Source organism: Micromonospora sp. WMMD964 (genome assembly GCF_029581455.1).
In the GTDB taxonomy this organism is placed as follows: Bacteria; Actinomycetota; Actinomycetes; order Mycobacteriales; family Micromonosporaceae; genus Micromonospora.
Genome location: NZ_CP120860.1, coordinates 1 through 114477, shown reverse-complemented (window position 1 = coordinate 114477; position 114477 = coordinate 1). Strand labels below are relative to the sequence as shown.

Annotated in this window: 104 protein-coding genes, 3 tRNA genes and 1 pseudogene (1 of these 108 only partly in view); 62 read left to right on the top strand and 46 right to left on the bottom strand. The window is 72.2% G+C overall.

The genetic code is table 11. The annotated features are described in order from the left end of the window. From O7616_RS00540 to nudC, 3 genes are all read left to right on the top strand, one after another. Window positions 1-731 carry the 3' portion of a pitrilysin family protein gene (locus tag O7616_RS00540; protein WP_282305196.1) on the top strand. Its footprint begins 577 nt before the window's first position, so only the last 731 of its 1308 coding nucleotides appear in the window; its start codon lies beyond the left edge, outside the window; its stop codon occupies window positions 729-731. Next, complete coding sequence (locus O7616_RS00535; protein WP_282305195.1) at window positions 728-2068, top strand: pitrilysin family protein; 1341 nt, start codon at window positions 728-730, stop codon at window positions 2066-2068. Before O7616_RS00540 ends, O7616_RS00535 begins: the two co-directional genes overlap by 4 nt. A gap of 117 nt (window positions 2069-2185) precedes the next feature. Next, on the top strand, window positions 2186-3145 hold the full coding sequence (gene nudC, locus O7616_RS00530; protein WP_282305194.1) for an NAD(+) diphosphatase: 960 nt from the start codon (window positions 2186-2188) through the stop codon (window positions 3143-3145). 125 nt (window positions 3146-3270) lie between these two features. Here the strand turns inward: nudC and O7616_RS00525 are convergent, their stop codons facing one another. From O7616_RS00525 to O7616_RS00515, 3 genes are all read right to left on the bottom strand, one after another. After that, window positions 3271-3546, bottom strand: coding sequence for a hypothetical protein (locus O7616_RS00525; RefSeq protein ID WP_282256788.1), 276 nt, complete (start codon window positions 3544-3546; stop codon window positions 3271-3273). Between the two features lie 213 nt (window positions 3547-3759). Next, complete coding sequence (locus tag O7616_RS00520; RefSeq protein WP_088987752.1) at window positions 3760-3999, bottom strand: DUF397 domain-containing protein; 240 nt, start codon at window positions 3997-3999, stop codon at window positions 3760-3762. A gap of 74 nt (window positions 4000-4073) precedes the next feature. Continuing rightward, on the bottom strand, window positions 4074-5054 hold the full coding sequence (locus tag O7616_RS00515; protein ID WP_282256789.1) for a helix-turn-helix transcriptional regulator: 981 nt from the start codon (window positions 5052-5054) through the stop codon (window positions 4074-4076). A gap of 216 nt (window positions 5055-5270) precedes the next feature. Here O7616_RS00515 and O7616_RS00510 point away from each other — a divergent pair, with 216 nt between their 5' ends. Next, complete coding sequence (locus tag O7616_RS00510) at window positions 5271-6557, top strand: MFS transporter (RefSeq protein WP_282305193.1); 1287 nt, start codon at window positions 5271-5273, stop codon at window positions 6555-6557. Window positions 6558-6745: 188 nt separating this feature from the next. On the opposite strand, the gene O7616_RS00505 is transcribed toward O7616_RS00510, so the two are convergent. After that, the gene (locus tag O7616_RS00505) at window positions 6746-6988 is read right to left on the bottom strand and encodes a mycoredoxin (protein WP_282256791.1); all 243 of its coding nucleotides are present in this window, start codon (window positions 6986-6988) and stop codon (window positions 6746-6748) included. Between the two features lie 92 nt (window positions 6989-7080). Here O7616_RS00505 and O7616_RS00500 point away from each other — a divergent pair, with 92 nt between their 5' ends. The 3 genes from O7616_RS00500 (at window position 7081) to O7616_RS00490 (ending at window position 10115) form a co-directional block, all read left to right on the top strand. Beyond that, window positions 7081-9246, top strand: coding sequence for an ATP-dependent DNA helicase UvrD2 (locus O7616_RS00500; RefSeq protein WP_282305192.1), 2166 nt, complete (start codon window positions 7081-7083; stop codon window positions 9244-9246). 122 nt (window positions 9247-9368) lie between these two features. Next, window positions 9369-9620 (top strand): hypothetical protein, encoded by a 252-nt coding sequence (locus O7616_RS00495; protein WP_282256793.1) that lies wholly within the window; start codon window positions 9369-9371, stop codon window positions 9618-9620. Between the two features lie 129 nt (window positions 9621-9749). Continuing rightward, window positions 9750-10115 (top strand): WhiB family transcriptional regulator, encoded by a 366-nt coding sequence (locus O7616_RS00490; RefSeq protein WP_145779086.1) that lies wholly within the window; start codon window positions 9750-9752, stop codon window positions 10113-10115. 293 nt (window positions 10116-10408) lie between these two features. Here O7616_RS00490 and O7616_RS00485 read toward each other — a convergent pair whose 3' ends face one another. The 3 genes from O7616_RS00485 to O7616_RS00475 all read right to left on the bottom strand — a co-directional run bounded on the left by O7616_RS00485 (window position 10409) and on the right by O7616_RS00475 (window position 13242). Next, the gene (locus O7616_RS00485) at window positions 10409-11755 is read right to left on the bottom strand and encodes an AarF/ABC1/UbiB kinase family protein (protein ID WP_282305191.1); all 1347 of its coding nucleotides are present in this window, start codon (window positions 11753-11755) and stop codon (window positions 10409-10411) included. Next, window positions 11752-12864 carry a TOMM precursor leader peptide-binding protein gene (locus O7616_RS00480; protein WP_282305190.1) on the bottom strand — a complete coding sequence of 371 codons (1113 nt, stop codon included), beginning with the start codon at window positions 12862-12864 and terminating at the stop codon, window positions 11752-11754. The genes O7616_RS00485 and O7616_RS00480 overlap by 4 nt, the downstream gene beginning before the upstream one ends. A 207-nt stretch (window positions 12865-13071) precedes the next feature. Beyond that, a complete protein-coding gene (locus tag O7616_RS00475) occupies window positions 13072-13242 on the bottom strand; it encodes a DUF5679 domain-containing protein (protein ID WP_167457767.1) in 171 nt (56 codons plus the stop codon). 514 nt (window positions 13243-13756) lie between these two features. Between O7616_RS00475 and O7616_RS00470 the strand changes: the two genes are divergently transcribed. Beyond that, complete coding sequence (locus O7616_RS00470) at window positions 13757-14278, top strand: M48 family metallopeptidase (protein WP_282256796.1); 522 nt, start codon at window positions 13757-13759, stop codon at window positions 14276-14278. 147 nt (window positions 14279-14425) lie between these two features. Further along, window positions 14426-15034 carry a hypothetical protein gene (locus O7616_RS00465; protein WP_282305189.1) on the top strand — a complete coding sequence of 203 codons (609 nt, stop codon included), beginning with the start codon at window positions 14426-14428 and terminating at the stop codon, window positions 15032-15034. Between the two features lie 272 nt (window positions 15035-15306). Here O7616_RS00465 and O7616_RS00460 read toward each other — a convergent pair whose 3' ends face one another. Beyond that, window positions 15307-16530 (bottom strand): zinc-dependent metalloprotease, encoded by a 1224-nt coding sequence (locus O7616_RS00460; RefSeq protein WP_282307803.1) that lies wholly within the window; start codon window positions 16528-16530, stop codon window positions 15307-15309. A gap of 184 nt (window positions 16531-16714) precedes the next feature. On the opposite strand from O7616_RS00460, the gene O7616_RS00455 reads away from it, so the two are divergent. The 6 genes from O7616_RS00455 (at window position 16715) to O7616_RS00430 (ending at window position 22814) form a co-directional block, all read left to right on the top strand. Then, a complete protein-coding gene (locus O7616_RS00455) occupies window positions 16715-17728 on the top strand; it encodes a PDZ domain-containing protein (protein ID WP_282305187.1) in 1014 nt (337 codons plus the stop codon). 96 nt (window positions 17729-17824) lie between these two features. Further along, the gene (locus O7616_RS00450) at window positions 17825-20830 is read left to right on the top strand and encodes a UPF0182 family protein (protein WP_282305186.1); all 3006 of its coding nucleotides are present in this window, start codon (window positions 17825-17827) and stop codon (window positions 20828-20830) included. A 183-nt stretch (window positions 20831-21013) separates the two neighbouring features. Then, window positions 21014-21523, top strand: a complete 510-nt coding sequence (locus O7616_RS00445; RefSeq protein WP_282305185.1) for a SigE family RNA polymerase sigma factor — start codon at window positions 21014-21016, stop codon at window positions 21521-21523. 10 nt (window positions 21524-21533) lie between these two features. Next, window positions 21534-22457: a hypothetical protein gene (locus O7616_RS00440; protein WP_282305184.1), complete on the top strand. Its 924-nt coding sequence runs from the start codon at window positions 21534-21536 to the stop codon at window positions 22455-22457. Between the two features lie 86 nt (window positions 22458-22543). Then, a tRNA-Met gene (locus O7616_RS00435) sits at window positions 22544-22617 on the top strand. Window positions 22618-22740: 123 nt separating this feature from the next. After that, a tRNA-Met gene (locus O7616_RS00430) sits at window positions 22741-22814 on the top strand. A gap of 109 nt (window positions 22815-22923) precedes the next feature. On the opposite strand, the gene O7616_RS00425 is transcribed toward O7616_RS00430, so the two are convergent. Then, on the bottom strand, window positions 22924-26694 hold the full coding sequence (locus O7616_RS00425) for a S8 family serine peptidase (RefSeq protein WP_282305183.1): 3771 nt from the start codon (window positions 26692-26694) through the stop codon (window positions 22924-22926). Between the two features lie 144 nt (window positions 26695-26838). On the opposite strand from O7616_RS00425, the gene O7616_RS00420 reads away from it, so the two are divergent. Then, window positions 26839-27087, top strand: a complete 249-nt coding sequence (locus O7616_RS00420) for a hypothetical protein (protein ID WP_282256803.1) — start codon at window positions 26839-26841, stop codon at window positions 27085-27087. A gap of 43 nt (window positions 27088-27130) precedes the next feature. Here O7616_RS00420 and O7616_RS00415 read toward each other — a convergent pair whose 3' ends face one another. Then, window positions 27131-28462 (bottom strand): extracellular solute-binding protein, encoded by a 1332-nt coding sequence (locus O7616_RS00415; protein WP_282305182.1) that lies wholly within the window; start codon window positions 28460-28462, stop codon window positions 27131-27133. Window positions 28463-28601: 139 nt separating this feature from the next. On the opposite strand from O7616_RS00415, the gene O7616_RS00410 reads away from it, so the two are divergent. Next, on the top strand, window positions 28602-29435 hold the full coding sequence (locus O7616_RS00410) for a phosphoribosylaminoimidazolesuccinocarboxamide synthase (protein ID WP_282256805.1): 834 nt from the start codon (window positions 28602-28604) through the stop codon (window positions 29433-29435). 14 nt (window positions 29436-29449) lie between these two features. On the opposite strand, the gene glpK is transcribed toward O7616_RS00410, so the two are convergent. Beyond that, window positions 29450-30934 carry a glycerol kinase GlpK gene (gene glpK / locus O7616_RS00405; RefSeq protein ID WP_282305181.1) on the bottom strand — a complete coding sequence of 495 codons (1485 nt, stop codon included), beginning with the start codon at window positions 30932-30934 and terminating at the stop codon, window positions 29450-29452. A 102-nt stretch (window positions 30935-31036) separates the two neighbouring features. Between glpK and O7616_RS00400 the strand changes: the two genes are divergently transcribed. After that, window positions 31037-31975, top strand: coding sequence for a ribose-phosphate pyrophosphokinase (locus O7616_RS00400; protein WP_282256807.1), 939 nt, complete (start codon window positions 31037-31039; stop codon window positions 31973-31975). Between the two features lie 20 nt (window positions 31976-31995). Here the strand turns inward: O7616_RS00400 and O7616_RS00395 are convergent, their stop codons facing one another. Continuing rightward, window positions 31996-32451 (bottom strand): ATP-binding protein, encoded by a 456-nt coding sequence (locus O7616_RS00395; RefSeq protein WP_282305180.1) that lies wholly within the window; start codon window positions 32449-32451, stop codon window positions 31996-31998. A gap of 120 nt (window positions 32452-32571) precedes the next feature. Between O7616_RS00395 and O7616_RS00390 the strand changes: the two genes are divergently transcribed. Both O7616_RS00390 and O7616_RS00385 read left to right on the top strand, forming a co-directional pair. Continuing rightward, entirely contained in the window at window positions 32572-33708 is a 1137-nt protein-coding gene (locus O7616_RS00390) for a DUF5931 domain-containing protein (RefSeq protein ID WP_282305179.1), read from the top strand. 14 nt (window positions 33709-33722) lie between these two features. After that, the gene (locus O7616_RS00385) at window positions 33723-34376 is read left to right on the top strand and encodes a response regulator transcription factor (protein ID WP_282307801.1); all 654 of its coding nucleotides are present in this window, start codon (window positions 33723-33725) and stop codon (window positions 34374-34376) included. Between the two features lie 41 nt (window positions 34377-34417). Here O7616_RS00385 and O7616_RS00380 read toward each other — a convergent pair whose 3' ends face one another. The 3 genes from O7616_RS00380 to O7616_RS00370 all read right to left on the bottom strand — a co-directional run bounded on the left by O7616_RS00380 (window position 34418) and on the right by O7616_RS00370 (window position 37028). Next, entirely contained in the window at window positions 34418-34990 is a 573-nt protein-coding gene (locus O7616_RS00380; protein WP_282305178.1) for a DUF5709 domain-containing protein, read from the bottom strand. A gap of 89 nt (window positions 34991-35079) precedes the next feature. After that, on the bottom strand, window positions 35080-36030 hold the full coding sequence (locus O7616_RS00375) for an ATP-binding protein (RefSeq protein ID WP_282305177.1): 951 nt from the start codon (window positions 36028-36030) through the stop codon (window positions 35080-35082). After that, a complete protein-coding gene (locus O7616_RS00370; protein ID WP_282305176.1) occupies window positions 36030-37028 on the bottom strand; it encodes an SDR family oxidoreductase in 999 nt (332 codons plus the stop codon). Before O7616_RS00370 ends, O7616_RS00375 begins: the two co-directional genes overlap by 1 nt. Before the next feature lie 224 nt (window positions 37029-37252). Between O7616_RS00370 and O7616_RS00365 the strand changes: the two genes are divergently transcribed. Further along, a complete protein-coding gene (locus O7616_RS00365) occupies window positions 37253-38452 on the top strand; it encodes a glycosyltransferase (RefSeq protein ID WP_282305175.1) in 1200 nt (399 codons plus the stop codon). Between the two features lie 266 nt (window positions 38453-38718). Here O7616_RS00365 and O7616_RS00360 read toward each other — a convergent pair whose 3' ends face one another. The 4 genes from O7616_RS00360 to aroA form a co-directional block, all read right to left on the bottom strand. Continuing rightward, a complete protein-coding gene (locus O7616_RS00360) occupies window positions 38719-39573 on the bottom strand; it encodes a hypothetical protein (protein WP_282264767.1) in 855 nt (284 codons plus the stop codon). Between the two features lie 59 nt (window positions 39574-39632). Continuing rightward, window positions 39633-40451 carry a histidinol-phosphatase gene (gene hisN, locus O7616_RS00355; RefSeq protein WP_282305173.1) on the bottom strand — a complete coding sequence of 273 codons (819 nt, stop codon included), beginning with the start codon at window positions 40449-40451 and terminating at the stop codon, window positions 39633-39635. Window positions 40452-40479: 28 nt separating this feature from the next. Continuing rightward, window positions 40480-41490, bottom strand: a complete 1011-nt coding sequence (gene rsgA / locus O7616_RS00350) for a ribosome small subunit-dependent GTPase A (RefSeq protein ID WP_282256815.1) — start codon at window positions 41488-41490, stop codon at window positions 40480-40482. A gap of 147 nt (window positions 41491-41637) precedes the next feature. After that, a complete protein-coding gene (gene aroA, locus O7616_RS00345) occupies window positions 41638-42936 on the bottom strand; it encodes a 3-phosphoshikimate 1-carboxyvinyltransferase (protein WP_282305171.1) in 1299 nt (432 codons plus the stop codon). 103 nt (window positions 42937-43039) lie between these two features. Here aroA and O7616_RS00340 point away from each other — a divergent pair, with 103 nt between their 5' ends. The 8 genes from O7616_RS00340 to O7616_RS00305 all read left to right on the top strand — a co-directional run bounded on the left by O7616_RS00340 (window position 43040) and on the right by O7616_RS00305 (window position 47648). Then, complete coding sequence (locus O7616_RS00340) at window positions 43040-43750, top strand: SOS response-associated peptidase (RefSeq protein ID WP_282305170.1); 711 nt, start codon at window positions 43040-43042, stop codon at window positions 43748-43750. Between the two features lie 196 nt (window positions 43751-43946). Beyond that, window positions 43947-44339 carry a WhiB family transcriptional regulator gene (locus O7616_RS00335; protein WP_145779111.1) on the top strand — a complete coding sequence of 131 codons (393 nt, stop codon included), beginning with the start codon at window positions 43947-43949 and terminating at the stop codon, window positions 44337-44339. 52 nt (window positions 44340-44391) lie between these two features. Further along, on the top strand, window positions 44392-45009 hold the full coding sequence (locus O7616_RS00330) for an alpha/beta family hydrolase (RefSeq protein WP_282305169.1): 618 nt from the start codon (window positions 44392-44394) through the stop codon (window positions 45007-45009). 377 nt (window positions 45010-45386) lie between these two features. Then, window positions 45387-46214, top strand: a complete 828-nt coding sequence (locus tag O7616_RS00325; protein WP_282256819.1) for a sigma-70 family RNA polymerase sigma factor — start codon at window positions 45387-45389, stop codon at window positions 46212-46214. A 1-nt stretch (window position 46215) separates the two neighbouring features. Further along, a complete protein-coding gene (gene rsrA / locus O7616_RS00320) occupies window positions 46216-46503 on the top strand; it encodes a mycothiol system anti-sigma-R factor (RefSeq protein WP_030336658.1) in 288 nt (95 codons plus the stop codon). Between the two features lie 29 nt (window positions 46504-46532). Further along, a complete protein-coding gene (locus O7616_RS00315; RefSeq protein WP_282305168.1) occupies window positions 46533-46715 on the top strand; it encodes a hypothetical protein in 183 nt (60 codons plus the stop codon). Between the two features lie 211 nt (window positions 46716-46926). Next, window positions 46927-47142 (top strand): biotin/lipoyl-binding carrier protein, encoded by a 216-nt coding sequence (locus tag O7616_RS00310; RefSeq protein ID WP_145779113.1) that lies wholly within the window; start codon window positions 46927-46929, stop codon window positions 47140-47142. Further along, window positions 47139-47648: a GNAT family N-acetyltransferase gene (locus O7616_RS00305; protein ID WP_282305167.1), complete on the top strand. Its 510-nt coding sequence runs from the start codon at window positions 47139-47141 to the stop codon at window positions 47646-47648. The genes O7616_RS00310 and O7616_RS00305 overlap by 4 nt, the downstream gene beginning before the upstream one ends. Window positions 47649-47821: 173 nt before the next feature. On the opposite strand, the gene O7616_RS00300 is transcribed toward O7616_RS00305, so the two are convergent. After that, window positions 47822-48502 (bottom strand): TetR/AcrR family transcriptional regulator, encoded by a 681-nt coding sequence (locus O7616_RS00300; RefSeq protein WP_282305166.1) that lies wholly within the window; start codon window positions 48500-48502, stop codon window positions 47822-47824. A 112-nt stretch (window positions 48503-48614) separates the two neighbouring features. On the opposite strand from O7616_RS00300, the gene O7616_RS00295 reads away from it, so the two are divergent. After that, complete coding sequence (locus O7616_RS00295; RefSeq protein ID WP_282305165.1) at window positions 48615-50201, top strand: MDR family MFS transporter; 1587 nt, start codon at window positions 48615-48617, stop codon at window positions 50199-50201. Between the two features lie 77 nt (window positions 50202-50278). Here the strand turns inward: O7616_RS00295 and O7616_RS00290 are convergent, their stop codons facing one another. Continuing rightward, on the bottom strand, window positions 50279-52108 hold the full coding sequence (locus O7616_RS00290) for a tetratricopeptide repeat protein (protein ID WP_282305164.1): 1830 nt from the start codon (window positions 52106-52108) through the stop codon (window positions 50279-50281). Between the two features lie 189 nt (window positions 52109-52297). Here O7616_RS00290 and O7616_RS00285 point away from each other — a divergent pair, with 189 nt between their 5' ends. Next, on the top strand, window positions 52298-53329 hold the full coding sequence (locus O7616_RS00285) for an SIS domain-containing protein (protein WP_282307800.1): 1032 nt from the start codon (window positions 52298-52300) through the stop codon (window positions 53327-53329). A 25-nt stretch (window positions 53330-53354) separates the two neighbouring features. Beyond that, on the top strand, window positions 53355-54947 hold the full coding sequence (locus tag O7616_RS00280) for a PAS domain-containing sensor histidine kinase (protein WP_282305163.1): 1593 nt from the start codon (window positions 53355-53357) through the stop codon (window positions 54945-54947). A 43-nt stretch (window positions 54948-54990) separates the two neighbouring features. Here the strand turns inward: O7616_RS00280 and O7616_RS00275 are convergent, their stop codons facing one another. Continuing rightward, the gene (locus O7616_RS00275) at window positions 54991-56496 is read right to left on the bottom strand and encodes a glycosyltransferase family 39 protein (RefSeq protein ID WP_282305162.1); all 1506 of its coding nucleotides are present in this window, start codon (window positions 56494-56496) and stop codon (window positions 54991-54993) included. A gap of 413 nt (window positions 56497-56909) precedes the next feature. Between O7616_RS00275 and O7616_RS00270 the strand changes: the two genes are divergently transcribed. From O7616_RS00270 to O7616_RS00255, 4 genes are read left to right on the top strand one after another with little or no spacing between them, the layout of a single operon-like run. Further along, window positions 56910-58622: a nitrite/sulfite reductase gene (locus tag O7616_RS00270; protein WP_282305161.1), complete on the top strand. Its 1713-nt coding sequence runs from the start codon at window positions 56910-56912 to the stop codon at window positions 58620-58622. Beyond that, a complete protein-coding gene (locus tag O7616_RS00265; protein WP_167393614.1) occupies window positions 58619-58780 on the top strand; it encodes a hypothetical protein in 162 nt (53 codons plus the stop codon). Before O7616_RS00270 ends, O7616_RS00265 begins: the two co-directional genes overlap by 4 nt. Next, window positions 58777-59538 (top strand): phosphoadenylyl-sulfate reductase, encoded by a 762-nt coding sequence (locus tag O7616_RS00260; protein ID WP_282256828.1) that lies wholly within the window; start codon window positions 58777-58779, stop codon window positions 59536-59538. The genes O7616_RS00265 and O7616_RS00260 overlap by 4 nt, the downstream gene beginning before the upstream one ends. Next, window positions 59535-60323, top strand: coding sequence for a CbiX/SirB N-terminal domain-containing protein (locus O7616_RS00255; RefSeq protein WP_282307799.1), 789 nt, complete (start codon window positions 59535-59537; stop codon window positions 60321-60323). Before O7616_RS00260 ends, O7616_RS00255 begins: the two co-directional genes overlap by 4 nt. Before the next feature lie 86 nt (window positions 60324-60409). Here the strand turns inward: O7616_RS00255 and O7616_RS00250 are convergent, their stop codons facing one another. Then, on the bottom strand, window positions 60410-60667 hold the full coding sequence (locus tag O7616_RS00250; protein ID WP_007072794.1) for a WhiB family transcriptional regulator: 258 nt from the start codon (window positions 60665-60667) through the stop codon (window positions 60410-60412). A gap of 448 nt (window positions 60668-61115) precedes the next feature. Continuing rightward, the gene (locus O7616_RS00245; protein WP_282256829.1) at window positions 61116-62066 is read right to left on the bottom strand and encodes a diacylglycerol kinase family protein; all 951 of its coding nucleotides are present in this window, start codon (window positions 62064-62066) and stop codon (window positions 61116-61118) included. A 43-nt stretch (window positions 62067-62109) separates the two neighbouring features. Between O7616_RS00245 and O7616_RS00240 the strand changes: the two genes are divergently transcribed. Further along, window positions 62110-62499 (top strand): hypothetical protein, encoded by a 390-nt coding sequence (locus O7616_RS00240; protein WP_282305160.1) that lies wholly within the window; start codon window positions 62110-62112, stop codon window positions 62497-62499. A 39-nt stretch (window positions 62500-62538) separates the two neighbouring features. Here O7616_RS00240 and O7616_RS00235 read toward each other — a convergent pair whose 3' ends face one another. Genes O7616_RS00235 through sodN form a run of 3 tightly spaced genes read right to left on the bottom strand, consistent with a single transcriptional unit; the run spans window position 62539 to window position 63925 of the window. Further along, window positions 62539-62946, bottom strand: a complete 408-nt coding sequence (locus tag O7616_RS00235) for an ATP-binding protein (protein ID WP_282256831.1) — start codon at window positions 62944-62946, stop codon at window positions 62539-62541. 32 nt (window positions 62947-62978) lie between these two features. Further along, window positions 62979-63524: a GNAT family N-acetyltransferase gene (locus O7616_RS00230; RefSeq protein WP_348773845.1), complete on the bottom strand. Its 546-nt coding sequence runs from the start codon at window positions 63522-63524 to the stop codon at window positions 62979-62981. Next, entirely contained in the window at window positions 63521-63925 is a 405-nt protein-coding gene (gene sodN, locus O7616_RS00225) for a superoxide dismutase, Ni (RefSeq protein ID WP_282256833.1), read from the bottom strand. Before sodN ends, O7616_RS00230 begins: the two co-directional genes overlap by 4 nt. 84 nt (window positions 63926-64009) lie before the next feature. Between sodN and O7616_RS00220 the strand changes: the two genes are divergently transcribed. The 3 genes from O7616_RS00220 (at window position 64010) to O7616_RS00210 (ending at window position 66716) form a co-directional block, all read left to right on the top strand. Further along, a complete protein-coding gene (locus tag O7616_RS00220; RefSeq protein WP_282305159.1) occupies window positions 64010-64360 on the top strand; it encodes a S24/S26 family peptidase in 351 nt (116 codons plus the stop codon). A gap of 143 nt (window positions 64361-64503) precedes the next feature. Then, a complete protein-coding gene (locus O7616_RS00215; protein WP_282305158.1) occupies window positions 64504-65682 on the top strand; it encodes an NADP-dependent malic enzyme in 1179 nt (392 codons plus the stop codon). A 71-nt stretch (window positions 65683-65753) separates the two neighbouring features. After that, complete coding sequence (locus O7616_RS00210; RefSeq protein WP_282305157.1) at window positions 65754-66716, top strand: zinc-binding dehydrogenase; 963 nt, start codon at window positions 65754-65756, stop codon at window positions 66714-66716. Between the two features lie 220 nt (window positions 66717-66936). Here the strand turns inward: O7616_RS00210 and O7616_RS00205 are convergent, their stop codons facing one another. The 3 genes from O7616_RS00205 to O7616_RS00195 form a co-directional block, all read right to left on the bottom strand. Next, window positions 66937-67905, bottom strand: a complete 969-nt coding sequence (locus tag O7616_RS00205; RefSeq protein ID WP_282305156.1) for a chlorophyllase — start codon at window positions 67903-67905, stop codon at window positions 66937-66939. A gap of 74 nt (window positions 67906-67979) precedes the next feature. Beyond that, window positions 67980-68282, bottom strand: coding sequence for an aldo/keto reductase (locus tag O7616_RS00200; protein WP_282305154.1), 303 nt, complete (start codon window positions 68280-68282; stop codon window positions 67980-67982). 23 nt (window positions 68283-68305) lie between these two features. Further along, entirely contained in the window at window positions 68306-69199 is an 894-nt protein-coding gene (locus O7616_RS00195; RefSeq protein ID WP_282305153.1) for an alpha/beta hydrolase, read from the bottom strand. A gap of 156 nt (window positions 69200-69355) precedes the next feature. On the opposite strand from O7616_RS00195, the gene O7616_RS00190 reads away from it, so the two are divergent. Next, window positions 69356-69526 carry a hypothetical protein gene (locus O7616_RS00190; RefSeq protein ID WP_282305152.1) on the top strand — a complete coding sequence of 57 codons (171 nt, stop codon included), beginning with the start codon at window positions 69356-69358 and terminating at the stop codon, window positions 69524-69526. A 44-nt stretch (window positions 69527-69570) separates the two neighbouring features. On the opposite strand, the gene O7616_RS00185 is transcribed toward O7616_RS00190, so the two are convergent. The 7 genes from O7616_RS00185 to O7616_RS00155 form a co-directional block, all read right to left on the bottom strand. Next, window positions 69571-70686: an acetate kinase gene (locus O7616_RS00185; RefSeq protein ID WP_282305151.1), complete on the bottom strand. Its 1116-nt coding sequence runs from the start codon at window positions 70684-70686 to the stop codon at window positions 69571-69573. Further along, window positions 70683-72752 carry a phosphate acetyltransferase gene (pta, locus tag O7616_RS00180; RefSeq protein ID WP_282305150.1) on the bottom strand — a complete coding sequence of 690 codons (2070 nt, stop codon included), beginning with the start codon at window positions 72750-72752 and terminating at the stop codon, window positions 70683-70685. The genes O7616_RS00185 and pta overlap by 4 nt, the downstream gene beginning before the upstream one ends. Window positions 72753-72850: 98 nt before the next feature. After that, complete coding sequence (locus tag O7616_RS00175; RefSeq protein WP_121653181.1) at window positions 72851-73036, bottom strand: DUF6104 family protein; 186 nt, start codon at window positions 73034-73036, stop codon at window positions 72851-72853. Window positions 73037-73146: 110 nt separating this feature from the next. Further along, window positions 73147-76908 (bottom strand): multifunctional oxoglutarate decarboxylase/oxoglutarate dehydrogenase thiamine pyrophosphate-binding subunit/dihydrolipoyllysine-residue succinyltransferase subunit, encoded by a 3762-nt coding sequence (locus O7616_RS00170; RefSeq protein WP_282305149.1) that lies wholly within the window; start codon window positions 76906-76908, stop codon window positions 73147-73149. A 248-nt stretch (window positions 76909-77156) separates the two neighbouring features. Continuing rightward, a complete protein-coding gene (locus O7616_RS00165) occupies window positions 77157-77981 on the bottom strand; it encodes an ABC transporter permease subunit (protein ID WP_282305148.1) in 825 nt (274 codons plus the stop codon). Next, on the bottom strand, window positions 77978-78913 hold the full coding sequence (locus O7616_RS00160) for an ABC transporter ATP-binding protein (protein ID WP_282305147.1): 936 nt from the start codon (window positions 78911-78913) through the stop codon (window positions 77978-77980). The genes O7616_RS00165 and O7616_RS00160 overlap by 4 nt, the downstream gene beginning before the upstream one ends. A gap of 141 nt (window positions 78914-79054) precedes the next feature. Continuing rightward, window positions 79055-79702, bottom strand: coding sequence for a hypothetical protein (locus O7616_RS00155; RefSeq protein WP_282305146.1), 648 nt, complete (start codon window positions 79700-79702; stop codon window positions 79055-79057). Window positions 79703-79859: 157 nt separating this feature from the next. On the opposite strand from O7616_RS00155, the gene O7616_RS00150 reads away from it, so the two are divergent. The 9 genes from O7616_RS00150 (at window position 79860) to O7616_RS00110 (ending at window position 89383) form a co-directional block, all read left to right on the top strand. Continuing rightward, on the top strand, window positions 79860-80636 hold the full coding sequence (locus O7616_RS00150) for a GNAT family N-acyltransferase (protein WP_282256849.1): 777 nt from the start codon (window positions 79860-79862) through the stop codon (window positions 80634-80636). Further along, complete coding sequence (locus O7616_RS00145; protein ID WP_282305145.1) at window positions 80633-81565, top strand: lysophospholipid acyltransferase family protein; 933 nt, start codon at window positions 80633-80635, stop codon at window positions 81563-81565. The genes O7616_RS00150 and O7616_RS00145 overlap by 4 nt, the downstream gene beginning before the upstream one ends. 298 nt (window positions 81566-81863) lie before the next feature. Next, complete coding sequence (locus O7616_RS00140; RefSeq protein WP_282305144.1) at window positions 81864-82688, top strand: DUF4097 family beta strand repeat-containing protein; 825 nt, start codon at window positions 81864-81866, stop codon at window positions 82686-82688. Then, a complete protein-coding gene (locus O7616_RS00135; RefSeq protein ID WP_282305143.1) occupies window positions 82685-83296 on the top strand; it encodes a PadR family transcriptional regulator in 612 nt (203 codons plus the stop codon). The genes O7616_RS00140 and O7616_RS00135 overlap by 4 nt, the downstream gene beginning before the upstream one ends. Window positions 83297-83381: 85 nt before the next feature. After that, window positions 83382-84083: a response regulator transcription factor gene (locus O7616_RS00130; protein WP_030336721.1), complete on the top strand. Its 702-nt coding sequence runs from the start codon at window positions 83382-83384 to the stop codon at window positions 84081-84083. Further along, on the top strand, window positions 84080-85642 hold the full coding sequence (locus O7616_RS00125; RefSeq protein ID WP_282305142.1) for a HAMP domain-containing sensor histidine kinase: 1563 nt from the start codon (window positions 84080-84082) through the stop codon (window positions 85640-85642). The genes O7616_RS00130 and O7616_RS00125 overlap by 4 nt, the downstream gene beginning before the upstream one ends. A 62-nt stretch (window positions 85643-85704) precedes the next feature. Then, a complete protein-coding gene (locus O7616_RS00120; protein WP_282305141.1) occupies window positions 85705-87312 on the top strand; it encodes a trypsin-like peptidase domain-containing protein in 1608 nt (535 codons plus the stop codon). 189 nt (window positions 87313-87501) lie between these two features. Continuing rightward, window positions 87502-88170: a BON domain-containing protein gene (locus tag O7616_RS00115; RefSeq protein WP_282305140.1), complete on the top strand. Its 669-nt coding sequence runs from the start codon at window positions 87502-87504 to the stop codon at window positions 88168-88170. 157 nt (window positions 88171-88327) lie between these two features. Then, a complete protein-coding gene (locus tag O7616_RS00110; protein WP_282307795.1) occupies window positions 88328-89383 on the top strand; it encodes a glycosyltransferase family 4 protein in 1056 nt (351 codons plus the stop codon). 22 nt (window positions 89384-89405) lie between these two features. Here O7616_RS00110 and O7616_RS00105 read toward each other — a convergent pair whose 3' ends face one another. Continuing rightward, window positions 89406-90830: a serine/threonine-protein kinase gene (locus O7616_RS00105; protein ID WP_282305139.1), complete on the bottom strand. Its 1425-nt coding sequence runs from the start codon at window positions 90828-90830 to the stop codon at window positions 89406-89408. A 164-nt stretch (window positions 90831-90994) separates the two neighbouring features. On the opposite strand from O7616_RS00105, the gene O7616_RS00100 reads away from it, so the two are divergent. From O7616_RS00100 to O7616_RS00070, 7 genes are all read left to right on the top strand, one after another. Further along, window positions 90995-91828, top strand: a complete 834-nt coding sequence (locus O7616_RS00100; protein WP_282256857.1) for a patatin-like phospholipase family protein — start codon at window positions 90995-90997, stop codon at window positions 91826-91828. Continuing rightward, window positions 91828-92832 carry a 1-acyl-sn-glycerol-3-phosphate acyltransferase gene (locus tag O7616_RS00095; protein ID WP_282305137.1) on the top strand — a complete coding sequence of 335 codons (1005 nt, stop codon included), beginning with the start codon at window positions 91828-91830 and terminating at the stop codon, window positions 92830-92832. The genes O7616_RS00100 and O7616_RS00095 overlap by 1 nt, the downstream gene beginning before the upstream one ends. Before the next feature lie 108 nt (window positions 92833-92940). Beyond that, window positions 92941-93261: a divalent-cation tolerance protein CutA gene (gene cutA, locus O7616_RS00090; protein ID WP_282256859.1), complete on the top strand. Its 321-nt coding sequence runs from the start codon at window positions 92941-92943 to the stop codon at window positions 93259-93261. 48 nt (window positions 93262-93309) lie between these two features. Continuing rightward, a complete protein-coding gene (locus O7616_RS00085; protein WP_282305136.1) occupies window positions 93310-96903 on the top strand; it encodes a hypothetical protein in 3594 nt (1197 codons plus the stop codon). A 136-nt stretch (window positions 96904-97039) separates the two neighbouring features. Continuing rightward, window positions 97040-98092, top strand: coding sequence for an acyl-CoA desaturase (locus O7616_RS00080; protein ID WP_282305135.1), 1053 nt, complete (start codon window positions 97040-97042; stop codon window positions 98090-98092). Window positions 98093-98148: 56 nt separating this feature from the next. Next, window positions 98149-98442, top strand: coding sequence for a 4a-hydroxytetrahydrobiopterin dehydratase (locus tag O7616_RS00075; RefSeq protein WP_282305134.1), 294 nt, complete (start codon window positions 98149-98151; stop codon window positions 98440-98442). Then, complete coding sequence (locus O7616_RS00070) at window positions 98439-99593, top strand: FHA domain-containing protein (protein WP_282305133.1); 1155 nt, start codon at window positions 98439-98441, stop codon at window positions 99591-99593. Before O7616_RS00075 ends, O7616_RS00070 begins: the two co-directional genes overlap by 4 nt. 217 nt (window positions 99594-99810) lie before the next feature. Here the strand turns inward: O7616_RS00070 and rocD are convergent, their stop codons facing one another. The 3 genes from rocD to O7616_RS00055 all read right to left on the bottom strand — a co-directional run bounded on the left by rocD (window position 99811) and on the right by O7616_RS00055 (window position 102771). Beyond that, on the bottom strand, window positions 99811-101025 hold the full coding sequence (gene rocD, locus O7616_RS00065) for an ornithine--oxo-acid transaminase (RefSeq protein ID WP_282256864.1): 1215 nt from the start codon (window positions 101023-101025) through the stop codon (window positions 99811-99813). Then, on the bottom strand, window positions 101022-101837 hold the full coding sequence (gene ddaH, locus O7616_RS00060; protein ID WP_282307793.1) for a dimethylargininase: 816 nt from the start codon (window positions 101835-101837) through the stop codon (window positions 101022-101024). Before ddaH ends, rocD begins: the two co-directional genes overlap by 4 nt. Before the next feature lie 595 nt (window positions 101838-102432). Next, window positions 102433-102771, bottom strand: coding sequence for a hypothetical protein (locus tag O7616_RS00055; RefSeq protein WP_282307815.1), 339 nt, complete (start codon window positions 102769-102771; stop codon window positions 102433-102435). A 114-nt stretch (window positions 102772-102885) separates the two neighbouring features. On the opposite strand from O7616_RS00055, the pseudogene O7616_RS00050 reads away from it, so the two are divergent. Continuing rightward, a pseudogene (locus O7616_RS00050) lies at window positions 102886-105189 on the top strand (excinuclease ABC subunit UvrA); the annotation flags it as partial. A 54-nt stretch (window positions 105190-105243) separates the two neighbouring features. Here the strand turns inward: O7616_RS00050 and O7616_RS00045 are convergent. The 5 genes from O7616_RS00045 to O7616_RS00025 form a co-directional block, all read right to left on the bottom strand. Further along, the gene (locus O7616_RS00045; RefSeq protein WP_282305105.1) at window positions 105244-105696 is read right to left on the bottom strand and encodes a hypothetical protein; all 453 of its coding nucleotides are present in this window, start codon (window positions 105694-105696) and stop codon (window positions 105244-105246) included. A 168-nt stretch (window positions 105697-105864) separates the two neighbouring features. Next, window positions 105865-105936: transfer RNA gene (locus tag O7616_RS00040), tRNA-Arg, on the bottom strand. A 137-nt stretch (window positions 105937-106073) separates the two neighbouring features. Further along, complete coding sequence (locus O7616_RS00035; RefSeq protein ID WP_282256897.1) at window positions 106074-106766, bottom strand: winged helix-turn-helix domain-containing protein; 693 nt, start codon at window positions 106764-106766, stop codon at window positions 106074-106076. A 482-nt stretch (window positions 106767-107248) separates the two neighbouring features. Next, on the bottom strand, window positions 107249-107920 hold the full coding sequence (locus O7616_RS00030) for a DUF305 domain-containing protein (RefSeq protein ID WP_282305104.1): 672 nt from the start codon (window positions 107918-107920) through the stop codon (window positions 107249-107251). A gap of 8 nt (window positions 107921-107928) precedes the next feature. Beyond that, the gene (locus O7616_RS00025) at window positions 107929-108738 is read right to left on the bottom strand and encodes a DUF3105 domain-containing protein (protein ID WP_282305103.1); all 810 of its coding nucleotides are present in this window, start codon (window positions 108736-108738) and stop codon (window positions 107929-107931) included. A 97-nt stretch (window positions 108739-108835) separates the two neighbouring features. On the opposite strand from O7616_RS00025, the gene argS reads away from it, so the two are divergent. The 4 genes from argS to thrC all read left to right on the top strand — a co-directional run bounded on the left by argS (window position 108836) and on the right by thrC (window position 114399). Further along, window positions 108836-110503, top strand: a complete 1668-nt coding sequence (gene argS / locus O7616_RS00020; protein WP_282305102.1) for an arginine--tRNA ligase — start codon at window positions 108836-108838, stop codon at window positions 110501-110503. 4 nt (window positions 110504-110507) lie between these two features. Beyond that, window positions 110508-111893: a diaminopimelate decarboxylase gene (lysA, locus tag O7616_RS00015; protein WP_282256901.1), complete on the top strand. Its 1386-nt coding sequence runs from the start codon at window positions 110508-110510 to the stop codon at window positions 111891-111893. A gap of 8 nt (window positions 111894-111901) precedes the next feature. After that, complete coding sequence (locus O7616_RS00010) at window positions 111902-113212, top strand: homoserine dehydrogenase (protein ID WP_282307788.1); 1311 nt, start codon at window positions 111902-111904, stop codon at window positions 113210-113212. A 137-nt stretch (window positions 113213-113349) separates the two neighbouring features. Further along, window positions 113350-114399 carry a threonine synthase gene (thrC, locus tag O7616_RS00005; RefSeq protein WP_282305100.1) on the top strand — a complete coding sequence of 350 codons (1050 nt, stop codon included), beginning with the start codon at window positions 113350-113352 and terminating at the stop codon, window positions 114397-114399. Window positions 114400-114477: the final 78 nt, after the last annotated feature.

Sequence of the window (114477 nt, the reverse complement as noted above, 5' to 3'; positions counted from 1 at the left end):
ACGCCAGCGGCAACGCGGTCCTGGCCGTCAGCGGCGACATCGACGTGGCCGAGGCGACCCAGCTGGTCACCAGGCACTTCGGGGACGTGCCGGCCCGGCTCGCGCCGCAGCGACCCGACTTCACCGAGCCCGACCTGACCGAGGAGCGGCGCACCTCGTACACCGATGCCCTGGCTCCGCTGCCGGCGGTGGCCGGCGCCTGGCGGGTGCCCGACCCGATCAGCGACTTCGCCGGCTACCTGCCGTACGTGGTGCTGGCCGAGGTGCTCACCGACGGCGACGCCTCGCGGCTGGTCGAACGGCTGGTGCAGCGCGACCGCATGGTGACCAGCCTCGGCGGATACCTCGGTTTCATGGGCGACCCGTTCGACGTCCGTGACCCCACCGCGCTGCTGTTGCAGGCGCACCTACCGCCCGGGGGCGACGTGGACAAGGTGCTGCGCACCATCGACGAGGAGTTGGACCGGTTGGCCACCGACGGGCTGGCCGACGGCGAGCTGGACCGCACCCAGGCCCGCATGGCGACCCACCTGCTGCGCGACACCGACGCGGTGCTCGGCAGGGCTCTGCGGATGGCCGTGTTGGAGCAGCAACGCGGCGAACCGGGTCTGCTCAACGAGCTGCCCCGGCTGGTCGGTGAGGTCACCGAGGAGCAGGTCCGGGCCGCCGCGGCCACCCTGCGGCCGGAGCGCCGGGCCGCGATCGAGGTCATCGCCGGAGGTGCCCGATGACCGGGGCCATCGCCGCCGCGCCGCGCACGTTGCCCCCGCTGGGGCCGACCCGCAAGCTCAAGGTCCCCAAGCAGGCCGAGCGCACGCTGCGCAACGGCCTCACCGTGATCGCCGTACGCCGGCCCGCGGTGCCCCTGGTCGAGCTGCGGCTCTGGGTGCCGTTCGGCCGGGTCCACCTGGCCCGGGGCGCGATGCTCTCGCAGACGATGCTCTCCGGCACCGAGTCCATGAGCAGCGTGCAGCTCGCCGCCGAGTTGCAGAAGGTGGGCGGTGGGCTCTCCGCGGGGGTCGACCCGGACCGGCTGATGCTCTCCGGCGCCGGGCTGGTCACCGGCCTGGACCGGATGCTGGAGCTGCTGGCCGAGGTGCTGACCAGCGCCACCTACCCGAGCGACGAGGTCGCCACCGAACGGGACCGACTCGTCGACCGGATCCAGGTGGCGCAGAGTCAGCCGGCGCACCTCGCCCGGGAGGCGCTGCTGAAGCGGATCTACGGCCGCCACCCGTACGCGACGCAGACCCCGGAGCCGGGCCAGATCCGGGCCGTCCGCCCGGCGGCGCTGCGCACCCTGCACGCGGAGCGGGTCCATCCGGCCGGTGCGCAGTTGGTGCTGGTCGGCGACGTGCAGCCGGAGAGGGCACTGGACGCGGCCGAGCGGGCGCTGGGCGGTTGGGCCGGCGCCGGGCGGGTCGCCGACCTGCCGCCCACCCCACCGCTGGAGCCGGGGCCGCTGCTGCTCGTCGACCGGCCCGGCTCGGTGCAGTCCTCGCTGCGGATCGCGCTCCCGGCGGTGTCCCGCACCGACCCGGACCACGCGCCGCTGCAACTGGCCAACCTGATCTTCGGCGGCTACTTCTCCTCCCGCTGGGTGGAGAACATCCGCGAGGACAAGGGCTACACGTACGGCCCGCACTCCGGCATCGAGCACTCCGTCGCCGGGTCGGTGCTGGTCGCCTCCGCCGAGGTGGCCACCGAGGTCACCGGTCCGGCCCTGCTGGAGACGACGTACGAGTTGGGTCGGCTGGCGTCCCTGCCACCGAAGCCCGAGGAGTTGGAGCAGGCCCGGCAGTACGCCCTGGGTACCCTCCAGCTCGGTATGTCCACCCAGGCCGGGTTGGCGGCGTTGACCAGCGCGTACGCGGGCAACGGGCTACGCCTGGACTTCCTCGCCGAGTACGCGGCGAGGTTGGCGAAGGCGAGCGTCGACGACGTCGCGCGGGTGGGTGCCCGTTACCTGGCACCGGCTCGGGCGGCGGTCGTGGTGCTCGGTGACGCGGAGCGGGTGACACCGGGTCTGGCCGCGCTGACCACGGTCCACACCGAGCCGCTGGCGTGAGCGAGCGAACCATGAAGCTCAGCAGCGGAGCGCCGGCGTGAGCGAGCGGAGCGAGCGAGCCATGAAGCTCAGCAGCGGGCCGTCTCGCGGCGGCGCGGAGCGAAGCGGAGCGCCGGCGTGAGCGGGGAGGCGGCACCGCCGTTGGCGCGGTCCACGTTGGATCGGGCGGCACACCGGCGGGGTGACGCGCAGTGGCTGACCGAGGCGTGGCTGCGTGCCCGGGTGTTGCTGCTCGACTCGACCGACGACGGTCGGACGTTGGCCCGCACCGACACGTCGCCTCCGACGCTGGTGCTGTTCGGTGCGTCCGACGCGCCGGCCGGGTCCGAGTCGACGGCGATGTTCCTCGGTGTCGAGCCGGACGGGGTGCCGGTCTTCGCCGTCGACGCGCCGCTGCCGGCGGTACCGGGCACCCGGGCGGTCAACCTGCGCGAGGTGGGTCACCTGCTGGCCGACCGGGAGGCGGGCATCTTCACCACCGCGTTGGCTCTGCTCAACTGGCACATCCGGCACGGCTACTCGACGAGCACCGGGGCGCCGACCGCGATGGACGAGGCCGGTTGGTCCCGGGTGGACCGCAACGGTGGACGGATCTGGCCGCGTACCGATCCGGCGATGATCGTCTTGGTGCACGACGGCGTGGACGGTCCGGAGGGGCGTTGTCTGCTCGGCAACAACGCCGGTTGGCCGGGCACCCCGGGCGGGCGGCGCTACTCCTGCCTCGCCGGCTACGTCGAGCCGGGCGAGTCGGCGGAGGCCGCCGTGCTGCGCGAGGTCCGCGAGGAGGTGGGCCTCGGGATCGAGCACATCGGGTACGTGGGCAGCCAGGCGTGGCCGTTCCCCGGTTCGCTGATGCTGGGTTTCCTGGCCACCGCCGACCCGGACGACCCGGTGCGGGTCGACCCGTCCGAGATCGCGTACGCCCGGTGGTTCTCGCGCCGGGAGATCGGGGCGGCGCTGGCCGGCGAGACGGTGGACGTGGGTGACGGCGCGCAGTTGATCCTGCCGCCGCCGTCGTCGATCGCGTTGTTCCTCATCCACCGGTGGTTGGACGGTTGGGTGGACGGCGAGCGCTGAGGCACGGTCCCGACCCGTGGCCGCCGTTGCCGCGGCGGTCACGGGCCGGGAACACGGGCCGTCGTGGTCGGCGGATGTGAGAAACGGCGGGGGAGCCGGCCCACCACGACGGACGTCTTGTCGAATCAGGTGTCGGTGGACCCCGGTCTGCGTCGGAATGCCGCTCGGGGTTCGCCGAGCGGCAGAACCTTGACCCGTTGCTTTCCGGCGCGGACCGCGCCGACCGTGGCGAGGGCGCGGGCCAGCAGGAGCGCGGCGTCCCGGTCCTCGGCGTGCACGATCTGCCGTCGCGGCTCGGGCGTGGTCGTCTCGTCGCGAAGGCGGTGGCCATCTGCCCAGGCAGCGGCGATGTCCCCGTCGGCGACGGCGCGGATGTCGGTGCGAACGATCAGGAACCGCATGAGGGTCTCCGGATGAACCGCGACGAATGAGCTTCGGTGGAAGTTCCACGTACCCGAGGGCCATGTTACGCCCCGTGTTCGTCCCAGCAACTGAAACGCGCCTATCGGTTCCGAGGGTCGTCCTTTCGGCGGACACCACTCGGCGGGGTCGGTGGGCCGGTACGACGACGGGGCCGCCGGCAACCCGCCGACGGCCCCGTACCGGTCACCGGATCAGTTCAGATCGAACTGTCCCTTCTTCGCACCGCTGATGAAACCGAGCCATCCCGCGCGGTTGAACAGCAGGACCGGACCACCTCGGTCCTTGCTGTCCCGCAGGGCCACGGCCGACGGGCCGGTGCCGAGCGGGGCGACCTCCACGCAGTTGGAGGTCTGGCTGCGCGTGCTGGTACGCCACGGGGCATCCGCCAACGAGTGGGCGGAGACGGACGGCGTGTTGTGGATGTCGTTCATGGTTCTGCTCCTGATGTGAAGCGATCCGATGGGACGAGTGGTGCCGCACGTCCCGACGGAGGGTCCCCCGTGGATCACCGGTCCGTCAGCCGCCCCGACTCCCGGCGGCGTTGGGTCGGCGCCGTTGCCGGCCCGAACGCCACTGTGGAAGGAGGCGCCGCCTCGGTCAGCCGTCCCGTCGCCTCGATCAGCCAGGAGAGGGTGTCCGAGGCGTTTAGTGCCGCCGTGCATAGCCACTCGAACACCACTTTATAGCGATTTAGCGTGATTGCCTCGGTCGACATGACATCGGTGAAGCCACCTTCGATGGCGAGCGTCTCCGGATCGAGGGGATCGGCGAACCGGTAGACGGAGAACGCGGTCGGCGGGAGGTACCAGTTGCCGATCTGGGTGTCCCGCAGCAACACGTGCAGCGTGACGTTGGGAAGCAGGGCCAGCTCGCAGAGCTGGACCAACTGCTCGTGCAGCACCTCGGGTGGGCCGGCGCGGCGGCCGAGGGCGGCCTCCTCCAGCACGGCCGTGTAACGGGGCGCGTACGGCTCGCGGGTCAGCAGCGACTGGCGAGCCAGCCTCGCCTGCACCTCGGTCTCCGGCTCGTCGTCGGGCTGCGGTTCGCCCGCGTCCTCGTCCACCTGTCGGGCCGAGACGATCCGGACCTGGGCGTAGCCCGGGGTCTGCAACAGGCCGGGTACCAGCGTCGGGTTGTACTCGGAGATCTCCGCGCAGCCCGCCTCCAACTCGGCCCAACTGCGCTGCTGCTGCGTCATCACCGGGAAGTTCTTCAACCAACCGCGCATGTCGCCGGCCTCGCTGGTGATGCCCAGCAACTCGTCGTGCAATGCCTGGTCGGCGCCGTAGAGATTCAGCAGGTCCCCGACGTCCTGCGGGTCCGGTCGGCTGCGGCCGTTCTCCAGTCGTGACAGTTTGGACGCGGACGCCCAACCGATACGCTCGATGACCTGGTCACCGGTGAGGCCCGCGGCTTCCCGCAGGCGGCGCAACTCGACGCCCAACCGGCGACGACGCAGGATTGGGCTGGGTGCGGCAGGAGGCACAGTGTCCTCTTTCCCGTCGACCGCCGCAGACGCGACGGTAACTGTATGAAATTCGCCCCCCACGGTCAGTATGGACGGCGCGGCCGACGTCGGAGGTTCCGGCGGGGGCGTGTCTTACGAAAATCGGACCACGGGAATGCCAGATGACGACGGACCCGCGGTCGCGGCCTGTCGACCCCTCGCCCACCCGGGCACGCCATCCCGCCGGAGGGACCCATGCGCACCGTCCTGCGCCGACCCGACTTCCGTCTCCTCTTCGGCGGTCTGCTGGCCAGCATGACCGCCGAGTCGATCCTGCTGCTCGCGCTGGCCATCTGGGTCAAGGATCTGACCGGCTCGAACGGGCTGGCCGGTGCCACCATCTTCGCCGTCATCGCGCCGATGATGCTGGCACCGCTGGTCGGCTGGTTCGTCGACAGGTATCCACGTCGGCCGTTCTTCGTGGCCGCGAACGTGGTCACCGCAGCCCTGCTCACCCCGCTGTTCACCGTCCGCGACGCGGGCGACGTCTGGATCGTCTACCTGGTGGCCGCGCTGTACGGACTGTCGTCCATCACCCTCGGCGCGGCGCTCAGCGGGCTCATCCGGGAGTTGGTGCCGATCGAGCTGCTGGCCGAGGCGAACGGCCTGTTGCAGACCGTACGCCAGGGGATGCGGTTGATCGGCCCGCTGGCCGGCGCGGCGCTCTACGCGGCGCTCGGCGGATGGGCGTTGGCCGGGATCGGGATCGTCGGATTTCTGACCGCGGCGGCGGTGGTCACCGCCCTGCCCGCTCCACAGCAGGCGCCACCGACAGTGCGGCTGCGGTGGCCGGCCGAGTTGGGCGCCGGTCTGCGGCACCTGGCCGGCGAGCCGGCCCTGCGCCGGGCCCTGCTCGGCTACGGGCTCGGATCGCTGGTGATGGGCTTCAGCGAGTCGCTCATCTTCGCGTACGTCGACGACGGGCTGAACCGGGACGCCGCGTTCGTGGGAGTGCTGGTCACCGTGCAGGGCGTGGGCGGGCTGCTCGGCGGGCTCTGCTCACCGGCGCTGATCCGCCGCCTCGGGGAGGTCGGGACACTCGCGGCCGGGGTGGCCTTCTTCTCCCCGGCCGCGCTGGCGCTCGCGTACCCCGATATCCGCCTCGGGTTCGCGGCGGTGCTGCTGGCCGGCGTCTCGCTACCGCTGACGATGGTCGGGCTGCACACGCTGATCCAGCGCAGGACCCCACCCACGCTCGTCGGCCGGGTCGCCGCGGCCACCCAGGCGGTGGTCAGCGGGCCGCAGGCGTTCTCCATCGGCGCCGGTGCCCTGTTGGTCGGGTTCCTGGACTACCGGTTGCTGTTCGCGCTGGTCGGGGTGGCCACCCTGGTCGCCGGCAGCTACCTCTGGCGGGGCCGGCACCTCAGCACCCCGACCGGCACCCGCCGCCCGCCGCCGACCCGCCCGATCCTCCCGTCGCCCCGGCAACCGACCGAGGACGCGGCCGGCCGGTCCGGTGCCCACCGGCCCTCAGCGCGCTGACCCGTCCGGTGCCCCGGCTACCGGTTGAGGACGTGGCCGGCCGGTCCCGCGTCGACCTGGTCGGTGCCCACCGGCGCCCCGGCTACCGGTTGAGGACGTGGCCGGCCGGTCCCGCGTCGACCTGGCCGGACACACGACGAGCGGCCGCCCCGGTTGGGGCGGCCGCTCGTCGACGGTGACCTGGTCGGTCAGGCGGTGAGGGTCGCGAGGTGCTGCTTGACCTGGTTGATCGAGGGGTTCGTCAGGGCGCTGCCGTCGTCGAAGCGCAGGGTCGGCACCGTCTGGTTGCCGCCGTTGACGCTCATCACGAACTCCGCGGCCTTCGGGTCCTGCTCGATGTCGACCACCTCGTAACCGATGCCCTCCCGGTCGAGCTGCGACTTCAGCCGGTGGCAGTAGCCGCACCAGGGGGTGGAATACATCGTCAACATCGTCGGATCCTCCAACTCCTCCGGCCGCAGCTTGCCGATCAAGCCGAGGCTGTTCGCTGCAACGCCGCGGGTAGCTGAGATGATTCCTGGTTGTGGTGGTTCACTCAGCGTCGGAACAGGTGCTCGCCGGGCTGGACCCGGAGCAGCGGTCCGCGGTGACCGCCCCGGCCGGCCCGGTCTGCATCCTGGCCGGCGCGGGCACCGGCAAGACCCGGGCGATCACCTCCCGGATCGCCCACCGGGCACTCAGCGGTGAGATATCCCCCCGGCACGTCCTCGCGGTCACGTTCACCGCCCGCGCCGCCGCCGAGATGCGAAGCCGGCTCACCGTACTCGGGGTGGGCGGCGTGCAGGCCCGGACGTTCCACGCCGCCGCGTTGCGTCAGGTGCGGTACTTCGCGCCCCGGTTGTTGGCCGGCCGCGCCATGCCCGAACTGCTGGACAGCAAGGTGCGGCTCGTCACCCTCGCCGCGGCGCGGGTGGGCCTGCGCGCCGACCGTGCCGCCGCCCGCGACCTGGCCGGCGAGATCGAGTGGGCCAAGTCGTCGTTGGTCGAGCCGGCCGACTACGTGGTGTCCGCCGCCCGGGCGCTGCGGGACACCCCGCACGAGCCGTCGAAGGTGGCCGACGTGTTCACCGCGTACGAGCAGCTCAAACGCTCGAACGGCGTGATCGACTTCGAGGACATGCTGCGTGCCGCGGTGTGGGGCATCGAGGAGCACCCGGACGTCGGCGAGCAGGTCCGTGGCCAGTACCGGCACTTCGTGGTCGACGAGTACCAGGACGTCAACCCACTCCAGCAGCGGCTGCTCGACGCCTGGCTGGGTGGCCGCGACGACCTGACCGTGGTCGGTGACGCCAGTCAGACGATCTACTCGTTCACCGGGGCGACCTCCGCGTACCTGGTCGACTTCCCCCGCCGGCACCGCAACGCCACAGTCGTGCGGCTGGTCCGCGACTACCGCTCCACCCCGCAGGTGGTCGGGTTGGCCAACGCGGTGATCTCCCAGGCCCGAGGCACCGAGGCGCGGTTGCGCCTGGAGTTGAGCGGACAGCGCCCACCCGGCCCCGAGCCGGACCTGCGGATCTTCACCGACGAGCCGGCCGAGGCGAACGCCGTGGCCGCCCGCTGCCGGGCGCTGATCGACGCGGGCACCCCGGCGAAGGAGATCGCCGTCCTGTTCCGGGTCAACGCGCAGTCCGAGGCGTACGAGAAGGCCCTCACCGAGGCGTCGGTGCCCTACGTCGTGCAGGGCGCGGAGCGGTTCTTCGAGCGGGCCGAGGTGCGCCAGGCGATGGTCGCGCTGCGCGCCGCCACCCGCTCCATCCCCGGCGAGACACCACTCCCGGCCGCCGTCGTCGAGGCGCTCACCGCGGTCGGTTGGGCCCCCGACGCACCCCCGGCCGGTGGGGCCGCCCGCGAGCGCTGGGAGGCGCTGTCCGCGCTGGTCCAGCTCTCCGAGGAGTACGCGGCCAGCCCCGCTGTGGTGCCGATCGGCGAGGCCGCGTCGGTGGAACGCCCCGTCACCCTCTTCGACTTCACCGAGGAGCTGGCGCGCCGCGCCGCCCAGCAGCACGTACCGACGGTGGACGGGGTGACCCTCGCCTCGCTGCACTCGGCCAAGGGGCTGGAGTGGGACGCCGTCTTCCTGGTCGGCCTCGCCGAGGGCACCATGCCGACCACGTACGCCAAGACCGTCGAACAGGTCGAGGAGGAACGTCGGCTGCTCTACGTCGGGATCACCCGGGCGCGGGAGTGGCTCTGGCTGTCGTACGCCGCAGCACGCTCGCCGGGCGGTCGGGCCCGGCGGCCGTCGCGGTTCCTGCCCCAGCTGGACCGCTCCAGCGGCACCGAGCGGGCGACCGGCGGCACCGGCCCGGCCCGCCGCGCGGAGCGGCGTCGGACCCAGATCGTCTCCTGCCGGATCTGCGGCGCCACCCTGCTCGCCGGCCCGGACCGTAAGCTGGGTCGCTGCCCCACCTGCCCCTCCGACATCGACGACGAGCTGCACGAACGGCTGCGGGAGTGGCGCCAGCGGGTGTCCGCGGCGCAGAAGGTCCCCGCGTACGTGGTCTTCACCGACGCGACGCTCGTCGCGCTGGCCGAGCGGCGGCCCGGACGGTCCGAGGAGTTGATCGCCATCGCCGGTATCGGCCCCCGCAAACTGGGCCTCTACGGGGAGTCGGTGCTGGCGCTGGTGGGCGGCGCGGGGGTGGACGACGTCTGCCCGGAGAAAACTTTCGAAATCTCGTCGTAAATTCGTTTGCCCTCGCCCCCGGGCGAGGAATAGCCTCAGGACACACCACGCGAGCGGCGCCATTCCGGCTGCTCACGGGGGTTGGTTCAGTCGAGTCGAGGAACGTGAGGGAGGTGGCACCCGTGAAGATCTTCACCTATGAGCGTCTGACGGCGATGCCGTCTGTCCACGCTCCGCTGTCGGCTGTCCGGGTGGCCCTCACGGTCACCGCACGACCGTCGGTTCCGCAGGTGCACCAGGTTCAGGCCGAGCTGATCCTGGCCGTCGCGCCCACCGGAGTCGAGGGGACCAGTGGCTTCACGGGCAATGGCATCCAGGTCGCCAAGAAGCGCATGGATGTCCGCGGCGTTCCACCTCGAGGTAGACCGGTCTGACGATCAGACACCGGCTCACCTCGAGGCCGCGGAACCCGTAACCGGGATCCGCGGCCTCAATTTTTTGCCCGCCGTAAGTACGTCGGAATGCGATCCACGAGATCGAAGTGAGAGAGAGGTGACCGGGAGATGAGTCTGGCGTTGGCCCCCCTCGACATGAGCGTCGAGCTGGAGGCGAACCTGCCCTGCCGGAAGTTCGACCCCGACCTGTGGTTCTCCGACTCGCCCACCGAGCTCGAGCTGGCCAAGTCGCTCTGCGGGGACTGCCCGCTGCGCGTCGAGTGCCTGGCCGGAGCCGTTGAGCGAGCGGAGCCGTGGGGCGTCTGGGGCGGCGAGATCTTCGAGCGTGGCGCGGTCGTCCCGCGCAAGCGGCCCCGTGGCCGTCCGCGTAAGGAGGACGTCGCCCGCGACGCCGAGCTTCGGGTCGAGGCCGAGGCGCGTCTGGCAGCCAGTGGGCTGTCCGAGGTGCGTGGCGCGGTCCGGCTGGCAGCCTGACATGTTCCCGATCCGTACCAACGACGCCGGTGTCGCACCGGCAGTGAGAGAGAAGACGATGTTCAACGCCCCGAGTGGAGCCTTCGAGATGCAACTACTCAACGAAGCGTTGTCCCGGGCTCGAATGCGGCGGCCTCAGGCCGGTCGTACCACCACGAGCACTGAGGCAACCCGATCCGCCCGTACCGTCGCCATGAACAGCCGCAACCAGGCGGCGCGTGACCTGGGCGTTCTCTAGTACCACCCCACGCAGAAGGGCGGGTGCCGACCGGCACCCGCCCTTCGTCACGTCGTCAGGCGACCGGCGCGAAGCCGGGCAGCCAGCGCTCCAGGATGCTGCGGTACGGGGCCTTCGCCTCCAGTTGGCACAGCACCCCGATCGAGCCGAGCGTCACCCGGTGGATCAGCAGGTACGACGGCGGCAGGTTGAGCTGCCGGCTCAGCTGGTACGTGGGGGAGCGGGGGCTGGCCAGCCGGCCCGCCTCGGCCCGCAGCCAGGCCCGGGTGAAGCGGAACCCGTCCGCCGCGATGGGCTCCAGCATCGGACGGATGAAGTCGAGCACACCCTCGGCGTCGATCTCCTCGGCGGAGCCGATGAAGCCCTCCGAACGAAGCCCCTGCACCACCTCGTCGGCGTCGCCGCGCAAGGCTGTCGCGGCGATGCGGCCGATCGGCTCCGGCGTGCCCTCCGGCATCCGGGCCACCGCGCCGAAGTCGATGACACCGAGTCGCCCGTCGGGCAGCAGCCGGAAGTTGCCCGGGTGCGGATCGGCGTGCAGCAGCCCGGCCCGCTGCGGCGCGGAGAGGTGCAGGGTGGCCATCAACCGACCGGCCTCGTCGCGCTGCTCCTCGGTGCCCTCGCGGATGATGTCGGCCAACGGGGTGCCCGTCACCCACTCGGTGACCAGCACCCGGGGCGCCGCGTTGACGACCTTCGGGATGTAGATCTCCGGGTCGTCGGCGTACGCGGCCGCGAAGGCCCGCTGCGACTCGGCCTCCAGCTCGTAGTCCAACTCCTCGGTGATCCGCTCGCGCAACTCGACAAGGAGCGGCTTGACGTCCAGGCCGGGTTGGATGGCCCGGAACATGCCCCCCAGGCGGGAGAGCTGCTTGAGGTCGGCGAGCAGTGCCTCGCCGGCACCCGGATATTGGATCTTGACCGCGACGTCGCGGCTGTTCGGTGCGCCCGACTCGTCGAACCCCGGCTCCCGCCACCGGGCCCGGTGCACCTGGCCGATGCTGGCCGCCGCGGCCGGAGTGTCGTTGAACTCGACGAACAGGTCCCGCCAGTCGGGGCCGAGTTGTTCGGCCAGCACCTTGTGCACGCTGGCTGCCGGCAGCGGTGGCGCCGCCTCCTGGAGCTTCGTGAGCGCTTGGCGGTAGGGCGCGGCGATCTCCTCCGGCAGCGCCGCCTCGAAGACCGACAGCGCCTGACCGAACTTCATCGCCCCGCCCTTGAGCTGGCCCAACACGCTGAACAGCTGCTCGGCGGTGCGCTGCTGGATCTCCGCGGAGATCACGTCGGAGGCGAGCCCGGTGACGCGCTTTCCCATGCCGAGAACCGTCCGGCCGGCGAAGCCGAGCGGTAGGGCGGCGAGCTTGGCGGTGCGGGACACGGCGCGGCGCGGGATGTCGGTCACCCGGTCATTGTTACCGACCGGAGGGCTCCGCTGCTGGTCTGCGGCCGGGCTGGTGCGGACACCCGCCCCCGGGAGCACCCACACGCCGGGTGTGGCGGCCATCCTCGACGACGGAAACGACCGGCACCGGTGATCTCCATGGCCCCGCCCAGCGTCTCGGGCTGACCGCCGTCGAGCTGCGTCAGCGCCTCGGCCAGCGCGTACCCGATGGCGGTGAGCAGCGTGCTGGTCGTGCCGGCGGCGACCGGATCGGTGGCGGCGAGTTGCGCGGCGAGGCGCGGCCAGTCCGGGTCGCGGTCGGCCCGGTGCAGCTCGACGCAGTGCAGGCAGGGCCCGGCGGGTGGGCGGACCAGCGGCCCGACGACCGGTACGCCCTCGCGAAGCGTGACCAGCAGGTGTGGCTGCCGCCGCTGGGCGAGGCCGGCGGCGAGCAGCGCCGGTGGCCGGTCCGTGCCGAGCTGGATGACCAGATCCACCCGACCGCCCCGGCCCGGCCGGGTGCCGGTGCCCGGAGCGACGCGGTTGACGGCAGCGCGCACCGCCGGTGCCAGCGGGTGGCCCAGCTCGGCGGCGGGGATGCCCGTGCCGACCAGGTCGACGGGGCGTACCGGGCCGGTGAGCTGGGGGATCACCTGCCCGACGCCGGCCTGGGCCAACGCCACGGTCAACGAAGCACCGAATGCCCCGGTGCCGATGAGCGCCACCCGGGCGGCCCGCCGTCGGCGGAGGACCTGCGCGGGGGTGCCGGGCAGTCGGGCCGCGGCCAGGGCCAGAGCGCCGGCCTCTGCCGCCAGTCGGGCGCGGACCGGGCCGACGAGGTCACGGGGGAGCAGGCTGTGCGCGGGGACCAACAGTCCGGCCGTACGCAGGGCGTCGAGCAGCGTACGGGCCTCGTCGGCGGTGACCTGGACGCTGGCCGCGTGCGCCAGCACGGTGCGCTCGCTGCGGGTGCCGTCGATCAGGTCGAGCAGGTGGGCGGCCCGAGGGTTGGCCAGCTCCAGCAGCACGGCGGGCCCCGGCCCGACGCCGAGCTGCAGGGTGTGCCGGTCCCGCCAGAGCCGGTTGAGACCGGGCAGCAGTGTGGGGCGGGGCAGTGCGGTACGTCTCATGGTCGCTGATCGTGACCGCGTCTTCGCGTTCGGTCGATCGTTGTCCACAGGCGCCCGCGCCCGTGTCCAGGGTTGTCCACAGGGTTCGGCGGGTTTTCCACAGCCTTCCGAGGCGGCTGTCGGTCACCCGACACACCCCGTCGGCGGCCCGGGACGCAAACGGGGCGGGGTGGCCACCGGCCACCCCGCCCCCGTCAGCCGTACGGGTCAGACCTTGGCCTTGCCCAGAATGCGGTTCACTGTTGTACCGCATACCGGACACTTGCCCTTGGCCATGTTCATTCCGGTCTTCGAGACCTCGACGTGCCCCTCGAAGTCCCGCTTCTCCTTGCACTTCACGCAGTAACCGTTGTAGGTCGTCTGGGCCTGGTCGGCCACGGTGCCCTCCTCGTCTCGTCCGCCGGTCGATGCCGTCCCGGCGGGGGTGCCCGGCGGCGGGCCACACGGGGCGCCGGCGCTGGGTCTCACTCCGCGGCCACCCTCGTGACCGCTGGTCCGCGGACCCTACCCAGGTCTGGGCAGTTCCATGTCAGCTGTGCATCGACACTGTGAGCAAGTCGACGTCGAGAGTGTGCATGGCGAAATAGGCCGGATAAGTCAGTTTGGCGGGGACACGCCGACCAAACCCTCACAGCCACCCGTGCGGGTGCCCCTGCGGCGGCATCCCGGACGGTGATCACCTACGGTGAGAGGGCGTCGCGTCACGCCGCCATCGGCGTTCACGAAGGGTGACGAGACGGTTCGACGGCGTCGCTGTCAAGAAATTTTCCGGACTCCTAGCGACCAATCACCACTTTCTGGGCGCGTGTCGTGCGGTTGACTCTTGCGGACCCCTGGTCAGTGGGCATTAGCTTTCCTTCGTGACACGTAGCCGAGGCTGCGCGGGCCAGTGATGGCGGGGACGCGCAAGCCGGTCGTCGAGGTACGGCGCAGCCAGCGCCGACGACGCACGGTGTCCGCGTACCGTGACGGTGAGCGCGTCGTCGTCCTCATTCCGGACCAGTTCTCCCGTGCCGAGGAGAGCGAGTGGGTCGACCGGATGCTCGCCCGGCTCGCCGCCCGGGAGGGGCGCCTGGCCCGCTCCGACGCCGAGCTGCTGGCCCGGGCCGGCCGGCTCATCGACCTCCACCTCGCCGAGTACGCGTCGAAGGCGGTTCCGGCCAGCGTCCGCTGGGTCACCAACCAGAACGGCCGGTGGGGCTCCTGCACGCCCGCCGACCGCAGCATCCGGATCTCGCACCGCGTCCAGGAGATGCCCGACTGGGTGATCGACTACGTGCTGCTGCACGAGTTGGCGCACCTCATCGTGCCCAGCCACAACGCCCGGTTCTGGGCGCTGGTCGGCCGCTATCCCCGGGCGGAACGCGCCCGCGGTTACCTCGAGGGCGTGGCCGCCGCCTCCTGCGCCCCCTGACCCGTCCCGTAGACCCTGCCCCGTGCGACCCGCTGGAATCAGACCCTCCTTGATCGACTCCTGATCGCCGACCTGGGGGTATCCGGCGTCGCGGACACCACCATGTCGCCGATCTGGAGCGGAGGGGCGGGGCGCTAGGGTCGGGAGGTGGCACGACGGGTGGTAGTGGCGTTGCTCGGGCCGGTCCGATGGTCGCCGCCGGGCGTCGACCCGGCGGAATGGCGGGCGGCTCTCGCGGAGGACGTCATCGACCTGCTCGCCACGCTCAACGAGGTGGAGGTGGCGGTCGCGGTCACCCCGGCCGACCGGGCTCTGGCCGACTCGGTGGTCTGGCCCGGGACGACCGTGTACGAGGTCGCCGAGCCGACGCCGAACGCGGTGTTCGCCGCGCTGGAGGGCTACGACCAGGCGGCGGTGCTGGTCGGCGACGTGCCGGACCTCCCCGCGCTGACCGTCGGCAAGCTGCTGCGACCGCTCACCACCCGACCCGTCGCGGTGGCTCCGGTGGACGGCGGCGGCGCGGGACTGCTCGGAATGGCGGTACGACTGCCGGTGCCGGGCTGGGTGCCTCCGCTGGACCTGGACACGGCCACGCCGGCGGACGTGCGGTCCGGTGCCCCTCGACCCGGGGACGTCGCGGTCACCGCAGGCTGGCGACGGCTACGCGGCCCGGCCGACCTGGCCACCCTGGACCCGGCCTTCGAAGGGTGGGAGGCGACCCGCGCCCTGCTCTCCGGCTCGGGCCGCACCGCCTGACACTCACCAACCAGCCAGCTCTCGGCAAGCCGGGCCCTCACCCAGGACGGGGGGCTGGCCTGCCATGTCGATGTGCTGGTGAGCGGTATACCGCAGAGGCATGAATATGACTCTGCGGTATACCGCTCATGACCCCGTCCGCCCCCGACGGAGGTGACCGAGGGGCAGCGCCGGCCCTGGCTGCGTTCAGACTTCGACGGCGACGTGCGCGCCGGGCGCCCGCCACAACGCGCGGACGCCCGGGGTCGACGCTCAGGCGTCAGGGCCCAGGCTCACGCCTTGGTGTCGTCGTCCCGGCCGTCGGTCTCGTCGGGCTTGCCGGGGGCCTTCTCCTCGGCCCCACCGGGTGCGGTGAAGTCGAAGTCGTCCAACTCGCTCAGGTCCATGTCGTTCATGGCGAACGCCACCGGGTCGGCGAAGTCGTCGTCCGACGGCAGCAGGTCCGGGTGGCCCCAGACGGCGTCGCGGCCCTCGATGCCCCGGTGCTGGGTGAGCGCGGCCCAGAGTGCCGCCGCCTCGCGGAGTCGGCGCGGGCGTAGCTCCAGGCCGACCAGTGCCGCGAAGGTCTGCTCGGCGGGGCCGCCGGCGGCCCGGCGACGGCGGAACGCCTCGCCCAGTCGGACGACGTTGGGCAGTCGGTCGCTGGCGGCGCTGTCCACGACGTGGCACACCCAGCCCTCGACCAGGGCGAGCGCGGTCTCCAATCGGGCCAGCGACGCCTTCTGGGCGGGGCTGTCCTCCGGGGTGAAGATCCCCTCCAGCGCGATCGCCTGCATCGACTCCGGGTCGGTCGGGTCGACCCGACCCATCGCCTCCTCGATCGCCTCCCGGTTGACCCGGATGCCCGAGGCGTACATCTCGACTGCGCTGAGCACGTGCCCGCGCAGCCACGGGACGTGCTGGAACAACCGCTGGTGGGCGGCCTCACGCAGGGCCACGTAGAGGCGGACCTCGTCCTCGGGAAGCTCCAGGCCCTCGCCGTACGCCCGGATGTTGGCCGGGATCAGCGCGGCCGTGCCGGCCGGACCGAGCGGCAGCCCGATGTCGCCGGCGGAGAGCACCTCCGCGGCGAGCGAACCGAGGGCCTGGCCCAGTTGGCCGCCGAAGAGGGCGCCACCGAGGGTGGCGACCATCGACTGCATCGGGCCGAGTTGGGCGCGGGCCTCCGGCGGCACCAGGTCGCCCATCGCGCCGACCATCCGGCTGGCGACCGGGTCGCAGAGCTTGCGCCACACGTCCAGCGTCTTGAAGATCCACTCATTGCGGTTCCAGGCGACCGGGGACTGGATGCCCGACGGCCACGCCGAAGCCGGCTCCAACCACAGGTCGGCCAGGCGCAGCGCCTCCTCGACCGCGTTGCGCTCATACGGTGACACCGCCGGGTCGCCGGCGGCCGCGAGCTGGCTGGCTGCTACCTGCCGGGCCAGGTCCCAGTTGACCGGCCCGCTGCCCGGCGCGGAGAGCAGGTGCTGCAACTGCGACATGAACTGCTGCATCTGCGCGGGATCGTTGGGGTCTGGTGGTTGCCCACCCGGGAGCGCGAAACCGAACGGAATATCAGGCACGACGTCTACGGTACGCGGGCCGCGCCCCAGGTAGCCGCCGCTGGCGTTGCGCTGAGGGCGAAGTCGCGTGGCGCATCCGGCGGGCGGCACCCGGCCGGTCGGTACGCTCTGCGGCATGAGACGTCGTGGCCTGACGGTCCTGCTCGGTGCCCTGTTCACCGCCCTGCTGAGCATCGGGGTGCTCCGGGTTCCGATCCCGTACGTGGTGCTCGGGCCGGGCCCGACGGTCAACACCCTCGGCACAGCCGACGGCAAGGAGGTCATCCAGGTCACCGGGCGGGAGACCTCGACCTCCGCCGGGCAACTGCGGCTGACCACGGTGGGTGTGCAGCCCACGGTCCGGCTGCGGGGCGCGATCGCGGGTTGGTTCTCCGACGACGAGGCGGTGGTGCCACGGGAGCTGGTCTACCCGCCCGGGGAGTCGACGGAGCAGGTCGAGCAGCGTAACGCCGAGGATTTCAAGGCGTCGCAGACCAGCGCGGAGACCGCCGCGCTGCGGGAGCTGGGCTTCCCGGTGCAGGTGGTCGTCAAGACGGTGTCCGGGGACGGCCCCGCCGCCGGCGCGCTCAAGGCCGGCGACGTGATCACTTCGGTCGACGGTCAGCCGGTGCCGGTGGCCACGAAGGTCACCGAGCTGGTCCGGGCCAAGCCCGTCGGCACGGCGTTGACGATCGGTTACACCCGCGACGGCGTGCCGGCCACCGTCTCGGTGACGAGTCGGGAGCAGGACGGCCGTCCCCGGATCGGCGTCGAGATCGACCAGCAGCAGCCGCACCCGTTCACGCTCGGCATCGACCTGGAGGACATCGGTGGGCCGAGCGCCGGCCTGATGTTCGCGCTGGGGATCGTGGACAAGCTGACCCCGGCGGATCTCACCGGGGGTCGGGTCATCGCCGGCACCGGCACCATCGACGACGAGGGCGCGGTCGGCCCGATCGGCGGGATCGCCCAGAAACTCGTCGGCGCGAAACGTGCCGGGGCGAAGGTGTTCCTGGTTCCGGCGGACAACTGCGCCGAGGCGGTCCGCAATCCGCAGCCGGATCTGCCCCTTTTGCGGGTGGGTTCGTTGGACGAGGCATTGACCGCCCTGGAGACGTTGCGCGGGGGCGGCCAGCCGACCCGATGCTGACCGATGTGACCGCGCCCCGACACGTTCAGGATCACCCCGTACTCTGGGTGCCTGGTCGGAGCCGATCACATCGAGCGTGCGGAGCCAACAGTGGTCATGCGTAGCAGCAGCCCCCTCCCGAGGATGAGCCGGCGCGGGCGCGTCACCATCGCTGTCCTGGTCGGGGTTTTCGTGCTCTTCACCCTGCTCGGGTGGGGTGTCCAGGCGTGGACCGACTGGCTCTGGTTCGACGAGGTCCGTTACACCGAGGTCTTCACCGGGGTCCTGCTGACCCGGCTGGCGCTGTTCCTCGCCGTCGGCCTCGGCATGGCGGTGATCGTCGGTGGCAACCTGTGGCTGGCCCACCGGTTGCGTCCGCGGCTGCGTCCGCACTCGGTGGAGCAGGCCACCCTGGAGCGCTACCGGATGGTGCTCACCCCGCGACTCGGCACCTGGATCGCGCTGACCGCCGCGGTGGTCGGGCTCTTCGCCGGCCTGTCCGCGCAGAACCGGTGGAACCAGTGGATGCTCTTCCGCAACGGCGGTGACTTCGGGATCAAGGACCCGGAGTTCGGGGTGGACATCGGCTTCTACGTCTTCCAGCTGCCGTTCTGGCGTTACCTGCTCGGGGTCGCCTTCACCGCTGTGGTGCTGGCGGTGATCGGCGCGCTGGCGGTGCACTACCTCTTCGGCGGAGTCCGCCTGCAGGGCGTCGGGGACCGGATGAGCAACGCGGCCCGCGCGCACCTGAGCAGCCTGGTCGCGGTCTTCGTGCTGTTGAAGGCCGTCGCGTACGTGCTGGACCGGCGGGCGATGCTGCTGGAGTACAACGAGGGCGTCAAGCTGTACGGCGCCGGTTACGCCGACGTCAACGCGCTGCTGCCGGCGAAGGAGATCCTGGCCTACATCTCGATCGTGGTGGCGATCGCGATCATCGTCTTCTCCAACGCCTGGATGCGGAACCTGGTCTGGCCGGGCATCTCGCTGGCGCTGCTCGGCGTCTCCGCGGTGGCCATCGGCGGCATCTATCCCTGGGCGGTGCAGACCTTCGAGGTCAAGCCGAGCGCGAAGGACAAGGAAGCGCCGTACATCCAGCGCAGCATCGACGCGACGCGGGCGGCGTTCGGGCTGGGGGTCACCGAGACGACCCCGTACGCGGCGAACAACCTCACCCCACCGGCGAGCCTGGCCACCGACACCTCGGTGGTGCCGAACGTGCGGCTGCTCGACCCGCAGTTGGTCAGCGAGACGTACACCCAGCTCCAGCAGGTGCGTGGCTTCTACGACTTCGGTCCGAAGCTGGACATCGACAGGTACGGGGTGAACGGCAAGGTCTCCGACTACGTGGTCGGCGTCCGGGAGATCAACTACGGCGAGCTGACCGACCAGCAGAACACCTGGATCAACAGGCACACCGTCTACACCCACGGGTACGGGCTGGTGGCCGCCCCGGCCAACCAGGTGGTCTGTGGCGGGCAGCCGTTCTTCGTCTCCGGCTTCCTCGGCGAGAAGACGCAGGAGGCGTGCTCCTCGCAGACCGAGCAGATCCCGGCCAAGCAGCCGCGGATCTACTACGGCGAGCGGATGGCGGCGGACGACTACGCGATCGTCGGGCAGGCCGACCCGAACAAGAAGGCCGAGTTCGACAGGCCGGTCGGTGAGGGTGGCGGCGAGTCCTACACCTACACCGGCGAGGGCGGCGTGGAGATCGGCTCCTTCGCCCGGCGGCTGCTGTACGCCATCAAGGAGCAGGAGTCGAACTTCCTCCTCTCCGAGGCGGTCAACGACGACTCCAAGCTGCTCTACGTGCGTAACCCGCGGGACCGGGTGGAGAAGGTCGCGCCGTTCCTCACCCTGGACGGCGACCCGTACCCGGCGGTGGTGGACGGTCGGGTGCAGTGGATCGTCGACGGTTACACCACGGCGGCCAGCTACCCGTACGCCGAGCGGGTCAACCTGCAGACCGAGACGACCGACGAGCTGACCAACCGGGGCACGTTCCAGCTGGCCCGGGAGAACGTGAACTACATGCGTAACTCGGTGAAGGCGACCGTCGACGCGTACGACGGCACCGTGACGCTCTACGAGTACGACGACACCGACCCGGTGCTCAAGGCGTGGAACAAGGCGTTCGGCGGTGACCTGATCCAGCCGAAGGCGGACATCCCGGTCGAGCTGAATGAGCACTTCCGCTACCCGGCGGACATGTTCAAGGTGCAGCGCAACCTGCTCACCAAGTTCCACGTGACCAACCCGGGCGACTTCTACTCGGCACAGGACTTCTGGCAGGTGCCGAACGTGCCGGACGCTCCGGACAGCGGGCAGAAGCAGCCCCCGTACTACCTGTTCACCCAGTTCCCGGGGCAGGAGAGCCCTCGGTTCCAGCTCACCTCGGCGGTCACCCCGAACGGCCGGCAGAACCTCGCCGCGCTGATCTCCGGGTCGTACGTCGACGGGAAGCCTCGGTTGGAGGTGCTGGAGTTGCCGGACCAGACCCGGATCTCCGGCCCGGTGCAGGTGCACCAGCAGATGACCAACAACGCGAACATCCGTCAGCAGCTCAACCTGCTCTCCAGCAACCAGGCGCAGGTGCAGTACGGCAACCTGCTCTCGCTGCCCTTCGCCGACGGCATGCTCTACGTCGAGCCGGTCTACGTGAAGAGCAACCAGCAGGACGCGTACCCGCTGTTGCAGAAGGTGCTGCTCTCCTACGGTGACGGTGGCTCCTTCGTGGCGCTCGCCGACAACATCAACGACGGCATCAAGCAGTTGGTCGAGCAGGGCAAGAAGGCCGGGCAGGGCGCGCCGCCGCCACCGCCCCCGGGCGGCAACCCGACGAACCCGACGCCGACGCCGACGCCCACGCCCAGCGGGTCCGCCACGCCGACGCCAACACCGAGCGCCGGCACCCCGCCGCCGACGGGTGACCTGGCCGCCGCGGCGGACCGGGTGCAGACCGCGATCACCGAGGTGCGGGCCGCGCAGACGTCCGGTGACTTCGAGCGGTACGGGCGTGCGCTCAAGGCGTTGGACGAGGCGCTGACGGCGTTCCAGCAGGCGCAGCAGGCCGCCGGTGCCGGTGGCACCCCGCCGCCGAGTGCCAGCCCGAGCGCCGGAGGCTGACCCCCGCCGGGAGCCCTGTCGGAGCCCCCGTCGTCGGACCGCATCGGTCCGAACGGCGGGGGCTTCGCCGTGTCCGGAGATGCACCCGTTTGTCGCCTCGCCGACAGGTGGCCGCAGCCCGCAACCTGGGACACCGGTCCGCCGTCCTCATTTGCAACGGGGTGGGGACGAGGGGGAGCAGCCGTGAGGGATGCGCAGAGTTTCGACGACTTCTACCGCGGCACCGCGCGGCGGATGATGCGGTACGGCTACGCGGTCGCCGGTGACCACAACGAGGCGCAGGATCTGGTGCAGGAGGCGTACACCCGGGCCTGGCGGCAGTGGGGGCGGCTGTCCGAGCATCCGGCACCGGAGGCGTGGCTGCGACTGGTGGTGGCCCGGTTGGCGACCGACCGCTGGCGGCGGCTGCGTACCCTGCGCGGCGCGCTGCGGATGGCCGGACCCCCGCAGGCGGTCCCCCCGCCCACCGAGGACAGCGTGTTGCTGGTCCAGGCCCTGCGTCAGGTTCCGGCGACCCACCGGCAGGCGTTGGCTCTGCACTACCTGTTCGACATGCCGGTCGACGAGATCGCCCGCGAGGTGGGCGTACCCGTCGGCACGGTGAAGTCCTGGCTCTCCCGGGGCCGTTCCCGGCTCGCCGCGTTGTTGCCCGATCTCGCCGTCGTGGAACTGGAGGCCACCGATGTCGCGTGAACTGTCTGAGATGTATCGGTCCCTCGCCACCGACGCGGACACCCGTGAGCTGGTCGTCCCGGACGTGCTCCGGCACCAGGCCGACCGTCGGGCCCGTCTCCGTGCGGCCGGTGGCGCCGTGGCCGTGGCGTTGGTGGTGGGGGGCGTGATGATCGGCGGTCAGGTGGTCGCCGTTCCGTCGCCGAAGCCCGTGCCCCCGCCGGCCGGCACGCCGACGTTCCCGTCGCCGCCGGTGGCACCGACGCCGGATGCGACAGCCGTGTCGCCGTCACCGCCGGCCCCGCCCACGACGGCGGGCCGCTCCCCGGGCACGACACCGGCGTCGCCGCGGGTCACCAGCGCGGCGCCACCGCGTACGCCGACCAGCATCCCGGATCGGGCGTTCTTCGCGCTCGCGCCGGCCAACCGGACCGGCATCGCGCCGGAGTTCCGGGACCTGGACGCGCTGCCGGGCCTGTGTGGTGCGCGCATCCCCAGCGAGACGGTGGTGCAGCGCCGAACCCGGCTGCTGATCTACAAGCTGCCGCAGAACCCCGGTGCGGGGTACGTCCCGGACGGCACCTACGCGCACTCCATCACGATCTACCGGTCCGGGCGCGCCGACGACGTGCTCAAGGAGTTGCGGCAGGCGGTGCGCGACTGCCCGGTGCAGAAGCGGCCGGGCGGCGATCCGCCGTCGCGGAGCACGCAGCGGCTGCTCGCCGACAGCGGGTACGGCGACGAGTCGGTGCTGTTCGAGATACGCAGCCCAGGTCAGGACGTCAACGGCGATCCGACCGGCGTGGAGGACGTGCGGCTGGTCCGGGCGATCCGGATCGGCGACGTGGTGACGATTCTCTGGGAGCAGGGTTGGGAGAACACCTCCAGCCAGCGGGCCCAGGTCGACGCGGACAGCCGCCGCGCGGTCGCCGCCATCCGGGCCTGGCTCGACTGACGTGGGTGCGGCCGGGAGGCTGCCTCGCCGGATTCGAATGTCGTTTTGCGGGGCCCGGGGGTGGTGCGCTACGGTTAGCGAGCCGACGCGGGGTGGAGCAGCTCGGTAGCTCGCTGGGCTCATAACCCAGAGGTCGCAGGTTCAAATCCTGTCCCCGCTACGAACGAAAGCCCGTCTCCGGTTCGCCGGAGGCGGGCTTTCACCGCTCCGGGCGGCGCGTCGGCAACGGTCGGTGACCCCGCTGATCATCGCCGACGCGGATGGGTTAGGCTTAACGGGCCGACGCGGGGTGGAGCAGCTCGGTAGCTCGCTGGGCTCATAACCCAGAGGTCGCAGGTTCAAATCCTGTCCCCGCTACAACTGACGAAAGCCCGATCCCCACTCGTGGGGGTCGGGCTTTCCGGTGTCGGCGTGCCGCGCAGACCCGCGACGGGGCCGGTGCCGCTCGGCACCGGCCCCGCGCGTCCTACCGAAGGCCGAAGGCCCGCGTGACGGTCTGGGTGACGCCGCCACCGTTGCGCTGTTCGGCGGTCACCCGGATCGACACGAACTCGGCCCGGTGCGGCGCGTGCACCGACACCCGCCAGGTGCCGTCCTTCTCCTTCGGGGTCTGCCGCTGCCAGGTCTTCCCGTCGTCGTAGGAGACGTCCAGCCGCAGCGAGGACACCCCGTCGCGGGCTGCGGTGCTGCCCACCACCACCGGCGTGATCGAGAACTCGCTGCCGCGCTTCGCGCGGCCCGCGAGGTCCACGTCCGTCCCGTAGTCCAGTTGCACCAGCGGGATGGCCTGCACCTCCGTGCCGCCGCCGGAGAGGAAACGCCACTCGGTGTGCGTAGTGGTCGAGTACGGGCTGAACTCCGGCTTGCCGGTGGTCTCGACGACCAGCCGGTACGGCATTTTCTCCGGCGACAGATCACCCGCTCCGATCTCCGGCCAGCCGTCGAATCGGGTCAGTTGCTTATCACCCTGATAGAACGTGGCGATCTGCGACATGCTGGCCCCGCCGCTGTGCGCGGCCCCCGCATCGCCGAACCCCTGGAGGTAGGCGCTCATGGCGGTCTCGCCCCGGAACGGGATCTCGGTGCTGAGCATGCGGGGCCGGGTGATGGGGCCGAACCAGCGGTCCTTCTGCACACTGCCCGGCCGGTAGGCGATCGCCTCCGTGTTGGACCGTGCCCAGTCGGTGACGTCGGCGTACTGCATCCACTTCACACCGTCGCCCGCGGACACCCAGTCGGTACGCGGCCCCGGGGCCACCGGCTGGAACGGGAACGACCGTGCCGCCCCGTACTCGTACGGCGGGAAGTCCACCCGGCTCTCGCTGGACTGCTTCCCCGGGGGAGGGGAGAAGGTGAGATCGATCCGGGCGAGGTCGCGGGGAGCGGTCTTGGCGGAGGGGTCCGCGGGTACGCCGCCACGGTGGTAGTCGACCAGGTCGTACAGGTACTTCGCCGACGGGTGGGCCACGACGGCCAGCCGTACCGGTCTGCGGTCGGCGGTGATCTTCTGGATCAACGCCTCGCCCTGGTCCGTGGTCACCGAGGCGACCGGGATCTGCCCGGTCGTCACGCCGTCCGGGTTGCCGTACCAGTCGCTCCGGCGACCGGCCCGGTCGTTGACGACGAGGAGCATCGCCGCACCGGCGGCGTGCGCCGCCGCTGCCTGGTCGGTGGGGGTCACCGAGTCGGTGGCGCGTACGACGACGGCCCTGCCCCGGGCGGGCACACCGGCGTAGTCGGCAGTAGCGCCGACGCCCGCGAAGACGGCGTCCAGGCGCGACGTGCCGTCGGGCAGTGCGGACGAGCCGGGCTGCACGAGGGGGGCGCCGATGCCGCGGCCCTCGTAGCTGATCGCCAGCGGCGTCTGTGCGGCGCGGATCCGGGTGGTCAGGACGAAGCTGCCCTTCTTGACCTTGCCCTTGGTCGGGAGCGCCCACAGGCTGTCGTAGGTGGCACCGGGCCAGAAGGTCTCCTTCAGGGCGCTCCAGTCCGTCGGCGTCGGCTCGGCGGAGGTGAAGGAGCGGTAGACGTCGATCCTGGTGTCGACGACGGCGGTCGGCTGCGGTGTCGCCACCTTCACCTGACGGGCCCGGGCGGCGTCGAGTTCCACGACCCGGTCGGTCGTCAGGTCGACCTCGGGGGCGGTCAGCATCGCGAGGCCCAGAGAACTGGGCCCGTTCACGCCCTCCACGTCCGGCGTGGCGACGACGGTGTAGGAGCCGGGGGCCAGGCGACTGGTGAGCTTTCCGTCCGGAACCCACATGAACGTGCGGCCCGTCTCGGCGTTGACGACCTCGACCTCACCGCTCACGGGTCGACCGGCGCGGTCCTTCAGGTGGATGGTGAGGTCGTACTTCTTGGACTCCACGGCGACCCCGACGGCCGTGTGCACCTCCCCGGTCGGGGAGCGGGCCGTGACCTGGGCGGAGTACCGGCCCGGCGCAAGACCCTCCGGGTCCACCACGACGTCGACGGTGGAGGTGCCGTGAGCCGGCACCGTGACGCTGTCGGCCGCCGCCGTGAACGTCGATGCGGAGGAGGCCCCGTGCTCCACGGCGAGAGCCAGGGTTACCGGGGCGGCCGTGGTGTTGGTGTAGGTGATCTTCCGGGTGATCGGCTGCGGTGAACTGCCGGGAGCCCACCGGACGAGCCCGGCGTCCACCGAGCCGGTCGCGACGACCTGGTCCTGGTGGTAGGCGGCGGCCACGTTCAGTCGACCACTTCCGGCCTGGTAGGCGGTGTAGTCGGGCGTACGGACGCTGGTGCTCATCAGCGCGTCCTTGATCTGCCGCGCGCTCCAGGTCGGGTGCTTCTGCACCAGCAGGGCCGCCGCCCCGGCGACGTGCGGCGCGGCCATCGAGGTGCCACTGTCCAGCCGGTAGTAGCCCTCACCCCACGGGATGTGCTGCGAGCGCGCCGCCAGCACATCCACACCGGGGGCGGTCATGTCGGGCTTGAGTGCCTCGTCGTTGGCGCGCGGCCCGACGCTGGAGAAGTCGGCCAGGTGGTCCGAGGTGTCCACCGCGCCGATGGTGAGCGCGGCGTCCGCGGTGCCCGGCGCACCGAGGGTGTACGGGTCGGGGCCGCTGTTGCCGGCGGAGACGACGAAGAGCGCGCCCGTCTCGGCGGTCAGCTGGTTCACGGCCTGGCTCAGCGGGTCGTCCTGCGTGTGCCACGCGCTGACGCCCAGGCTCATGTTGATCACCTTGGCGCGTTCGGTCCGCGCCGCCCACTCCATGCCGGCGATGATCCCCGAGATCGAGCCGCTTCCGTTCTCGTCGAGGACCTTGCCCACCACCAGGTCGGCATCGGGGGCGACGCCGCGTTCCCTGCCGTCCGAGGCGGCGCCGGTTCCGGCGACGGTGGAGGCGGTGTGGGTGCCGTGCCCGTTGCGGTCGATCACGTCCTGGCCGGGGATGAAGCTGCGGGACGCCACCACCTGGTCCACGAGGTCCGGGTGGGTGGTGTCCACGCCGGTGTCCAGGACGGCGACCCGTACCCCGCTGCCGGTGCCGCCGGCCGCCCAGGCGGCCGGTGCGCCGACCTGCGCGGTGGTGTCGGCGAGGGCGGCCTTCGCCTTGCCGTCGAGCCACACCCTCGCGATGCCCGCTGTGAAGGAGGGGGCCGAGGTGGCGGCGCGGCGGTCGGCCGTCGACTGTCCACCGTCGGTGAGGGCCGACCAGAAGTCGGTCGCCTGCGCCCGGCGGGTGCGGATCGCCTCGCCGCGGACCGAGGGAAGCTCCAGCGTGGTCTGCGCGCCCGGCAGCGTGGCGCTGGTCCGGCGGGTGGTCGAGCCCGCGGCGCGGGTGACGATCAGGGGCAGTTCGGCGGCCCGGGCGTCGTCGAAGCCCTGGGCGATCAGTTGGGTGACGTCGAAGAGTTGCTTGTCGAGTCGGCCGGTCGCGAGGTAGGGCATCGCCTCGTCGGGGTACACGTAGGTGTCCCCGCCCTCGGTGGCGACCCGCACCGCGCCGGTGGCACCGGGCGGGCGTGTGACGTCCACCGAGGGGGTCGCGCCGTTGACGCCCGGGGTCACCGTCACCCGGTCGCCGGTGATCAGCGTGACCGTGACAGGTGCGCGGTGCGCGGTGCCGGTGGCGGCGGGTGTCGCCGGTGGCGGTGGGGCGCCGTGCGCCGCCGTCGGGGTGAGGAGAGCGGCGACGAGGGTGACGCCTACCGCTGCCGCCGCAGATCTTCGGGTGCGAGAGATCCGCGCACCGTTCACAGAGTTGACCATGGATGAGATCCGATCACCTCTGGAGATTCGTGTAAAGATCATCATCGTTGCCGCGGCGTTGCGGAGACGTTGCCCGCGATCTCGGTCCCGTGATTCGGCGTGGACCGACGTGCCGAGGTTGCGCCCTTCGGCGAGGATGGGCACATGTCTTCATTCGGTAGGTGGTGGGGCCGGCTCAGCGCGGTCCTCGGTGGGGCCGTGCTGGCGGTCTTCGTGCCCGTCGCGGCTTGGGCGTCCACGGGCACCGGCGAACTGGTGGTGGAGGCCGCCCGTCGGCGCGGCCGCAGCGGCTTCGGGATCCTCCCGCTGCTCTGCTGCCTGGTGGTGATCGCGATCGTCGTGTTCCTGGTGCTGCGTCTCATGCGCAACCGTCGGGGCGGTCCGCCCCGCTGACCGGCGCCTCAGGCGACGCCGGGCCCAGCCCGGCGGGCGGGCGTCATACCGCGAGGGCCGCGATGGCCCCGGACAGGAAACGCGCGGTCGCCTCCCGGGTGCCGTCTCGTCTGACGCGGATGCGCTCGGCGGCGGTGACCAGCAGGGTACGCACCTTGGCATGCCCCTGCGGTGGCGGCGCCGGCGCGGGCCCGAGCAGGTCGGCGATGCTGGCACCGAACTCGGCGGCCCGTCGCTGGGCCGGGTCGGTGATGCTGCCCTCGGCGTAACTGCGTACGGCGAGGCTGGCGTTCAGCCCACGCTCGTGGCCCAGCACGGTGCCGGCCTCGCCGTTGGTGGTCAGGAAATTGATCACGTCGACGACGGCGTCCGGGTGGCGGGTGCCGCGGAAGGCGGCCCAGTACATCGACGCCCGCGCCCACTGCGCGCCGGGTGCCCCCGGCAGGCCGGTCAGCCCCAGCTCGGCGTCGGTGAGTCGCTGCAGCTCGGGCAGCTGGTGGGACCAGGCGAAGGACGCGGCGGTCAACCCGGTGACCACCGGCTGCCGGCCCGGCTCTCCGCTGTCCGCCTGCTCGACGAGCGCCCCGCCCGGGGTGGCCCGTCTGGCACGGGCCCGCTGCCACAGCTCGAACCACGAGATCAGCTCGTCCGCGCCGAAACCGATCTGGTTGCCCCGGTAGAACTCACCGCCCTGCGACCGCAGCCAGAGCCACAGCGCCCGGTAGTCGCCGGACGCGTCCATGGTGCCGGCCACCTGGCCGTCACTGGCGTCGGTGACCTGCCCCGCCCAGGAGAAGTACTCGGGCCAGGTCATCCCGCCGCGTGGCTCCGGCACCCGCAACTCCCGCAGCAGGTCCCGGTTGAAGACCACGCCCATGTGGGTCTGCCCGCCGGCCACCGCCATCGTCCGGCCCTCGACCGTGCCGTAGCGGATCAGCCCCTCCGGCAGACCCCGCAGGTCCAGGTGGTTGTCGGCGACCCGGTCGGTGAGGTCGAGGATGATCTGGCGTCGGGCGTACTCGGTCAGCATCGCGTCGTCGATCTGGATCAGGTCCGGAACGTTCCCACCCGCCGCCTGGGTGGCCAGACGGTCGTAGTAGCCGTCGACCCCCTGCCAGGTCACCCGGAAGGTGACCCGGGGATTGCGCTCCGAGTAGAGCCGCAGCGCCTTCTCGGTGATCTCGGCCCGCTTGGCGTTGCCCCACCAGAAGACCGACAGCTCGACCGGCCCGTCCTCGGCCGAGGTGGTGGTGCCGTCGCTGCACCCGGCCAGCCCACCGGAGGCGAGCAGGGGAGCGCCGAGCAGCGCGGTGAGCAGTCGGCGTCGGCCCGGGTCGGCGCCGAGGCGGTCGATCGGGGGGCGAACAACGGGCACGGGGGTCTCCTGGACCTGCGAGGGCAGCGGTCGGACCATTCACGCAGGCAGCGCACGAAGGTGTCAACGTCCGTCCGGTCACCCCGTCGCGCGGGTGGTGGAATCGGGCTGACCGACGCCGCATGGTGTACTAGGGCGCGTGGAACTTCTGCACTCGGGCAAGGTCCGGGACGTCTACGCCGACGGTGACGACCTGATCCTGGTGGCCTCGGACCGCATCTCGATCTACGACGTGCCGCTGCCGACGCCGATCCCGGACAAGGGTCGCCTGCTCACCGCGCTGTCGCTCTGGTGGTTCGAGCAGCTCGCCGACCTGGTGCCGAACCACGTCATCTCGACCACCGACGTGCCCGCCGAGTTCGCCGGACGGGCGATCCGCTGTCGACGGTTGGACATGGTCCCGGTCGAGTGCGTCGCTCGCGGCTACCTCACCGGCGGCGGTCTGCGGGAGTACGAGCGGACCGGCGCGGTCTCCGGCGTACGTCTGCCGCGCGGGCTCGCCGAGGCGTCCATCCTGCCCGAGCCGATCTTCACGCCGTCGAGCAAGGCACCGGCGGGGGAGCACGACGAGCCGATCACGTACGACGACGTGGTGGCCAAGGTGGGCGAGGCCACCGCCGAGCGACTGCGGCAGATCACCCTCGACATCTACCGGCGCGGTGCCGAGTTGGCCGCCGACCGGGGCATCCTGATCGCCGACACCAAGATCGAGCTGGGCTGGGCGCCGGACGGCACCCTGGTCCTCGCCGACGAGCTGCTCACCTCCGACTCGTCGCGGTTCTGGCCGGCCGAGTCGTACCAGCCGGGCCGGGTGCAGTTCTCCTACGACAAGCAGTACGTGCGGGACTGGGCCACCGGCAGCGGCTGGGACAAGCAGCCCCCGGCCCCGGACGTGCCGGACGAGGTCATCGAGGCGACCCGAGCCCGCTACGTCGACGTCTACGAGAGGCTCACCGGCAACCGCTGGGAGTGACCCCCGGGCCGGGATCACTCCACCCAGTCGAGGGTGCGCTGCACGGCCTTGCGCCACTGGCGCAGCTCCTGCTCGCGCAGCTTCGGCGTCATCGTCGACTCCCACTGCGCGTCGGAGCGCCACTGCGCCCGCAGCGTGGCCAGGTCGGGCCAGAAGCCGACCGCCAGACCGGCCGCGTACGCGGCACCCAGGCAGGTGGTCTCGGTGATCCGGGAGCGGACCACCGGCACGTCGAGGACGTCGGCGAGGAACTGCATGAGCAACTCGTTGGCGGTCATCCCGCCGTCCACCCGGAGCCGACGCAGAGCCACGTCGGAGTCGGCGTTCATCGCGTCGACCACCTCGCGGGTCTGCCACGCCGACGCCTCCAACACGGCCCGTGCCAGGTGCCCCTTGGTGATGTAGCCGGTCAGACCGGCGATCACGCCACGGGCGTCGCTGCGCCAGTGCGGGGCGAACAGCCCGGAGAACGCCGGCACCACGTAGCAACCGCCGTTGTCGTCCACGGTGCGGGCCAGGTCCTCCACCTCGGCGGCGGTGGAGATCAGCCCGAGGTTGTCGCGGAGCCACTGCACCAGCGAGCCGGTGACCGCGATGGCGCCCTCCAGGGCGTACGCCGGTGGTTGGTCCTTGATCCGGTAGGCGACCGTGGTGAGGAGGCCGTGCGTCGACGGGACCGGGCTGGCCCCGGTGTTGAGCAGCAGGAAGCTGCCGGTGCCGTAGGTGCACTTCGCCTCGCCCGGCTGGAAGCAGGTCTGCCCGAACAGCGCGGCCTGCTGGTCGCCGAGCGCGCTGGCCACCGGCACACCGGCGAGCACGCCGGTGGCGTGGCCGTACACCTCGGCGGAGCAGCGGATCTCGGGCAGCATCGCCGCCGGGACGCCCATCGCGTCCAGGAGGTCCGGTGCCCAGTCGAGGGTGGCGAGGTCCATCAGCATCGTCCGGCTGGCGTTCGTCACGTCGGTGACGTGCTCGCCGGTCAGCTTCCAGATCAGCCAGCTGTCCATGGTGCCGAAGAGGACCTCGCCGCGTTCGGCGCGCTCGCGCAGACCGTCGACCTCGTCCAGCAGCCAGCGCAGCTTCGGCCCGGCGAAGTAGGTGGCCGGCGGCAGGCCGGTGCGGGTCCGGAAACGCTCCTCGCCGTACGCCGAGGCCAGCTCGCGCAGCAGCGGCCCGGTGCGGGTGTCCTGCCAGACGATGGCGTTGGCCACCGGTCGACCGGTGGAACGGTCCCAGACGACGGTGGTCTCCCGCTGGTTGGTGATGCCGACGGCAGCCAGGCCGGTCGCGTCGGTGCCGGCGGCCCGCAGCGCCTCGGAGACGACCTGCTGGACGTTGTCCCAGATCTCCTCGGCGTCGTGCTCCACCCAGCCGGGCCGGGGGAAGATCTGCCGGTGCTCGCGCTGGGCCACGGCGACGATCTCCCCGGCCTGGTCGAAGACGATGCACCGGGAGGAGGTGGTGCCCTGGTCGATGGCGGCGACGTACTGGGGGGTCACCGCAGCACCGTACCCGGACCGACGGCATGGTGCGAGCTGCGTCACGTCCGGTCTCGGCCCGCTGCCGTCCGCCGCGCTCCGCGTCGCCTACGATGTGCGAACGTGCGCGACATCGCCGTTTTCAGTGGAACCGCCCATCCCGACCTGGCTGCCGAGATCTGCGCCCACCTGGGGGTGCCGCTGCATCCGGTGCGGGTCTCCCGGTTCGCGAACGACTGCCTGGAAGTGCAGTTGCAGGCCAACTGCCGCGAGCGGGACGTCTTCCTGATCCAGCCGCTGGTGCCGCCGGTGCAGGAGAACCTGGTCGAGTTGCTGCTGATGATCGACGCGGCGCGGGGTGCCTCCGCCGGCCGGATCACCGTGGTCCTGCCGCACTACGCGTACGCCCGGTCGGACAAGAAGGACGCGCCGCGGATCTCGATCGGCGCCCGGCTGGTCGCCGATCTGCTCACCTCGGCCGGGGCGGACCGGGTGCTCGCGATGACGCTGCACTCGCCGCAGGTGCACGGTTTCTTCAGCGTGCCCGTTGATCACCTGCACGCGCTGCGCGAGTTGGCCACCCACTTCCAGCGCTACGACCTGAGCAACACCGTGGTGGTCTCACCGGACCTGGGCAACGCCAAGGAGGCGGCGGCCTTCGCCCGGCTGCTCGGCACGCCGGTCGCGGCCGGGGCGAAGCAGCGGTTCAGCGACGACCTGGTCAAGATCAGTGCGGTGATCGGCGAGGTGGCCGACCGGGACGTGATCGTGCTGGACGACGAGATCGCCAAGGGCAGCACGGTGATCGAGTTGATGGAGCATCTGCGGGGCCTGAAGGTCCGTTCGATCCGGCTCGCCTGCACGCACGGCCTCTTCTCCGACGACGCCCTGCGTCGGCTCAGCGAGCAGGACGGCGTCCTGGAGATCGTCTGCACCAACACGGTGCCCATTCCGGCCGCCAAGCGGGTGCCGGAGTTGCAGGTCCTGTCGGTGGCGCCCGCCCTGGCCGAGGCCATGCGTCGGATCCACAACGGGGAGTCCGTCTCCGCGCTCTTCGGCTGAGCCGCGCGGCGGCGCGGGGGTCAGTACGTGGTGCGGTCGGGGCTGACCAGACCCGTGGTGACCCGGACGGTGGTGCCGGCGGTGCCGGTGACCACCTCCATGGCGTCGGTCAGCTCGCGGGCCAGCCACAGACCCCAGCCACCGGCGGTGTCCGGGGCCGGCCGACTGCGGTGGCCCAGCCGCTGCGGGCTGATGCCGTGCCCGTGGTCGGCCACCTCGCAGACCAGCGCGTCCGCCTCGTGCCAGAGTCGCAACCAGCCGCGCCCGCCACCGTGCCGGACCGCGTTGGTGATCAACTCGTTGATCGCGAGCACGAAGTCGTCCAGCCGTTGCCCGGTCAGCCCGCGGGCATGCGCGCAGGAGGTGACCGAGTGTCGAATCTCGGTCACCTGGGCCTGGTCAAAGGCGTCAGCGATCAGGAGGGCAGGTTCGATGGGCACAACCGTACGCGGTGCGTGCGGATCTGCGTTGGTCATGGGCCCGTCCCGGCGGCGGATCTCGGAGTACTTCGCGGCATTTCCACCGTACGTCAGGGTTTCCCGAACCGCACTCGCTGCTCGCCGTGCGGCTGGTCCGGTTGTGGCATCCTGACCGCCATGCCGTCGCCGCCGGGTGGATTCGAGGTGCCCCTGTGGCGTGCGCTCACCGTGTTCCGGATGGCGTCCCTGGCGTACGTCTGCCTGCTCGCGGTGCGCGACGTCGACCGGTACGCCCACCCGTACGCCGTCGGTGCCCTGATCCTGCTGATGGCGGCGTGGACCGGGGTGACCGCGGTCGGGTACGCCCGGCCCGCCTGGCGGCGCTGGCCACTGCTGCTGGCCGACCTCGGCGTGGTACTGGCCGTCGTGTCGGCCACCCCGTGGGTGGTCGGTCGGGCAGCGCTCGGCGGCGGCGTACCCACCATGGGTGTCGCCTGGATGGCCGGCCCGGTGCTGGCCTGGGCCGTCTCCGGCGGGCGTCGGCGGGGCACGATCGCCGCGTTGCTGGTGGCCGGCGCGGACCTGGCCACCCGGGAGCGGGTCAGCCAGTCCTCGTTCACCGGGGTGATCCTGATGCTGCTCGCCGGGGTGGTGGTGGGGCACGTGGCACGGCTCGCGGTGGACGCCGAGGAACGGATGCAACGCGCTGTCGAGCTGGAGGCCGCCACCCGGGAGCGGGAGAGGCTGGCCCGGGACATCCACGACTCGGTGCTCCAGGTGCTGGCGCTGGTCCAGCGGCGGGGCGCCGACCTGCCGGGCGAGGCCGGCGAACTGGCCCGGCTGGCGGGGGAGCAGGAGGCCGCGTTGCGGGCGCTGATCGCCGGCGCCGACCCGGCCGCCGCGCTCGCCGACGGCGTCGAGGTCGCGGCGGTGGACCTGCGGAGCCTGCTCAGCCGGTACGCCTCGACGGCGGTGGCGCTCTCCGCGCCGGCCACTCCGGTGCCGCTGCCCCGGCGGGTGGCCGGTGAGCTGGCCGCCGCGACCGGCGCGGCCCTGGACAACGTGGGGCGGCACGCCGGTGGGCGGGCCTGGGTGTTGATCGAGGACGAGGGGGCGACGGTGACCGTGTCGATCCGGGACGAGGGCCCGGGTATCCCGGCCGGCCGGCTGGCCGAGGCCGCCGCGCAGGGCCGCCTCGGGGTGACCCAGTCGATCCAGGGGCGGGTGGCCGACGTGGGCGGGACGGTACGGATCGTGTCCGGCCCCGACGCCGGTACCGAGATCGAGTTGACGGTGCCGAGGGCGCAGCGGTGACGCCGACCCGGGTGATGGTGGTCGACGACCATCCGATGTGGCGCGAGGGCGTCGCCCGCGACCTCACCGAGGCGGGCTTCCTGGTGGTGGCGACCAGCGGCGAGGGACGACAGGCCGTCCGGGTGGCCGCCGCCGCCCGGCCCGACGTGGTCGTCCTCGACCTGCAGCTACCGGACATCTCTGGCGTGGAGGTGATCCTGGGTCTGCGGGCGGCCCTGCCCGACGTACGGGTGCTGATGCTCAGTGCCAGCGGCGAACAGCAGAGCGTGCTGGACGCCGTCAAGGCGGGAGCCACCGGCTACCTGGTGAAGTCGACGGCGCCCGCCGAATTCCTCGACGCGGTCCGCCGCACCGCCGCCGGCGACACGGTCTTCACCCCCGGCCTCGCCGGACTGGTCCTCGGCGAGTACCGCCGGCTGGCCGCCGGCCCGGGTCAGGCGGCCGACCCGAGCGGCGGCGCGGAGCCTGCCGCGCCCCGGCTCACCGACCGGGAGACGGAGGTGCTGCGGCTGGTGGCGAAGGGTTTGTCGTACAAGCAGATCGCGCAGCGGCTCGGGCTGTCGCACCGCACGGTGCAGAACCACGTGCAGAACACCCTGGGCAAGCTGCAACTGCACAACCGGGTCGAGTTGACCCGCTACGCCATCGAACGGGGCCTGGACGACTGACCGGGACGAGCGTCCCGGACGGCCGTGCTCGACGGGTGGCGTCAGACCGAGCGCGGCGGCTCCGTCTCGTGGATGGCCAACTCCTCGGCGGTCGCCCCGCCACCCGCCGAGCCCGCGTCGTACGCCACCGAGTCGGTCTCCTGGTCGGTGTGCGACCCCTCGTCCGGCTCCACCAGCCGGCCGACCGTGGCGTCGGCCACCGTGCCGAGCTGGCCGTGGTCGTAGAGGGAGACCGGCGAGTTCGGGTCCGAGGTCGGCCCCGGGTCGATCACGTCGGCGTCCAGCTGTGCCTCCGCCGCGGCCTCCAGGTTGTCCGCCTCGAAGGCGATCTTCGGGTCGATCGTCCCCGCGAGCGGGTCGTCCGCCGGGCGCTCGTAGACCTCCCGTCCGAGCTTGTAGTCCAACGACTCACCGTCGAGTTGCTCCTCGGCGGTCGTCCCGAACCGGTCCACCGCGACCGGCGTGCGGTCGCCGGGCAACTGGGCCGGGTCCGGACCGTCGGCCTCGCGCCCGGTGAGCACGTCGTCGTTGGCGGTCGAGTCGTCGTCGGCGGTGTCGGGCAGGCCTTGCGCCTCGGTGTCGGACACGGGGGTCGGGTACTCGTTGTCGCGCATGTCTGATCACTACCCGCTGCCCTCCCGCCATAACCGGAGCACCGCAGGCCGTGCGGTGGCGAAACCGGCACCCGGGCACGGAACACCCGTCAGTCGAGGTGGGCCGCCTCGTCGTCGGGGTGCAGAACACACCAGACGACCTTGCCGTCCCCCACCGCGCTGCTGCCCCAGCGACGCGCCACCGTGTCGATCAGCAACAGACCCCGGCCGCCGGCCCGGTCCGGCGGGGACAGGCCGGCGAACGTCGGCAGCTGCGGCGAGTGGTCGCGAACCGCCAGGTGCAGGGTGTCGTCCGCAGGAGCGAGCCGCACGGTCATCGGGGTCCGGGCGTGCGCCACCACGTTGTTGACCATCTCGGTGATCGCGATGCACGCCGGGTCGATCAACGTCGGCGTGCCCCAGCGTCGGCAACCGGTGGTGACCAGCTCGCGGGCCTGCCGGGCGGCCCCCACGGTGGGAGCGAGGTCGACGGTGAGCACCGCCGCCAGGGGCGTCGCCGCGGCCGCGGCCAGCGCGCCGTCCACCGTCGGCCAGGCCGGCACACCGGCCACCGTCGTGGGCTCGGGCCGGCCCCCGGCGACAGTGGTCGGCTCGGCTCGGTCCCCGGCGGCCGTGGCCGAGGCGGCCTGGTTCCTGGCGGCCGTGGCCGAGGCGGCCTGGTCCCCGGCGAGCGTGGTCGCGGCCTGACCCTCGACGGTCGTGGTCGGGGCGGCCGACCGCGCGGCGTCAGTGTGGTCGGGCCGGGCGACCGCCGGGTCGCACAACAGCAGATCCGCTGCCGGCCAGTCGGCGACCTCCCGGCGAACCTCGGCGAAGACGCTGCGCCCGGTCGGGTCGACCACCCGAAGCCCCGTCACGTCGGCCACCACCGGACCGGGCCGGTCGGCCAGTCTGGTGAGCAGGGCGAGGCGTACCGCCTCGGCTCCGGCGGCGTCGAGCACACCTGTCAACCGCACCACCGCCGACGACTCGTCGGCCTCCAGGACACAGTTCGCCGCGCCGGTCACCGCCCGCGCGTTCGGACGCTCGGTGGCCGTCATCAACGCGCCGACCGCGATCGGCGGTTGATCGCCGCCATCGTGCCGACAGCCGTTCCGGCGGCAGCCAGGCCGAAGGCCGCGGTCATCCGCACCAGCTGACGCCGTCGGCCCTGCCAGCCGCCGTCCCGGCGGGCACCGGCGTCGGCGTGGAACACGTTGCCGGTGCTGTCCACCCGAGCCCCCGGACCGAACTGGCTGCGATGGGCGTACCAGCCGAGGGTGCGTTCCACCAGCGCGGGCGCCAGCCGCCACTGGAGGCCGATCAGCCGGGCCGCACCACCGGCGTACGCCTCCCGGCGCGGCCGACGGAGCAGCCGGACGATGGTCTCGGCGACCACCTCCGGCGGGTAGATCGGGGGCGGTGGAACCAGCTCGCGGCCGGTGTGGTTGGCCGCGTGCCGGAAGAACGGGGTGTCGATCGTGGCCGGCAGCACGGTGCAGACCGAGATCTGACCGCGACCGGTGACCCGCAGCTCCTGCCGGACCGTGTCGGCCAGGCCCCGGATGCCGTGCTTGGTGGCGTTGTACGCCGACTGGTAGGGCATCGCCACCTCGGCCAGCACCGAGGCGTTGTTGACCAGCACACCGCCGCCGGCCGCCTCCAGGTGGGGCAGCGCGGCCTTGATGCCGTGCACCGTCCCGAGCAGGTTGACCTCCAGCACGCGGCGGAACTCGGCCACCGGGATCTCGTCGAACAGCCCGACCGCGCTCACCGCGGCGTTGTTCACCCAGGCGTCGATCCGGCCGAACTCGGCCGCCGCCCGATCGGCCAACCGTCGCACCGACTCCAGATCGGTCACGTCGGTCGGTACGACCAGCGCCCGGCCGCCCAACTCCCAGCAACGGTGCGCGACCTGTCGCAGGGCCGGCTCGCTGCGGGCGGCCAGCACGACGGCGGCACCCCGGCGGGCCAACGCGTACGCGGTCGCCGTGCCGATCCCGCTGGACGCGCCGGTGATCACAACTGTCGAATCGTCGAGGGTGCGGGTCAGCGGCATTCCTGGGCGGTACCCCCAGCCGGGCCTGGTCATACCACCAGGCAGTTGTCGATCATCGTCGAACTGTCACCTGCTGTGCCCTTTGTGCTTGCTGTGGCACAAGTGTCGGCGGCACTCGCGGGGACTCTTCCTGATCTGCCAGGTTTCGGCTCCGGGTCGGGGGGTTAATGGGACGCTCTGACCGGGAGGACCACTGCCGAGGAAAGATCGCAGGGAGGTGACCCATGCGCGTCGGCCTCGTCTGCGCGCACGCCAGTTCGTACCGCCACGCCGACGGCCCGCCGGTCGGCACCCGTCAGCACATCGCGCGGGTCGCCGCCGAGTTGGCCGAACGGGGCCACGACGTCCGGCTCTACGACCGCAGGGACGATCCAGGGCTCCCGGCGACGACCGACGTCGACGGCTACCAGGTACACCGGGTGCCCGCAGGCCCGCCCACCCCACTGTCCACCACCGAGCTGATCCCCTTCGTGACGGAGTTCGGCCGCTGGTTGACCGACGAGTGGTCCGGCGCCTGGCGACCCGAGGTGGTGCACGGGCACTACTGGGTCGGTGGCCTGGCCGCCGCGCACGCAGTTCGGGAGACCGACATCCCGGTCGTCCAGACCTTCCACTCGCTCGGCGTCGAGCAACTGCGGCACCTGGGCGGCCGCTACGACGGGCCGGGGGAGCGGATCACCCTGGAGCGGGCGCTGACCCGGGCGGTCGACATCGCCGTCGCCCAGTCGAACGACGAGGTCGACGAGCTGACGCGGATGGGCCTGCAACGCAGCTCCGTCGCGCTGGTGCCGGCCGGTGTCGACATCGAGCAGTTCCACCCCGACGGTGAGGCGGCGCCCCGCGAACAGCGGGCCCGCATCCTCTCGGTGGGGTCGCTGTCGGCGGGGCACGGTCAGGAAGACCTGATCCGGGCCATGCGGCTGGTCGGCGACGCCGAACTGGTCATCGCCGGCGGGCCACCGACCGACCAGCTCGCCAACCACGCCGAGGCACGACGTCTGCGGGAGTTCGCCGAGCAGGTCGGGGTCGCCGACCAGGTACGGCTCGTCGGCGCGGTGCCGCACGACCAGATGGCCACCTGGTACCGGTCGGCGGACGTGGTCGCCTGCACGCCGCACTACTCCTCGGCCGGGCGGGTCTCACTGGAGGCGATGGCCTGCGGCGTACCGGTGATCGGCTACGCCATGGGCGGCCTGGCGGACGCCGTCGTCGACGAGGTCACCGGTCGGCTGGTGCCTCCCGGCGACGTACGGGCACTGGGCATCTCGCTGCGTCGGCTGCTCGCCGACAACGCCGGCCGGTTCGCCTACGGGCACGCCGCGGTGGACCGGGTCCGCAGCAGCTACACGTGGGAGCGGACCGCCGGGGCGCTGGAACGCCTCTACGAACGGGTGGTGAGCCGCCGCAAGCCGGTCGAAGCCTAGAACGCCGAGGCCGGACACCGCCCGCGTCGGGCCGTGCCGCCCGCGTCGGGCCGTGCCGCCCGCGTCGGGCCGTGCCGCCCGCGTCGGGGGATCGTCGTCAAGATCCGCGCAGTATCGGGGATGTTGCTGTCTCCCGCGTGTCTGAGGCAGCAACATCCCCGATGTTGTGAGGATCTTGGGCGCGGGGCGCGGGGCGCGGGGCGCGGGGCGCGGGGCGCGGGGCGCGGGGCGCGGGGCGTACACCAGCGGACGCCCGCTGAGCCGGGTCAGCCGGAGCGGGTGGCGGCGACCATGGCCCGGTCCCGGCTGCGTGGCACCGAGCGCTGCTGCTGCGGCTCCGCGTACCGGGTCAGGCCGATCACCGCGGTCAGGGTGACCAGGAAGCCCGCCGCCGCCAGCCACTCCCGACCCGGCCAGATCTTGTCGTTGAGCAGCAGCAGGCCGACGATCGCGGCCGGCACCGCGCCGGCGGCGTCCATCGCGGCGACCGCCGCGGTCGTCGAACCGCGTTGCATGGCCAGGCCGAGCAGCAGTTGACCGACGACCGAGTGGGCGATCAGCAGGTAGAACAACGGGTCGGTGAGGAACGCCTCGGCCGACGACGCGGACGCCAACGGCCGGGCGGCGACCGCGGCCGAGCTGAACGCCAGCCCGGCCAGCGAGCCCAGGGCCACCGAACCGGGCGCCCCCTGCAGCCGGACGGCGAAGACCCCGAGCACCGCGATGACGCCGAGCGCCACCAGCAGGGCGATCGAGCCGGCCGTGCCGAGCTGCCGCGACGGCGCGGGGCGGGCGGACAGCACCAACGCGGTGATCCCGGCGAAGAGCAACGCCAGCAGCACCACCTCGGCCGTCGGTAGCCGCCACTTCAGCACCAGCACGCCGAGGATCGCGGTCACCCCAAGCCCGGCCGCCACGCTGGCCTGCACGAGGAACAGCGGAAGGTCCCGCCGGGCCAGGAAGGCCAGCACGAAGCCGGCGATCTGACAGCCCAGGCCGACCAGGTACGTCCGATGCCCGGCGAGGCGCAGCAGCAGGCCCGGGTCGAAGGTGTGGTGGACCGTTGTGCGGGCCGCGGCCACCGACTGGAGGAGGTTGGCGAAGCCGTACGCGACGATCATCGTCGCGAGGAAGCACCAGCCGGAGGAGACCACCTGGCGAGGATAGAGGTTGCCGGGGGTCAGCGCTCGGCTGGCCGATCGAGCCGGGTGAGGATGTCGGCGTGCAGTACACCGTTGGTGGCCACCACACTGCTGTCGGTGCCGGGGACGCCGGCCGGTGCCGGTCGACCGTCCAGATCCGTGACCGTGCCACCCGCCTCGGTGATGATCGGCACCAGCGCCGCCACGTCCCACAGTGACAACTCCGGCTCGACCATCACGTCCAGTGCTCCCTCGGCCAGCAGCATGTAACCGTAGAAGTCGCCGTACGCCCGGCTCCGCCAGGTCGCCCGCATCAGGTCGAGCATCGCGTCGAGCCGACCGGCGCGCTCCCAGCCGTCCAGCGACGAGTAGCAGAAGCTGGCGTCCGCGATCCCGCGTACCGACGACACTCCGATGCGCTCGCCGTCGGCCGAGCCCGACCCGGCGTACGCGCCGCCGCCCGCGCTCGCCCACCAGCGCCGCCCCAGCGTCGGGGCGGACACCACGCCGACCGCCGGCCGGTCGCCGTCGTAGAGCGCGATCAGGGTGGCCCAGACCGGCACGCCGCGGACGAAGTTCTTGGTGCCGTCGATCGGATCGATGATCCACCGGCGGCCGTCCGGGTCGGTGGACGGCTCGGCGCCGTACTCCTCACCCAGCAACCCGTCCGTCGGCCGGTGCGCGGCCAGCAGGGCGCGGATCTCGCGCTCCACAGCGGTGTCCGCGTCGGAGACGGGAGTCAGGTCGGGCTTCGCCTCGACGCGCAGGTCGAGCGCGCGGAACCGGGCCGTGGAGATGGCGTCGGCCCGGTCGGCGAGCAGGTGGGCGAGGGCGAGGTCGTCGGCGTACCCGGTCATCCCGGCAACCTAACCGACGCCCGCCGGCTCACTCGTCGGGCCCGCGCCGGTCACCCTCGCCCGGCCCGCGCTGGTCGCTGTCACCGCGCGCGTCGCCCTCGCCGGCGCGGGAGGCGAGAAGCCTGCGGTACGACGCCAGCCGGCGCGGGTCGGCCTTGCCGGCGGCCACCCAGGCGTCGAGCGCGCAATCGGTCTCGTCCGCCGTGTGCTGGCAGTTGGGCGGGCACTCGACGGTGCCCTCGACCAGGTCCGGGAAGCCGTGCAGCAGGCTGTCGGCGGACACGTGCGCCAACCCGAAGCTGCGGATGCCCGGGGTGTCGATGATCCAGCCCGGGTCGGTGTCCACCCCGGGCACCGGGGGCAGTCGCAGTGCCACCGCGCTGGTGGAGGTGTGCCGACCACGGCCGATCGCACTCACCACGCCCACCGCCCGGGCGGCGTCCGGGACGAGCCGGTTGACGAGCGTCGACTTACCCACCCCGGAGTGCCCGACCAGCACCGACACCCGGCCGCTGAGCAGGGCGCGCAGCGCGCCCAGGTCGGAGTCCGGGCGGTTCAGCACGTACGGCAGCTCCAGCTCGGTGTAGTAGCCGAGCACCTCCTCCGGCCCGGCCAGGTCGGCCTTGGTGAGGCAGAGCAGCGGCTCGACGTCCGCGTCGTACGCGGCCACCAGGCAGCGGTCGATGAACCCGGTACGTGGCGGTGGGTCGGCCAACGCGCTGACGATCACCAGTTGGTCGGCGTTGGCCACCACCACCCGTTCCAACCGGCCCTCGGCGGTGGTCTCGTCGTCGTCGGCGGTGCGGCGCAGCACCGAGCGGCGGTCGGCGATCCGGACGATGCGGGCCAGGGCGCCCTCCGCGCCGGACGTGTCTCCGACCAGGCTGACCCGGTCGCCCACGACCACCGACTTGCGGCCCAGCTCACGGGCACGCATCGCGGTCACCGTGGGCAGCTCGGCCCCGACCGTGCCGCGCTCGGCGCCGGACAGCACACAGGTGTAGCGCCCCCGGTCGACGGCGATGACGAAGCCGTCCACGGCGTCGGCGTGCCGGGGTCGAGTGCGCGTACGCGGCCGTGACGACTTTCCGGGCCGAACCCGTACGTCGTCCTCGTCGTACTCCCGCCGTCTGGTCGCCAGGACCTGTCCTCTTCTCGCGTCAGCTCTCAGTGGGCGTCCGGACGCTCACTTTCCGGTCACCATCGCTGACCATAGTGCCGGGAACTCGGGCATCGTCTTGGAGGTACACCCCACGTCGTCCAGTTCGATGCCGGGAACGGCGAGGCCGGTCACCGCGGCGGCGTGCGCCATCCGGTGGTCGTGGTAGGTGCGGAAGGTCCCGCCGCGCAGGGGGCGAGGGCGGATCTCCAACCCGTCCGGTGTCTCGGTGATGTCCGCCCCGAGCCCGCTGAACTCCCGCGCCAGCGCGGCGAGCCGGTCGGTCTCGTGGCCGCGGATGTGCCCGACGCCGGTGAAGACCGACGGCGAGTCGGCCAGCATGGCCAGCGCGGTCAGCACGAGGGTCAGCTCGCCGACGTCGGACAGGTCGGCGGTCAGGCCGTGCACCACACCGGTGCCCCGGACTGTCAGCCCGTCGGTGGAGAGGGTGACCTCGCCGCCCATCCGTTGCAGCAGCGAGCGGAGCTGCTCGACCGGTTGCGCGCTGCTGTGCGGCCAGCCCTGGAGGGTCACCTCACCGCCGGTGACCAGGGCGGCGGCGAAGAACGGCACCGCGCCGGAGAGGTCCGGCTCGATATCCCAGCCGCGCCCGCTCAGTGGGCCGGGCTCGACGGTCCAGACGTCGGGGGTGGTGTCGTCGACGGCCGCGCCGGCGGCACGCAGCATCTGCACGGTCATCCGGAGATGCGGCGCGGAGGGCACCGGTGGGCCGACGTGGCGCACCACGACGCCCCGGTCGAAGCGCGGTGCCGCCAGCAGCAGGCCGGAGACGAGTTGACTGGAGGCGGACGCGTCGATGACCACCTCGCCCCCGGTGACCCGGCCGGTGCCGAACACGGTCAGCGGCAGGCTGCCCGTGCCGGGGACGTCGATCCGGACGCCCAGCGAGCGCAGCGCCGCGACCAGCGGGCCGAGGGGCCGGGTGCGGACGTACGGGTCGCCGTCGAAGGTGACCTGCCCGTCGGCCAGCCCGGCCACCGGTGGCACGAAGCGCATCACGGTGCCGGCCAGCCCCACGTCGACGTGCGCGGGACCGGCCAGCGGGTGCGGCCGGACGAGCCACCGCTCGTCGTCGCTGATCGACACGTGCGCGCCCATGCCGCGCAGGCCGGCCGCCATCAACTCGGTGTCGCGGGCCCGGAGCGGCCTGGCCAGCGTCGACGGACCGGCGGCCAGCGCGCTGAGCACCAGGGCGCGCGCTGTCATCGACTTGGAACCGGGCAGGCGCAGCGTCGCCGCCACCGGATCGGAAGCGGTCGGTGCGGTCCACGGCTGCGGCGGCCGGGTCGCGGTCAGGTTCCCCACGGTTACATTCTGCCGTGTCCGCCGGGGGGCGGCGTGAGCCGGCGGTCCGACTCCCGGTTGGCGGGACAGCCGACAGGGCCTCCCACGCGTTAGCGTGTGCACCATGTGCGGCAGGTACGCGACGACCCGGAGCTCCGGCGAGTTGAGCGCGCTGTTCGAGTCGTCCGACGACACCGACGGCCCGCTCCGACCGGACCACAACGTCGCGCCGACCGACAGGGTGCCGCTGGTGCGGATGAGCCCGGAGGGGCACCGCAGTCTCTGCGTCGGCCGCTGGGGTCTGCTGCCGCACTGGTCCCGGTCCGCCGCCGGTGCCGCGCGCATGATCAACGCGCGGGTGGAGACGGTGGCCACCAGTCGGGCGTACGCCGGGTCGTTCTCCCGCCGCCGCTGCCTGGTCCCGGCCGACGGCTGGTACGAGTGGGTGCGTCAGCCCGACGGCGGGCGGCAGGCCTACTACATGACGCCCAGCGACGGTTCCGTGCTCGCCCTCGCCGGCATCTGGTCGCTCTGGGAGTCCGGCGCCGATTCGCGGCTCACCTTCAGCGTGCTGACCACCGCGGCGCTCGGCGACCTGGCCGAGGTGCACGACCGGATGCCGGTGCTGTTGCCACCCGAGGCGTGGTCGTCGTGGCTGGCGCCGACCGACGAGCCGGAGCGGTTGCTGGCGCCGGCGTCGGCCGAGCAGTTGGCGGGGTTGGAGATCCGGCCGGTGGGTGCGGCGGTGGGCGACGTTCGTAACGACGGCCCGCAGTTGACGGCCCGGGTGTCGGTCCCGCCGATGGTGGCACCGCAGGAGCTGACCCTGTTCTGAGGCGAAAGCATATCGTCGCGCACCGATTTGATGGGGTTGAGCGCGATTCGTCTCCCGGCTGTTCAGTCATGTTCCCGGCAGACCCTTGTCCCGGCGTCACGAAGTGCGATAGAACACAGCGCCGGTAGTGGCCGTCGATTCGCACGGGGCGGACGACGTCCATCGATCTTGCCGGTCCCACGGGGGAGGTGGGTGGATGACACGGGCGCGTATGCCCCGCCCGCACGAGGTGGCAGCGGCGCGGCGAGATCCGCGACTGCTGCGGGCAGTGCGGGAACGGCGACAAGACGACGCGTGGCGCACCAGGGGCACCTGTCAGAGCGTCGATCCGGAGACGTTCTTTCCGGCACCGAACGAACCGGCGGACGCTGCGGTGGCGCTGTGCCGCAGTTGTGATGTGCAGGGGTCCTGCCTGGCTTGGGCCCTCGACGTCGGTGACTGCCACGGCGTCTGGGGGGCCACCACGCCCCGCGAGCGGCGGGCGATGCTCGTCGCCTGGCGGGGCGAGGTCGAACCCGACCCGGACGCCGTCGACGACGCCGGTCCGCCGGTGCGTGACCGGCTACTCACCCTGGTCCCGCTGAGCTGACCAGCGGCCCGGTCCGCCACCTGCCGTCCGTCACGCGGCGCAGAATGGGCCGGTGTCAACCAGCGACCAGACAGACACCCCGCGCGGTCCGGCGGGGATCACCACCGACCTGCCGACCCGCCCGGCCACCGCACTACTCGTGCTCGGGCACGGGGCGGGCGGCAGCGTCGACGCGCCTGACCTGCTCGCGGTCCGGGACGCGTCGGTCGCAGCCGGCCTGGTGGTGGTCCGGGTGACCCAGCCCTACCGGGTCGCCGGTCGACGTGCGCCCGCACCGGCGAGCCACCTCGACGAGGCCTGGACGGCGGTGCTCGCCGTGCTGCGTGAGCGGCACGCCGACCTGTCGACGGTGCTGGTCGGCGGGCGTTCCAGCGGTGCGCGGGTGGCCTGTCGGACGGCCCGCGCGGTGGGCGCGGCCGGTGTGGTCGCGTTGGCCTTCCCGCTGCACCCGCCGGGGCGGCCGGAGCGCTCGCGCGCCGCCGAACTGGGCACCGGCCTGCCGACGCTCGTCGTGAACGGCGACCGGGATCCGTTCGGCACCCCGGAGCCGACGCCGGGGGTGCAGGTGGTCAGCCGACCGGGGGAGACGCACGACCTGCGGCGCGATCCGGTGGGAACGGCCGCTGCCGTACGGGACTGGCTGCGAGCCCAGGGCTGGGCGGCCGACTGACCAGCCCGGCCGGGACCAGCGCCACGCGGCGGCGATGCTTCGCCCCGCGCGACCGTTTCCGGTGCCGGGTTGGGCCGCCTCAGTCGGGCGCCCGTTCCGGTGCCGGCTGGGTTGCTCCACCCCGGGCGACCGTTCCGGTGCCGGCTGGATTGCTCCACCCCGGGCGACCGTTTCCGGTGCCGGGCGAGGGTCGTTGCATCGGATGGTGCCACCGGGCCGGTTCGAGTCGGCGGCACCAGTCCTCCCAGGCCCTTCCTGGTCCCAGCGCCGGCCGCCGTCGGGGCCGGGACCAGGAAAGGGGGAGGGCCGGCTGGAATGCCCCAGTGGTCATCTCGCGTTACAAACCCCGGACGACTTTTCTGCGAGGGGGGTGACCGGTGCCGACCGAGACACGGAGCCTGAAACGGGACGAGCGGGACGCCCGGCAGCTGAAGCGGCTGCTGGACGGTCCGGAGTGGCCCGCGACGGCGCAGCCGGGCGGGGTGGGTGCGGTGAGCACGGGCACACCGGCCGGAAGTGAATCTGCGGGCAGGTCCGTGCGCGTATCCTCGGCGGGAAAGCATCCGACGCGAGGGGATGTGCGGTTGACCACCGAGAAGACGGACGAGCGCAGGGCCCGATTCGAGCGGGACGCGATGCCATTCGTCGATCAGCTCTACGCTGCTGGGCTGCGGATGACACGCAACCCGGCGGATGCCGAGGACCTGGTCCAGGAGACATACCTGAAGGCGTACGCCGCCTTCCACCAGTTCGAGCAGGGCACGAACCTGAAGGCCTGGCTCTACCGGATCCTGACCAACACCTACATCAACTCCTACCGCAAGCGGCAGCGCCAGCCGATTCAGGCGCCGACCGAGGAGATCACCGACTGGCAGCTCGCCGAGGCTGAGTCGCACACCTCCAGCGGGTTGCGTTCGGCGGAGACCGAGGCACTGGACCGGCTGCCGGACAGCGACGTGAAAGAGGCCCTCCAGCAGTTGCCGGAGGAGTTCCGCCTGGCCGTCTACCTGACCGACGTCGAGGGCTTCTCCTACAAGGAGGTCGCGGACATCATGGGCACGCCGATCGGCACCGTGATGTCGCGTCTGCACCGGGGTCGTCGTAATCTGCGCAAGCTGCTTGAGCGCTACGCCGGGGAGCGGGGCTTCAGTGCCGCCCGCTCGTCGAAGGGCTCCAGCGCCGCCGCTGCCGGCCGGGAGGTGTGACGTGAGCTGTGGGGAGCCGCACGAGACGGATTGCCGCGAGGTGCTCGCGGAGGTCTACCTCTACCTGGATCTGGAGTGCGCCGACGAGCGGCGCTCGCTGATCCGGCACCACCTGGACGAGTGCGGGCCCTGCCTGCGCGAGTACGGGCTGGAGCAGGAGGTGCGGGCGCTGGTGGCGCGTTGCTGCGGCAACGAGACCGCGCCGGACGAGCTGCGCGAGCGGCTGCGGGTCAAGCTCACCGAGTTGGTGGTCTTCGAGACCAGTGACTCCCGCGAGCTGGCCGACTGAGCCTCGACGCGTCTGACTGACCGAAACCGGTGGCCCGGGTCGATTCGACCCGGGCCACCGGTGTGCCCGGCGTCGGCCGGGTCGGGCTGATCGGTGACGGGCCGTGGGCCCGCCGACTCGTTCAGGAGTTGGGGCGCTTGCCGTGGTTCGCGGCGCTCTTCTTACGGGCCTTCTTCTTCCGGGACTTCTTCGCCATGCTGACCTCCTCGTGATGGGTCGGATCCGTCCTGCGCACGACCTCGGAGCGGGTGCACCCACCGGCCGTCCGGCGTCGGGTCCGACCCGCTGATGGTAGTGCTGTCGACACCCGCCGCCTTCCCCAGGGCGGATGTGCCATCCCCGCTGTGCTGCTGTGCGCCCGCCGCTGTTCGGCGCATGATTGGATACGACAGCAGACACATCGCGAAGAGGGAGGGCCCGGGCATGGCCGAGGAGATCCGCGCCGAGATGGTGGCGAACGTCTGGAAGGTCGTCGCCACGGCTGGTGACACGGTGGCCGAGGGCGACACCCTGGTGATCCTCGAGTCGATGAAGATGGAGATCCCCGTCATCGCCGAGTCCGAGGGTGTTATCCAGCAGCTCGCCGTGCACGAGGGCGACGTCGTGCAGGACGGCGACCTGATCGCGGTGATTGCTTGACCGGGCTGCGGGTCCGTCCGGCCGAGCCGGCCGACTTCCCGGCGGTGGCTCGGCTGACCGTGGCCGCGTACGAGGCGGATGGTCAGCTCAAGGGCGAACACGGTTACGGTGCGGTGCTGGCGGACGTGTCGACCCGGGCCGCCAGCGGCGAGGTGCTGGTCGCGGTGGACGAGGCGACCGGCGCGGTGCTCGGCTCGGTGACCTTCGTGCTGCCGGGCACCCGATTCGCCGAGCTGTCCGGGCCGGGTGAGGCGGAGTTCCGGATGCTCGCTGTCGACCCGGGCGCTCAGGGGCGGGGTGTCGGGGCCGCGCTGGCGCAGGCGTGTGTGGCCCGGGCGACCGAGTTGGGCTGCACGGCGGTGGTGATCTGCGTCCGGGCCGGGTTGGCCCAGTCGGCGCACCGGCTCTACGAGCGGCTGGGGTTCGTCCGCGCGCCGGAGAAGGACTGGTCGCCGGCCCCGGGGGTGGACCTGCTCGGCCTGCGGCTGAGTCTGACCCAAGGCTGAACCGCCGCCCGCGCCGCGCCGCCCGCGCCGCGCCGCCCGCGCCGCGCCGCCCGCGCCGCCCGCGCGGCGCCGCCCGCGCCGCGCCCGTCGTCAAGATCCGCGCAACATCAGGGTTGTTGCTGCCTCCGACGCGCGGGAGGCAGCAACAACCCTGATGTTGAGCCGATCTCCGGTCAGTTGGCCGGGCCGGTCGCGCCCTGGTGTGGCGTCGCGGTTGGATCAGCCGGCGCGGGCGGCGCGGGCGGCGCGGGCGGTGGGGGCGGCGCGGGCTGCGCGGGCTGCGCGGGGTCGGTACCGATGGCGGCCAGCAACTCGTCGGCCACCTCCAAAGCGATCTTGCGACGTTCGTCGTCGCTGATGTGCGGTGCGCGCAGCGCGAACCAGCTGCCGTGCACCGCGAACAGGGACAGGGTGGCCCGTAGTTGGGCTCGGGGGGAGTCGTCACCGCGGCAGAGCGCGTCGGCGAGCGTCATCATCCGGCCGCGCATCTGCTGGCCGGCGGCGAGACTCTTCAGCACCGTCTGGTTCTGCTCGAAGAAGCGCATCACCGACGGCATCTCGCCGCCGAACATCGTCTCGGCGTAACGGGCGACCAGCTCGCGCCGGGTCTCCAGGGTCGCGGGCTGCGACTCGGCCCAGGCGGTCAGCGCGTCGATCTGCTCCAGCCGGTCCTCGACGAAGCTGGCGACGATGTCGTCCTTGCTCTTGAAGTGGTAGTAGAGCGCGGCCTTGGTGACGTTGAGGCGCTCGGCGATCTCCCGGAGCGAGGTCTTCTCGTACCCCTGCTCGGTGAAGAGCTCGAGCGCGACGGTCTTGATCCGCTGCCGCGTGCCGCCGCCTGTGCTCTCCCTCACCCACGCCCCCCAATTCGCTTGACCGCTGCTTGCTGCCCAACTTACCGTGCGGCTAGTAAGGTGACTAGCCGGGCGGCAAGTAAGTATGGCAATCCTCGGGGGGAGCTTACCCATGACACAGGCAACCCAGGCCGGCACGCGACCCAACAACATCCGGGTCGTGCTGTTCGGGCTGATGATCGCGATGATGCTCGCGATGCTCGACAACATGATCGTCAGCACCGCGTTACCGCGGATCGTCGGCGAGTTCGGCGGCCTCAACCACTTCACCTGGGTCGTCACCGCGTACGTCCTGGGCACCACCGTCTCCACCCCGATCTGGGGCAAGCTCGGTGACCTCTACGGCCGCAAGTCGGTCTTCCTGACCTCGGTCGTCATCTTCCTCGTCGGCTCCGCCCTCTGCGGCATGGCCGGTTCCGGCATGCTCGGTGGCCCGCAGGACGGCATGGTCCAGCTGATCGCGTTCCGGGCCGTGCAGGGCCTCGGCGCCGGCGGCCTCATGGTCGGCGTGATGGCGATCATCGGTGACCTGGTCCCGCCCCGCGAGCGTGGCCGCTACCAGGGCATGATCGCCGGCATCATGGCGATCGCCATGGTCGCCGGCCCGCTGGTCGGCGGCTTCATCACCGACCACCTCTCCTGGCGTTGGGCGTTCTACGTGAACCTGCCGCTGGGCGGGGTCGCGCTGCTCGTGCTGATCACCACGATGCACCTGCCGAAGTACCGCACCGAGCACCGGATCGACTGGCTCGGCGCGGGTCTGCTCTCGGTCGGCATCACCGCGATCGTGCTCATCACCACCTGGGGCGGCAACGAGTACGACTGGACGTCCCCGCAGATCCTCGGCCTGGCCGTCCTGGCCGTGCTCGCGTTGGTGGCGTTCGGCCTCGTGGAGCGCCGGGTCCAGGAGCCGATCCTGCCGTTGGGGCTCTTCGCCAACCGCAACTTCGCGTTGATCTCGGTGATCGGCTTCCTGCTCGGCTTCGCGATGTTCGGCGCGATGAACTTCCTGCCGCTCTACCAGCAGACGGTGCAGGGCGCGTCGGCGACCAACAGTGGTCTGCTGCTGCTGCCCCTGATGTTCGGCATGCTCGTCGTCTCGCTGGTCATCGGTCGGGCGATCACCAAGAACGGCAAGTACCGGGCGTACCCGATCGTCGGTGGTGTGGTGATGGCCGGCGGCATGGCGCTGCTGTCCATGCTCGACACCGACACCAGCAAGCTGACGTCCTCGCTCTACATGATCGTGCTCGGTGTCGGCATGGGCTTCCTCATGCAGACGTCGATGCTGATCGCGCAGAACAGCGTGGAGCAGAAGGACCTCGGCGCGGCCAGCGGCGCGGCGACCTTCTTCCGGTCCATCGGTGGTTCGTTCGGCATCTCGCTGTTCGGGGCGATCTTCGCCAACCGGCTGGCCGGTTCCGAGGGTGGCCGGGCCTTCGGCGGCGGCGAGGCCGGCGCCGGCATGGACCTGGCGAAGCTCAAGGAACTGCCCGCCCAGGCGCGCGAGTTGGTGCTCGGCGGTCTCGCCGACGCGATCTCGCACGTGTTCCTGTGGGCGGTGCTGTTCACCGTCGTGATCCCGGTGCTCGCGTGGTTCATCAAGGAGATCCCGCTGCGGACCGCCAACGAGGCGCCGCCGCAGGCCACCCCGGAGGAGGAGGCCGAGGTCGCTCTCGGCAAGGCCCCCGTCGCCTGATCAACACCCGCGTCGCACGCCGCGTCGTCCCGTCCGGGGCGGCGCGGCGTGCGTTCTCCCCGGGAACGAACGCGCGGCTACCGGCGAAGCAGGCGTCGCCAGAGGCGGCGGAGCGGATTGCGGGGACGGGGGACCCGGGCGGAACGCGCGCCGAGCAGTTCAGTGGCGAGTGCCGCGGTGGCCGGGTCCGACTCCGGGGCGGCGAGCGCCAGGTGGGCCAGTGAGGCGGCGATCGGGACCGGCCGGGTCCGCGCCACGGCGGCCGCGTCGGCGAGCCGTTCCGCCACCACCCGCGCCACGTCCGAGCGTACCGAGGGGTCCACCCAGGCTGCGGTGACCAGGGCGAACATCGCCGCCTCGGTGATCCAGTCCTCGACGCCCCAGACCAGGTCGAGCAGCACCCGGCGGCGGGTCGAACCCTCCCACGGCTCGTCCGTGCGGTGGTGCAGCAGACCCAGGCAGGCCCACACCTGCACACCCCGGACCCAGACCGACGGGTCGTGGGCGGCCAGCAGTCGACCCACCGCGTTGGCCGGGGCTGCGGGCGGGTGCACCAGCAGGCCGAGAAGGTCGGCCAGGTCCAGACCGGCCAGGCTCACCGCCGCGTCGTACGCCGCGGGTGGGTGGGGCCACGCCGGATGCGCGATCTGCCCGATCCGTTCGACGGCCGTCGCCGACGGGGTCGGCAGCGCGGGTGTGGGTACGTCGTCCGCGTACCGCCACAACTGCTGCGCGGACGCCCGCCGAGGCTCGCGCGGGTCCGGTTCCGACGCGCCCCCGACGACCTCGATCCGCAGCCCGGGGGCGGCCGACGTCGCCGTCCGGACGGCGCTCGGCGGGGCGGGGGCGGCCAGGCGTACGGCGCCGCCCAGGCCGTTGTCGTCGTCGGCCACCGCCCGGCGCATCGCGTCGAGTAGCGGGCCGTCGGCCGGTGTCAGCTGACCCAGCCAGGGCCGGGCCCGGCAGCACTGGGCCAGGTCGCCGTGCTCGTGGCTGTCGTCGGGGTGGTCCCGGACGAAGTCCGCGAGCGCGACCAGGTGGGCCAGGTCGCCGTCGCGGAGGTGCCGCAGGCGGTGTGCGGTGTGCACCGCGCAGTCGAACGACGGGTCGCGTGCCAGCGCCCGCTCGGCCCACTCCAGCGCCTCGTCCAGCCGGCCGCTGTCGGCCAGGGTGCCGGCGATGTCCGCGTAGATCGCCAGGTCGTCGGGGTCCAGCTCGACGGCCCGACCGAGAGCCGCGAGGCCGTCGCGGGTCCGGCCGGCGCTGCGGTACGCGTACCCGAGCCAGACCTCGCCCATCTTCGACTGTTGTGCGCGTACCCCTCGGGCGGCCCAGCGGACCGCCAGGGCGGCTTCGCCGATGCGGCGGGCCAGCGCGGACGCCGCACCCAGCAGCAGGCTGTGCTCGGGGTGCACGGTGACCGCGTTGCGGGCCAGTGTCAGGTACGGCGTCAGGGCCCCCCGGCCGAGCCGTGGCACGGGGTCGGGCAGCGCGGCGCACACCTGCATGAGGACGCGGGCGATGTGCTCCGGGTCCAGCCGTTCGGCCAGCTCGGGCGCGGTGACCCACGGGACTTCGGCCCACGGTGCGCCGGGCGCGTACGCGGTCGCCGCGGCCAACAGCTCCAGCCCTTCGGCGGGTCGACCGGCGGTGGCGAGCAGGTGAGCGCGGGCGACGACGGCACCCACGAACGTGTGGTGGTTGATCGGGAAGAGGTCGAGGCCGCCGTCGCTCACCGCGGCGAGCCGGGCCAGCGTCTCGTGCACCTCGGGCAGGGTGGGAGCCCGCGCCAACGCCCCGGCGAGGTGGCCCGCGGCGTGGTGCAGGTCGCCCTCGTCCAGGGCCAGCCGGGCCAGCGCCAGTTCCTCCGTCGCGGAGAGCGCGGCATCGTCCGTTCCCTCGGGCACGTCGTCCTCTCGTCGCAGACTCGACCGGATGCAGCGGGCCAAGCGTAGTTGATATTGGGATCATTCGGTGATCATCTGCGCACTCCTGCTCGTTCGATTGCTCAACCACGTGGAAAGGTGCAAGACTGAGCAGGAAACGCGCGGTAACCGCGCAGGGGAGGAGTGTTAGTGACACGCCCAGGGGCCGGCATGGCCGCCGACATCGACGAGCAGCCGGCCGGCTACGCGCGGCTGCTCTCCGCCGCCAACGCCGCCGAGATCGCCCGGGTGGCGGCGGTCATCGCCGAACGCCGCCCTCGGCACGTGGTCTTCACGGCCCGGGGCACGTCCGACCACGCGGCCCTCTACGGGGCGTACCTGACCGAGATCCGGCTCGGCCTGCCCGCCGGGCTCGCCTCGCCCAGCGCGGTCACCCTGTTCGGCGCCCGTCCCGACCTGTCCGACGCGTTGGTCGTCGGGGTCAGCCAGAGTGGCGGTTCGCCCGACCTGGCCGAGGTGCTCCGCGCCGCCCGGGCCTCCGGGGCGCTGACCCTCGCGGTGACCAACGCCCCCGACTCGCCGCTCGTCGACGTGGCCGAGCTGAGCGTCGACATCGCCGCCGGGCACGAGCGGGCGGTGGCCGCCACCAAGACGTACACCGCCGAGCTGCTCGCCCTGCTGATGCTCGTGGAGGGGATCCGGGCCGGCGACGGCGTGCTCCCGGCGGCCGAACGGGAGGCGCTCGACGCGCTGCCCGAACTGGCCGCGCGCACCCTCGCCGACGACACGCCGACCCGGCTCGCGCCGCGCTACCGGTTCGCCCAGCAACTGGTCACCACCGGGCGGGGGTACGCGTACCCGACCGCCCGGGAGGCCGCGTTGAAGCTGATGGAGACGTCGTACCTGCCGGCGCTCGCCTTCTCCGGCGCCGACCTGCTGCACGGCCCGCTCGCGATGACCGACCCGGAGGTCCCGGTGCTCGCCGTCGTCGGTTCCGGCCCCGGTGGACGGTCGATGGGTGAGGTGCTGCCCCGCCTCGGCGAACGCCGCGCCGACGTGGTGGTGGTCGGCTCCGCGGAGGTGGCGGGGGCCACCAGGTTGGCGGTTCCCGAGGTCGACGAGCGCTACGCCCCACTGCTGGACATCCTGCCGTTGCAGCGGTTGGCGTTGGCTCTGGCCCTCACCCGTGGTGAGGACCCGGACGCGCCACGCGGGTTGAAGAAGGTCACCGCGACGATGTGAGGCACGGCGTGGCACCCTGGTCACCGTGTCCACGCTGCGCGACCTCGCCGAGGAGCACACCCATCTCCGTCCGGCCGACATCGACCACCTGCACCGCATCGCCGGCGACTGGCAACTGCTCTCCGATCTGTCCTTCGCCGACCTGCTGCTCTGGGTGCCGGTCGACGCCGACGGCACGTTCCTCTGCGTCGCCCAGGTCCGCCCGACCACCGCACCCACCGCGTACCAGGACGACCAGGTGGGGCGCATCGTCGGCGGGCCGGAGGTGGCCCACCTGAGCGTGGCGTACTCCCAGGGCCGGATCTGGCGGGAGGGCGACCCGGTCTGGTACGGCGACGTGCCGGCCCGACACGAGGCGATCCCGGTCCGGCTGCGGACCGTCGAGGGGGAGGCCGGTGAGGTGATCGCCGTGGTGGGGCGGGACACCAACCTGTCCACCGCGCGTACGCCCAGCCAGCTGGAACTCAACTACCTGACCACCGCGGACGACCTGGCGCAGATGATCGCGGACGGCACCTTCCCGCCGCCCCGGCATCCGGGCGAGACCACCTCCGCACCCCGGGTCGGCGACGGCCTGGTCCGGCTCGACGCCGGGGGGAAGGTCACCTACGCCAGCCCGAACGCCCAGTCCGCGTACCGCCGGTTGGGCTACGCCTCCCACCTGGTGGGCGAAGACCTGGCCGCGCTGCACCGCCGACTGGCTGGTGACCCGCTGGACGGCACCGAGGCGGCGAACGGCATCCTGGCCGCGCTGCGGGGTGAGGCGCCGCCCCGACGCGAGATCGACGCACGAGGTGCCACGATGCTCACCCGGGCGTTGCCGTTGATGCCCGCCGGGGTGCCGATCGGCGCGCTGGTGCTGGTCCGGGACATCACCGAGGTCCGCCGCCGTGACCGGGCCCTGATCACCAAGGACGCCACCATCCGGGAGATCCACCACCGGGTGAAGAACAACCTTCAGACGGTGGCCGCGCTGCTGCGCCTGCAGGCCCGCCGGGTGGCCATGCCGGAGGCGCGGGTCGCGCTGGAGGAGTCGGTACGCCGGGTCGCCTCGATCGCCCTGGTGCACGAGACGCTCTCCATGTCCAGCGACGAGGCGGTCGAGTTCGACGGCATCGTCGACCGGGTCGCCAGCGCGGCGACCGAGGTCGCGGCGACCGAGGTGAGCGTCGGCATGCGACGGCGGGGCAGCTTCGGCGTGCTGCCGGCGGAGATCGCCACCTCGCTGGTGATGGTTCTCAACGAGCTGCTGCTCAACGCCGTCGAGCACGGCTTCCCGCCGAGCGACGAGGCGGACGAACCCCTGACCGCCGCTGCCTCCGGAATGGTGCCGGTCGCCGTGCCCGAGGTCGACCCGGAGCTGCGACCCGAGGTGGTGGTCTCGGCGCATCGGTTCCGCAAGATGCTGCACGTCTCGGTGGCCGACAACGGCCGCGGTCTGCCACCGGACTTCGACGCCGAACGTGCCAGTCGACTCGGCCTCCAGATCGTCCGGGCCCTGGTCACCGGGGAGTTGCGGGGCACCATCGAGTTGCGCGCCGGAGCCAACGGCGGCACCGAGGCGGTGCTGGTCGTCCCGCTGGCGCGTAACGCCCCGGACGGCCGCTCACAGGCCTGAGAGCGCACTGTCCCGCCCGTTGCCGGGGCTCGTCGTAGCCGGGTCAACTGGCGGGGCGGGTCAGCAGGGCGACGGTCAGGCCGGGGCGCGGCCAGACCTGGGTGACGGTGAACTGGGCGCGGAGCGCGTCGCCCTTGGCGCCGGGCACAGCGGTCAGCGGATCGGTGTGTCGGCCGGTGACGACCAGCCAGACCCGTGGCGTACCGGCCAGGCACTGCGCCGGTTGGGGGCACTCGGCGGCCCACAGGTCCCCCCGGCGGGCCTCGTCCTCGGTGACCAGCACATCGCGGGGCGGGTCGTGGAGGTGGTATTCGATGCCGAGGTCGAGGAAGAGCCAGCTGTGTCGGGGCGAGTAGACCACCGCGTCGCCCGGCCGCTGACCGTCACCGATCACCCGTGCCGCGCCCGCGTAGTCCACCGGCGCGTTGCGCGGCCACTCGTGGGTCCGCCGCAGCGCGGCCTGGTCGGGCAGGCCGAGCAGCCCGGCCAGGACCACCACGGCGAGCGCGGCCGGTGCGGCCACCGCAGCCAGCGCCGCGCCCGCCAGCAGACACGCGAAGGGGACAACGAAGACCAGGTACCGGGGCACCCACAGGGGTACGGCAGCGCCGGCGGCGAAGAGCAGCAGCACGGGCAGCAGTACCGCGCTCACCGGCAGCAGAGCGCGCCGCCCGAGCCGGGCCGTGCCCAGCGCGGCCACCCCGAGCAGTAAGCCGCCGACCACACTGCTCTGGGCCACGCCGCCGGGCAGCGCGGTCAGGTCGTCCAGCCGAGCCAGACCGACCCAGTTCAGCTGCCGGGACTGCTGGGTCCGGGCCTTGACCAGCAACGGACCGGCCAGCAGCACCACCGGAACCACGGCCACCACCCACCGCCACAACCGCCGGTCCCGCACCACTGTGGTGTGGCCCCGAGTGCCGACGCCCGCATCGGCGGGACCGCGCCACCAGGCGAGCGCGACGACCAGCGCGTGCGCGGCGAGCACTGTGAGAGCGATCAGGTGGATGAGTCCGAGTGCGGTGATCGCGGCGGCGTATCCGGCCCAACGCGCCCAGGTCGGGCGGCGCAGCGCGGTCACCAGCAGCAGTGTGGCGAGCACCGCGAGCATGGTGGCCAGCGCGTACGGGCGGGCCTCCTGGCCGTAGCGGGAGGTGCCGGGCAGGACAGCGAACAGCAGACCGGCGAAGAGACCGCAGCGCCGGTCGACGAGCTGTGCGCCGAGCACGGCGAGCAGCCCGGCCGCCACGGTCATCGCCAGCACCGCCGGCGCGCGCAGGGCGATCGTGGAGTCGCCGACGATCCTGGTCAAGACGTGCATCAGCAGGTAATACGGCCCGGTGGCGGCGTCGATGGTGTCGGCCAGCCGGGCCAGATCGGTGGGTGACCGGGTGGCCGCGCTCCAGGTGGCCAGCTCGTCGCGCCAGAGTTGGGCGGAGCCAAGCCCGGTCACCGTCACCGCCAGGGTCACCAGTGCCGGGGGGAGCCAGACCGGTAGGCGGCGCAGGTGGTCCCACGCCGCCCCGCTCGACTTGTCGGACAATCCGCCCACGGTCCGAGCCTGCCACGGTCATGCCGCCCGTGGGTGTCAGCCGGCGGCAGGCGGTGTGCGTCAGGCGGCGGCTCGTGAGGCGTTGTGCCCGAACCATCCTTGGTGACCAACTGGTCGGCTGACCGTCGGCCCGTGATGTGGGATCCAGCACGCGGACATTGGCCGGCCCCCTTGGGGTGTGGCAGCATGGGCGCATGACCGCCGCAGTCGTCCGCCGCTTCGTGGCACGTCGCCACGTCGATTACGGCCGCGTGCGCAGCGCGATCTGTCCGGCCTACTGACGACGCCCGACCAATCCGTCTCGGGCGCGCTCCGCGCCGGCTGTCTCAGACACCGTTGTCCCCGCCCGCTCTCGCGGGCCGGCCGCCGCGCCCCGCGTACCCGAGGCACAGCAGACAACGGAGGACGCCGCGATGGCGGTCAGCAGCATCCCGGCCCGTTCCGAGGACCCGACAGCTCGCCCGACCCGCGCGCCGCGCCGGCCCCGAGGCGAAGGTCAATGGGCGCTCGGCCACCGTGAGCCGCTCAACCCCAACGAGCGGATCAAGAAGGACGACGACCCGCTCAACGTCCGAGCGCGCATCGAGACCATCTACGCGCACCGCGGCTTCGCCTCCATCGACCCGCAGGATCTGCGCGGCCGGTTCCGCTGGTGGGGTCTCTACACCCAGCGCAAGGCGGGCATCGACGGCGGGCGCACCGCCGTGCTGGAGCCGCACGAGCTGGAGGACGAGTTCTTCATGCTCCGGGTCCGCATCGACGGCGGCCAGCTCAGCCTGGCCCAGCTCCGGGTGATCGCGGACATCTCCCGGGAGTTCGCGCGGGACACCGCCGACATCACCGACCGGCAGAACATCCAGTACCACTGGATCCGCGTCGAGGACATGCCGGAGATCTGGCGTCGGTTGGAGTCGGTCGGTCTGCAGACCACCGAGGCGTGCGGCGACTGCCCGCGCATCGTGCTGGGCAGCCCGGTCGCCGGGGTGGCCCGCGACGAGCTGCTCGACCCGACCCCGGCGATCGACGAGATCGTCGCGCGGTACGTCGGCGACAAACAGTTCTCCAACCTGCCCCGCAAGTTCAAGACGTCGATCTCCTGGCTCGTCGACACCCCGTACGAGTCGAACGACATCGCCTTCCTCGGTGTCGACCACCCCGAGCACGGCCCCGGCTTCGACGTCTGGGTCGGCGGTGGCCTCTCCACCAACCCGATGCTCGCCCAACGGCTCGGTGTCTGGGTGCCGCTGGCCGAGGTGCCGGACGTGTGGGCAGGTGTGGTCGGCATCTTCCGCGACTACGGCTACCGCCGGCTGCGCAACCGGGCCCGCCTGAAGTTCCTGGTGGCCGACTGGGGTGTGGAGCGCTTCCGGGAGGTCCTGGAGAAGGACTACCTCGGCCGCACGTTGCTCGACGGCCCGGCACCGACCCTGCCGTCGAAGCCGATCGACCACGTGGGCGTGCACGAGCAGGCCGACGGTCGGCACTACGTGGGCGCGGCCCCGGTGGTCGGGCGGGTCTCCGGAGCCCAGCTCAGCCGACTGGCCGACGTGGTCGAGGCGCACGGCAGCGACCGGGTGCGCCTCACCCCGTACCAGAAGTTGCTGGTGCTCGACGTGCCGTCGGAGCGGACGGAGTCGCTCGTCGACGCGCTGCGCGGGATCGGCCTGGAGGCCCGGCCCTCGGCCTGGCGGCGCGGCACGATGGCGTGCACCGGCATCGAGTACTGCAAGCTCGCGATCGTCGAGACGAAGGCCCGTGGCGAGGAGTTGGTGGCCCGGCTGGAGCAGCGGCTGCGCGACTTCGACGCGGACATCTCGATCCACATCAACGGTTGCCCGAACGCGTGCGCGCGCACCCAGGTGGCCGACATCGGTCTCAAGGGTCAGTTGGTGGTCGGCCCGGACGGTCGGCAGGTGGAGGGCTTCCAGGTGCACCTGGGTGGCGGGTTGGGCATGGCGCAGGGGCAGACCGCCGGGTTCGGGCGCAAGCTGCGCGGTCTGAAGACCACCGCCGATGAGCTTCCGGAGTACGTGGAACGGCTGGCCCGCCGCTACCTGGCCGGTCGGAGCGAGGGCGAGACGTTCGCCAACTGGGTGATCAGAGTCGACGAGGAGGACCTGCGGTGAGCAGCGAGAACCGAGCGGCACCCCTGTACTGCCCGTACTGCGGCGAGGAGGACCTGCGGCCGCACGAGGCGGGGCACGGCGCGTGGGAGTGCCACGCCTGCACCCGCGTCTTCTCGGTGAAGTTCACCGGTCTGCTCTCCCGGGCGGTGACCCGATGAGTCTCGTCTCCGCCGCGAGTCTGCGCCTGGTCGGTCCGGGTGGCCCGACGCCCACCGATCCGGCCCGGCGAGACCCGGACGAGCTGCGCGCCCTGGCCGAGCAGGCGGCCCGGGACCTGGAGGGTGCCCCGGCTCTGGAGATCGCCCGCTGGGCGGCGCAGACCTTCGGCGACCGGTTCTGCGTCACCAGTTCGATGGCCGACGCCGTACTGGCCCACCTGGTGTCCCGGGTGGCTCCGGGCGTGGACGTGGTCTTCCTCGACACCGGTCTGCACTTCCCCGAGACGCTCCGGGTGCGCGACGAGGTCGCCCGGACGCTTCCGGTGAACGTCAGGTCGATCCGGCCGCGACTCACCGTCGGTCAGCAGGACGGCCAGTACGGCCCCCGGCTGTTCAACAAGTCGCCCGACGACTGCTGCCAACTCCGCAAGGTGGAGCCGCTGGAGCGGGCGCTGACCGGGTACGACGCCTGGGCTGCGGGCCTGCGCCGGGACGAGTCACCGACCCGGGCCAACACGCCCGTGGTGACCTTCGACGCGCGGCGCGGCAAGGTCAAGGTCAACCCGATCGCGGCGTGGTCGCAGCGGGATGTGGACGCCTACATCGCCCGCTTCAACGTGCCGGTGAACGAGCTGTTCAAGCAGGGGTACGGGTCGATCGGCTGCTGGCCGTGCACCCGCCGCACGAAGGCCGGCGAGGACGCGCGGGCCGGGCGCTGGGCCATGTTCGAGAAGACCGAGTGCGGCCTGCACGTCTGACCTCACCGGCGACGACCCCGACCGGCCCGGGCGCGGCCGGCGGGGCCGATCCGGTGGTGCTCGTCGCGCATGGCAGCCGTGACCCACGAGCTGCCGAAGCCACCCGGGCGTTGGCCCGGGCCGTGTCGGCGGCCCGCCCGGGCACGCCGGTGTGGGCGAGCTGGCTGGACCACACCGACCCGGGGCCGACAGCGGTGCTGCGTGACCTGGCGGTGGCCGGTCACCGTCGGGCGGTGCTGGTGCCGCTGCTGCTGACTGCCGCGTACCACCATCGGGTGGACATCCCGGCGGCGGTCGCCGCGGCGGCGCAGAGCGGACCACCGCTCGCGGTACGGGTGACCGACGTGCTCGGCCCGGCGGACGGGACGGTCGACGCGGGGCTGCTGGGCGGGTTGCGCCGCCGGATCGACGAGGCGCGTCCGGGCCGCTTCGACGCGCTGGTGCTGGCGGCGGCGGGCACCCGGGACGCGCGGGCGCGCCGGTCGGTGGGTCGGGTCGCGGACGCGCTCGCCCAGGATCTCGGGGTGCCGTGCCGGGTGGCGTACGCCTCGGCGGCTCCGCCGGCGGCGGGTGTGGCGGTGTCCCGGCTGCGGGCGGCCGGCGCGCGGCGAGTCGCGGTGTGCGCGTACTTCCTGGCTCCCGGTCTGTTTCACGACGCGGTGGCCGAGGCGGCTCGGTCGGCGGGCGCAGTGTCGGTCGCCGGACCGTTGACCGACGCGCCGGAGTTGGTCGAGTTGGTGTTGCGGCGGGTCGACGACCGGCCGGTGCCCGCGTCGACGGGGTGACCGCCCCGGCACGGTGATCGGTGCCCGGACAGCGGAACGCCCCGGCGGGTCAACCCACCGGGGCGTTCAGCTGTGTCGTTGGGGGATCAGGCGGAGTGAGCGCGCAGCACCCGGAGGCCGCCACGCCGCTTCACGGCGCGCCGCTCCTCCTCGCTCATTCCGCCCCAGACGCCGGCGTCCTGACCGGACTCGAGCGCCCACTGCAGGCACTGGTCGGTCACGGAGCAGCGCCGGCAGACGGCCTTGGCCTGCTCGACCTGCAGGAGAGCCGGCCCGGACGTCCCGATCGGGAAGAACAGCTCCGGGTCCTCGTCGCGGCAGACAGCATGGTGACGCCAGTCCATGGCGGCAACACTCCTCATTCTGGATGGGTGGCAACAATTGCTTGTCGTGCTTTTCCTATATGCATCCGCAGTGCCGGTGGTGACAGTTAGCGTCCGACCATTCGGCAGTGCGTGAGCAGGCGGTCAGCGCCGGGGACCTGCTGGAACAGCTCAACCTGACGAGCATATCCAGGCAATGTCCCGGTAACTCAAGTTCGCTTGTGAATACTTTCACGAACGCTCGTGATGTCAAGGGTGACGCTCGGAAAAACTCCGGGCGGTGAGCAAGCCCACAACCTGTTTGTCCGGATTCCAGTGCTTTCCTGGTTACCCGCCGTGCCACAGCCGAGGATCAATATAGTACAGTCCGCGTGACATTGCTGACATTTCCGGCACCTGCCCCTCGGTGTGGCGGCGACCAGTCGATGCGGCTGTGGCCACCGTGTCGACCAAGGGCAGTACCCGAGACCTAGCAGATTACTCTCAGTGCGGCCGGAACGGAGGTGAATCTGACTTTCTCCCGCTCGCCGAGATAGTCGCCGTCCAGCTGGAACGCCTGCGGGCGGCTGGAGACCAGGGTGAACTCCGGCGTGTCATGGAGTCGTAACACCTGCCGACCTCGCGGATCGGGCCGCCGGGACAGGAACTGCGTCACTGTCCGTGTTGTGCTAGCCACCCGGAGCTGACGCAACGCCAGCACGTCCAGCCCGAGATCGAACGAGGCCGCCGGGTTCGGGTTGACCTCCCGGTCGCCCAGGTACGTCCAGGGCGCCGTGTTCTGGATGATGACGGTGGCCAACTCGGCCTCCGGCTGCTCACCCGGACGCTCCAGGCTGATCGCGGGATGCCGTCGGTCCGAGGCGAGGAAATACTGGTTCATGATCGAGCGCAGGTACAGCGTCGGCGTGGACACCCGTCCCTTGCGCCGAGCCTGCTCCACCCGGTGGATCACCGCGGCGTCCAGGCCGAACCCGGCGCAGAACGTGAAGTAGCGGTCGTCCGCGCGGCCCAGCCCCACCGTCCGGCTCCGGCCCAGCCGCAGCCCTTCCAGGATCATGCTGGTCGCCTCCGGCCACTCCCGGGGCAGACCCAGCGCGCGGGCGAACACATTGGTGCTGCCGCCCGGAACGGTCGCCAGCGCGGGCAGCCGCTCGGCCATCGAGGCGTCGTCGCCGAGTTTCGGCGGGTCGGCCGTCATCAGACCGTTCACCACCTCGTTCACCGTGCCGTCGCCACCCAGGGTGACGACCAGGTCGACGCCCTCCGCGGCGGCCTCCCGGGCCAACGCCATGGCGTGCCCACGCCGACGGGTGTAGCGCACGCTGAGGTCGACTTCGCTGCGCAGCGCCCGGACAAGCACGTCCCGGCTGCGTTCGCTGGTGGTGGTGGCCTTTGGATTGACCACCAGGACGGCCCGCATGGGCGGCACTGTACCTCCCGGCAGCCCGGGTATCGTGGCGCGCGTGACCATCGACTCGGCCCCGATTCCCGTCACGCTCCGCTGGGCGGTCCGGCTGCTGTGGGCGGAGGCGGCTGTCGTCGGACTGATCGCGGTCTGGCTCATCTGGGCCGACCTCACCGCCACCACCACCGACCTCCTGTCGGCGTTGCTGGTGACCGTGTTCGCCATCGGGGCGGCGGTGGTGCTCTGGGCGCTGGGCCGGGCGCTGCTGCGCCGTCAGGCCGGCGCACGGGCCCCCGCGATCGTGCTCCAGCTGATGCTGCTGCCGATCGGGTGGTTCATGATCCAGGGTGGGCTGGGTTGGCTGGGCGTGCCGTTGATGGCGCTCGGCCTGGGCGTGGGCTGGCTGCTGGTCAGCCCTCCGACGACCCGGGCCCTCGGCTTCGAGTGACCGGGCCGGTGCCGGGTCGGTCAGTGGCAGGGCAGCCGGTCAGTAGCCGCCGGAGCGGCGGGTGAGCAGGGCGATCGTGGCCCGACCCTCGGCGGCGGTGGCGGACGCTGAGGTGGTCAGCGCGGTGAGCACCTTCCAGGCGAACGACGACTCGGCCGGGAGCGTGGCACCCCGCACCGTCGGCACCGTCACCTCGACGGTCAGCGCGTCCTCGGTGACGGCGAAGCGACACTCCAACTCGGCGTCGCGGGTGGCGATGGCGAGCAGCATCGCGCACGCCTCGTCGACGGCGATCCGCAGATCCTCGATCTCGTCGAGGGCGAACTGCAACCGGGCCGCCAGACCGGCGGTGGCGGTGCGGAGCACACCGAGGTAACCGCCGTCGGCGGGCACCGTGAGGTGCACCACGTCGTCGTCGGTCGCTGGTCGGCCAGTCAGTTGAGTCACGCCTCATCCCCCCGGTCGGGGACTCTACCCGGTCAGTCGCCCCTACGCGTGCCGACGGTGGTGGCCTGGGAGGCCAACTCGCGCAGGGCGTCGCCGCTGAGCCGGTAGGGCACCCACTCGCTCATCTGCTCCGCCCCGATCGAGGCGTAGAAGCCGGCGGCCGGGTTCCAGTCGATCATCCACCACTCCAGCCGCCGGTAGCCGCGTCGTACGCAGATGTCGGCGAGGGTGGCGAGCAGCATCCGACCCGCTCCGGTGCCCCGGGCGGCCGGGCGCACGTACAGGTCTTCCAGGTAGATGCCGTGCACGCCGGCCCAGGTGGAGAAGTTGAGGAACCACAGCGCGAAGCCGATCGGCTCGTCGCCCTCGTCGACCGCGACGTGACCGAAGAGCGCCGGAGCGCTCGGCGCGGCCGATGCCGCACCGGAACCGAACAGGGCCGAGGTGAGCTGCTCGGCGGTGAGGTGGCACTGCTCCGGGGCGCGTTCGTACTCCGCCAACTCGTGCACCATGGCGACGACGGCCGGCACGTCCTCGGGACGTGCCGGCCGGATCGTCGGGATGACCGACGAGGTCATGCCTTCTTGGTCTCCCAGAAGATCTTCGAGATCTCGTCGATCTTCGCGAGCAGCTTGTCGGCGGTGGCCGGGTCCAGGCTGCCCTTGACGCCACTGGCGCCGGCCAGCTTGGTGGCCTCGTTGAACAGGCTGTGCAGGTTCGGGTACTTCTCGAAGTGCGGCGGCTTGAAGTAGTCGGTCCACAGCACCCACAGGTGGTGCTTGACCAGCTCGGCGCGCTGCTCCTTGATGATGACGGCCCGGGTACGGAACTCCGGGTCGGTGTTCGCCTGGTACTTCTCGCAGATCATTTTGACCGACTCGGCCTCGATCCGGGCCTGAGCCGGGTCGTAGACACCGCACGGCAGGTCGCAGTGAGCGCTCGCGGTGACGCGGGGCGCAAGGATGCGCGGAAGTCGCATCGGGATCCTCCATGGGAAGTTTGCGATGATCAAAGGCGACATTACTCCTGGGAATGCTCCCCGAACCGGGTGGAGGTGAAACCAGTGCACGCCGATCACCCGGCTGAGGCGACCCGGTTGCACAGGCCGCTGACCGCCGTCCTGGTGACCGGCCCGTCCATGGTGCCGACGCTGCGGCACGGCGACGCGGTGCTGGTGCGCCCCGGCGGCCGCCCGATCCGACCCGGGGACGTGGTGGTCGCGGTCTTCCGCACGCGTCCCGAACTGCTGGTGGTGAAGCGGGCGGTCCGACCTCAGGACGGCGGCTGGTGGCTGCGCGGGGACAACGACCTGATCACCGACGACTCCCGGGCGTACGGGGTGGCTGACGTGCGGGGGAGGGTGGTGGCCCGCTACTGGCCGCGCCCCGGGCGGGTGCCTCGCCGGCGGATATGACCCTGCTCACATCCGGGGGGCGGTGCCGACACTATGCTCGGAAGTGCCGGGTGACCCCCCGCGCCGCGTGCCACCGCTCGCCGCCCACCTCGCGGCCGGGCCCGCCGCCTCACATCTGCTCGACAGATCCTGGAGTCACCGCCATGTCTTCGTCCACCGTGGACCCCGCTGATCCCGTCTTCCTCCTGCACCGGGGCGGCAAGATGGCCGTCGCCTCGACCGTGCCGCTCACCAGCCGGGAGGACCTCTCCCTGGCGTACACCCCGGGGGTGGCCCGGGTGTGTGAGGCGATCGCCGCCGACCCCGACCTGGCCGACGACTACACCTGGGCGGCGCACACCGTCGCGGTGGTCACCGACGGCTCGGCGGTGCTCGGGCTCGGCAACATCGGCCCGCGCGCCGCGTTGCCGGTGATGGAGGGCAAGGCGGTGTTGTTCAAGCAGTTCGCCGGGGTGGACGCGGTGCCGATCTGCCTGGACACGCAGGACGTCGACGAGATCGTCGCGGCGGTGCGGGCGCTCGCACCGTCGTTCGGCGGCATCAACCTGGAGGACATCAGCGCACCGCGCTGCTTCGAGGTGGAGCGTCGCCTCGACGAGGCGCTGGACATCCCGGTCTTCCACGACGACCAGCACGGCACCGCGATCGTCGTGCTGGCCGCGTTGCGCAACGCCGCCAGCCTGCTCGACCATAAGCTCGGTGACCTGCGGGTGGCGGTGAGCGGCGCGGGCGCCGCCGGGGTGGCCGTGACGAAGATGCTGATCGCCGGGGGAGTCGACCCCGACCAGGTGGTGGTCTGCGACTCGAAGGGGATCATCGGTCGGCACCGCACCGACCTGACCGGCAGCAAGGCCGACCTGGCGGCGAGCACCAACGCCGACGGTCGCCACGGCGACATCACCGAGGCGCTGCGCGACGCGGACGTGCTGATCGGGGTCTCCGGCGGTCAGATCCCCGAGACCGCGGTGGCCGGGATGGCACCCGACGGGATCGTGTTCGCACTGGCCAACCCGACGCCCGAGGTGCACCCGGAGGTGGCCGCCCGGCACGTGGCGGTGGTCGCCACCGGTCGAAGCGACTACCCGAACCAGATCAACAACGTGCTGGCCTTCCCCGGGGTGTTCCGGGGAGCGCTGGACGCCGGAGCCACCCGGATCACCGAGGCGATGAAGGTCGCCGCCGCGGACGCCATCGCCGGAGTGGTCGCCGAGTCGCTGACCGTCGAGGCGATCGTTCCGTCTCCGCTCGACCCGCGTGTCGCGCCGGCCGTGGCCGAGGCGGTCGCCGAGGCCGCCCGCCGCGACGGCGTGGCCCGCCGGTAACGGCGTACGCACGGGCGGGGGCGCTCCGGCCCGTGCGGCGAGCCTTCTTAACGAGCCCTCAGCTTGTTACCGTGCCGATCATGCGTGCCGCCTTCGCCTCCCGCTTCGACGACGCCGACCCGCTCACCGCGCTCACTGTCGGTGAGCGGCCCGAGCCGACCCACCCGGCCGACGACTGGGTGACCGTGCAGTTGCGGGCCACCTCGCTCAACCACCACGACCTCTGGTCACTACGCGGCGTCGGCCTCACCGAGGCCCAACTGCCGATGATCCTCGGCTGCGACGCCGTCGGGCTGGACCCGGAGGGGAACCCCGTCGTCCTGTACCCGGTGGTGGTCACCCCGGGTGACCCGCGCGGGGTCTCCATCCTCTCCGAACACTTCCCCGGGACGCTCGCCGAGCGGGTCGCCGTACCCCGGTCGAACCTGATCCCGCTGCCCGACGGCATGGCGGCGACCGACGCGGCGTGCCTGCCCACGGCCTGGCTCACCGCCTGGCGGATGCTGACCACTAAGGGCCGCGTCGCGGACGCCGACAGCGTGCTGGTGCAGGGCGCGGGCGGCGGCGTGGCCACCGCGGCCGTCGCGCTCGCCGTCGCGATGGGCAAGCGGGTGTACGCGACCAGCCGCGACGCCGCCAAGCGGGAGCGGATCTCCGCCCTCGGGGCAACCGCCGTGGAGCCCGGCGCCCGGCTGCCGGAACGCGTCGACGTGGTGATCGAGACGGTCGGCGCGGCCACCTTCGACCACTCGTTGAAGTCGGCCGCGCCGATGGCCCGGATCGTGGTCTCCGGCGCGACCGCCGGGCACGAGCCGTCGGTCAACCTGCGCCGGGTCTTCGCGATGCAGTTGGAGATCCTGGGCACCTCGATGGGTACGCCCGGCGAGCTGTACGAGCTGCTGGCGTTCTGCTCCGACAACGAGGTGCGCCCGGTGGTGGACAGCGTGGTGCCGTTCAGTCGTGTCGAGGAAGCCTTCGCCCGGATGCACTCCGGCGACGCCTTCGGCAAGATCGTCATCGACCACACGGCCTGACACCGCGCTCACGTCGCGCCGTCCGCGCCGTCCGTGCCGTCCGCGCCGTCCGCGCCGTCCGCGCCAAGATCCGCGCCGTCCGTGCCAAGATCCGCGCAACATCGGGGAAACTGCTGCCTCCCGGCGTGCCGAAGCAGCAACATCCCTGATGTTGCGCGGATCTTGGCGCGGGGGCGTGGGGGCGCGGGGGCGCGGGCGCGCGGAGGCCGGGGCGCGGGGGTCAGAGGTGGTCGTCGAAGGTGGCGATGTCACCACGCGTCGCGTCGGTGGAGATGCGCTTCCTGGCCTCCGCGTCCCCGTAGAGCGACCAGCGGAGGAACTCGACCGACGTGTCCGAGACGACCCGCAGCGTGGCGCTGTCGCCGAGCAACGCCCGCCCGTGGTCGCCCTTGGGCAGGCTCAGCATGGCCTTCGGCCAGGGCACCTTGTCGTAGGCGGCCTTGCCTGCCGCGTACTCGACCACCTCGTCCAACTCGCCGTGCACGAACAGTTGCGGCGCGGCCGCGCCGGCGAACGCCGTGCCCACACCGAGCGCCGTACCGGCGAACACGACGCCCGCGTCCAGCCGCTCGTCCCGACCGGCGGTGAACAGGCCGATGGTGGTCACCCCGCCCGCCGAGTGCCCGGCCGCGGCCACCCGCTCGCCGTCCAACCGGCCGCGCAGCGAGTCGCCGGCCGTGCCGTCCAGCGCCAACACCCGGTCCAGCGCGTACGACACGTCGGCCGGCTGGTTGAGCACGTCAAGGACGTTGTTGTCGGCTCCCTTCGAGGTGTGCGGGAACGTCGGCGCGGCCACCACGAAACCCGCCGCCGCCCAGCGGGTCAGCAGCGCCGCGTAGTCCTCCGGTCGTCCACCCAGGCCGTGACTGAACATCACCACCGGGAACCGGCCCTCCGCGGCCGCCGCCGACCGCTTGGCCGTGCCGCCGGACTTCCCGGCCGCCGGGTACCAGAGGGTCGTCGGCAGCGCACGGCCGTCCCGGTCCAGCTTCAGTTGGCGTACGCCGACCGCGAAGGTGTTCTTCGGGGCGGTCCCGGCGGGGACCTGCGGGGTCGGCGTGGCGGCGGGCGTCGGCTCGGCCGGCGGCGTCTGCCCGCCCGTGCTCGGGCGGGTGTCCGCTGAGCAGCCGATCAGACCGGCGAGAAGTACGGTGCCGGCCAGCAGTGCGGGAGTGACGCGACGGGGCATGGACTCGATTGTGCCCTGTCCGACGGTGTCGTCCGGAGGGCTTGGGCGGGGTGTGCCCGACCGGTCACCGCGCGTCAGGCTGCCGCCCGCTCGATGAGGGGACGCCGTCGCATGGCGGTGTCGGTCAGCGCGCGTGGGGGGAAGGCGGCGTTGGGGTCGTACCGGTTCGTCCCCGGCGGCACGATCTCGTCGATCCGGTCCAGGATCGCGTCGTCCAGGGTGAGCGTGGCGCCCTTGAGCAGATCCTCCAGTTGCGGCAGGGTCCGCGGGCCGATGATCGCCGAGGTGACGGCCGGGTGGGCCACGGTGAAGGCGATGGCGAGCTGGTCCACCGGGCCACCGTGCCGGCGGGTGCGCGGGTACGTCGGCCCGCGCACCTCGGCGTCGAGAGCCGGTGCTCTCAGGGGGCCGGGCGGGACTCGTAGCGGGTCGCGGGGGAGCGGGCGACGGCGGGCAGCCGGGCACCGGCCGCCCGGTCGCCGTAGAGGGTCCAGCGGAGGAAGTCGGTGGTGGTGGCGACGACCGGGGCGAAACCCGGGTGGCCCGGCGTCAGGTACGCGCCGTGGTCCTGCCCCAGCAGGCTGAGGAACGCAGCGGGCCCTCTGGTGCGCCGGTACGCGGCCCGGCCGACGGTCAGCGGCACCACCGCGTCGGCGGTGCCGTGCACGAAGAGCACCGGCGCGGCGAGCCCCGCGAAGCTGCCCGGCAGCCCACCGCCGGCGATGACGATCCCGGCGCGTAACCGGGCCGGGTGCCCCTCGCTGAACATGCCGGAGGTGGTGAAGCCGCCCGCCGAGTGGCCGGCGGCGGCGACCGACGTCAGGTCCAGGTGCCCGCCGAACGGGTCGTCGCGTTTGCGGTCGAGACGGCCCAGGTGCCGGACCAGCCGCCAGGCGTCGGCGGGCTGGTTGCGGACGTCGGCCCGGCTGAACTCGGCGGCACCCTGCCGGGTGTGCGGGTACGCGGGCGCGGCCACCACGAAACCGGCCGCCGCCCAGCGGGTGGTCAGCCCGGCGTGCAGGTCGGGTCGACTGTGCAGCCCGTGGCTGTAGATCACCAACGGGAACCGCCCCGCCGCCACTCCGTCGCTCGACACCGGATACCAGATCGTCACCGGCAGTGGGCGCGCCGAACGCGGTTCGAGGGTGAGCGTACGCACGCCGACGGCGTACGACCCCTCGGGCGCTCGACGCGCCGACACCGGCCCGTCGGCCTGGTCGGCCTCGGGGGGCGCCGCCGCGCAACCGGCCAACAACGCCGTCACCACCACGGCGATCAGCCGTCCCGCCCCCATCGTTCCACGGTAGGTGCCTGGGTGGGCGTAGCCACCCCACCGTCCGGCCCGGCTGCACGCGCCACCCGGTCGGGTCACGTCAGCCGGCCGGGTCCAGCTTGGGACGACGCGGGCCGGGGGCGGTACGGCGTGACCAGCTTCGCTAGGGTCACCCGCATGGCTGAGAACTACACCGACCCCAGCGGCAACACCGAGGCGTTCCGCGCCTTCTCCCAGACGCCGGAGGCCGCCGCGTCGACGGAGGCCCCGTCCCGGCTCCCCCTGATCGTCGGTGCGGTGGTCGTCGTGCTGGTGGTGGCCGTCGTCGCCTGGTTCGCGCTGAGCTGACCGGAGCGCCACCGACCGGGGCGCCGGGTTGGGCCCGGCGCTGGTCAGCCGCCCTCCACCACGTCCATGGTCTGCCGGGCGATCTCCCGTTCCTCGTCGGTGTGGATGACGCAGACGCTCACCTCAGCGTCGTCGGGTGAGATCACCCGGTCGCCCGTACCGTCGTTGCGGTCTCCGTCGACGGCGATACCGAGCCGTTCCAGGCCGGCCAGCGCGGCGGCCCGCACCGGTGCGGCGTGCTCGCCGACCCCGGCGGTGAAGGCGATCGCGTCGACGTGGCCGAGCAGCGCGTAGTAGGCCCCGACGTAGCCGGTGATGCGCCGGCAGTACACGTCGAAGGCCAACTCCGCCGCCGGGTCACCGGCCGCCCGGCGGTGCAGCACCTCGCGCATGTCGTTGGCGCCGGTCAGCCCGAGCAGGCCACTGCGGTGGTTGAGCAGATCGTCGATCTCGTCGACCGACAGCCCACCCTCCCGGCGGAGGTGGAAGATCACGGTCGGGTCCAGGTCGCCGCTGCGGGTGCCCATCACCAGCCCTTGGAGGGGTGACATACCCATCGAGGTGGCGACGCTGCGGCCGTTTCGCACCGCGCAGGCGCTGGCCCCGTTGCCGAGGTGCAGGGTGATGGTGTTCAGCTCGTCGTACGGCCGACCGAGCAACTCGGCGGTGCGGCGGGACACGTACGCGTGCGAGGTGCCGTGGAAGCCGTACCGGCGGATGTCGTACCGCTCGGCGACGTCCCGGTCGATCGCGTACGTCGCGACGGCCTCCGGCAGGGTGTGGTGGAACGCGGTGTCGAAGACGGCGACCTGCGGGACGTCCGGCAGCGCCGCCCGGGTCACCTCGATGCCCGCCAGGTTCGCCGGGTTGTGCAGCGGGGCGAGCGGCACCAGGTTCCGGATCGCGGCCAGGACCGCGTCGTCGACGAGCACCGGTGCGCTGAACGTCCGGCCGCCGTGCACCACCCGGTGCCCGACGGCGGCGAGCCCGGTCAGGTCCAGTCCGTCGAGGATCTGCCGGACGGCGGTGGCGTGGTCCGCCGGGCCGCCACCGGGCTCACCGATCCGCTCGACGGTTCCGTGGTCCAGCGCCCGGTCGCCGTCGTAGCGCCGCCACTTGACCGACGACGACCCGCAGTTGAGCACCAGCACCCGACTCACGACGCCTCCTCGGTGGCCGCCTGGATGGCCGTGATCGCCACCGTGTTGACGATGTCCGGCACCAGCGCGCCCCGGGACAGATCGTTGACCGGCCGCCGTAGGCCCTGCATCACCGGACCCACGGCGACCGCCCCGGCGGAGCGCTGCACGGCCTTGTAGGTGTTGTTGCCGGTGTTCAGGTCCGGAAAGATGAAGACCGTGGCGTGGCCGGCGACCGGGCTGCCCGGCAGCTTCGTCGCCGCCACCGCCGGGTCGATCGCCGCGTCGTACTGGATCGGCCCCTCGACCAGCAGGTCGGGTCGGCGTTCCCGGACCAGCGCGGTGGCCGCGGCGACCTTCTCCACGTCCTCGCCCGCGCCGGAGCTGCCGGTGGAGTACGACAGCATGGCCACCCGGGGTTCGATGCCGAACCGGGCGGCGGTGTCGGCGGACGAGATCGCGATGTCGGCGAGCTGCGCGGCGTCCGGGTCGCGGTTGACCGCGCAGTCGCCGTAGACCAGCACCCGGTCCGCGAGCAGCATGAAGAAGACGCTGGAGGCCACCGAGACCTCCGGCACGGTACGGATGATCTCGAACGCCGGTCGGATGGTGGCGGCGGTGGTGTGCGTGGCGCCGGAGACCATCCCGTCGGCCCGTCCGGTCGCCACCATCAGCGTGCCGAAGTAGTTGGGCTGCGCCACGATGTCGTGCGCCAACTCGGCGGTCACGCCCCGGTGGGCGCGCAGCCGCGCGTACTCGACAGCGAAGTCGTCCCGCCAGCCGCTGGTGACCGGGTCGACCACGTTCGCGTCGCCGAGGTCGACGCCCAGCTCACGGGTTCGCCGGGCGACGTCGTCCGGTCGCCCGAGCACTGTCAGCTCGGCCACCCCACGGCGCAGCAGGATCTCCGCCGCCCGCAGGATCCGGTCCTCGGTGCCCTCCGGCAGCACCAGGTGCCGACGGTGCGAACGGGCCCGGTCGATCAGCTCGTTCTCGAACATCAGCGGGGTGACCCGGGTGGAGCGGCTGACCCGCAGCCGGCGGGCCAGGTCGTCGGTGTCCACGCAGCGCTCGAACGCGCCCAGCGCCGCCTCCACCTTGCGCGGGTTGGCGGCGCTGGGCCGACCCTCGATCCGGCTGGACGCGGCCACCGTGTCGTAGCTGTCGCTGCCCACGGAGAGCACCGCCAGCCCGGTGTTCAGACCCTCCACCAGCCGCATGACCCGGGGGTCGGGCTGCTCGCCGAGGGTGAGCACCAGACCGGCGACCGACACCTGCCCGGCCACGTGCGCGGCGCTCGCGGCGACGAGCAGGTCGGCCCGGTCCCCGGGGGTGATCACCAGGGCGCCTTCGGTGAGGTGGTCCAGCAGGGTCGGCACATGCGCCGCACCGACCACGAAGTCCAGCACGTCCCGGCCGAGTGCGGCGTCGTCCCCGGCCAGCAGGGTGGCGCCGAGCGCCGCCGCCACCTCGGCCACCGTCGGCGCGGACACGCTCGGTACCTCCGGGATGGCGTACGCGGGGACCGGCAGGTCCGGCAACGTCATCGGCTCGGTCACCCGGTTGGCGATCACCGCGAGCACCGTCGCGCCCAGGTCGGCCAGGTCGTGGTACGCCCCGCGCACCGCCGCCGCCACCGCCGTCGGCTCCTGACCGAAGCCGTCCACCACCGGCACCACGACACTGCCGAACTCGATGGCCAGCCGGGCGTTGAAGGCCAACTCCCGAGGGTGGGCCGGGTCGCCCGGGTCGTCGAAGTCGCTACCCACCACGACGACCGCCGGGCACTGCCGCTCGACCGCCCGGTACCGCTCGACGACGCCGGAGATCAACTCCTCACGCCGGCCGTCGGCCACCAGTGTCGCCGCCTCGGCGTACGTGGCCCCGGCCAGGTCGGCGAGCGGCACCTCGACCCGGTAGCGCTCGCTGAGCAGGGCGAGGATCGGGTCCGCGCCGCTGGACGCGACCAGCGGTCGGAACACGCCGATCCGCCCCACCTGCCGCGACAACAGTTCGGCCAACCCGAGAGCGACGGTGGATTTCCCCCCGCCAGAACCAACGCTGGTCAGATAAACGCTCCGAGCCACAACCCCACCCCCACCCCACACTCGGTGATCAAGACGTTTGCGTCAGTTCCGGCCCCCATGGTGACCGAAAGCTCTTGATCACCGGGGGTGGAACGGAATCATGCGTCGTCGTCGTCGGGGTCGTCTAGGCGGGCCAGGTAGGTGGCGAGGCGTTCGATGGGGGTCTCGAACTCGGGGTTGAGGTCGACGAAGTCGCGCAGGCGTTCGCCCAGCCACTCCAGGGTCACCTGTTCGTCGCCCCGGCGCTCGACCAGTTCCTCGATGCCACGGTCGGTGAAGTACATGGGTTCGTCCTCGTGCTCGGCCCGGCGCGTGGCCGGGCGGGTGGACCGACGCGAGCCGGGGCAGGACCGTGGGAAACGGCCCTGCCCCGGCTCGCGCGGTACGGGTCAGGTCACGGGCGGGGGAGAGCCGCCTCGATCAGCGCGGTCTGCTCGACATCGTGGGTCTTGGCCGACCCGACCGCCGGGGCGGCCGCGGCCGGGCGGGAGATCCGCCGCAGGCGTACGTCGGTCAGGTGCTCCAGCAGGTTGAGCGCGACGAACGACCAGGCACCCTGGTTGGCCGGCTCCTCCTGCACCCAGGCGAAGTCCTCCGCGTTCGGGTACTGCGCCAGGGCGGCCCGGATCTCCTCCACCGGCAGCGGGTACAGCTGCTCGATCCGGAGGATCGCCGTGTCGGTGACGCCGCGCTCCTGCCGGGCCTGGAACAGGTCGTAGTAGACCTTGCCCGAGCAGAGCAGCACCCGCTTCACCGACTCCGGCGCCGGGGCTGCCGTGTCGCGCAGCACCGGCTGGAAGGTGCCGGTGGTGAAGTCCTCCACCGAGGAGACGCAGAGCTTGTGCCGCAGCAGCGACTTCGGCGTGAACACCACCAGCGGCTTGCGCTTGGGCGACAGGGCCTGGCGGCGCAGCAGGTGGAAGTAGTTCGCCGGGGTGGTCGGGATGGCCACCCGCATGTTGTCCTCGGCGCACATCTGCAGGAACCGCTCCGGCCGGCCGGAGGTGTGGTCCGGGCCCTGGCCCTCGTGGCCGTGCGGGAGCAGCAGGGTGACGGCGGAGCGCTGGCCCCACTTCACCTCACCCGACGAGATGAACTCGTCGATCACCGACTGGGCGCCGTTGACGAAGTCGCCGAACTGGGCCTCCCAGGCGACGAGGGCGTTGATGTTCTCCACCGAGTAGCCGTACTCGAAGCCCATCGCCGCGTACTCGCTGAGCAGCGAGTCGTGCACGAAGAACCGGGAGCGCTCGCCGTCGCCGGTGAGCGACTTGAGCGGCAGGTAGTCGTCCCCGGTGCGGGAGTCGACGACCGAGGCGTGCCGCTGGACGAACGTGCCGCGACGCGAGTCCTGACCGGCGAGCCGGACGGTGACCCCGTCGTGCAGCAGTGCCCCGAACGCGATGATCTCGCCGTAGCCCCAGTCGATGTTGCCCTCGGTGGACATCTTGGCCCGCCGGTCGAGCAGCTGCTGGATCCGCTTGTGCGGGGTGAAGCCCTCCGGCAGGTTGATGTGCGCCTCGCCGATGGCCTTGATCACGGACGCGTCGGTCGCGGTGTCGACCTGCGGCTCCGGCTCCTCCTCGCGGCGCGGGCGGTTGAGCTGGCGCGGTGCGGAGGCGGCGTCCCGGGTGGCCTTGAAGACCTTCTCCAGCTGCGCCTGGTAGTCGCGCAGCAGCTCCTCCGCGTCCTCCACGGTGATGTCGCCCCGACCGATCAGCTCCTCGGTGTAGAGCTTGCGGACCGAACGCTTCGAGTCAATGATCTTGTACATCTGGGGGTTGGACATCGACGGGTCGTCGCCCTCGTTGTGCCCGCGCCGGCGGTAGCAGACCATGTCGATCACGACGTCCTTGTTGAACGTCTGCCGGTATTCGAACGCCAGCCGGGCGACCCGGACCACGGCCTCGGGGTCGTCGCCGTTGACGTGGAAGATCGGCGCCTGGATCATCCGGGCCACGTCGGTGCTGTAGAGGCTGGACCGGCTGTACTCCGGGGCGGTGGTGAAGCCGACCTGGTTGTTGACCACCACGTGCACGGTGCCGCCGGTGCGGTAACCGCGCAACTGCGACAGGTTGAGGGTCTCGGCGACCACACCCTGACCGGCGAACGCGGCGTCGCCGTGCACCGCCAGCGGCAGCACGGTGTAGCCCTCCAGCTTGAGGTCGATCCGGTCCTGCTTGGCCCGGACGATGCCCTCCAGCACCGGGTCGACGGCCTCCAGGTGCGACGGGTTGGCCACCACCGACACCTTGACCGCGTGCTCGCCGTCGGGGGTGGTGAACTTGCCGTTCTGACCCAGGTGGTACTTCACGTCGCCGGAGCCCTGCGTGGAGCGCGGGTCCAGGTGGCCCTCGAACTCCGAGAAGATCTTCTCGTACGGCTTGCCGACGATGTTGGCCAGCACGTTGAGCCGACCCCGGTGGGCCATGCCGATCACGACCTCGTCCAGGCCGCTCTCCGCGGAGGACTCCAGGACCTCACCGAGCAGCGGGATCAGCGACTCGCCGCCCTCCAGCGAGAACCGCTTCTGGCCCACGTACTTGGTCTGCAGGAAGGTCTCGAACGCCTCGGCGGCGTTGAGCCGGTTGAGCACGTGCTTCTGCTCGTCGGCGGACGGCTTCTCGTACTTGCGCTCGATGCGCTCCTGGACCCAGCGCCGCTCCTCCGGGTCCTGGATGTGCATGTACTCGATGCCGACCCGTCGGCAGTACGAGTCGCGCAGCACGCCCAGGATCTCGCGCAGCTTCATCCGCTGCCGGCCGGCGAAGCCGTTGACCGGGAACTCCCGGTCCAGGTCCCACAGGGTCAGCCCGTGCTGGAGAACGTCCAGGTCCGGGTGCTTGCGGATCTTGAACTCGAGCGGGTCGGTGTCGGCCATCAGGTGACCGCGCACCCGGTAGGCGTGGATCAGCTCGTGCACCCGGGCGGTCTTGTTGATCTGGCCCTCGGAGCTGACCGCCACGTCGCGCATCCAGCGCACCGGCTCGTACGGGATGCGCAGCGCGGTGAAGATCTGGTCGTAGAAGCCGTGCTCGCCCAGGATCAGCTCGTGCATGACCTTGAGGAACTCGCCGGACTGCGCGCCCTGGATGATCCGGTGGTCGTACGTGCTGGTCAGCGTGATGATCTTGCTGACGGCCAGCTCGGCCAGGGTGGCCTCGGACATGCCCTGGTAGGGCGCCGGGTACTCCATCGCGCCGACGCCGATGATCGCGCTCTGCCCCTGCATGAGCCGCGGCATCGAGTGCACGGTGCCGATGCCGCCCGGGTTGGTCAGCGAGATCGTGGTGCCGGAGTAGTCCTCCATGGTCAGCTCGTTGCGCCGCGCCCGCCGGACCACGTCCTCGTACGCCTGCCAGAACTGCCGGAAGTCCATCTGCTCGCAGCCCTTGATGGAGGGGACCACCAGGTTGCGGCTGCCGTCCGGCTTGGCCAGGTCGATCGCGATGCCGAGGTTGACGTGCGCCGGACGGACCACCGCCGGCTTGCCGTTGGCCTCGGCGAAGGAGTTGTTCATCTCCGGGTGCGCGACCAGCGCCCGGACCATCGCGTACCCCACCAGGTGGGTGAAGCTGACCTTGCCACCACGCCCCCGGGCGAGGTGGTTGTTGATCACAATGCGGTTGTCGACCAGCAGCTTCGCCGGGACCGCGCGGACGCTTGTCGCGGTGGGCACGCTCAGCGAGGCGTCCATGTTCTGGACGATCTTCGCGGCGACCCCGCGCAGCGGCGTGGTCTGCGGACCGTCCGCGGTCGGCGCGGCGGCCTTGGCGGCCGGCTCGGCCTTCTCCGGCGCGGCCTTGGGCGCGGCCGGAGCAGCGGCGGCGGGCTTGGCCGGCGCCGACTGGGTGGTGGCCGGCTTCGCGTCGGCCGGCGTGCTCGCCGTCTTCGCGGGGGCGCTCGGCTGGCTGACCTTGGCGGCTGCCTCCGGCTGGCCGTCCGGCTCGGGAGCGGCGGCCGGCTTGTCCGACGACTCGGCCCCCCGTGGGGTGGCCGCTCCGGGCGCCGGCCGGTAGTCGGCGAAGAAGTCGTGCCAGGCCGAATCGACGCTCGTTGGGTCGGCGAGGTAGCGCTGGTACATCTCCTCGACGATCCACTCATTCGGGCCGAAACCCGCTAGTGGGTTCTCCTGCGAAGTCTGCTGGGTCGACACGGCCGGTAATCGCCTCTTTCACGCGGGTTTGTGTGGCACGCGGTGTGTCCCTCGCGCCCGATTAGGAGCGCGGACTGGACGGTTCCCAGGCTACGCCGTACCGATCCCGCAGGCATTTCCGCCTCGGTCCCGTGGCCGGTTTCACAGAAGATGCCAGAAGTTCACCAACCGCTGCGTGGTCGGTCGACGACTGCTAAGGCGGACCGGCGATCCGGGGTGACGGCGCACTGCCGCCACCCCGGCACCGGTCAGGAGATGTCGCGTCGACGCATCAGCAGGGTGCCGACCACGCCGGTCACCACCGCGTACCCGATCAGCACGGCCGCGCCGGCCCAGCGCGGTGGGTTGCCCGGGATGTCCGCCCCGGTGACCATCAGCGACGAGGCCAGCGACGGCACCAGCAACTGGAGGTTGTTGATCCAGTCACCCCACCGCTCGGCCAGGATGGCGATCACGAAGATGGCGCCGATCGAGCCGCCCAGGTAGAGCAGGATGCCGGTCACCGTGGCACCGATCTGGCTGCGCAGCAGCACGCCGATGCCGACGCCGAACACCGCCCAGAGCAGGTACGCGAGCAGGTTCAACCCGATCGCCCGCCACGCCGCGTCGTTGCCCAGTTGCGAGTCGAGCCCGACCGCGTTCAGCACCGCCGAACCGGCGACCAGGTTGAGCGCGGTGGTCACCAGCCAGAACAGCAGCGCCAGCACGCCCGCCGCGACCAGTTTGGCGGTCATCACGGCGGTGCGGTGCGGGTTGGTGAGGAACGTGGTGGTCACCGTCTGGTGGAAGAATTCGCTGGTCACCACGATGATGCCGAGCAGCATCACGATCAGCAGGCCGAAGAACTGCCCGGTGGTGAAGAGGTTCGAGGAGAGCGCGTCCGCGCTGGCCGCCACCGCCAGGGTGTCGGCCTGGTCGGCCGGTACGTCGCTGAGGTTGCCGTTGGTCAGGGTGTCGGCCTGCAACCAGTTGATCAGCAGGGTGAGCGCCCAGAGCGGCACGCTGATCAGCGCGAAGATCCACCAGGTGTTGGTCGTACGGATCTTGAGCAGCTCGGATCGGACCAGGTTCATCGGATGCCCGCCTTTCCGGCCGTCAGCTCCAGGAAGACCCGTTCCAGATCGGGCCGTTCGGTGGTCAGTTCGTGCAGCTCCACGCCGGCGGCGAGGGCGGCGCGGCCGATGGTCGGCGCGTCCACCCCGGAGACCAGCAGCACGCCCTGCTCGTCGACGTTCACCGTCGCCGACTGCGCCTTGAGCGCGGCGGTCAGCGCCTCGGCCTGCGGCGTACGCACCCGGACCTGCGCGCCCTGCGCCATCGACCCGAGCACCTGGTCGACCGGACCCTGCCGGATCAACTGGCCGGCGGCGATGATCACCACGTCGTCGGCGAGCAACTGCATCTCGGACAGCAGGTGGCTGGAGACCAGCACCGTACGGCCCTCGTGGGCGAGGTTCTTCAGGAACCCGCGCATCCACCGGATGCCCTCCGGGTCGAGCCCGTTGGCCGGCTCGTCCAGGATCAGCACCCGGGGGTCGCCGAGCATCGCCGCGGCGATGCCGAGCCGCTGCTTCATGCCCAGCGAGTAACCCTTGAACTTGCGCTTCGCCGCCGGGGTCAACCCGACCAGTTCCAGCACCTCGGCGGCCCGCTGCTTGGGCAGCCCGGCCGCCGCGCAGATCACCCGCAGGTGGTTGATGCCGGTGCGGCCCTTGTGCGCGCTGGACGCCTCCAGGATCGCGCCGACGTGCCGCAGCGGGTCGGCGAGGTCGGCGTACCGGCTGCCGCTGATGGTGGCCGTGCCGGCGGTCGGCGTGACCAGGTTCAGCAACATGCGCAGCGTGGTGGTCTTACCAGCGCCGTTCGGGCCGAGGAAGCCGGTCACCCGCCCCGGCGCCACGGTGAAGGACAGGTTGTTCACCGCCCGGACGTTCTTGTACTGCTTCGTCAGACCGGACACCACGATCTGACCGTCGCTGGTGGGGCTTCTCTGCCCGTCAGTCATCGTTCTCCTCCCGTGCGTGGCGCTGAGGTACGCCGTGGCACAGCGTGACGGCCCAATGCAACAAGGTCAATCAGGCGCGGTCCGTATGTCCTGATCCGTCTCAGGGTGGAGGCGGGTCATCCCTGCGGTTGACGACCGGGATCAGCGGGCGATCCAGGTCGCCCGTGCCGCGCCCAGCAGCGCGCCGTCCGGGCCGTACAGGCTGGTGTGCACGAGCGCCTTGCGCCCGTCCACGCCGAGCAGCGCCCCGGTCACCACGCACTCGTCGCCCGGAGCCGGCAGCGCCGCGACCACGGCGGCGATCCGGCCCAGCAGGTACGGGCGGCCCGGCGCGAGCACCGTCCACCCGCCGGGGCAGTCCAACGCCGCCCAGACCGTGGCCTCGCCGACCTGCTCGGGGGCCCGGAACGGCGCGGCGGTCCGACCGTCCGGCAGCCGGCCGGGGAAGATCCGCAGCCCGTCCGGGCGCTGCGGCCCGCAGACGTAACAGCCGGGGAACGGATGCTCGACCAGCCCGGGGTAGCGGGTCGCGGCGGCCACCGCGGTCTCCAGGTCGACCGGGGGTACGACGGCGTCGACGGCCCCGGTCGGGCGTACCTCGGCCACCAGGTCCCCGGCCGGGTCCCGGACCTCGCCGTCGACCAGGCTCAGCTCGGTCTCCAGAGGTGGTGGCCGGCGTAGCGTCACCTCGACCGGTCCGGTGCCGCCCGCCGCGGTGGCGAACACCCCCGCGCTCCATCCGCCGTTGCCGGAGCCGGTGGGCCCGTTGTAGCGGGACTCGATGCGCATCGTCGACCTCCAGGTGGCGTACCGGCGTCCCCGCCGGCCGTCCCGGCAGCCTCGCACGCCCGGACGCCGGTGCTGCTCGCGGTCTCGCCTGCCGGCGTTCATCCGATCGACACCGGTGGTCCCCGTGGATGGCAACCCGGGCACCTACACAGATTCCATGGCCGTTCTGCATGCCGCTGGCACACCCCTGAAGACCAGCGGATACACCCTGCTGATCGCCGACGACCCCACCCAGGTCGCGGCCGCGCAACGCCTGCGCCACGAGGTGTTCGCCACCGAACTCGGCGCCACCCTCCGTCCCGGCCAGGCCGGGTTGGACGTGGACCCCTTCGACGCGTACTGCGACCATCTGATCGTCCGCGAGGACAGCACCGGCGCGGTGGTCGGCACCTACCGGCTGCTTCCCCCCGGCCGCACCGACCGGCGGTACGCCGAGGACGAGTTCGACCTCACCGCGCTCGACTCCCTCCGCGACGACCTGGTGGAGACGGGCCGGTCCTGTGTGCATCCGGACCACCGCTCCGGTGCGGTGATCAACCTGATGTGGGCGGGCCTCACCCGCTACCTGCACCTGCGCGGTTCCCGCTGGCTCGGCGGCTGCGCCTCGGTGCCGGTGGACGACGGTGGGCGGACGGTCGCCGAGGTCTGGGCCCAGGCGCAGACCCGGCACCTGTCGCCGCCGCCGCTGCGAGTCCGCCCGCTGCGCCCCTGGTTCGCCGAGTCGGCCGCCGCCGCGCCGGTGACCGCCGCCGAGCCGGCCGGGCGCGTCGTGGTGCCGCCGCTGCTGCGGGGGTACCTCCGGCTCGGCGCGTGGATCTGCGGCGAACCGGCGTACGACAGCGACTTCCGGTGCGCGGACTTCTACGTGCTCTTCTCGCTGGACCGGATGAACCCGCGATACCTGCGGCACTTCCTGGGCGGGGAGCAGCGGTGACCACCGTGGCGCACGACCTGTGGCGGCCCGCCTCGGGCTGCGACGACGACTGCCTGCCGGCGGCCGGCGAGGTACCCACGGTGCCGATGGCCCGTCGGGTGCTGCGGTCGGTCGCGGCGCTCGGCATGCTGGTGGCCGGGATCGGCCTGGTGGTGCTGCTGCCGGTGCTGCCGAGCCGGGAACGGCAGGCGGCGGTACGCGGCTGGGCCCGGGCCACCATCCGCGCCTTCGGCGTCCGGCTGGTGATCCGGGGTCGGCTGCCGCGACGGCGGGCGCTGCTGGTCGCCAACCACGTCTCGTGGCTGGACATCCTCGCGGTGCTGGCGGTGGCGCCCACCCGGATGGTCGCCAAGCGGGAGATCCGCTCCTGGCCGGTGGTCGGTCTGCTGGCAGCGGCGGCGGGCACCGTCTTCGTGGACCGGTCCCGGCCGATGGCGCTGCCGGGCACCGTCGGCCGGATCGCGGACGCGTTGCGTGCCGGCCGGTCGGTGACCGTCTTCCCGGAGGGTACGACCTGGTGTGCGGGTGACGGTGCCGGCGACTGCCGCCCCGGCGGTGGTTTCCGGCCCGCGTCGTTCCAGGCGGCCATCGACGCGGGCAGCCCGGTGGTGCCGTTGCGGCTCGCCTACCGCTGTGAAGCCACCGGCTCGGCCACCACGGCGACCGCCTTCCTCGGCGCGGACACCCTGCTGCGGTCGGTGGCCCGGGTGGTGACGGCGCGGGAGATCGTGGTCTCGGTGACGATCGCCGCCGCGCTGCATCCGGCCCGGGATGCCGACCGGCGGCTGCTGGCCCGGGCCGCCGAGTCGGCCGTACACCTGACGCACGCGCCGGGTGCGCGGACCCGGCTGCGTGCGGTTCCCACCCCCACCCCGGCGGTCCCCGTTCCGACGCCCGTCGGAGGTCGCGAGCTGGACCTGGCTGCCTAAAGCCACTGCCGCCCCGCCGCCCGCGCCCCGCCGCCCGCGCCCCGCCGCCCGCGCCCCGCCGCCCTCGCCGCAGGATCACCGACCAAGATCCGCGCAACATCGGGGATGTTGCTGCCTCCCGCACGCCTGAGGCAGCAACATCCGGGAAGTTGCGCGGATCTTGCGCGCGGGTCTTGCGCGCGGATCTTGCGCCTTGGTGGGCAGGCGGCTCGCGACCTATCTTGTCATGTCGCGATGTATCGCGTTAGTGTCTCCTGGTGGAGCGCGCGTCGGCGCGCGTCGTCGAGAGGGGGACACCATGGCCGGCTGGACGGTCGAGAGCCCGCAGCGGCTCACCATTGACGGTCCGGTCACCCGGCTGGACGTCCGGCTGGTGAGCGGACGGCTCAACGTGGTCGCCACGGACGGTCCGACCCGGATCGACGTCACCCAGGTCGGTCGCCGGCCGGTGGTGATCGACCACTCCGACGGCCGGCTCGGCATCCGCCAGGAGCGCGGCCGGAGCTGGTCGGACGTCCTGCGGTGGTTTCGGATGATCCACCGGTACCCACGGGTGGACGTCTCCGTCGCCGTGCCCGCCGACGTCCTCGCCGACCTGGGCCTGGTCGCCGGCGCGCTGGTCGCCTCCGGCCTGCGCCGGCAGACGTCGGTGCACGTCGTCTCCGGCCAGATCACCCTGATGGGCCTGCGTGGCAACACCTCCGCGACGATCACGTCGGGGCCGGTGGAGGCGCTCGGGGTCCGGGGCGACCTCTCGGTCGAGACGGTCTCCGGTGAGGTGATCCTCGCCGACAGCGCCGCCGACCGGGTGCGGGCGCAGACGGTCTCCGGTGCGATCACCTGCGACCTGGACAACCCCCGACGCAGCGAGATCCGACTGACCACCATCTCGGGCGGCATCACCGTCCGGGTCCGCGAGGACAGCGACCTCGCCGTCCAACTGCAGACCGCGTCGGGCCGGATCACCAGTGGCTTTCCGCAGGTCCGCACCTCGACGTTTCCGCTGCGCAGCAGCGAGGGAGTGCTCGGCGCGGGCGAAGGTAAGCTCTGGGCTTCCGCGACCTCGGGGAGCATCGCCCTGCTCGCCCGAGCCGTCGACGACGATTCCGAGGAGCTGCCGTGACCGCCGTGTTCAGCCACGGACGGCTCCGGCTCTACCTGCTCAAACTCCTCGACGACGGCCCGAAGCACGGCTACGAGCTGATCCGCCTGCTGGAGGACCGGTTCCTCGGGCTCTACGCGCCCAGCGCCGGCACCATCTACCCCCGCCTGCAACGGCTGGAGGCCGAGGGCCTGGTCAGCCACACCGCGGCCGGTGGTCGCAAGACGTACGACATCACCGACGCCGGTCGTGCCGAGCTGCGCCAACGGGCCGGCGAGTTGACCGAGCTGGAGGCCGACATCGCCGCCTCGGTGGCGGACCTGTCCAGCCTGGCCGGCGAGATCCGCAGCGAGGTACGCGGGTCGGTGCGCGACCTCAAGCGGGAGCTGAGCGAGGCCACCCGGCAGACCCGGCGTACCCGGTGGGAGACGCCTGCGCCCCCGCCCGGACCGGCGTCGGCCGCCGGGCCGCACACCGCGCTGCTCGACGAGTTCGACAAGCGGTTGGCCGAGTTCACCGCCGAGGTGGGTCGACTCGTGCGCGCCCGACGGTTCAGCGAAACGCAGCTACGCACCGCCATCCGGCTGCTCGACGGGGCCCTGGACGGGCTGCGCCGCCTGCTGCGCTGAGCCGAGGAACCGGTCGGCCACGACTCACAGGTTTTTTGCAGGAACCGTCCAGCGCCGACGCAGTCGTGTCACCGATGATGGGCCCATGCCCGCTACCCAGACCGAGGCGCGACTCCTCGTGGTCGAGGACGACCCCAACATCCTCGAACTGCTCTCCGCGAGCCTGCGGTTCGCGGGCTTCGACGTGGCCACCGCGACCAGCGGGAGCGCGGCGCTCAACGCCGCCAAGGACCACCGGCCCGACCTGGTGGTGCTCGACGTGATGCTCCCGGACCTGGACGGCTTCGAGGTCATCCGGATGCTCCGCGAGGGCGGCACGCGTACCCCGGTGGTCTTCCTGACCGCTCGGGACGCCACCGACGACAAGATCCGTGGGCTCACCCTGGGCGGCGACGACTACGTCACGAAGCCGTTCAGCCTGGAGGAGTTGACCGCCCGGATCCGCGCCGTGCTGCGCCGCACCACGACCGGCGAGCAGGCGCCCTCCCGGCTCACCTTCGCCGACCTGGAGTTGGACGAGGAAACCCACGAGGTGCACCGTGCCGGTCAGCGGGTGCAGCTCTCGCCGACCGAGTTCAAGCTGCTGCGGTACCTGATGCTCAACGCCAACCGGGTGCTGTCCAAGGCGCAGATCCTCGACCACGTCTGGAACTACGACTTCCGGGGCGACGACAACATCGTCGAGTCCTACATCTCGTACCTGCGGCGCAAGGTCGACACCACCCAGCCCCGGCTGATCCACACCCTCCGTGGCGTCGGGTACGTCCTGCGCAAGCCGGCGGCGTGAACGCGGTCCAGCAGGCGAAGGGGCGAGTGCGCAGCGTTCCACTGCGGATCAAGCTGGTCGCCTCGGTGCTCGCGCTGGTCTCCGGCGCACTGGTCGTGATCAGCGTCTCGACCGCGTACTTCCTGCACAACTACCTGGTCGACCAGATCGACATCGAGCTGCGCGATTCGGCCGACCGGATCCAGTCCATCATTCCGTCGTCGAACCGCGTCTCGCTGCCCAGCGACTACGTGATCGTGCTGACCAGCCCGACCACCGGCAAGGTGCAGGTCTACGCGTACGACACGTCTCGCTTCCGGATGGACGACCTGCCGCCGTGGCCGAGCGACGCGGCCGGTTTCGAAGAGCAGGAGAAGGCCCAGGACGGCGGCCCGCGCACCGTGCGGGCCCGGGACAGCTCGGTGCGCTGGCGGATGCTCTACACCGAGTTGCCCAACGGCCAGATGGCCGCCATCGGCGAACACCTGACCGACGTCGACCAAGCCGTCAAACGACTCGCCTGGATCGATCTGCTGGTCGGCGGCGCGGTGCTGATCATGCTGGCCTCGGTCGGCGCGGCGATCGTCCGGACCAGCCTCAAACCACTCGTGGAGATCGAACGCACCGCCGCCGCCATCGCCGGCGGTGACCTGAGCCGCCGGGTGCCCGACCCGGAGCAGGGGCAGGAGCATCCCACCTCGGAGTTGGGGCGGCTCTCCCGCGCGTTGAACGCGATGCTCACCCAGATCGAGGTGGCGTTCACCGCCCGCGCCGCCTCGGAGAGCGCGGCGCGGTGGGCGGAGAGCGCCGCCCGGGACGCGGCGGCCTCCGCCCAGGCATCCGAGGCGCGGGCCCGGCGCTCGGAGGAGCGGATGCGGCAGTTCGTCGCCGACGCCTCGCACGAGTTGCGGACCCCGTTGACCACCATCCGCGGTTTCGCCGAGCTGTACCGGCAGGGCGCGGCCCGCGCGCCGGAGCAGACCGCCGGCCTGCTGCGCCGCATCGAGGACGAGGCGGCCCGGATGGGGCTGCTGGTGGAGGACCTGCTGCTGCTTGCCCGGCTGGACCGGGAGCGGCCGCTGTCGCTGACTCCGGTGGAGCTGCCGGTGCTCGCCTCCGACGCGGTGCAGGCCGCGCGGGCGATCGCCCCGGATCGACGCATCGAGCTGGAGATCGCACCGGATGCGGGCCCGCTCGTGGTCTCCGCCGACGACGCGCGGCTGCGACAGGTGATCGGCAATCTGGTCACCAACGCGTTGACCCACACCCCCGCCGACGCCGAGATCCGCGTGCGGTTGCACAGCGAACCGGGGGGCCTGGCCGTGGTGGAGGTCGCCGACACCGGCCCGGGGCTCTCCCCGGAGCAGGCCGAACGGGTCTTCGAACGGTTCTACCGGGCCGACGCGGCACGGACCCGGCGGGCCGACGGCAACACCGGCACCGGCCTCGGCCTGGCCATCGTGGCGGCGCTGGTCGCCGCCCACCACGGCTCGGTCGAGGTGGCCGAGACGCCCGGTGGCGGGGCGACCTTCCGGGTCCGGCTTCCGCTGCTGCCACAGGTCGACGACGTCGGCGAGTGACTTTCAGCCAACTTCCAGGACGGTTCCAGCTTGATCGCAGTGCTGGGGGAGAAGGTAGTGACATGACCGAGTTCGAGTCCGACCCGCAGCGCCGGCCGGCCCCCACCGACGCCGAGCCGTCGCACCCCACCGCCGAGCTGCCGCGCGACGAGCGCGCGCAGTCCGACTCCCCGACCACCCCCATCGAGGTCGTCTCCACCACCGGCGACGACACGCCGACCAGCGCCGTGACCCCGGCCGCGTCACCCGCGCCCGCCGGTGCCTCCGCGCCCGCCAACCCGCCGAGCGGGTACGAGCCGCCGACCGGCTACCAGCCCTCGGCCGCCACCCCGTCCGCGCCGCCGTACCCGACCTCCGGCTACCCGGCGCACGGCCAGTCCGGCTATCCGCAGCAGACCGCCGGTCAGTACCCGGGTGCTCCCTGGTACCAGGGCCAGCAGTCCGGCTGGGCCGGCGGGGGCCAGCCGGGCATGGCGTACCCGGGCCAGCACCAGCAGCACGCCCAGCACCCGGGGCAGCACCCTCAGCACCCGGGCCAGCACGCCCAGCACCCGGGGCAGCCCGTTCCGCCGTGGGGCCCGCAGGTCGCGCCGCCCGGCAGCGGCCCTCGGCCGGGTCGGATCGCCAAGTTCGCCGGGGCCGGTGTCGCGGTGTTCGCCCTGATGCTCGGGTCGGGCGTCGCCGGCGGCGCGCTCGCCCTGGCCCTCGACGGCGACGGCGGCGGCGTGACCCGCACCTACTCCGCGGCCCCGGTGATCAACGGCGCGGACCTGCCGAAGATCGCCGCGTCCGTGCAGGACAGCGTCGTCTCGATCACCACCGACAGTGGTGAGGGCTCCGGTGTGGTGCTCAGCGCCGACGGGTACGTGCTGACCAACAACCACGTGGTCGCCTCCGCCGCCGGTGGCAACGTCTTGGTGATCTTCGCCGACGGCAACAAGGTCCAGGCGAAGGTCATCGGCACCGACCCGAAGACCGACCTGGCCGTGGTCAAGGCCAGCGGCGTGAGCGACCTCAAGGCGGCCAAGTTCGGTGACAGCGACGCCATGCAGGTCGGTGACCAGGTGCTGGCGCTCGGCAGCCCGCTCGGCCTGCAGGGCTCGGTGACCTCGGGCATCCTCAGCGCCCGCGACCGCACCATCCGCGCCGGTGAGGGTCAGCCGCAGGACCCGACCCAGCAGCAGAGCCAGACCGTCAGCTCGATCTCCGGCCTGCTCCAGACCGACGCGCCGATCAACCCGGGCAACTCCGGTGGCGCGCTGGTCAACACCCGGGGTGAGGTGATCGGCGTCAACACCGCCATCGCGACCTCGGGCCAGAGCACCGGCAACATCGGTGTCGGCTTCGCCATCCCCAGCAACAAGGCCAAGGACGTCGCGGGCAAGCTCCAGCGCGGCGAGAAGGTCAGCCACCCGTCGCTCGGGGTCGGCGTCAACCAGGCCGAGGGCGGCGGTGCGCTCGTCGCGTCGGTGACCCCGGGCAGCCCGGCCGAGAAGGCCGGCCTCCAGCGTGGCGACGTCGTCACCCGCTTCGGTGACAAGCCGGTCAACGACTCCGACGACCTGGTCGGCGCGGTGCAGGCCGGCAAGGTCGGCGACCGGGTCGAGGTGCAGTTCAAGCGCAACGGTGAAGAGAAGACCGTGACCGTGACGCTCGCCGAGACGCCGTGACACCCACACGAATCTGAACCTGTCTCCTCCCTCCGGCGGCGGGTGGCGGGGCCGAGGGGGTCGGCTCCGTCACCCGCCGCTCTTTCCCGCCCGGACGGCGGTTCACCCGGATCGGGTGAACCGCCGTCACCCGGTTGTCCGGCACGTTCGGGAGGCGAGTCTCGGCGACCGGAACCGGGGGTGGGTGCCATGACCGACGTGCTGGATGTCCGCGACGACCAGCGGATTCAACGTGACGTCCTGGCGCAACTCGCCTGGGACGCCCAGCTGCAACCGAACGAGATCGGCGTGAGCGTCGACGAGGGTGTGGTGACCCTGACCGGCTTCGTGGACGGTGCCGCCCGCAGTTGGGCGGCGACCCGCTGCGCGCAGCGGGTTCGCGGTGTCCGGGCGGTGGCCGACGAGATCGAGGTGCGGTTGCCCGGTACGCCGGGGCGTACCGACGCCGACGTCGCCATCGCCGCCTCCCGAGCCCTGGAGTGGGACAGCTTCGTGCCCGCCGAACGGCTGGACGTGACGGTCGCCAACGGCTGGCTCATGCTCCGCGGTGAGGTCGAGTTCGGGTGGCAACGGCGTGCCGCCGAGGGGGAGGTGCGCCGGCTCGACGGCGTACGGGGGATCACCAACCTGATCGAGGTGCGACCGTCGGCGCCTCCGGCGGAGCTGCTGCGCCGGGACGTGCAGCGGGCGCTGGCCCGGACCATCGGGGCCGAGCGGGTGACCGTCGAGGTGGACGGCGACACGCTCGTCCTGGCCGGGGTGGTCCGGTCCTGGTGGGAACGCGACCAGGTCCAGCGGGTCGCCTGGTCCGCGCCGGGCGTACGGGTGGTGCACGACCAACTCCTGGTGGGCGGGTGAGCGTCCGGCTTGTCCGGTTTACCGGGGGCGTCCCGGGGAACTCGCCGCCGACCGTTCCGACCGCCGGTGGCGCCGCACCGGGGACCAACGGGGAGGACTCGTGGCCCTGAACCACCCGCCCGCGGACCGGCCGACAGGGCGGTCGTTGCGCATCGCGATGGTGGTCCCGCCATGGTTGTCAGTGCCGCCCCCCGGCTACGGGGGTCTGGAACAGGTCGTCGCCGCCCTGGTGGACGCGCTCAGCGTGCAGGGACACGCGGTAACGCTGTTCGGCGCCGGTAGCGACCACGGCACGGCGGCCGACGGCTTCGTCTCCACCGTCCCTGAGGTCCAGTACGAGCGGCTCGGCGAGTCACTGCCGGAGCTGGCCCACCTGGCCCGGGTGAAGCGCCTGGTCACGGCGGCCGACTTCGACGTGATCCACGACCACACCACGATCGGCCCGCTGGTCGCCGGCCGCCGGGCCGTACCGACCGTCGCGACCGTGCACGGCAACCCGGTGGGGGAGTACGGCGACGTGCTCGGCGACGTCGACTCGGGCGTCGCCCTGGTGGCGATCTCGCACGCCCAACGCCGGTTGAACACCGACCTGCCCTGGGCCGGCACCGTGCACAACGCACTGGACATACGTGGCTTCCCGCGCAAGACCGAGCCCGGCCGGGGGCCGGTGCTGTGGCTGGCCCGCTTCAGCCCGGACAAGGGCCCGGAGATCGCCATCCGGGTCTGCCGGGAGGCCGGGTTGCCCCTGCTGCTGGCCGGCAAGTGCAACGAGCCGGCCGAGCGCCGCTACTACGAGCAGGTCGTCGCACCGCTGGTCGACGAGAACGTGACAGTGGTCCTCAACGCCGACCGCGCGGAGACGCTGCGGATGCTCGTCGACGCGCGGTGTCTGGTCATGCCGATCCAGTGGGACGAGCCGTTCGGCATGGTGATGCTGGAAGCGATGGCGACCGGCACGCCGGTGGTCGCGCTCAACCGTGGTGCGGTGCCGGAGCTGGTGCGGCCCGGACTGACCGGGCTGGTGTGTGAACGGGCGGAGGAGCTACCCGCCGCGGTGCTCGCGGCCGAGCAGCTCGACCCGGAGGACTGCGTGGCGCACGTCGCGGAGAACTTCTCGGTCGAGCGGATGGCGGAGGACTACGTCGAGGTCTACCGACGCTTCGCCGCCGGGCGGTACGACGTCCACGAATCGGCTCGGGTGTCGGCCCGCTGACCTGTTCCGGCGTCGCCCCGCGTCAGACCTGGGCGGCCCCCAGGTCGGCGATGGCGGCGTCGAGCTGAGAGGCGTACCCCGAGCTGATGCCGCCCTCGCCGAGGCGCACCGCGACCTTCTCCCGCAGCCGGGCCACCGGTGGTCCCAGCTCGTCGCGGCCGGAGCTGACCGCGGCGGTCAGGTTGCGCAGCTCGTTGCGCAGGTCCAGACCCACGTCGTCACGGATCTCCCCGGCGCCCACGCCGGCGGTGATCAGCCCTTCCACCCGGCTGGCGGCCTCGACCAGGCTGCCCGGACGCGACGGGGGCACACCGGTGCTCGGCGTCGTCGGCGAGGGCGTGGTCGGCTCGGACGACGCCGGGACGGGCGGGTCGCTCGGCGGGGTCGTCGTCGGTCCCACCGAGGGCTGCGTGCGGGGCGTCGACCGCTGCTCGGGCAGCAGGGCCACGCCGGCCAGTGCCAGACCGACGGCCAGGATGAGCAGCAGCGCCAGCCGTCGTCGGGACCGACCCGGGTCCGCCGTCGCCTCCCCGGACGCCGGTGCGACCCCGATCGGCGGCGGCGGGGGCAGGGGTCGGGTGGGGACCCGGACGGTCGCGGCCGGGGGATCGGGCGGCAGCAGATGCCCGCGCAACACGGTGGCGACCTGCCGGGCGGTCGGCCGTTCGGCCGGGTCCCGGGCCAGGCTGCGCAGGCAGATCCGGGCCACCGGCGGGGGTAGCCCCGGCACCGCGGCGAGCGTCGGCGGCGGGCCGTCGGTCAGTGCGGCGCTGAGTTGCTCCCAGGTGTCGGCCGGGTACGGAACCCGGCCGGTGAGCGCCTCGTAGAGCAGCACGCCGAGTGAGTACACGTCGGTGGACGGCTGGGCCGGCGCGCCGTCGAGGCGTTCCGGTGCGACGTACGCCGGGGTGCCGAAGGTCTCGCCGTCCTCGTCCTCGTCCGGTGCCCCGATCCGGGTGGCGATGCCGAAGTCGAGCACCTTGACGCCCGTCCCGGTCATCATCACGTTGGCCGGCGTGATGTCGCGGTGCACGATGCCGAGCCGGTGCGCGGCGGCCAGGGCCTCCGCGACCTGCGCGCCCACCTGCACGGCCTCGGCCCACGGCAACGGCCCCTCGGTGAGGCGCAGCTCCAACTCCTCGCCGTCGAGCAGCTCCATCACCACGAACGAGGTGATCGAGCCGTCCGGATCGACGGTCTCGCCGTAGTCGTGCACCGAGGTCAGGTGCGGGTGCACCAACTGGGCGGCGGCTCGGGCCTCGTCGCGCACCATTCCCCGGAAGCGTGCGTCGGCGGCCAGCGAAGGAGCGAGGACCTTGAGCGCGACCAGCCGGTCCAGCACCTCGTCCCGGGCACGCCAGATAACCGACATGCCGCCGGCGCCGATCTGGTCGAGAAGTCGGTATCTGCGAGCCAGCAACCGGCCCGGATGCAGTGCTGCCTTCACGGATCGCACCTGCCTCAGGGGTGGGAGCGGTATCAGGTTGCGCGAATGTGTCCTGGCTGTCAACGCCGTCGCGCCCGCCGGTCGCCGGGCGGTGCCTGGGCTGCGCCGACCGCCCGGCGACGGCGGCCGGCTGGTCGGCTGCGCGTCCGTGCCAGGATGAGGGCATGGCGGGGGGACCTGTGGCATTCGTGCTCGGCGGCGGGGGCGTGCTCGGCGCGGTCGAGGTGGGCATGTTGCGCGCGTTGTTCCGCGCCGGCATCAAACCCGACATGGTGCTCGGCACCTCGATCGGCGCGGTGAACGGCGCGCTGGTCGCCGCCGACCCGTCGGAGGCGGTGACCGACCGGCTGGTCCGGCTCTGGGCCTCGCCGGAGGCGAGCGAGGTGTACGGGGACTCGGTCGCCCGGCAGTTGCGTCGCTTCGCCGCCCGTACCCACCTGCACTCGCCTCGCCCGCTGCGCCGGCTGCTGGAGACCGAGTTGGGCGTGGACACCACCTTCGCCGACCTGAAGGTGCCGTTCCGGTGCTGCGCCGCGCACATCGAACGCGCGGCCGAGCACTGGTTCGACAGCGGCCCGGTGGTGCCGGCGGTGCTGGCGTCGGCCTCGGTGCCCGGCCTGCTCCCACCCATGGAGATCGACGGCGCGCACTACGTGGACGGGGGCATCGTCAACTCCATCCCGATCGGCGAGGCGGTGGCGGTCGGCGCGCGCCGGATCTACGTCCTCCAGGTGGGCCGGATCGAACGGGAGTTGACCCCGCCCCGACGGCCGTGGGAGATCGCGCAGGTCGCGTTCGAGATCTCCCGCCGGCACCGGTTCTTCCGCGAGTTGGCGGCGCTACCCGAGGGGGTGGAGGTGCACGTCCTGCCGACCGGAGGGCTGAACCCCCGCGACGACACGCCCTGGGCGTACCGGGACATGGCGGCCGTGGGGCGGCGGATCAGCCGGGCGTACACCGCCTCCCGGCGCTACCTCGCCACCCACCAGGAGCGATGATGCCGCTGCCTCCCAGGTGGCTGCGCCGGTTGCTGTTCGCCCCCGCCGTGGTGGCACTGGCGTTCGTCGTGGTCACCACGTTGCCGATCTGGGCGTTGCTCGCCGCGGCCGCGTCTCCGCTGGTACCGGGCCGGTTACGGCCGCTGCGGCTGCTCTGGATCGGCTGCGTCTACCTGGTCTGGGACGCCGCCGCGCTGATCGCGCTCTTCCTGCTCTGGGTCGTCTCCGGCTTCGGCTGGCGGACCCGGTCCCCGGCGTTCCAACGCGCGCACTACGTGCTGGCCGGATGGTTCCTGCGGGTGCTGTTCTGGCAGGCACACTGGACCCTGCGGTTGCGCATCGACGTGGTGGGCACGGACCCGGACACCGCGCTGCCCGGCCGCCCCGAGGTGGTGCTCTGCCGGCACGCCGGGCCGGGCGACTCGTTCATCCTGATCCACGGGTTGGTCAACTGGTTCAAGCGGGAGCCACGGATCGTCCTGAAGGACAGCCTCCAGTGGGACCCCGCGATCGACGTGCTGCTCAACAGGCTGCCCAACCGGTTCATCGCGCCGACGCCGGAGCGCGGCGAGGAGACGGTACGCCAGGTCGGGCACCTGGCCACGGGCCTGGACGACAACGACGCGTTCGTGATCTTCCCGGAGGGCGGCAACTTCACCCCCAAGCGCCGGCTGCGTGCCATCGCCCGGCTGCGTTCCCTCGGGCTGGAACGGATGGCACTGCGCGCCGAGCGGATGCGTCACGTGCTCGCCCCGCAGCCCGGCGGGATGCTGGCCGCGCTGGACGCAGCCCCGGACGCCGGGGTCATCTTCGTCGCCCACACCGGGTTGGACCGGATGCTCACCGTGGCCGACGTCTGGCGGGAACTGCCGATGGACAAGCGGATCGTGATGCGGTTCTGGTCCGTGCCGCCGGAGGACATCCCGGCCGGGCGGCAGCAACGCATCGACTGGCTCTTCGACTGGTGGGCGCAGATCGACACCTGGGTCGCCGCCAACCGTTAGGCCCGCTGCCCCGAGCGACAGGCGATTTCGGTGAGTATGGTGACGCGGAGCGTAGCGGTCGCGGACGAAAGACGGGCTCGGTGGCGCCGTGCCGCGTAGGGTGCGGTCGTGGACCAGATCTGCGTCGTGACGACTGTGGTGGATGCGCGTTCGGTCGCGGACGTGCTGGCGGCTGCGGCCGTCGCCGGCAGGCTCGCCGCCTGCGCCCAGGTGGGTGGTCAGGTGGACAGCACCTACTGGTGGAGGTCCGGAGTGGAGACCAGCACCGAGTGGTCGGTGCAGTTCAAGACCGCTCCGGACCGGCTCACCGCGTTGGTGGACCAGATCCGGGTCAGCCACCCGTACGAGGTGCCGGAGATCCTGGTGTCCACTGTGCAGAGCGGAGACCCGGCGTACGCCACCTGGGTGCACGAGCACACCCGGCTCTGAGTACGCGCACTCTGGGCCGCCGCCGGGTGGGTTCTCGATGATGGCCGGGTGGAGGACACCCGTTATCCCTGCCCCGCGTGCGGTGCGCCGGCCGATCTGAGCGCCGGTTGCACACGTTGCCTGCGTGCGCCCGACCCGGCCGCCGCCGAGGTGATCCGGCTGGGCCGGGAGATCGCCCGGTTGGAGCCCGAGGTGGATCAGGCTCGCCGCGCGTACACCGAACTGGCCGGTCGCCTGTCGGCCCTGTCGCGACGGCGCGCCGAGGTGGCGGCGGTCGTCCGGGCGGGGTTGGCGGCCTCCGCCGTGGCAGGTCCGGTGCCGGCTCGCGTCCCGGCACCGGTTGCCCCGGCGGGTTCGACGCCGGGTGCGGCCGAGACGTCGACCCGGACGGTCCAGGGGGTGCTGTTCGTCCTGGGTGGACTCCTGCTGGGCACCGCGGCCATCGTGTTCACCGCCGTGGCCTGGGCGGCGGTGGGGGTGGCCGGGCGAGCGTTGATCCTGGCGGCGTTCACCGCTCTGGCTCTCGCCGTTCCGTTGCCGGCGGTTCGCCGGGGGTTGCGCGGCACGGCGGAGACCTTCGCCGCGGTGGGGTTGCTGCTGGTGGTGCTGGACGGGTACGCGGCCTGGTCGGTGAACCTGGCCGGGGTGGCCGGTTGGCCGGGTAGCCGGTACGCCGCGCTGGTCGGGGGGGCCAGCGCGGCGGTCGCCGCAGCGTACGGCCGGTGGAGCGGTCTGACCGGGCCGTGGTTCGCCGCGCTGGTCGCCGCGCAGCCGGTGCTGCCGCTGCTCGCCGTCGGAGTCGAACCCGGCCCGGCCGGTTGGACGCTGGTCCTGCTCGGGGTGGCGCTGGGGAATCTGGTGGTGCTGGTCGGGCTGCGCGGCCGGGACGGGGCGGTGCCAGTCGTCGGCCGGGTGCTGGCGGGGATTGGACACGCCGGCGCGCTCGTCGCCGCCGCTGCATCCGCGCTGGTGCCGCTGGCCGTCGGACGGGCGGGCGGTTCGCCGCTGCTGGCCGGGGTGCCGCTGCTGCTGGTCGCGTTGACCGGTCTCGGTACGGCCTGGTTGGTCGGCGGGCGGGCGCTGCGGGGGGTGGCCGGTGGGTTGCTGGTGCCGGTGCTCGCCCTCGCCCTGCTGCGCCCGGTGGCCGAGCTGCGGCCGTCGATGCTGCTGCTCGCGGCGGCGACGGTGGCGCTGGGGCTGGCCGTCGCGGTGCGGAGCCTCCCGGTCGGCACCGAAGGGGAGGCAGCCGGGGGTTGGCGGACCGGCCCCCGCGCCGGGGCGTTGCTGGTCGCGGCGGGTACGGCGCAGGTGGCCGTGCTGGCCACCGCCGTGTTGGCGGTCGCCGCCGTGGGCCGTTCGTTGCCGCCGTGGGGCGGGGCCGGGACGGGACCGGATCTGAGCTGGGGCTGGCAGTTGGCACCGGCCGTGGCGTTGGCTGTCGCCGCGACGGCGCTGCTGCTGCCCCGGAAGGCGCAAACGGTGCTCGCCACGGCCGGCGCGGTGGCGGTGCTCTTCGCCCTGCCCGCCGGTTGGGCGGTCTCCTGGCCGACGGTGGTGGCGGTCGACCTGGTCGGAGGGGCTGCGCTGCTGGTCGCCGTGCTGGCCCGTCCGGCGACCCGTCCGGCCGTCCTGCTCGCCTGCGCGCTGGGCGGTGCCGTCCTGCTCGGGCACGGGCTGCTGGTCGCCCTGGCCGGGCCGACCGGTGCGCTGGTGGCACTCGGCGTCATCGTCGTGGTCGGGCTGGCGCTCGTCGTCCGGCGGGGCACCAGGGCGTACCGGCGGGTGGCCGGCGTGGGTCTGCTGGTCGCGCAGCTCGCGCTGCCCGGGATCGCGGTGGTGGCGCTGTTCGCCGGTGGCACGCCGCCGTGGTGGCAGGCACGGATCGCGCTGGTGGCCGCCGGGCTCGCGCTGGTCGCGGTGCTCGCGGTGCGTCGTCACCGGGTGGAGCTGACCGGGTACGCGGTGACCGGCGCGGTGGTCGCCGTGACCGTGCCCGGCCTCGCGCCGCTGGTCGTGGCGGGCGACGAGCCGGTCGCGTTGTACGCCGCGCTGGCGGCGTTGGGCGTGGCGCTCGTCGTCCTCTTCGCCCGCCCGGAGGGGGTCGCCGACCAGCCGGTCCGGATCAGCGAGCCGGCGGTCGAGGGGGCGCCGGTCGAAGGGCTGCCGGTCGGGGGGCCGGCGGTCGAGGGGGCGCCGGTCGGGGGGCTGCCGGTCGGGGGGCCGGTGGACGGGGGGTCGTCGGCGGTCGGGGGGCCGCCGGCGACCGCCCGGTCGGGCCCGGCGCTGGTGGTGGGTGGTGCGCTCGCGGTCGTCGCTGTCCTGGCGGCCCTGCCGAGGGTGTTCACCGCGCTCGTACGGCCGTACGGCTCTTGGGAAGGGGTCTGGTCCGGGGTGCCCAGCGTCGTCGCCGATCCGGCGGCGCTACCCGTCGGGCTGGCGATGGTCGTGCTGGCGGTGGCCGCCGTGCTCACCGGCCGGGGCATCCGCGGGTCGGCGCTGCCCGCGCTGCCGTTCGCCACCGCAGCGCTGCCCGCGCTGCCGTTCGCCGCTGCGGCGCTGCCGGTGCTGCTCGTTTCGGTCGGCGTGCCGTGGCCGGTGCTGCCGACTGCGGTCCTGCTCACCGGGTTGGCCGCGTTGCTGCTCGCCGCGCTGGCCGTGCCCCGGCCGATGCTCGCACCGGTCGCCGTACCCCTGGGTGTGGTCCTGACCGCCTCCGGGGTGGTGGGGCTGCTGGCCACCCGGCCGCTGTCGCTCGCCGCCGAGGGAGCGCTGCTGGTCGCGGCTGTCGTCGTCGCCGCCGGGGGACGCACTGTCGAGGTGCGTGTGACCGGTTGCCTCGCGGCGGTGGGTGCGGCGTCGGCGTTGGCGGTGACCGCTCCGCTGGTCGCCGGGCTGACGGTACGGGCGGCCGCGTACCCCCTGTTGGCGGTGGCCGTGCTGGTGCTGGCCGTCGCCGCCGCGGCGACGCCGACGCGGGCGCTGGTGGGTCGGGTGCTGGACGCTGCCGCGCAGGCGGTGGCGCTGGTGGCGGCGGTCCTCGCCGTCGAGGTGGCGCGACACCTCGCCACGGTCTGCGTGCTCTGGGGTGTCGCCGTCGCGGTGCGGCTGTTGCGCCGGGGCGAGCCGGGCGGCCGACGGTGGGCGTTCGCCGGTGTCGCCGCCGGCAGCGAGCTGCTCGGTGCGTGGGTGCTGTTGGCCGCCGGCGGGGTGACGGTGCTGGAGGCGTACACCCTGCCGGCTGCGGGCCTCGCCCTCGGCGCGGGCCTGCTGGCGCTGCGGACCCGGCCCGGGCTGACCAGCTGGCCGGCCCTCGGCCCGGGGCTGGTCGCGGCGCTCGCGCCGAGCCTCGTGTCGGTGTTGATCGGCCCGGACCCGCAGCCGTGGCGGCGACTGCTCCTCGGTGCGGCGGCGCTCGGCGCGGTGCTGGCCGGAGCGACCCGTCGCTGGCAGGCGCCGGTGCTGCTCGGCGGCGGGGTGTTGACGTTGTTGGCGCTGCACGAGGTCGCCCGAGGTTGGGATCTGCTGCCCCGGTGGATCTATCTGGGGGTCGGCGGGCTCGCCCTGGTCGGGCTGGCCGCCACCTACGAGCGGCGGCGACGTGACCTGGCGCGGCTGCGCGCGGCGGTGGGCCGGCTGGGCTGAGCCGAACCCGTAGGGGTAGGGCCTGCCCTACCTCCCATTCGGGGGCTGTCGGGGTTACTCAGCGCTACCTCGGACGGAAGACTTGCCAGTGAGCCCGAGCCACCCTGGAGCGGGCGCAAGCTGATCGGGGGCACGAATGGCGCTCGGAGCGGTGGCGGAACCGCCGGTACGGCGGCGAGGCAGTGACTACGCACAGTTGTCGCGACGGATCAGTCAGGCCGGTCTGCTGGAGCGCCGCCCCGGCTGGTACCTGGCTCGCATCGTGCTGACCCTCGGCGCGTTCGTGGCCGGTTGGGTGGCCGTGTTCCTGCTCGGCGACTCCTGGTGGCAGCTGCCGCTCGCGGCGCTGATGGCGGTGGCCACCACCCAGGTCGCGTTCCTCGGTCACGACGCCGGGCACCGGCAGATGTTCCGTCGGCGCGGGCCCAGCGAACTGGTGGGGTTGTTCGCCGGCAACCTTGCGGTGGGGCTCAGCTACGGCTGGTGGGTCGACAAGCACAACCGCCACCACGCCAACCCGAACCACGAGGACGAGGACCCGGACGTCGGCGCGGGCGCCCTGGTGTGGACGCCCGAGCAGGCACTGGCGACCCGTGGTTTCGGCAGGTGGTTGGCGAAGCGGCAGGCGTACCTCTTCTTCCCCATGCTCCTGCTGGAGGGTCTCAACCTGCACGCGGCGAGCATCAAGGCGATCGTCGGGCGGGAGCCGGACGGTCGGTACACGACCCCGATGCGGCACCGGGCGGTCGAGGCGGCGTTGCTCGTCGTGCACACCGCCGCGTACGTGGCGTTGCTGTTGGCGGTCATGTCGCCGGTCAAGGCGCTGCTGTTCGCCGTCGTGCACCAGGCGCTGTGGGGCCTCTACATGGGCTGCTCGTTCGCGCCGAACCACAAGGGCATGCCCATGCCGAGCGCCGAGGACGAGCTGGACTTCCTGCGTAAGCAGGTGCTGACCTCGCGCAACGTGCGGGGCGGCGGGTTCGTGGACACCGCGCTGGGCGGGCTCAACTACCAGATCGAGCACCACCTCTTCCCGAACATGCCCCGCGCCAACCTGCGGCGGGCTCAGCCGATCGTCCGCGCCTACTGCGTCGAGCAGGGCATCCCGTACGCGGAGACCGGGCTGATCGAGTCGTACCAGCAGGCGCTCGGTCACCTGCACGAGGTGGGCCGGCCGCTGCGCGGCTGAGCGGCCGAGCGGTGGCGTGTCCGTCCTGCCGGACACGCCACCGGTAGGGTCTGGTCATGGCAGACCTGCTCACCGCGGACGCGGTGCGAGAAGAGCTGAGCGGGTTGACCGACTGGTCGGGTGACCCGACCGGGATCGGTCGTACGGTCCAGCTCGGCAGTTTCCCGGACGTCATCGCCGTGGTGAACCGGGTCGCGACGGTGGCCGAGGAGATCGACCACCATCCCGACATCGACATCCGATGGCGGACCCTGACCTTCCGCTGCGTCACGTACTCGGACGGTGGGGTCACCCACCGCGACATCGCGCTGGCCCGGCGGATCGACGAGATCATCCGGAGTGCGGCATGAGATTCGAGATCAGCAAGGTGCTGGACGCCATCGAGGGGCGCGTCTGCACCGACCCGTCGCTGGCCCGGGCCGTGGTCGACCTGGCCGAGGTGATCCGCTACCAGGACATCGACGGTGGTCGGCCGGCGAGCCTGCTGCGGCTCGGCATGGTCATCGACGCGCTGTCCCGCGAGTTGGAGGAGGACAGCGTCCAGGTCTACGCGGTGGTGCACCGGGCCCTGCTCTCCGACGCCGACCTCACCTCGAACGAGCGGATGGTCGTCCGCCGCTGGGCCGACGACGGGCTCGTCGAGGTGCTCGACAACCCGGGCGACCGGATGCTGGAGGTGGCCGACCTGCTCGGGCTGCCGGTGCTCAGCCGGGTTCGCTTCGACGGGCTGCGCGGTCGGTTCCCGTGGCTGGTCGAGCAGCCGGGTCGGGTCGTCGCCCCGGTACCGGGCGCCGGCGGCCCGGTCTTCATCGCGCACGTCGGCGGCGGCCACGCACCGGTGGCCGGCAAGCGCTCGCCGGCCGGGGTGAAGCTGCTGACCCGCCAGTGGCGCTGCCCGGAGTCGGGTTGCGCGCTGTTCGGCGGCGGTGGTGGAGGTGGCGCGTTCGCCGACCTGGCCGGGGGTGCGGATCGCAGCCCCGCGGCGCAGCCGCCGCCCGCGCTGCGCAACGGCGTACCGACCTGCCCCCGGCACGGCGTCCGACTCGGCGACGGGGGGCCGCGTCCGCGTACGGAGGTGCTCGCGGTCCGCATCGGTGGCCTGGTCCGGCGGCGGTTCGTGCTCAGCGAGGAGCAGCCGTTGGTGGCCGGCCGGGCCCCCGAGCAGGACGGCGGGATCATGCTCGGGCAGTGGCTCAACGACGAGGCCCGGCGGTGGATCAGCCGTGGTCACGTCCGCTTCGAGTTGCGGGTCGGCGAGGTCATCGTGACCGACGTCAGCACCAACGGCTCCGGCATCCGTCCGGCCGGTTCGATGGCCGAGTCGGACCGCATCCCCCTGGCGCCGCAGCAGTCCCGGGTGCTCGGCGAGAACGACATGATCGAGCTGTACCCGGGGGTGCAGATCGGCCGGGCGGAGGAGTTGCCCGCCGGTGCCCCGTTCACGCCCACCTCGGTGATGGCCGAGGCTCCGACGATGGCGATGCGCCTACCCCGCCCCTGACCCGCCCGCGCCCCGCCCGCGCCCCGCCCCGCCCGCGCCCCGCCCCGCCCGCTGCGCACCGTCGCGGGGCAGGCGCGGCGCGGGACGCGGCAAGATCCGCACAAGAACAGGGAAAGTGCTGCCTCAGAGGACGTCGAGGCAGCACTTTCCCTGTAGTTGCGCAGATCTTGGCCGGTGCGGTCCGTCAGGCGGCCGGCACCTTGGCCGGTGCGGTCCGTCAGGCGGCGAGCACCTCGGCGAGTGCGGTCACCGCCAGGTCGATCTCGTCCTCGGTGATCACCAGCGGCGGGGCTAGCCGGATGGTGGAGCCGTGGGTGTCCTTGGCGAGGATGCCGCGCTCCATCAGGCGCTCACACGCCTCCCGTCCGCTCATCAGCGTCGGGTCGATGTCCAGACCGGCCCACAGGCCGCGAACGCGTACCCCCACCAGGCCCTTGCCGACCAGCCCCTCCAAGCCGGCTCGCAGCCGCTCACCCAGCTCCGCCGAACGGCGCTGGAACTCGCCGGTGGCCAGCAGCCGGACCACCTCGACGGCCACCGCGCAGGCGAGCGGATTGCCGCCGAAGGTGGAGCCGTGCTGGCCGGGCTTGAGCACGCCGAGCACGTCGGCGTTGGCGGCCACCGCGGAGACCGGCACGATGCCGCCGCCGAGCGCCTTGCCGAGCAGGTACATGTCGGGCACGACGCCCTCGTGGTCACAGGCGAAGGTCGCACCGGTACGCCCCAGACCAGACTGGATCTCGTCGGCGATGAAGAGCACCTCGCGCTCGGTGCAGACCCGCCGCACGCCCGACAGGTAACCCTCCGGCGGCACCACCACGCCCTGCTCGCCCTGGATCGGCTCCAGTAGAACGGCCACGGTGTTCTCGTCGATCGCGGCGGTCAGCGCGTCCAGGTCGCCGTAGGGCACGACAGTGAACCCCGGGGTGTACGGCCCGAAGTCGGCGCGGGCGTCCTCGTCGGTGGAGAAGCTGACGATGGTGGTGGTCCGGCCGTGGAAGTTGCCCTCGGCGACCACGATGTTGGCCTGCCCGGCGGGTACGCCCTTGACCTGGTAACCCCACTTGCGGGCCACCTTGATTCCGGTCTCCACCGCCTCGGCGCCGGTGTTCATGGGCAGCACCAGGTCCTTGCCGCACAGCTCGGCCAGCTCCCGGCAGAAGTCGGCGAACTGGTCGTGGATGAACGCGCGGCTGGTCAGCGTGAGCCGGTCCAGTTGGGCGTGCGCGGCGGCGATCAGCTGCGGGTTCCGGTGGCCGAAGTTCAGCGCCGAGTAGCCGGCCAGGCAGTCCAGGTAGCGCTTGCCGTCCACATCGGTGAGCCAGGCTCCCTCGGCGGACGAGATGACCACCGGCAACGGGTGGTAGTTGTGCGCCGTCCAGCGCTCGGCGTCCCGGACCGCTCCCGGCGTACGCAGCATGTCATCGATCACTTGCTTGCCTTTCCCTGACGGAGTCGCAGCGTGCAGCACTTCGGTCCGCCGCCGGCCTTACGGAGTTCGGACAGGTCGACACCGATGGTCTCGTAGCCCCGGTCGCGCAGCTTGGCGGCGAGGTCGGTGGCCTGGGCCGGCAGCACCACGTGCCGGCCGTCGCTCACCGCGTTCAGGCCCAGCACCTCGGCGTCGGCCATGGTGGCGTGCACGGCGTCGGGGAAGAGTCGGCTCAGCACGGCCTGGCTGCCGGGGGAGAACGCCTCCGGCAGGTACGCCACGGTCTGCTCGTCGAGCACGGTCAGCGCGGTGTCCAGGTGGTAGAAGCGCGGGTCGACGAGCTGCATGCTGATCACCGGGTAGCCGAAGACCTCCTGCAACTGGGCGTGCGAGGCGTGCGCCGTGCGGAAGCCGGTGCCCGCCAGCAGGTGGTCGCCGGCGAGCAGGACGTCGCCCTCACCCTCGTTGACGTGCTTCGGGTCGTACATCTCGAAGCCGGCGTCCTCGAACCAGGCCCGGTAGGCCGGTGCCTCGTCGGCGCGCTGCGGGTCGCGGAACTGCACGGCCATCGCCTTGCCGTCGATCACCGTGCCGCCGTTGGCGGCGAAGACCATGTCGGGCAGGCCGGGCACCGGAGTGATCTCCTCGACGGTGTGGCCCAGGTCGCGGTACGTCTGGCGCAGCTGCTCCCACTGCCGGACGGCCAGCGCGCCGTCGACCGGCGCGGCCGGGTCCATCCAGGGGTTGATCGCGTAGTCGACGGCGAAGTACGTCGGCCGGCACATCAGGAAGCGCTGGCTGGTGGCGTCCATCGTCATTGTCCTGCTCCCAGGGGTCGGGCGCGCCCGGCCACCGTGGCCCACGGGCTGGCGCCGTTGCTCAACGTTATGCGCCGCCACCGGCAGGATCCACCGCTGAGAGTTGCGCAGCCCGAAGATTCGTTGCGTCTAGGCGACACCGAGGAGTGATTCGTTGCGCCAGCGTGTCCCGCGCCGGTGGGAGGGGTCCTGGCCGGGGTTCACGGCCCGTGATCGGGCGCGCGGCCGTGGCGCGTGATCGGGGTGCGCGGCCGCTGTCGGAGCGACCGGGACAACCCGACATCGCCGAAGCCGTGTCGATCAACCACCCGAGACCCCCGCAACCGAGCCCAAGATCCGCACAACTTCCCAGATGTTGCTGCCTCGGACGTGCGGGAGGCGGCAATGTCCCCGATGTTGTGCGGATCTTGGGCGTTGCGGGGAGATCGCGGGCGGGGCGGGGCGGGGCGGGGGCCGGAAACACTTCAGGGGCGGCGAACCGCCGCCCCTGAAAGGGTGTCTGCCCGGCCGGTGAACCACCGGGTCGTTCGGGCTGCCGGCGAACCGCCGGCGTTTGCCGGTGCATCACCGGCGAGCGGAACAGTGCCCGCTAGAAACGGTCGACAAACTGTGAGTCAAGCCACTCGCGGAAGCGCTGCACCCAGTCGCCGTCGGTGGTCGGCCAGTCGAACTGGCCGGTCATCGCGAGCACCCCGATCACCACCGCGGCCAGGCCGATGAGCACGCCGAACAGCGCGTCGGTGGTGCCGGCGACGTGCCGACGGCGGGTGGCCATCAGGCCGAGCACCGCGAGCACCGCGCCGAACGCGCCGAGCCCGATGCCGTACCCGGCCAGCGTCCCGGTCAGTACGAACAGCGCACCGGCGACGGAGACGATCAGGCCGAGGGTGGCCAGCAGGCTGGCTCGCGGCTTCGGGCCACGCGTCACCGGCGTTTCGGGTGCGGTCCGGTCCGGAGTCGGGTCGGCCGGGCGGTCGGTGGTGATGACGTCGAACTCGTCCTTCTCCTCCTCGGCCGGGGCAGCAGCGCCACCGGCGGCGTCAACAACCTCAGGGACGTCAGCGTCGAGATCCCGAAGCGGCGGCTGACGGTGTTCACCGGTGTCTCCGGCTCCGGCAAGAGCTCGCTGGTGTTCGGCACCATCGCCGCCGAGTCGCAGCGGATGATCAATGAGACGTACAGCGCGTTCGTGCAGGGCTTCATGCCGACGCTGGCACGCCCCGAGGTCGACCTGCTGGACGGTCTGACGACGGCGATCATCGTGGACCAGGAGCGGATGGGCGCCAACTCCCGGTCCACCGTGGGCACCGCCACCGACGCCAACGCGATGCTGCGCATCCTGTTCAGCCGGCTCGGGCAGCCGCACATCGGCTCGCCCAACGCGTACTCCTTCAACGTCCCCTCGGTGAAGGCCACCGGCGCGATCACCGTCGAGCGGGGTGCCGGCAAGACGAAGACCGAGAAGGCGACCTTCACCCGACTCGGTGGCATGTGCCCCCGGTGTGAGGGCATGGGCGCGGTCACCGACATCGACCTGACCGCGCTCTACGACGACAAGCTCTCGCTCAACGAGGGTGCGATCACGATCCCCGGTTACAGCATGGAGGGCTGGTACGGCCGGATCTTCCGGGGCTGCGGTTACTTCGACCCGGACAAGCCGATCGGCAAGTTCACCAAGCGGGAGCAGCACGACCTGCTGCACCGGGAGCCCACCAAGATCAAGATCGACGGCATCAACCTGACGTACGCGGGCCTCATCCCGTCGATCCAGAAGTCCTTCCTCTCCAAGGACATCGACGCGTTGCAACCGCACATCCGCGCCTTCGTGGAGCGGGCGGTGACGTTCACGACCTGCCCCGAGTGCGCCGGCACCCGGCTCAGCCAGGAGGCCCGGTCGTCGAAGATCAAGGGTAAGAACATCGCCGACGCGTGCGCGATGCAGATCAGCGACCTCGCCGCCTGGGTGCGCGGCATCGACGAGCCGTCGGTGGCCCCGCTGCTGGCCGGGCTGCAACACCTTCTCGACTCGTTCGAGGAGATCGGGCTGGGCTACCTCTCGCTGGACCGGCCGTCGGGCACCCTCTCCGGCGGTGAGGCGCAGCGCACCAAGATGATCCGCCACCTCGGCTCGTCGCTCACCGACGTCACCTACGTCTTCGACGAGCCGACGATCGGGCTGCACCCGCACGACATCCAGCGGATGAACGAGCTGCTGCTCCAACTGCGCGACAAGGGCAACACCGTGCTCGTCGTGGAGCACAAGCCGGAGGCCATCGCCATCGCCGACCACGTCGTCGACCTCGGGCCCGGCGCCGGCACCGACGGCGGCACCGTCTGCTACGAGGGCAGCCTGGAGGGCCTACGCGCCAGCGGCACCATCACCGGCCGCCACCTCGACGACCGGGCGGCCCTCAAGGAGAAGGTCCGCACGCCCACCGGCAAGCTGGAGATCCGTGGCGCGACCGCCAACAACCTCCGGAACGTCGACGTCGACGTACCCCTCGGAGTGCTCGTCGTGGTGACCGGGGTCGCCGGCTCCGGCAAGAGTTCCCTGGTGCACGGGTCCATCCCTCCCGGTGCGGGTGTGGTGTCGATCGACCAGGGCGCGATCCGTGGCTCGCGGCGGAGCAACCCGGCCACGTACACCGGGCTGCTGGACCCGATCCGCAAGGCGTTCGCGAAGGCCAACGGTGTGAAGCCGGCGCTGTTCAGCGCCAACTCCGAGGGCGCCTGCCCGAGCTGCAACGGCGCCGGCGTGATCTACACGGACCTGGGGATGATGGCCGGCGTCGCCGCACCCTGCGAGGACTGCGAGGGCAAGCGGTTCCAGGCGTCGGTGCTGGAGTACCGCCTCGGCGGTCGCGACATCAGCGAGGTGCTCGCGATGTCGGTGACGGAGGCGGAGAAGTTCTTCGGCGCCGGTGACGCCCGTACGCCGGCCGCGCACGCCATCCTCAACCGGCTCGCCGACGTCGGGCTCGGCTACCTCAGCCTGGGTCAACCGCTCACCACCCTGTCCGGCGGCGAGCGGCAACGCCTCAAGCTGGCCACCCACATGGCCGAGAAAGGCGGCGTCTACGTCCTCGACGAGCCGACCACCGGCCTGCACCTGGCCGACGTGGAGCAACTGCTGGGCCTCCTCGACCGCCTGGTCGACTCGGGGAAGTCGGTGATCGTCATCGAGCACCACCAGGCGGTCATGGCGCACGCCGACTGGATCATCGACCTCGGCCCCGGTGCCGGCCACGACGGTGGCCAGATCGTCTTCGAGGGCACCCCCGCCGACCTCGTCGCCAACCGCTCCACCCTCACCGGCGAACACCTGGCGGCGTACGTCGGCGGCTGACGATCCGGTGCGGGCCCGTCTGCCTCTCCGGCTTTGCGGCTGACGGTCTCCGGTTCAGGCGACAGGCGGTCGGGTCTTCTCTGCCGTCCTGCTCGCGAGGGCTGCGCAGACGACGGCAATCAGCCCGAGGGCGACAGTGGCCGGGGTGACGTACCCGGGCACCGACGAGGTGACGTACGACCCGCCGCCGGTGAGGTGGCACTCGAAGTGCATCGGAAAAAGGCTGACGCCGTACCCGTCGACCATGCTCGCCACCTGCGGCCCGACCTCCCGGCAGGGTTCGATCGGGGAGGCGCCGGTTCCGCCGTCCTCCGCGCGCATCACCGCGTAGCCGAGGTTGAGCAGGCCCCAGGCGTACACGGCGACGGCCCCCGCGCCGACGAGGAGCGCTGCGGCCCACAGTCGCCCCGACTGCCTCCGGAACACCGCTCTGAGCCCACGGACGGCGAGGATCGTCGCCGCGACGGCTCCGGCCAGTGCGGCGAGGATCAGTCCGAGAAACAGCATGACGACATCTTGATCATGCCGGGTCACGGATGCAAGAACCCGGGAACCAAGGCCCCTTCACGAGGGCGGCCGCCATGGCCGGACGCGGCCGGACATACGAGTAAGGCCCCTGACCGGGGTTTCCCTGGTCAAAGGCCTTTGGTGCTGGTGGAGCTTTCTTAGCAAGTGTGCCCCCGGCAGGATTCGAACCTGCGCCCCCGCCTCCGGAGGGCGGTGCTCTATCCCCTGAGCTACGGGGGCTCAGCGACTGGAGAAGACTAGCAAACCTCCCCTCCGTACGCCGAATCGGTATCGGGTGAGCCGATCGTGTCGACGACCGGCCCGCCCCAGCGGTCAGGCCGCTACCGCCCGGCGGTCAGGCCGCTACCGCCCGGCGGTCAGGCCGCTACCGCCCGGCCGCAGCTGGGCAGCGGGTGCAGGACGATCCGACGTGGGAGCCGGCGCGGCCACTCGTTGCGCGGCCAGGAACCGTCCACGATCAGGTGTACGGTGCGCTGCTCCTCGCCGCTGAGCCGCAGCACGAAGTCGCGGGGGAGCGGCGGGTCCACCGTCGGCGTGGTGATCATGAAGCGCACCCGACCACGGGACGAGACCGCCGAGATCACGTCTGCGGCCGGCATCGTGCCGCGCAGCCGGACCCGGCCGATCCAGTAGACCTCCGCGAGGTGCTCCTGGGCGGCCCGGGTGATCGCCGGGTACTCGCTGCGGACCCAGCGCTCCACCGCACTGACGCAGAGCCCGCAGGCGCGCTCGCGTGGCTCGCGCGGACCCAACCCCCAGGCCCGCAGGTACGCCCCGACGGCGCCGGGCTCCAGCGGCAGGTCGAAGCGCCGCTGGATGAGCGTGGTGAGGCTCTGCCTCGTCCACAGCTCCTCGTCCAGCCCGAACTCGTCCGGGTGGACGCCCCGCAGCGCGTCGATCAGTTCGAGTTCCTGTTCGCGGCTGAGCATTCCCGGCTCGCCCTGCCGCTGTCCGCGACGGACGGCTGCCACCGCCCCGTCACCACCGATGGTGTGGCGTCGGCACCAACTGGTCACCGAACGCCGTGCGTCTCTGAGTGCAACCCCCACGTCTTGGGCAACGAGCCCGAATCGCAACTGGTCACGATATGTGTGGAGAAAACTCTCTAAGCAGCGTAATCGCCTGGACCGCTCGAATCGACCAAGGCGGACATAAGCGGACAACTACCCTCAAGTGCCCCTCGGGGGTGATCGATCAAGCCAGGAGCGCCGTGCCCCGCTCTTGATCCACTCCATGTCGGCGATGTCGGGGTACCAACACCGCAGGACACCCCCAGTTCGCCGATCTGGAGTGGATCAAGGCCGCACAGGCCCTGTCGGACCGCGCAGACCTGCTGCCAGACCCCGCCCGGCCTGCCGGACCCCGCGCGACTCGCCTCGGCGCAGGCTCGTGGCGGATCGGCGATGTGGCGGTGTCCGGATGTCCGGAACACCGCCACATCGGCGACCTTGTGTAGATCTTGTGGATCTTGCGGACCTCGACGAGATCGGCCTCGGGATGACGCAGACCGGTGCTGCCTCGGCCGGTCGGATCAGCCCTTGGCTGCCTGCGCCTGGAGCTGCCGGAGGTTGTTCAGTTCGGTCTGCTGGGTGGCCTTCATGGTCTTCGCCACCCGCAGCACCTCGTCGTTGTCCGTCACGTCGAGCGCAGCGTCGATCATGTGGATGCCGCCCAGGTGGTGGGCGTACATCAGGGTCAGGAACTGCCTGTCGACCTCGATGCCCTGGGCGTCCCGCAGGGAGGTCATCTGCGCCGGGGTGGCCATGCCCGGCATCAGGCCGTCCTTGAGGGTGGCCCCGTCGGACATCCACGACATCGGCGGCTGCGAGCCGGTCGGGCTCAGGCCCCACTCGCGGAGCCAGGTCTGCATGGCACCGATCTCGCCCTGCTGCCCGGTGGCGATGTCGACGGCGATCTGCCGCACCTCGGGGAGGGTGGCCGACCGGTACGCGATGAGGCTCATCTCCACCGCCTGCGCGTGGTGGGTCGTCATGTCCCGGGCGAAGCCCGCCTCGACCGACGCGTCACCGGGTCGGGTGAGCCGGGGGGTGAGCAGGCCGCCCGCATACCCGAGGAGCAGCCCCACCACCACCATGATGGCGAGCGCCGACACGCCGTAGCGCGCCGCCGGGGCCCGACCGCCCTCGTCCGGGACGGTCGGGGTGTCGTCGTACTCGCTGTCGGTGGTGGTGGGGGCGGTCATCGGGGTCCTTACTGGGTGGGCTGCTGCTGGAGCTCACGCGGCGTGGTGCCGGTGGCGGTGATGCCGGTGTTGCAGAGCGCCGTCGGGCCCTCGACCGAGGCGTTGACCCGCAGGTCCTTGATGAACTCGTCGATCCGCGAGTCGTCGGCGTTGTCGACCTTGAGCTGGTAGCCCCACGCCTGCAGCGAGATCGGCTTGTCCAGGCCCTCGTACGGGCTCATGAAGGTCTTCTCGACGCCGCGCACCTTGCCGGCGAGCTTGTCGACCTGGTCCTGGGGCAGGTCCGGCCGGTACGTGATCCAGACGGCGCCGTGCTCCAGGCTGTGCACCGCGTGCTCGTTGGCGATCGGGGCGTCGTAGACGTCGCCCATGCAGTTCTGCCAGGCGGCGTTGTGCACCCCACCCACCGGCGGCGAGTACTTCCAGGTCAGCGGGCCCGACTTGTGCGACTCGTACTTGAGGCTGTCGGGGTCGGACTTGCGGATGTTGGCGATGCCGTCGATGGCGTTGGCCCGCTTGTCCCACGGCTTGGAGCCCTGGAAGGACGCCCAGGCGCCGTACCCGATGATGCCGGCCGCCAGCACGCCGACCGCGACGAAGAGCGCGATCGGGCCCCAGGCGCGGCCCTGGGTCACCTTGACCGGGGTGACCGGCTTGCGCGGGCCCTTGCCGCCGGATCGGGGGGAGCCCGCCGGCTTGCCCGTCGGCTTGCCGGAACCGGCCTTGGCGCCGGACGCAGGCCGGCCCGCTGCCGGCTTCTTGCCGGTGCTGACCACGGTCGGGCGGCGCTCCGGGCCACCCGGGGTGCTGATGCTCATCGTGCCTCGTCAAGTCGGTCGGTCAGGGGAGTGGCGGGCCGGATGACGCGCAGGGGAGCCGCCGAGTGCCCGAGTCTACCCCCGATAACATGGTTGGGTGACTCCTGCAGAACTAGCCTCGGTCGTCCTTGCCGCCGCACACGCCGTCTTCGACCAGCGCGGGCTCGACCGCGCCGCGTTGCCGGAGCGCACTGTGGTGGAGCGACCGCGCAACCCCGAGCACGGCGACTACGCCTCGACGCTCGCGCTGCAGTTGAGCAAGAAGGTGGGCGTTCCGCCCCGGGAGTTGGCGACGGCCCTGGCCGACGAGCTGGGCCGGGCAGCGGGTGTCAAATCGGTGGAAATCGCCGGGCCGGGCTTCCTGAACATCCGGCTCGACGCCGCTGCCGCCGGTCAGCTCGCCCGGGTGATCGTCGAGGCCGGCGCGGAGTACGGTCGCAGCGACCGCCTGGCCGGCGAGAAGATCAACCTGGAGTTCGTCTCGGCCAACCCGACCGGCCCGGTGCACATCGGCGGGGTCCGCTGGGCGGCCGTCGGCGACGCGCTGAGCCGGCTGCTGCGGGCCACCGGGGCCGACGTCGGCACGGAGTACTACTTCAACGACGCCGGTTCGCAGATCGACCGGTTCGCCCGGTCGCTGCTGGCCGCCGCGAAGGGTGAGGCCGCGCCGGAGGACGGCTACGGCGGGGCGTACATCGCCGAGATCGCCACCGAGGTGCAGGCCCGGCGGCCGGAGGTGCGGTCGCTGGACGACGACGCCGCCCAGGAGGTCTTCCGGGTCGAGGGTGTCGCGCTGATGTTCGACGAGATCCGCTCCTCGCTGCGCGACTTCGGGGTGGAGTTCGACACCTACTTCAACGAGAAGGACCTGCACGACCGGGGCGAACTCGACCTGGCGTTGAACCGGCTGCGCGCGCAGGGGCACCTCTACGAGTCCGAGGGCGCGACCTGGCTGCGCACCACCGACTTCGGCGACGACAAGGACCGGGTGCTGCGCAAGTCCAACGGCGAGTGGACGTACTTCGCCGCGGACTGCGCCTACTACCTGGACAAGCGGGAGCGCGGCTTCGAGCGGGTCGTGATCATGCTGGGCGCCGACCACCACGGCTACATCGGCCGGATGAAGGCCATGGCGGCGTGCTTCGGCGACGACCCGGAGCGCAACCTGGAGATCCTCATCGGGCAGCTGGTCAACCTGCTGCACGACGGCGCCCCGATGCGGATGAGCAAGCGGGCCGGCACCGTGATCACCCTGGAGGACCTGGTCGACGCGATCGGCGTGGACGCCTCCCGGTACGCGCTGGCCCGCTACTCCAGCGACTCCCCGATCGACATCGACATCGAGCTGTGGACGCGGGCGACCCGCGACAATCCGGTCTACTACGTGCAGTACGTCGCCGCCCGGACGGCGGGCGTGGCCCGCAACGCCGCCGAGGTGGGGCTGGTCCCGGGCGACGCCGACGCGTTCCGCCCCGACCTGCTCGACCACGAGAAGGAGAACGAGCTGCTCAAGGCGCTCGCCGAGTTCCCGGCGGTGGTGGCGACCGCGGCCGAGCTGCGCGAGCCGCACCGGGTGGCCCGCTACCTGGAGGAGAGCGTCGCCGCCTCCTACCACCGGTTCTACGACAACTGCCGGGTGCTGCCGTTGGGCGACGAGGAGGTCACCGACCTGCACCGTGCCCGGCTCTGGTTGAACAACGCCACCCGCACGGTGATCGCCAACGGCCTGCACCTGCTCGGCGTCTCCGCCCCGGAGAGGATGTAACACGATGCGCGCTCACGAGGCCGGTGCGCTGCACGCGGACATCAACAACCGGGGGCCGGCCTGGCTGCGTACCCCGGAGGACGTGAACGCCCTGCTGCCGACGCTGTGGCCGCGCAGCGTGACGCGCGGCGCGGACGGCGCGCTCGCCGTCGCGGGCCTGAGCGTCCGCGACATCGCGGCCGAGTTCGGCACCCCGGTGTACGTCCTCGACGAGGCCGACCTGCGGTCGCGCTGCCGCGACTTCCGGGCGGCCTTCCCGACCGAGGACGTGTTCTACGCGGGCAAGGCGTTCCTCTGCCGGGCGGTGGTCCGGATGATCGCCGAGGAGGGCCTGCACCTGGACGTCTGCACCGGAGGTGAGCTGGCCACCGCGCTGTCGGCCGGGATGCCACCGGAGCGGATCGGCTTCCACGGCAACAACAAGTCGGTAGCCGAGCTGGGCCGGGCGTTGGACGCCGGGGTGGGCCGGATCATCGTCGACTCGTTCACCGAGATCGACAGGCTCACCGCGTTGGCCCGCGAGCGCGGGGTGCGGCCCCGGGTGTTGGTCCGGGTCACCGTGGGCGTCGAGGCGCACACCCACGAGTTCATCGCCACCGCCCACGAGGACCAGAAGTTCGGCTTCTCCCTCGCGGGCGGTGCCGCCGCCAACGCCGCGTTCAAGATCCTCGATGAGGGCGTGTTGGAGCTGCGCGGTCTGCACTCGCACATCGGCTCGCAGATCTTCGACGCCAGCGGCTTCGAGGTCTCGGCCCGCCGGGTGCTCGCCCTGCAGGCGCAGATCCGCGACGCACGCGGGGTGGAGCTGCCCGAGCTGGACCTGGGCGGCGGCTTCGGCATCGCGTACACCACCCAGGACGACCCGGCCACCCCGCAGGACCTGGCCAAGCGACTACGCAAGATCGTCGATTCGGAGTGCGCGGCGGAGAACCTGGCCGTGCCGCACCTGTCGATCGAGCCGGGCCGGGCCATCGTCGGGCCGGCCGTGTTCACCCTCTACGAGGTCGGCACGGTCAAGACCCTCGACGGCATCCGGACGTACGTCAGCGTCGACGGCGGGATGAGCGACAACATCCGGACGGCCCTCTACGACGCGTCCTACTCGGCGACGCTGGCCTCGCGGGCCTCGGGCGCGCAGCCGTTGCTCGCCCGCGTGGTGGGAAAGCACTGTGAGTCCGGGGACATCGTGGTGAAGGATGAATTCCTGCCCGCCGACGTGCAGCCCGGAGATCTTGTCGCGGTGCCCGGCACCGGTGCGTACTGCCGCAGCATGGCCAGCAACTACAACCATGTGCCGCGGCCACCGGTGATCGCGGTACGCGACGGCCAGGCGCGCCTGATCGTCCGGCGGGAAACCGAAGAGGACCTGCTCGCATTGGATGTTGGATGACGTCACCTGTGCGCTTGGCGCTGCTCGGCTGCGGCACGGTCGGCCAGGAGGTGGTCCGCCTGCTGCACGAGCAGTCGGCCGACCTGGCCGCCCGGATCGGCGCTCCGCTGGAGATCGCCGGCATCGCCGTACGACGGCTCGGCCGGGACCGGGGTGACCTGCCGGTCGACGAGAGCCTGTTCACCACCGACGCGCTCGGCCTGATCAAGCGCGACGACGTGGACGTGGTGGTCGAGGTGGTCGGCGGCATCGAGCTGGCCCGAGGCTGGCTGGTCGAGGCGCTGCGCGCCGGCAAGAGCGTGGTCACCGCCAACAAGGCGCTGCTCGCCGAGGACGGCGTGGCCCTGCACGAGGCGGCGGCCGAGGGCGGCGGCGACCTCTACTACGAGGCGTCGGTGGCCGGGGCCATCCCGCTGCTGCGCCCGCTGCGCGAGTCGCTGCACGGTGACCGGATCAACCGGGTCACCGGCATCGTCAACGGCACCACCAACTTCATCCTCTCCGCGATGGACGCGACCGGCGCCGGCTTCGCCGAGGCGCTGGAGGAGGCGACCGCACTGGGGTACGCGGAGGCCGACCCGACCGCCGACGTCGAGGGCTTCGACGCGGCGGCGAAGGCGGCCATCCTGGCCTCGCTGGCGTTCCACACCCGGGTCGGCGCGGCGGACGTGCACCGGGAGGGCATCACCGAGGTGACCGCCGCGGACATGGCCAGCGCCCAGGCGATGGGCTGCACGATCAAGCTGCTCTGCATCGCGGCCCGGGGCGTCGACACCTTTGGCCGGGAGACCGTCAGCGTGCGGGTGCACCCGGCGATGATTCCGCGCAGCCACCCGCTGGCCAGCGTGGGTGACGCGTTCAACGCGGTCTTCGTGGAGGCGGACGCCGCCGGGCAACTGATGTTCTACGGCCGGGGCGCCGGGGGCGCACCGACCGCCAGCGCGGTGCTCGGTGACGTGGTCGCGGTGTCCCGCAACCGCCTCGCCGGGGTGCGCGCGGCCAGCGAGAGTGCGTACGCGGACCTGTCGGTGCGGCCGATGGGTGAGGCGCTGACCCGCTACCACGTCAGCCTCGACGTGGCCGACCGCCCCGGTGTGCTGGCCTCGGTGGCGGGCGTGTTCGCCCGGCACGACGTGTCGATCGCGACCGTGCGGCAGGGCTCGGCGGGCGGGCCGGCGAGCCGCGACGGCGACGCCGAGCTGGTCATCGTCACCCACGTGGCACCGGACGCCGCGCTCGCCGCGACGGTGGGCGAGCTGCGCGGCCTGGACATCGTCCGGTCGGTGACGAGCGTGCTGAGGGTCGAGGGCGGCGCCTGAGTCGTTGGACCGTCGACGGGACGGGCTCGGGCGTCCCGCCAGGTGGGTAAGCCGGGGTGTGCCATCGACAGCCGCGCAAGGCTGGTCCAAGGTGGCCCCGACGAGGTCGGCGCGGTGGCAGAGGCGAGGAGAACGACATGTGGCGGGGTCTGATCGAGGCGTACCGGGATCGGCTGCCGGTCACCGCGGCCACGCCGGTCGTCACGCTGCACGAGGGGAACACCCCGCTGTTGCCCGCGCCGGTGCTGTCCGCCCGGCTCGGCTGCGACGTGCACCTGAAGGTGGAGGGCGCCAACCCGACCGGCTCGTTCAAGGACCGCGGCATGACCGTGGCGGTGTCCAAGGCGGTCGAGGCGGGCAACAAGGCGATCATCTGCGCCTCCACCGGCAACACCAGCGCCTCCGCCGCGGCGTACGCGGCGCGGGCCGGGCTGACCTGTGCGGTGCTGGTGCCGCAGGGCAAGATCGCACTGGGCAAGCTCGCCCAGGCGCTGGTGCACGGCGCGAAGCTCCTGCAGGTGAGCGGCAACTTCGACGACTGCCTGTCACTCGCCGCGAAGCTGGCCCAGGATCACCCGGTCGCGTTGGTCAACTCGGTGAACATCGACCGGCTGCACGGCCAGAAGACCGCCGCGTTCGAGATCGTCGAGGCGCTCGGTGACGCGCCCGACATCCACTGCCTGCCGGTCGGCAACGCCGGCAACATCTCCGCCTACTGGATGGGTTACGCGGAGGAGCGGGACGCCGGCACCACCACCCGGACGCCGAAGATGTACGGCTTCCAGGCCGCCGGTGCGGCTCCGATCGTGACCGGCAAGGTGGTGCCGGAGCCGTCGACGATCGCCACGGCGATCCGGATCGGCAACCCGGCGAGCTGGACCAAGGCGTTGGACGCCCGGGACACCTCCGGTGGGTTGATCGCCGCGGTGACCGACCGGGAGATCCTGTCGGCGTACCGGCTGCTCGCCCGGGAGGTCGGGGTCTTCGTCGAGTTGGGCAGCGCGGCCAGCGTGGCCGGTCTGCTCCAGCAGGCCGCCGCGGGCGCGGTGCCGCCCGGTTCGACCGTCGTCTGCACGGTGACCGGTCACGGTTTGAAGGACCCGGAGTGGGCGATCTCCACCGCGCCGGCCCCGTTGACCATCGCGAACGACCCGATGGCGGCGGCCCGGGCACTCGACCTGGCCTGAGCGCACCACCACCGAGGGTGGGCCGCCTCCGGGGGCGGCGGGGGTTCCGGTGATCGAGTCCGGCACACTTTCACGTAT

What these genes read in the sequence shown, in the direction of transcription:
- thrC (WP_282305100.1), top strand. Translation starts at nt 113,350, where the DNA reads ATGTGGCGGGGTCTGATCGAGGCGTACCGGGATCGGCTGCCGGTCACC.
- O7616_RS00370 (WP_282305176.1), bottom strand. Translation starts at nt 37,028, where the DNA reads ATGCCGCTGACCCGCACCCTCGACGATTCGACAGTTGTGATCACCGGC.
- O7616_RS00110 (WP_282307795.1), top strand. Translation starts at nt 88,328, where the DNA reads ATGGTGGTCCCGCCATGGTTGTCAGTGCCGCCCCCCGGCTACGGGGGT.
- O7616_RS00155 (WP_282305146.1), bottom strand. Translation starts at nt 79,702, where the DNA reads ATGCGCATCGAGTCCCGCTACAACGGGCCCACCGGCTCCGGCAACGGC.
- O7616_RS00420 (WP_282256803.1), top strand. Translation starts at nt 26,839, where the DNA reads ATGTCTTCATTCGGTAGGTGGTGGGGCCGGCTCAGCGCGGTCCTCGGT.
- O7616_RS00215 (WP_282305158.1), top strand. Translation starts at nt 64,504, where the DNA reads ATGTCTTCGTCCACCGTGGACCCCGCTGATCCCGTCTTCCTCCTGCAC.
- O7616_RS00520 (WP_088987752.1), bottom strand. Translation starts at nt 3,999, where the DNA reads ATGAACGACATCCACAACACGCCGTCCGTCTCCGCCCACTCGTTGGCG.
- O7616_RS00365 (WP_282305175.1), top strand. Translation starts at nt 37,253, where the DNA reads ATGCGCGTCGGCCTCGTCTGCGCGCACGCCAGTTCGTACCGCCACGCC.
- O7616_RS00510 (WP_282305193.1), top strand. Translation starts at nt 5,271, where the DNA reads ATGCGCACCGTCCTGCGCCGACCCGACTTCCGTCTCCTCTTCGGCGGT.
- O7616_RS00450 (WP_282305186.1), top strand. Translation starts at nt 17,825, where the DNA reads ATGCGTAGCAGCAGCCCCCTCCCGAGGATGAGCCGGCGCGGGCGCGTC.
- O7616_RS00250 (WP_007072794.1), bottom strand. Translation starts at nt 60,667, where the DNA reads ATGGACTGGCGTCACCATGCTGTCTGCCGCGACGAGGACCCGGAGCTG.
- O7616_RS00535 (WP_282305195.1), top strand. Translation starts at nt 728, where the DNA reads ATGACCGGGGCCATCGCCGCCGCGCCGCGCACGTTGCCCCCGCTGGGG.
- O7616_RS00120 (WP_282305141.1), top strand. Translation starts at nt 85,705, where the DNA reads ATGACCGAGTTCGAGTCCGACCCGCAGCGCCGGCCGGCCCCCACCGAC.
- O7616_RS00460 (WP_282307803.1), bottom strand. Translation starts at nt 16,530, where the DNA reads ATGCAGCAGTTCATGTCGCAGTTGCAGCACCTGCTCTCCGCGCCGGGC.
- ddaH (WP_282307793.1), bottom strand. Translation starts at nt 101,837, where the DNA reads ATGGACGCCACCAGCCAGCGCTTCCTGATGTGCCGGCCGACGTACTTC.
- O7616_RS00455 (WP_282305187.1), top strand. Translation starts at nt 16,715, where the DNA reads ATGAGACGTCGTGGCCTGACGGTCCTGCTCGGTGCCCTGTTCACCGCC.
- O7616_RS00030 (WP_282305104.1), bottom strand. Translation starts at nt 107,920, where the DNA reads ATGACCGCCCCCACCACCACCGACAGCGAGTACGACGACACCCCGACC.
- O7616_RS00140 (WP_282305144.1), top strand. Translation starts at nt 81,864, where the DNA reads ATGGCCGGCTGGACGGTCGAGAGCCCGCAGCGGCTCACCATTGACGGT.
- O7616_RS00270 (WP_282305161.1), top strand. Translation starts at nt 56,910, where the DNA reads ATGGCGGTCAGCAGCATCCCGGCCCGTTCCGAGGACCCGACAGCTCGC.
- sodN (WP_282256833.1), bottom strand. Translation starts at nt 63,925, where the DNA reads ATGCGACTTCCGCGCATCCTTGCGCCCCGCGTCACCGCGAGCGCTCAC.
- O7616_RS00160 (WP_282305147.1), bottom strand. Translation starts at nt 78,913, where the DNA reads ATGACTGACGGGCAGAGAAGCCCCACCAGCGACGGTCAGATCGTGGTG.
- O7616_RS00150 (WP_282256849.1), top strand. Translation starts at nt 79,860, where the DNA reads ATGGCCGTTCTGCATGCCGCTGGCACACCCCTGAAGACCAGCGGATAC.
- O7616_RS00390 (WP_282305179.1), top strand. Translation starts at nt 32,572, where the DNA reads ATGCCGTCGCCGCCGGGTGGATTCGAGGTGCCCCTGTGGCGTGCGCTC.
- O7616_RS00230 (WP_348773845.1), bottom strand. Translation starts at nt 63,524, where the DNA reads ATGACCTCGTCGGTCATCCCGACGATCCGGCCGGCACGTCCCGAGGAC.
- O7616_RS00245 (WP_282256829.1), bottom strand. Translation starts at nt 62,066, where the DNA reads ATGCGGGCCGTCCTGGTGGTCAATCCAAAGGCCACCACCACCAGCGAA.
- O7616_RS00190 (WP_282305152.1), top strand. Translation starts at nt 69,356, where the DNA reads ATGGCTGAGAACTACACCGACCCCAGCGGCAACACCGAGGCGTTCCGC.
- O7616_RS00045 (WP_282305105.1), bottom strand. Translation starts at nt 105,696, where the DNA reads ATGCTGTTTCTCGGACTGATCCTCGCCGCACTGGCCGGAGCCGTCGCG.
- O7616_RS00505 (WP_282256791.1), bottom strand. Translation starts at nt 6,988, where the DNA reads ATGTTGACGATGTATTCCACCCCCTGGTGCGGCTACTGCCACCGGCTG.
- O7616_RS00310 (WP_145779113.1), top strand. Translation starts at nt 46,927, where the DNA reads ATGGCCGAGGAGATCCGCGCCGAGATGGTGGCGAACGTCTGGAAGGTC.
- O7616_RS00165 (WP_282305148.1), bottom strand. Translation starts at nt 77,981, where the DNA reads ATGAACCTGGTCCGATCCGAGCTGCTCAAGATCCGTACGACCAACACC.
- O7616_RS00195 (WP_282305153.1), bottom strand. Translation starts at nt 69,199, where the DNA reads ATGGGGGCGGGACGGCTGATCGCCGTGGTGGTGACGGCGTTGTTGGCC.
- O7616_RS00095 (WP_282305137.1), top strand. Translation starts at nt 91,828, where the DNA reads ATGCCGCTGCCTCCCAGGTGGCTGCGCCGGTTGCTGTTCGCCCCCGCC.
- O7616_RS00335 (WP_145779111.1), top strand. Translation starts at nt 43,947, where the DNA reads ATGACACGGGCGCGTATGCCCCGCCCGCACGAGGTGGCAGCGGCGCGG.
- O7616_RS00115 (WP_282305140.1), top strand. Translation starts at nt 87,502, where the DNA reads ATGACCGACGTGCTGGATGTCCGCGACGACCAGCGGATTCAACGTGAC.
- O7616_RS00070 (WP_282305133.1), top strand. Translation starts at nt 98,439, where the DNA reads ATGAGATTCGAGATCAGCAAGGTGCTGGACGCCATCGAGGGGCGCGTC.
- O7616_RS00025 (WP_282305103.1), bottom strand. Translation starts at nt 108,738, where the DNA reads ATGAGCATCAGCACCCCGGGTGGCCCGGAGCGCCGCCCGACCGTGGTC.
- O7616_RS00075 (WP_282305134.1), top strand. Translation starts at nt 98,149, where the DNA reads ATGGCAGACCTGCTCACCGCGGACGCGGTGCGAGAAGAGCTGAGCGGG.
- O7616_RS00380 (WP_282305178.1), bottom strand. Translation starts at nt 34,990, where the DNA reads ATGCGCGACAACGAGTACCCGACCCCCGTGTCCGACACCGAGGCGCAA.
- O7616_RS00480 (WP_282305190.1), bottom strand. Translation starts at nt 12,864, where the DNA reads ATGAGACGTACCGCACTGCCCCGCCCCACACTGCTGCCCGGTCTCAAC.
- O7616_RS00490 (WP_145779086.1), top strand. Translation starts at nt 9,750, where the DNA reads ATGAGTCTGGCGTTGGCCCCCCTCGACATGAGCGTCGAGCTGGAGGCG.
- hisN (WP_282305173.1), bottom strand. Translation starts at nt 40,451, where the DNA reads ATGACCGGGTACGCCGACGACCTCGCCCTCGCCCACCTGCTCGCCGAC.
- O7616_RS00425 (WP_282305183.1), bottom strand. Translation starts at nt 26,694, where the DNA reads ATGGTCAACTCTGTGAACGGTGCGCGGATCTCTCGCACCCGAAGATCT.
- lysA (WP_282256901.1), top strand. Translation starts at nt 110,508, where the DNA reads ATGCGCGCTCACGAGGCCGGTGCGCTGCACGCGGACATCAACAACCGG.
- O7616_RS00285 (WP_282307800.1), top strand. Translation starts at nt 52,298, where the DNA reads ATGGCCGCCGACATCGACGAGCAGCCGGCCGGCTACGCGCGGCTGCTC.
- O7616_RS00395 (WP_282305180.1), bottom strand. Translation starts at nt 32,451, where the DNA reads ATGACCAACGCAGATCCGCACGCACCGCGTACGGTTGTGCCCATCGAA.
- O7616_RS00205 (WP_282305156.1), bottom strand. Translation starts at nt 67,905, where the DNA reads ATGCCCCGTCGCGTCACTCCCGCACTGCTGGCCGGCACCGTACTTCTC.
- O7616_RS00130 (WP_030336721.1), top strand. Translation starts at nt 83,382, where the DNA reads ATGCCCGCTACCCAGACCGAGGCGCGACTCCTCGTGGTCGAGGACGAC.
- O7616_RS00470 (WP_282256796.1), top strand. Translation starts at nt 13,757, where the DNA reads ATGGCGGGGACGCGCAAGCCGGTCGTCGAGGTACGGCGCAGCCAGCGC.
- O7616_RS00080 (WP_282305135.1), top strand. Translation starts at nt 97,040, where the DNA reads ATGGCGCTCGGAGCGGTGGCGGAACCGCCGGTACGGCGGCGAGGCAGT.
- O7616_RS00295 (WP_282305165.1), top strand. Translation starts at nt 48,615, where the DNA reads ATGACACAGGCAACCCAGGCCGGCACGCGACCCAACAACATCCGGGTC.
- O7616_RS00175 (WP_121653181.1), bottom strand. Translation starts at nt 73,036, where the DNA reads ATGTACTTCACCGACCGTGGCATCGAGGAACTGGTCGAGCGCCGGGGC.
- O7616_RS00360 (WP_282264767.1), bottom strand. Translation starts at nt 39,573, where the DNA reads ATGATCGTCGCGTACGGCTTCGCCAACCTCCTCCAGTCGGTGGCCGCG.
- O7616_RS00385 (WP_282307801.1), top strand. Translation starts at nt 33,723, where the DNA reads ATGGTGGTCGACGACCATCCGATGTGGCGCGAGGGCGTCGCCCGCGAC.
- O7616_RS00375 (WP_282305177.1), bottom strand. Translation starts at nt 36,030, where the DNA reads ATGACGGCCACCGAGCGTCCGAACGCGCGGGCGGTGACCGGCGCGGCG.
- O7616_RS00525 (WP_282256788.1), bottom strand. Translation starts at nt 3,546, where the DNA reads ATGCGGTTCCTGATCGTTCGCACCGACATCCGCGCCGTCGCCGACGGG.
- O7616_RS00340 (WP_282305170.1), top strand. Translation starts at nt 43,040, where the DNA reads ATGTGCGGCAGGTACGCGACGACCCGGAGCTCCGGCGAGTTGAGCGCG.
- O7616_RS00260 (WP_282256828.1), top strand. Translation starts at nt 58,777, where the DNA reads ATGAGTCTCGTCTCCGCCGCGAGTCTGCGCCTGGTCGGTCCGGGTGGC.
- O7616_RS00100 (WP_282256857.1), top strand. Translation starts at nt 90,995, where the DNA reads ATGGCGGGGGGACCTGTGGCATTCGTGCTCGGCGGCGGGGGCGTGCTC.
- O7616_RS00440 (WP_282305184.1), top strand. Translation starts at nt 21,534, where the DNA reads ATGTATCGGTCCCTCGCCACCGACGCGGACACCCGTGAGCTGGTCGTC.